111 protein-coding genes, 5 tRNA genes, 3 rRNA genes and 1 pseudogene (2 of these 120 only partly in view) are annotated in these 114,529 nt (G+C 55.9%); 59 read left to right on the top strand and 61 right to left on the bottom strand.

Features of this window, described 5'->3' with window-relative positions; all coding sequences use genetic code 11:
- Together JK621_RS21745 and JK621_RS21740 are read left to right on the top strand one after the other, a co-directional pair.
- Positions 1–88, top strand: the 3' portion of a protein-coding gene (locus JK621_RS21745) for a hypothetical protein (protein WP_212557605.1). It extends 170 nt beyond the left edge of the window; 88 of the gene's 258 nt are visible here — the last part of the coding sequence; the start codon falls outside the window, past its left edge; its stop codon occupies positions 86–88.
- A 115-nt stretch (positions 89–203) separates the two neighbouring features.
- Complete coding sequence (locus tag JK621_RS21740; RefSeq protein ID WP_249337106.1) at positions 204–899, top strand: hypothetical protein; 696 nt, start codon at positions 204–206, stop codon at positions 897–899.
- A 109-nt stretch (positions 900–1,008) separates the two neighbouring features.
- On the opposite strand, the gene JK621_RS21735 is transcribed toward JK621_RS21740, so the two are convergent.
- Positions 1,009–1,911 (bottom strand): LysR family transcriptional regulator, encoded by a 903-nt coding sequence (locus JK621_RS21735; protein ID WP_212557604.1) that lies wholly within the window; start codon positions 1,909–1,911, stop codon positions 1,009–1,011.
- 114 nt (positions 1,912–2,025) lie between these two features.
- Here JK621_RS21735 and JK621_RS21730 point away from each other — a divergent pair, with 114 nt between their 5' ends.
- Positions 2,026–2,889, top strand: a complete 864-nt coding sequence (locus JK621_RS21730; RefSeq protein ID WP_212557603.1) for an aldo/keto reductase family oxidoreductase — start codon at positions 2,026–2,028, stop codon at positions 2,887–2,889.
- 97 nt (positions 2,890–2,986) lie between these two features.
- On the opposite strand, the pseudogene JK621_RS21725 reads toward JK621_RS21730, so the two are convergent.
- Positions 2,987–3,085 (bottom strand): annotated as a pseudogene (locus tag JK621_RS21725) (GNAT family N-acetyltransferase); the annotation flags it as partial.
- Positions 3,086–3,192: 107 nt separating this feature from the next.
- On the opposite strand from JK621_RS21725, the gene JK621_RS21720 reads away from it, so the two are divergent.
- Both JK621_RS21720 and JK621_RS21715 read left to right on the top strand, forming a co-directional pair.
- Positions 3,193–3,927 carry a class I SAM-dependent methyltransferase gene (locus tag JK621_RS21720; protein ID WP_212557602.1) on the top strand — a complete coding sequence of 245 codons (735 nt, stop codon included), beginning with the start codon at positions 3,193–3,195 and terminating at the stop codon, positions 3,925–3,927.
- Between the two features lie 159 nt (positions 3,928–4,086).
- A complete protein-coding gene (locus tag JK621_RS21715) occupies positions 4,087–4,269 on the top strand; it encodes a DUF2158 domain-containing protein (RefSeq protein WP_212557601.1) in 183 nt (60 codons plus the stop codon).
- A gap of 33 nt (positions 4,270–4,302) precedes the next feature.
- On the opposite strand, the gene JK621_RS21710 is transcribed toward JK621_RS21715, so the two are convergent.
- Complete coding sequence (locus JK621_RS21710) at positions 4,303–4,581, bottom strand: GNAT family N-acetyltransferase (RefSeq protein ID WP_006318524.1); 279 nt, start codon at positions 4,579–4,581, stop codon at positions 4,303–4,305.
- 117 nt (positions 4,582–4,698) lie between these two features.
- Here JK621_RS21710 and JK621_RS21705 point away from each other — a divergent pair, with 117 nt between their 5' ends.
- The gene (locus tag JK621_RS21705; protein ID WP_212557600.1) at positions 4,699–5,112 is read left to right on the top strand and encodes a DoxX family protein; all 414 of its coding nucleotides are present in this window, start codon (positions 4,699–4,701) and stop codon (positions 5,110–5,112) included.
- Between the two features lie 51 nt (positions 5,113–5,163).
- On the opposite strand, the gene smrA is transcribed toward JK621_RS21705, so the two are convergent.
- Entirely contained in the window at positions 5,164–5,736 is a 573-nt protein-coding gene (gene smrA, locus JK621_RS21700; protein WP_212557599.1) for a DNA endonuclease SmrA, read from the bottom strand.
- A 182-nt stretch (positions 5,737–5,918) separates the two neighbouring features.
- Between smrA and JK621_RS21695 the strand changes: the two genes are divergently transcribed.
- Positions 5,919–6,257: an MbeD/MobD family mobilization/exclusion protein gene (locus tag JK621_RS21695; RefSeq protein WP_212557598.1), complete on the top strand. Its 339-nt coding sequence runs from the start codon at positions 5,919–5,921 to the stop codon at positions 6,255–6,257.
- A 66-nt stretch (positions 6,258–6,323) separates the two neighbouring features.
- Positions 6,324–6,770: a DUF1198 family protein gene (locus tag JK621_RS21690; protein ID WP_212557597.1), complete on the top strand. Its 447-nt coding sequence runs from the start codon at positions 6,324–6,326 to the stop codon at positions 6,768–6,770.
- Between the two features lie 30 nt (positions 6,771–6,800).
- On the opposite strand, the gene JK621_RS21685 is transcribed toward JK621_RS21690, so the two are convergent.
- The 3 genes from JK621_RS21685 to JK621_RS21675 form a co-directional block, all read right to left on the bottom strand.
- Entirely contained in the window at positions 6,801–7,139 is a 339-nt protein-coding gene (locus tag JK621_RS21685; RefSeq protein ID WP_212557596.1) for a DUF2002 family protein, read from the bottom strand.
- Positions 7,140–7,241: 102 nt separating this feature from the next.
- A complete protein-coding gene (locus JK621_RS21680) occupies positions 7,242–8,432 on the bottom strand; it encodes an MFS transporter (RefSeq protein WP_212557595.1) in 1,191 nt (396 codons plus the stop codon).
- A 94-nt stretch (positions 8,433–8,526) separates the two neighbouring features.
- Positions 8,527–9,540, bottom strand: a complete 1,014-nt coding sequence (locus JK621_RS21675) for a helix-turn-helix domain-containing protein (RefSeq protein WP_212557594.1) — start codon at positions 9,538–9,540, stop codon at positions 8,527–8,529.
- A gap of 144 nt (positions 9,541–9,684) precedes the next feature.
- Between JK621_RS21675 and JK621_RS21670 the strand changes: the two genes are divergently transcribed.
- Positions 9,685–10,722 (top strand): alpha/beta hydrolase family protein, encoded by a 1,038-nt coding sequence (locus tag JK621_RS21670; protein WP_212557593.1) that lies wholly within the window; start codon positions 9,685–9,687, stop codon positions 10,720–10,722.
- On the opposite strand, the gene JK621_RS21665 is transcribed toward JK621_RS21670, so the two are convergent.
- Positions 10,682–11,578 (bottom strand): LysR family transcriptional regulator, encoded by an 897-nt coding sequence (locus tag JK621_RS21665; protein WP_212557592.1) that lies wholly within the window; start codon positions 11,576–11,578, stop codon positions 10,682–10,684. The two genes, JK621_RS21670 and JK621_RS21665, sit on opposite strands and share 41 nt — an antisense overlap.
- Positions 11,579–11,684: 106 nt before the next feature.
- On the opposite strand from JK621_RS21665, the gene JK621_RS21660 reads away from it, so the two are divergent.
- Both JK621_RS21660 and JK621_RS21655 read left to right on the top strand, forming a co-directional pair.
- A complete protein-coding gene (locus JK621_RS21660; protein WP_212557591.1) occupies positions 11,685–13,067 on the top strand; it encodes an MFS transporter in 1,383 nt (460 codons plus the stop codon).
- Positions 13,064–13,444, top strand: a complete 381-nt coding sequence (locus JK621_RS21655; protein ID WP_212557590.1) for a DUF4440 domain-containing protein — start codon at positions 13,064–13,066, stop codon at positions 13,442–13,444. The genes JK621_RS21660 and JK621_RS21655 overlap by 4 nt, the downstream gene beginning before the upstream one ends.
- 194 nt (positions 13,445–13,638) lie before the next feature.
- On the opposite strand, the gene asr is transcribed toward JK621_RS21655, so the two are convergent.
- Positions 13,639–14,055 (bottom strand): acid resistance repetitive basic protein Asr, encoded by a 417-nt coding sequence (gene asr / locus JK621_RS21650; RefSeq protein ID WP_212557589.1) that lies wholly within the window; start codon positions 14,053–14,055, stop codon positions 13,639–13,641.
- A gap of 190 nt (positions 14,056–14,245) precedes the next feature.
- Between asr and JK621_RS21645 the strand changes: the two genes are divergently transcribed.
- Entirely contained in the window at positions 14,246–15,226 is a 981-nt protein-coding gene (locus tag JK621_RS21645; RefSeq protein ID WP_212557588.1) for a nickel/cobalt transporter, read from the top strand.
- Positions 15,227–15,349: 123 nt separating this feature from the next.
- Positions 15,350–15,658, top strand: a complete 309-nt coding sequence (locus tag JK621_RS21640; protein ID WP_212557587.1) for a DUF883 family protein — start codon at positions 15,350–15,352, stop codon at positions 15,656–15,658.
- Between the two features lie 63 nt (positions 15,659–15,721).
- On the opposite strand, the gene JK621_RS21635 is transcribed toward JK621_RS21640, so the two are convergent.
- Positions 15,722–17,158, bottom strand: a complete 1,437-nt coding sequence (locus JK621_RS21635) for a PLP-dependent aminotransferase family protein (protein WP_212557586.1) — start codon at positions 17,156–17,158, stop codon at positions 15,722–15,724.
- A gap of 96 nt (positions 17,159–17,254) precedes the next feature.
- Between JK621_RS21635 and JK621_RS21630 the strand changes: the two genes are divergently transcribed.
- From JK621_RS21630 to nrdF, 5 genes are all read left to right on the top strand, one after another.
- Positions 17,255–17,686: a carboxymuconolactone decarboxylase family protein gene (locus JK621_RS21630; protein ID WP_212557585.1), complete on the top strand. Its 432-nt coding sequence runs from the start codon at positions 17,255–17,257 to the stop codon at positions 17,684–17,686.
- A 282-nt stretch (positions 17,687–17,968) separates the two neighbouring features.
- A complete protein-coding gene (gene nrdH, locus JK621_RS21625) occupies positions 17,969–18,205 on the top strand; it encodes a glutaredoxin-like protein NrdH (RefSeq protein WP_212557584.1) in 237 nt (78 codons plus the stop codon).
- A gap of 8 nt (positions 18,206–18,213) precedes the next feature.
- Positions 18,214–18,618 carry a class Ib ribonucleoside-diphosphate reductase assembly flavoprotein NrdI gene (gene nrdI / locus JK621_RS21620; RefSeq protein WP_212557583.1) on the top strand — a complete coding sequence of 135 codons (405 nt, stop codon included), beginning with the start codon at positions 18,214–18,216 and terminating at the stop codon, positions 18,616–18,618.
- A complete protein-coding gene (gene nrdE / locus JK621_RS21615) occupies positions 18,600–20,744 on the top strand; it encodes a class 1b ribonucleoside-diphosphate reductase subunit alpha (RefSeq protein ID WP_212557582.1) in 2,145 nt (714 codons plus the stop codon). The genes nrdI and nrdE overlap by 19 nt, the downstream gene beginning before the upstream one ends.
- A gap of 8 nt (positions 20,745–20,752) precedes the next feature.
- A complete protein-coding gene (gene nrdF, locus JK621_RS21610; protein ID WP_212557581.1) occupies positions 20,753–21,724 on the top strand; it encodes a class 1b ribonucleoside-diphosphate reductase subunit beta in 972 nt (323 codons plus the stop codon).
- Positions 21,725–21,767: 43 nt separating this feature from the next.
- On the opposite strand, the gene JK621_RS21605 is transcribed toward nrdF, so the two are convergent.
- The 4 genes from JK621_RS21605 to JK621_RS21590 all read right to left on the bottom strand — a co-directional run bounded on the left by JK621_RS21605 (position 21,768) and on the right by JK621_RS21590 (position 23,419).
- Entirely contained in the window at positions 21,768–22,055 is a 288-nt protein-coding gene (locus tag JK621_RS21605; protein ID WP_212557580.1) for a type II toxin-antitoxin system RelE/ParE family toxin, read from the bottom strand.
- A complete protein-coding gene (locus JK621_RS21600) occupies positions 22,055–22,342 on the bottom strand; it encodes a CopG family ribbon-helix-helix protein (protein WP_033639547.1) in 288 nt (95 codons plus the stop codon). The genes JK621_RS21605 and JK621_RS21600 overlap by 1 nt, the downstream gene beginning before the upstream one ends.
- Positions 22,343–22,419: 77 nt before the next feature.
- Positions 22,420–22,581 (bottom strand): DUF1289 domain-containing protein, encoded by a 162-nt coding sequence (locus JK621_RS21595; protein ID WP_249337105.1) that lies wholly within the window; start codon positions 22,579–22,581, stop codon positions 22,420–22,422.
- 97 nt (positions 22,582–22,678) lie between these two features.
- Complete coding sequence (locus JK621_RS21590) at positions 22,679–23,419, bottom strand: SDR family oxidoreductase (RefSeq protein WP_212557578.1); 741 nt, start codon at positions 23,417–23,419, stop codon at positions 22,679–22,681.
- A 124-nt stretch (positions 23,420–23,543) separates the two neighbouring features.
- Here JK621_RS21590 and JK621_RS21585 point away from each other — a divergent pair, with 124 nt between their 5' ends.
- Positions 23,544–24,437 (top strand): LysR family transcriptional regulator, encoded by an 894-nt coding sequence (locus JK621_RS21585; RefSeq protein WP_212557577.1) that lies wholly within the window; start codon positions 23,544–23,546, stop codon positions 24,435–24,437.
- A gap of 27 nt (positions 24,438–24,464) precedes the next feature.
- Here the strand turns inward: JK621_RS21585 and JK621_RS21580 are convergent, their stop codons facing one another.
- Entirely contained in the window at positions 24,465–25,409 is a 945-nt protein-coding gene (locus JK621_RS21580) for an MBL fold metallo-hydrolase (protein WP_212557576.1), read from the bottom strand.
- A gap of 211 nt (positions 25,410–25,620) precedes the next feature.
- On the opposite strand from JK621_RS21580, the gene JK621_RS21575 reads away from it, so the two are divergent.
- Positions 25,621–26,592: a patatin-like phospholipase family protein gene (locus JK621_RS21575; RefSeq protein WP_212557575.1), complete on the top strand. Its 972-nt coding sequence runs from the start codon at positions 25,621–25,623 to the stop codon at positions 26,590–26,592.
- Between the two features lie 90 nt (positions 26,593–26,682).
- Here JK621_RS21575 and JK621_RS21570 read toward each other — a convergent pair whose 3' ends face one another.
- The gene (locus tag JK621_RS21570) at positions 26,683–28,038 is read right to left on the bottom strand and encodes a 2-hydroxycarboxylate transporter family protein (RefSeq protein ID WP_212557574.1); all 1,356 of its coding nucleotides are present in this window, start codon (positions 28,036–28,038) and stop codon (positions 26,683–26,685) included.
- 325 nt (positions 28,039–28,363) lie between these two features.
- On the opposite strand from JK621_RS21570, the gene JK621_RS21565 reads away from it, so the two are divergent.
- The 6 genes from JK621_RS21565 to proX (JK621_RS21540) all read left to right on the top strand — a co-directional run bounded on the left by JK621_RS21565 (position 28,364) and on the right by proX (JK621_RS21540) (position 35,560).
- Positions 28,364–29,989 (top strand): ATP-binding protein, encoded by a 1,626-nt coding sequence (locus tag JK621_RS21565; protein ID WP_212557573.1) that lies wholly within the window; start codon positions 28,364–28,366, stop codon positions 29,987–29,989.
- A gap of 52 nt (positions 29,990–30,041) precedes the next feature.
- Positions 30,042–30,728 carry a response regulator gene (locus JK621_RS21560; RefSeq protein ID WP_212557572.1) on the top strand — a complete coding sequence of 229 codons (687 nt, stop codon included), beginning with the start codon at positions 30,042–30,044 and terminating at the stop codon, positions 30,726–30,728.
- 417 nt (positions 30,729–31,145) lie between these two features.
- Positions 31,146–32,348 (top strand): glycine betaine/L-proline ABC transporter ATP-binding protein ProV, encoded by a 1,203-nt coding sequence (gene proV / locus JK621_RS21555; protein ID WP_212557571.1) that lies wholly within the window; start codon positions 31,146–31,148, stop codon positions 32,346–32,348.
- Entirely contained in the window at positions 32,341–33,468 is a 1,128-nt protein-coding gene (gene proW, locus JK621_RS21550) for a glycine betaine/L-proline ABC transporter permease ProW (RefSeq protein ID WP_212557570.1), read from the top strand. The genes proV and proW overlap by 8 nt, the downstream gene beginning before the upstream one ends.
- Before the next feature lie 61 nt (positions 33,469–33,529).
- On the top strand, positions 33,530–34,525 hold the full coding sequence (gene proX, locus JK621_RS21545; protein ID WP_212557569.1) for a glycine betaine/L-proline ABC transporter substrate-binding protein ProX: 996 nt from the start codon (positions 33,530–33,532) through the stop codon (positions 34,523–34,525).
- 33 nt (positions 34,526–34,558) lie between these two features.
- Positions 34,559–35,560: a glycine betaine/L-proline ABC transporter substrate-binding protein ProX gene (proX, locus tag JK621_RS21540; RefSeq protein WP_212557568.1), complete on the top strand. Its 1,002-nt coding sequence runs from the start codon at positions 34,559–34,561 to the stop codon at positions 35,558–35,560.
- Positions 35,561–35,591: 31 nt separating this feature from the next.
- Here the strand turns inward: proX (JK621_RS21540) and JK621_RS21535 are convergent, their stop codons facing one another.
- Complete coding sequence (locus JK621_RS21535) at positions 35,592–36,470, bottom strand: LysR family transcriptional regulator (RefSeq protein WP_212557567.1); 879 nt, start codon at positions 36,468–36,470, stop codon at positions 35,592–35,594.
- 104 nt (positions 36,471–36,574) lie between these two features.
- On the opposite strand from JK621_RS21535, the gene JK621_RS21530 reads away from it, so the two are divergent.
- The 6 genes from JK621_RS21530 (at position 36,575) to emrB (ending at position 43,273) form a co-directional block, all read left to right on the top strand.
- A complete protein-coding gene (locus JK621_RS21530) occupies positions 36,575–37,774 on the top strand; it encodes an MFS transporter (protein WP_212557566.1) in 1,200 nt (399 codons plus the stop codon).
- A 123-nt stretch (positions 37,775–37,897) separates the two neighbouring features.
- Positions 37,898–38,239, top strand: a complete 342-nt coding sequence (locus tag JK621_RS21525; protein ID WP_212557565.1) for a hypothetical protein — start codon at positions 37,898–37,900, stop codon at positions 38,237–38,239.
- Positions 38,240–38,398: 159 nt separating this feature from the next.
- Complete coding sequence (gene mprA / locus JK621_RS21520) at positions 38,399–38,917, top strand: transcriptional repressor MprA (protein WP_004953780.1); 519 nt, start codon at positions 38,399–38,401, stop codon at positions 38,915–38,917.
- 28 nt (positions 38,918–38,945) lie between these two features.
- Entirely contained in the window at positions 38,946–40,397 is a 1,452-nt protein-coding gene (locus JK621_RS21515) for an efflux transporter outer membrane subunit (RefSeq protein WP_212557564.1), read from the top strand.
- Between the two features lie 150 nt (positions 40,398–40,547).
- Positions 40,548–41,720, top strand: a complete 1,173-nt coding sequence (gene emrA, locus JK621_RS21510; RefSeq protein WP_212557563.1) for a multidrug efflux MFS transporter periplasmic adaptor subunit EmrA — start codon at positions 40,548–40,550, stop codon at positions 41,718–41,720.
- A gap of 17 nt (positions 41,721–41,737) precedes the next feature.
- Positions 41,738–43,273, top strand: coding sequence for a multidrug efflux MFS transporter permease subunit EmrB (emrB, locus tag JK621_RS21505; RefSeq protein WP_212557562.1), 1,536 nt, complete (start codon positions 41,738–41,740; stop codon positions 43,271–43,273).
- 183 nt (positions 43,274–43,456) lie between these two features.
- Here emrB and JK621_RS21500 read toward each other — a convergent pair whose 3' ends face one another.
- Positions 43,457–44,545, bottom strand: a complete 1,089-nt coding sequence (locus tag JK621_RS21500; RefSeq protein WP_006318608.1) for a tRNA/rRNA methyltransferase — start codon at positions 44,543–44,545, stop codon at positions 43,457–43,459.
- Between the two features lie 210 nt (positions 44,546–44,755).
- Between JK621_RS21500 and trxC the strand changes: the two genes are divergently transcribed.
- The 5 genes from trxC to JK621_RS21475 all read left to right on the top strand — a co-directional run bounded on the left by trxC (position 44,756) and on the right by JK621_RS21475 (position 50,718).
- On the top strand, positions 44,756–45,175 hold the full coding sequence (gene trxC, locus JK621_RS21495) for a thioredoxin TrxC (protein ID WP_212557561.1): 420 nt from the start codon (positions 44,756–44,758) through the stop codon (positions 45,173–45,175).
- Positions 45,176–45,293: 118 nt separating this feature from the next.
- Positions 45,294–45,998 (top strand): tRNA-uridine aminocarboxypropyltransferase, encoded by a 705-nt coding sequence (locus JK621_RS21490; RefSeq protein WP_212557560.1) that lies wholly within the window; start codon positions 45,294–45,296, stop codon positions 45,996–45,998.
- Positions 45,999–46,148: 150 nt separating this feature from the next.
- On the top strand, positions 46,149–48,797 hold the full coding sequence (locus tag JK621_RS21485) for a bifunctional acetate--CoA ligase family protein/GNAT family N-acetyltransferase (protein ID WP_212557559.1): 2,649 nt from the start codon (positions 46,149–46,151) through the stop codon (positions 48,795–48,797).
- A 153-nt stretch (positions 48,798–48,950) separates the two neighbouring features.
- Positions 48,951–50,306 carry a CDP-diacylglycerol--serine O-phosphatidyltransferase gene (pssA, locus tag JK621_RS21480; RefSeq protein ID WP_212557558.1) on the top strand — a complete coding sequence of 452 codons (1,356 nt, stop codon included), beginning with the start codon at positions 48,951–48,953 and terminating at the stop codon, positions 50,304–50,306.
- 79 nt (positions 50,307–50,385) lie between these two features.
- The gene (locus JK621_RS21475) at positions 50,386–50,718 is read left to right on the top strand and encodes a YfiM family lipoprotein (protein WP_212557557.1); all 333 of its coding nucleotides are present in this window, start codon (positions 50,386–50,388) and stop codon (positions 50,716–50,718) included.
- Between the two features lies 1 nt (position 50,719).
- On the opposite strand, the gene JK621_RS21470 is transcribed toward JK621_RS21475, so the two are convergent.
- The 7 genes from JK621_RS21470 to gmhB form a co-directional block, all read right to left on the bottom strand.
- Positions 50,720–52,030 (bottom strand): MFS family transporter, encoded by a 1,311-nt coding sequence (locus tag JK621_RS21470; protein WP_249337104.1) that lies wholly within the window; start codon positions 52,028–52,030, stop codon positions 50,720–50,722.
- Between the two features lie 247 nt (positions 52,031–52,277).
- Positions 52,278–52,393: ribosomal RNA gene (gene rrf, locus JK621_RS21465) — 5S ribosomal RNA — on the bottom strand.
- Between the two features lie 102 nt (positions 52,394–52,495).
- Positions 52,496–55,403: ribosomal RNA gene (locus JK621_RS21460) — 23S ribosomal RNA — on the bottom strand.
- Positions 55,404–55,609: 206 nt separating this feature from the next.
- Positions 55,610–55,685 (bottom strand) — tRNA-Ala (locus JK621_RS21455).
- Positions 55,686–55,799: 114 nt separating this feature from the next.
- Positions 55,800–55,876 (bottom strand) — tRNA-Ile (locus JK621_RS21450).
- A 75-nt stretch (positions 55,877–55,951) separates the two neighbouring features.
- Positions 55,952–57,493: ribosomal RNA gene (locus JK621_RS21445) — 16S ribosomal RNA — on the bottom strand.
- Together the 16S, 23S and 5S rRNA genes with 2 tRNA genes alongside form the textbook arrangement of a ribosomal RNA operon.
- A 392-nt stretch (positions 57,494–57,885) precedes the next feature.
- Positions 57,886–58,449 carry a D-glycero-beta-D-manno-heptose 1,7-bisphosphate 7-phosphatase gene (gene gmhB / locus JK621_RS21440; RefSeq protein ID WP_126484798.1) on the bottom strand — a complete coding sequence of 188 codons (564 nt, stop codon included), beginning with the start codon at positions 58,447–58,449 and terminating at the stop codon, positions 57,886–57,888.
- Between the two features lie 187 nt (positions 58,450–58,636).
- On the opposite strand from gmhB, the gene metN reads away from it, so the two are divergent.
- From metN to proS, 6 genes are all read left to right on the top strand, one after another.
- Complete coding sequence (metN, locus tag JK621_RS21435; RefSeq protein ID WP_212557556.1) at positions 58,637–59,668, top strand: methionine ABC transporter ATP-binding protein MetN; 1,032 nt, start codon at positions 58,637–58,639, stop codon at positions 59,666–59,668.
- Positions 59,661–60,314 carry a methionine ABC transporter permease MetI gene (locus JK621_RS21430; protein WP_006318637.1) on the top strand — a complete coding sequence of 218 codons (654 nt, stop codon included), beginning with the start codon at positions 59,661–59,663 and terminating at the stop codon, positions 60,312–60,314. The genes metN and JK621_RS21430 overlap by 8 nt, the downstream gene beginning before the upstream one ends.
- 60 nt (positions 60,315–60,374) lie before the next feature.
- Entirely contained in the window at positions 60,375–61,190 is an 816-nt protein-coding gene (locus tag JK621_RS21425) for a MetQ/NlpA family lipoprotein (protein ID WP_004952177.1), read from the top strand.
- A gap of 115 nt (positions 61,191–61,305) precedes the next feature.
- Entirely contained in the window at positions 61,306–61,710 is a 405-nt protein-coding gene (rcsF, locus tag JK621_RS21420) for an Rcs stress response system protein RcsF (RefSeq protein ID WP_013814252.1), read from the top strand.
- Positions 61,707–62,414, top strand: a complete 708-nt coding sequence (tsaA, locus tag JK621_RS21415; protein ID WP_212557555.1) for a tRNA (N6-threonylcarbamoyladenosine(37)-N6)-methyltransferase TrmO — start codon at positions 61,707–61,709, stop codon at positions 62,412–62,414. The genes rcsF and tsaA overlap by 4 nt, the downstream gene beginning before the upstream one ends.
- Before the next feature lie 111 nt (positions 62,415–62,525).
- Positions 62,526–64,244 carry a proline--tRNA ligase gene (gene proS / locus JK621_RS21410; protein ID WP_212557554.1) on the top strand — a complete coding sequence of 573 codons (1,719 nt, stop codon included), beginning with the start codon at positions 62,526–62,528 and terminating at the stop codon, positions 64,242–64,244.
- 51 nt (positions 64,245–64,295) lie between these two features.
- Here the strand turns inward: proS and nlpE are convergent, their stop codons facing one another.
- The 3 genes from nlpE to JK621_RS21395 are packed head-to-tail and all read right to left on the bottom strand — an operon-like array spanning position 64,296 to position 65,974.
- Positions 64,296–64,979, bottom strand: a complete 684-nt coding sequence (nlpE, locus tag JK621_RS21405; RefSeq protein ID WP_212557553.1) for an envelope stress response activation lipoprotein NlpE — start codon at positions 64,977–64,979, stop codon at positions 64,296–64,298.
- 29 nt (positions 64,980–65,008) lie between these two features.
- Positions 65,009–65,422 (bottom strand): alternative ribosome rescue aminoacyl-tRNA hydrolase ArfB, encoded by a 414-nt coding sequence (arfB, locus tag JK621_RS21400; RefSeq protein WP_212557552.1) that lies wholly within the window; start codon positions 65,420–65,422, stop codon positions 65,009–65,011.
- A 3-nt stretch (positions 65,423–65,425) separates the two neighbouring features.
- Complete coding sequence (locus JK621_RS21395; protein ID WP_004952190.1) at positions 65,426–65,974, bottom strand: YaeQ family protein; 549 nt, start codon at positions 65,972–65,974, stop codon at positions 65,426–65,428.
- Between the two features lie 215 nt (positions 65,975–66,189).
- Between JK621_RS21395 and JK621_RS21390 the strand changes: the two genes are divergently transcribed.
- Both JK621_RS21390 and rof read left to right on the top strand, forming a co-directional pair.
- A complete protein-coding gene (locus JK621_RS21390; RefSeq protein ID WP_037426441.1) occupies positions 66,190–66,390 on the top strand; it encodes a YaeP family protein in 201 nt (66 codons plus the stop codon).
- Complete coding sequence (rof, locus tag JK621_RS21385; RefSeq protein WP_230090436.1) at positions 66,383–66,640, top strand: Rho-binding antiterminator; 258 nt, start codon at positions 66,383–66,385, stop codon at positions 66,638–66,640. The genes JK621_RS21390 and rof overlap by 8 nt, the downstream gene beginning before the upstream one ends.
- A gap of 63 nt (positions 66,641–66,703) precedes the next feature.
- On the opposite strand, the gene JK621_RS21380 is transcribed toward rof, so the two are convergent.
- The 21 genes from JK621_RS21380 to rpsB form a co-directional block, all read right to left on the bottom strand.
- Complete coding sequence (locus tag JK621_RS21380; protein WP_212557551.1) at positions 66,704–67,021, bottom strand: c-type cytochrome; 318 nt, start codon at positions 67,019–67,021, stop codon at positions 66,704–66,706.
- Between the two features lie 14 nt (positions 67,022–67,035).
- Positions 67,036–68,346 (bottom strand): tRNA lysidine(34) synthetase TilS, encoded by a 1,311-nt coding sequence (tilS, locus tag JK621_RS21375; protein ID WP_212557550.1) that lies wholly within the window; start codon positions 68,344–68,346, stop codon positions 67,036–67,038.
- 93 nt (positions 68,347–68,439) lie between these two features.
- Positions 68,440–68,829, bottom strand: a complete 390-nt coding sequence (locus JK621_RS21370; RefSeq protein ID WP_212557549.1) for a VOC family protein — start codon at positions 68,827–68,829, stop codon at positions 68,440–68,442.
- Positions 68,830–68,937: 108 nt separating this feature from the next.
- Positions 68,938–71,094, bottom strand: coding sequence for a lysine decarboxylase LdcC (locus JK621_RS21365; RefSeq protein WP_212557548.1), 2,157 nt, complete (start codon positions 71,092–71,094; stop codon positions 68,938–68,940).
- 177 nt (positions 71,095–71,271) lie between these two features.
- The gene (accA, locus tag JK621_RS21360; protein WP_212557547.1) at positions 71,272–72,231 is read right to left on the bottom strand and encodes an acetyl-CoA carboxylase carboxyl transferase subunit alpha; all 960 of its coding nucleotides are present in this window, start codon (positions 72,229–72,231) and stop codon (positions 71,272–71,274) included.
- A gap of 12 nt (positions 72,232–72,243) precedes the next feature.
- Positions 72,244–75,732 (bottom strand): DNA polymerase III subunit alpha, encoded by a 3,489-nt coding sequence (gene dnaE / locus JK621_RS21355; RefSeq protein ID WP_212557546.1) that lies wholly within the window; start codon positions 75,730–75,732, stop codon positions 72,244–72,246.
- 87 nt (positions 75,733–75,819) lie between these two features.
- Complete coding sequence (rnhB, locus tag JK621_RS21350) at positions 75,820–76,413, bottom strand: ribonuclease HII (protein ID WP_006327524.1); 594 nt, start codon at positions 76,411–76,413, stop codon at positions 75,820–75,822.
- Positions 76,410–77,558, bottom strand: coding sequence for a lipid-A-disaccharide synthase (gene lpxB, locus JK621_RS21345; protein ID WP_212557545.1), 1,149 nt, complete (start codon positions 77,556–77,558; stop codon positions 76,410–76,412). The genes rnhB and lpxB overlap by 4 nt, the downstream gene beginning before the upstream one ends.
- 3 nt (positions 77,559–77,561) lie before the next feature.
- Positions 77,562–78,350 (bottom strand): acyl-ACP--UDP-N-acetylglucosamine O-acyltransferase, encoded by a 789-nt coding sequence (gene lpxA / locus JK621_RS21340; RefSeq protein WP_006318673.1) that lies wholly within the window; start codon positions 78,348–78,350, stop codon positions 77,562–77,564.
- Positions 78,351–78,353: 3 nt separating this feature from the next.
- Positions 78,354–78,809 carry a 3-hydroxyacyl-ACP dehydratase FabZ gene (fabZ, locus tag JK621_RS21335; protein WP_006327526.1) on the bottom strand — a complete coding sequence of 152 codons (456 nt, stop codon included), beginning with the start codon at positions 78,807–78,809 and terminating at the stop codon, positions 78,354–78,356.
- 161 nt (positions 78,810–78,970) lie between these two features.
- Positions 78,971–79,993: a UDP-3-O-(3-hydroxymyristoyl)glucosamine N-acyltransferase gene (lpxD, locus tag JK621_RS21330; RefSeq protein WP_212557544.1), complete on the bottom strand. Its 1,023-nt coding sequence runs from the start codon at positions 79,991–79,993 to the stop codon at positions 78,971–78,973.
- Positions 79,994–79,996: 3 nt separating this feature from the next.
- Positions 79,997–80,494 carry a molecular chaperone Skp gene (skp, locus tag JK621_RS21325; protein WP_212557543.1) on the bottom strand — a complete coding sequence of 166 codons (498 nt, stop codon included), beginning with the start codon at positions 80,492–80,494 and terminating at the stop codon, positions 79,997–79,999.
- Between the two features lie 159 nt (positions 80,495–80,653).
- Complete coding sequence (bamA, locus tag JK621_RS21320) at positions 80,654–83,077, bottom strand: outer membrane protein assembly factor BamA (protein WP_212557542.1); 2,424 nt, start codon at positions 83,075–83,077, stop codon at positions 80,654–80,656.
- Positions 83,078–83,112: 35 nt separating this feature from the next.
- Positions 83,113–84,468 (bottom strand): sigma E protease regulator RseP, encoded by a 1,356-nt coding sequence (gene rseP, locus JK621_RS21315; RefSeq protein WP_212557541.1) that lies wholly within the window; start codon positions 84,466–84,468, stop codon positions 83,113–83,115.
- A gap of 28 nt (positions 84,469–84,496) precedes the next feature.
- A complete protein-coding gene (gene cdsA, locus JK621_RS21310; RefSeq protein ID WP_212557540.1) occupies positions 84,497–85,345 on the bottom strand; it encodes a phosphatidate cytidylyltransferase in 849 nt (282 codons plus the stop codon).
- Between the two features lie 9 nt (positions 85,346–85,354).
- Positions 85,355–86,113: a (2E,6E)-farnesyl-diphosphate-specific ditrans,polycis-undecaprenyl-diphosphate synthase gene (ispU, locus tag JK621_RS21305; RefSeq protein WP_126528653.1), complete on the bottom strand. Its 759-nt coding sequence runs from the start codon at positions 86,111–86,113 to the stop codon at positions 85,355–85,357.
- 278 nt (positions 86,114–86,391) lie between these two features.
- Positions 86,392–87,588, bottom strand: a complete 1,197-nt coding sequence (gene ispC, locus JK621_RS21300; protein ID WP_212557539.1) for a 1-deoxy-D-xylulose-5-phosphate reductoisomerase — start codon at positions 87,586–87,588, stop codon at positions 86,392–86,394.
- Between the two features lie 157 nt (positions 87,589–87,745).
- A complete protein-coding gene (frr, locus tag JK621_RS21295) occupies positions 87,746–88,303 on the bottom strand; it encodes a ribosome recycling factor (protein ID WP_041416326.1) in 558 nt (185 codons plus the stop codon).
- 123 nt (positions 88,304–88,426) lie between these two features.
- Positions 88,427–89,152, bottom strand: coding sequence for a UMP kinase (gene pyrH / locus JK621_RS21290; RefSeq protein ID WP_004952223.1), 726 nt, complete (start codon positions 89,150–89,152; stop codon positions 88,427–88,429).
- Between the two features lie 272 nt (positions 89,153–89,424).
- A complete protein-coding gene (gene tsf / locus JK621_RS21285; protein ID WP_126484830.1) occupies positions 89,425–90,276 on the bottom strand; it encodes a translation elongation factor Ts in 852 nt (283 codons plus the stop codon).
- Positions 90,277–90,404: 128 nt separating this feature from the next.
- Positions 90,405–91,130: a 30S ribosomal protein S2 gene (gene rpsB, locus JK621_RS21280; protein ID WP_004952226.1), complete on the bottom strand. Its 726-nt coding sequence runs from the start codon at positions 91,128–91,130 to the stop codon at positions 90,405–90,407.
- A 355-nt stretch (positions 91,131–91,485) separates the two neighbouring features.
- On the opposite strand from rpsB, the gene map reads away from it, so the two are divergent.
- From map to JK621_RS21260, 4 genes are all read left to right on the top strand, one after another.
- Positions 91,486–92,280, top strand: a complete 795-nt coding sequence (gene map, locus JK621_RS21275) for a type I methionyl aminopeptidase (protein ID WP_212557538.1) — start codon at positions 91,486–91,488, stop codon at positions 92,278–92,280.
- Positions 92,281–92,354: 74 nt separating this feature from the next.
- Positions 92,355–95,033 (top strand): bifunctional uridylyltransferase/uridylyl-removing protein GlnD, encoded by a 2,679-nt coding sequence (glnD, locus tag JK621_RS21270; RefSeq protein WP_212557537.1) that lies wholly within the window; start codon positions 92,355–92,357, stop codon positions 95,031–95,033.
- A gap of 46 nt (positions 95,034–95,079) precedes the next feature.
- Positions 95,080–95,904, top strand: a complete 825-nt coding sequence (gene dapD, locus JK621_RS21265) for a 2,3,4,5-tetrahydropyridine-2,6-dicarboxylate N-succinyltransferase (protein WP_212557536.1) — start codon at positions 95,080–95,082, stop codon at positions 95,902–95,904.
- A 128-nt stretch (positions 95,905–96,032) separates the two neighbouring features.
- Positions 96,033–96,422, top strand: coding sequence for a DUF3461 family protein (locus tag JK621_RS21260; RefSeq protein ID WP_006318690.1), 390 nt, complete (start codon positions 96,033–96,035; stop codon positions 96,420–96,422).
- 79 nt (positions 96,423–96,501) lie between these two features.
- On the opposite strand, the gene JK621_RS21255 is transcribed toward JK621_RS21260, so the two are convergent.
- Genes JK621_RS21255 through JK621_RS21245 form a run of 3 tightly spaced genes read right to left on the bottom strand, consistent with a single transcriptional unit; the run spans position 96,502 to position 98,084 of the window.
- Entirely contained in the window at positions 96,502–96,951 is a 450-nt protein-coding gene (locus JK621_RS21255; RefSeq protein ID WP_212557535.1) for a flavodoxin, read from the bottom strand.
- Between the two features lie 30 nt (positions 96,952–96,981).
- Positions 96,982–97,755 (bottom strand): tRNA pseudouridine(65) synthase TruC, encoded by a 774-nt coding sequence (truC, locus tag JK621_RS21250; protein ID WP_212557534.1) that lies wholly within the window; start codon positions 97,753–97,755, stop codon positions 96,982–96,984.
- Positions 97,755–98,084, bottom strand: coding sequence for a YqcC family protein (locus JK621_RS21245; protein WP_164713346.1), 330 nt, complete (start codon positions 98,082–98,084; stop codon positions 97,755–97,757). Before JK621_RS21245 ends, truC begins: the two co-directional genes overlap by 1 nt.
- Positions 98,085–98,267: 183 nt before the next feature.
- Here JK621_RS21245 and JK621_RS21240 point away from each other — a divergent pair, with 183 nt between their 5' ends.
- On the top strand, positions 98,268–99,506 hold the full coding sequence (locus JK621_RS21240; protein ID WP_212557533.1) for an MFS transporter: 1,239 nt from the start codon (positions 98,268–98,270) through the stop codon (positions 99,504–99,506).
- Between the two features lie 618 nt (positions 99,507–100,124).
- Here the strand turns inward: JK621_RS21240 and syd are convergent.
- Positions 100,125–100,676, bottom strand: a complete 552-nt coding sequence (gene syd, locus JK621_RS21235; RefSeq protein ID WP_212557532.1) for a SecY-interacting protein — start codon at positions 100,674–100,676, stop codon at positions 100,125–100,127.
- Positions 100,677–100,739: 63 nt separating this feature from the next.
- Here syd and queF point away from each other — a divergent pair, with 63 nt between their 5' ends.
- The 3 genes from queF to xni all read left to right on the top strand — a co-directional run bounded on the left by queF (position 100,740) and on the right by xni (position 103,943).
- Positions 100,740–101,585 carry an NADPH-dependent 7-cyano-7-deazaguanine reductase QueF gene (queF, locus tag JK621_RS21230; RefSeq protein WP_212557531.1) on the top strand — a complete coding sequence of 282 codons (846 nt, stop codon included), beginning with the start codon at positions 100,740–100,742 and terminating at the stop codon, positions 101,583–101,585.
- Between the two features lie 180 nt (positions 101,586–101,765).
- Positions 101,766–103,130: a nucleotide 5'-monophosphate nucleosidase PpnN gene (ppnN, locus tag JK621_RS21225; protein WP_212557530.1), complete on the top strand. Its 1,365-nt coding sequence runs from the start codon at positions 101,766–101,768 to the stop codon at positions 103,128–103,130.
- A gap of 54 nt (positions 103,131–103,184) precedes the next feature.
- Positions 103,185–103,943 carry a flap endonuclease Xni gene (gene xni / locus JK621_RS21220; protein WP_212557529.1) on the top strand — a complete coding sequence of 253 codons (759 nt, stop codon included), beginning with the start codon at positions 103,185–103,187 and terminating at the stop codon, positions 103,941–103,943.
- Between the two features lie 31 nt (positions 103,944–103,974).
- Here the strand turns inward: xni and rlmM are convergent, their stop codons facing one another.
- From rlmM to JK621_RS21200, 4 genes are all read right to left on the bottom strand, one after another.
- A complete protein-coding gene (gene rlmM / locus JK621_RS21215) occupies positions 103,975–105,078 on the bottom strand; it encodes a 23S rRNA (cytidine(2498)-2'-O)-methyltransferase RlmM (protein WP_013814279.1) in 1,104 nt (367 codons plus the stop codon).
- Complete coding sequence (locus JK621_RS21210) at positions 105,071–105,466, bottom strand: DUF423 domain-containing protein (RefSeq protein ID WP_212557528.1); 396 nt, start codon at positions 105,464–105,466, stop codon at positions 105,071–105,073. The genes rlmM and JK621_RS21210 overlap by 8 nt, the downstream gene beginning before the upstream one ends.
- A 51-nt stretch (positions 105,467–105,517) precedes the next feature.
- The gene (locus JK621_RS21205; protein WP_212557527.1) at positions 105,518–106,435 is read right to left on the bottom strand and encodes a transcriptional regulator GcvA; all 918 of its coding nucleotides are present in this window, start codon (positions 106,433–106,435) and stop codon (positions 105,518–105,520) included.
- 392 nt (positions 106,436–106,827) lie between these two features.
- On the bottom strand, positions 106,828–107,052 hold the full coding sequence (locus JK621_RS21200; RefSeq protein ID WP_126528657.1) for a YgdI/YgdR family lipoprotein: 225 nt from the start codon (positions 107,050–107,052) through the stop codon (positions 106,828–106,830).
- 195 nt (positions 107,053–107,247) lie between these two features.
- Between JK621_RS21200 and csdA the strand changes: the two genes are divergently transcribed.
- Positions 107,248–108,453, top strand: coding sequence for a cysteine desulfurase CsdA (csdA, locus tag JK621_RS21195; protein WP_212560263.1), 1,206 nt, complete (start codon positions 107,248–107,250; stop codon positions 108,451–108,453).
- 18 nt (positions 108,454–108,471) lie between these two features.
- Positions 108,472–108,906: a cysteine desulfurase sulfur acceptor subunit CsdE gene (gene csdE / locus JK621_RS21190; protein WP_212557526.1), complete on the top strand. Its 435-nt coding sequence runs from the start codon at positions 108,472–108,474 to the stop codon at positions 108,904–108,906.
- On the opposite strand, the gene tcdA is transcribed toward csdE, so the two are convergent.
- Together tcdA and mltA are read right to left on the bottom strand one after the other, a co-directional pair.
- Positions 108,897–109,703 carry a tRNA cyclic N6-threonylcarbamoyladenosine(37) synthase TcdA gene (gene tcdA / locus JK621_RS21185; protein WP_212557525.1) on the bottom strand — a complete coding sequence of 269 codons (807 nt, stop codon included), beginning with the start codon at positions 109,701–109,703 and terminating at the stop codon, positions 108,897–108,899. The genes csdE and tcdA overlap by 10 nt on opposite strands.
- A 139-nt stretch (positions 109,704–109,842) precedes the next feature.
- Positions 109,843–110,985, bottom strand: a complete 1,143-nt coding sequence (gene mltA, locus JK621_RS21180; protein WP_212557524.1) for a murein transglycosylase A — start codon at positions 110,983–110,985, stop codon at positions 109,843–109,845.
- A 212-nt stretch (positions 110,986–111,197) separates the two neighbouring features.
- On the opposite strand from mltA, the gene JK621_RS21175 reads away from it, so the two are divergent.
- From JK621_RS21175 to JK621_RS21165, 3 genes are all read left to right on the top strand, one after another.
- A tRNA-Met gene (locus JK621_RS21175) sits at positions 111,198–111,274 on the top strand.
- A gap of 63 nt (positions 111,275–111,337) precedes the next feature.
- Positions 111,338–111,414 (top strand) — tRNA-Met (locus tag JK621_RS21170).
- Between the two features lie 64 nt (positions 111,415–111,478).
- Positions 111,479–111,555, top strand: a tRNA-Met gene (locus JK621_RS21165).
- Between the two features lie 100 nt (positions 111,556–111,655).
- Here JK621_RS21165 and amiC read toward each other — a convergent pair.
- Complete coding sequence (amiC, locus tag JK621_RS21160) at positions 111,656–112,906, bottom strand: N-acetylmuramoyl-L-alanine amidase AmiC (RefSeq protein WP_013814285.1); 1,251 nt, start codon at positions 112,904–112,906, stop codon at positions 111,656–111,658.
- A gap of 240 nt (positions 112,907–113,146) precedes the next feature.
- On the opposite strand from amiC, the gene argA reads away from it, so the two are divergent.
- On the top strand, positions 113,147–114,472 hold the full coding sequence (gene argA, locus JK621_RS21155; RefSeq protein ID WP_212557523.1) for an amino-acid N-acetyltransferase: 1,326 nt from the start codon (positions 113,147–113,149) through the stop codon (positions 114,470–114,472).
- A gap of 34 nt (positions 114,473–114,506) precedes the next feature.
- Here argA and recD read toward each other — a convergent pair whose 3' ends face one another.
- Positions 114,507–114,529: the 3' portion of an exodeoxyribonuclease V subunit alpha gene (gene recD / locus JK621_RS21150; protein ID WP_212557522.1), read on the bottom strand. The gene runs 1,828 nt beyond the window's last position; 23 of the gene's 1,851 nt are visible here — the last part of the coding sequence; its start codon lies beyond the right edge, outside the window — the gene reads right to left on this strand; it ends in the stop codon at positions 114,507–114,509.

Genomic DNA, 114,529 nt, shown 5'->3' with positions numbered 1-114,529 from the left:
CAAAGATGAGGAGCACAAAACAGAACATGCTTTTTCCTCAAGCGCCGTATTTACCTCGCTGATAGATGTTTTGTTGAAGAAGGGCTGACTGTTCACAGTGAGTGAAAAGGTTTTCTATAAAGCTTTTTCTGAGCAAGATGCTGAATTCGATCTAGCATGGAGCAGATCCGAAAACAGACTCATTTAAGGGATAAACTGCCAAGATGGAAATGACCAGAAAAATAATCATGGAAGGATTAGAGCGGCATGATTTAAGCAAGCTCCCCGGCCGCCCTTATGATTGTTCCTTCGAATTGTTAGCAGCCAAACCAGCAAGAAAGCGTTTAATCATGGTTGGGTTCAATGGTTCATCTGCAGATGGCGGTTTTACAAATGCTGAAGCAGTGATAAACGGCTTTAATTCACCTTATTTCTCTAATGTTAAGGCCGGTACTGAAGGTGAATGGGGTATCAAACATTTGGCAAATCGCCTGCAATCAGTCCCTGAGCAGCTTGGCTTTAGCTGGCAAGATACTGTCTACACAAACGCATTGCTCATGTGCTCTAAAGATGCCCTGTCGCTCAAAAAAAGTGCTCAAGAGAGCGCAATTGGCAGTTTGGATCGCCTGATTGAAAAATCGATGGGTTTCTTTGAAGAAATTACCGTCCCCCTCTGTAAGCCTGAGCTAATTATTGCTTACAGTAACGGAATGAACTCTCACTCAGCAGCTCGCTTGCTATTAAAAGCCTTCGGCAATGGCGATGAACCCGAGTACATAAGCCAAAGCCGCTATTACTCCACCTTCTGCTTTACTGCGAGGTTTAAGCAATTCGATGTGCCTGTGGTAGGTATCCGCCACATGTCACGCTTCAAACCTAACATTCAGTACATCAGAGAAGCATGGGAACAAAAGCGTTAACTACTGATGCCGGATGCTAGAATCACCTTCTAAATCAGCGCCACTTTCCTGCATTGGTATACGTTCAGATATGGTCTGAAGATAATACTGGCAAATCCGCCCCCCGCTCTCAACCCGCCCCCTGCTTAATAAAATCGATAAAAGCGCGCAGCGGCGAGGGGATAAACCGCCGGTCGGAATAATAGAGAAACGGGCCGGAAAACTGTGGCCACCAGGGTTCTAGCACCGGTTCAAGGTCACCCTTGACCAAATAAGGTTTCAACCAATCTTCAAACAGATAGACAATCCCCACGCCGGCTACCGCCGCCGCAATGGCCAGATCCGTGGCGCCACCGGCCTGCACCGTCAGCGGCCCCTCAGGCTGAAGTGAGATATTCTCCCCGTCCTTTGCAAACTCCCAGGGGTAGATTTTCCCACTGGGGAAACGCCCCTTGATACAGGCGTGCGTAAACAGATCATGCGGATGCACAGGCCGCCCACGCCGTTCAAGGTAATCCGCAGATGCGCCTGCGGCAAAGCGCTGTACCCGCGGGCCAATAGGTACGGCAATCATGTCTTTTTCCAGCCGCTCTTCATAACGGATGCCGGCATCGCAGCCGGCGGCCAGCACATCGACAAAGCTTTCTTCCGTCTGCACTTCAACCTTGATATCCGGATAGGCAGCGAGAAAGGCGGGAATCAACGCAGGCAGCACCAGACGCGCCGCACTGGCAGGAACATTCAGCTTAAGCGTTCCGGCGGGTTTATCGCGAAAACCATTAACCACATCGAGCGCGCCCTGCACCTCGGCCAACGCCGGCCCCAGCCTTTCCAGCAAGCCATAACCGGCGGCGGTTGGCGTTACGCTGCGCGTCGTGCGGTTAAACAACCGGACGCCAAGCTGCTTTTCCAGGCGCCGAACGGCGTCGCTGACTCCGGACGCGCTCCGGCCCAACGTTCGCGCACCTTCACGAAATCCCCCTGAGCGCGCGACGGCGAGAAAAGCATGCAGGTCTTCTAAATCGTTTTTCATTGTGCGTTTCCCCGTACACCCCGTCCACTGCCCTACTACTTATCACGGGTATGAGCAGCGCCTATTATAAATAAATGCGGCTATTCCGCTGGCTATCTCAACTGGAGACAAGTTATGTCCAATAACGACAAGCATCATACATTTCCCCTTGGCGATCGAAACGTCAAGCGGCTCGGCTACGGTGCCATGCAGTTGGCCGGCCCCGGCGTATTCGGGCCACCGAAAGATCCTGATGCCGCCCTGGCGGTACTGCGGGAAGCCGTTGCGCTGGGGGTCAACCATATCGACACCAGCGACTTTTACGGCCCGCATATCACTAACCAATTGATTCGCGAAGCGCTGGCCCCCTATCCGGACGATCTGACCCTGGTCACCAAGATCGGCGCGCGCCGGGGGGCGGACGCCTCATGGCTGCCGGCCTTTTCCGCCGCAGAACTGACCAGTGCGGTGCATGACAATCTGCGTAACCTGGGCCTTGAAAGGCTGGACGTGGTTAATCTCAGGATCATGCTTGATACCCATGGCCCGGCGGAAGGTTCGATAGAAGAACCCCTGACGATCCTCGCGGATCTTCAACGCCAGGGGCTGGTGAAACACATAGGCCTGAGTAATGTGACACCGACCCAGGTGGCGCAGGCGCGCAAGATTTGCAACATTGTTTGCGTGCAAAACCACTACAACCTGATAAACCGCGGCGACGATGCGCTGATTGACCATCTGGCCCGGGAAGGCATCGCTTATGTGCCGTTTTTCCCGCTTGGTGGTTTTACGCCGCTCCAATCCACGGCGTTGTCAGATATCGCTGCGCGTCTTGGGGCCACGCCTCTGCAAACCGCGCTGGCATGGCTGTATCATCGTTCGCCCAATATTCTGCTGATACCGGGCACCTCCTCCGTCGGTCATTTGCGCGAAAACCTCGCGGTGCCTGATTTGCCGTGGACGGCGGATATCGCTAAAGCGCTGGATGCTCTCGCCTGACAATGCCCCGCCGCGTGCCGGGTTCGCCTTATTGATATGGCGGGCCTGGCTGCGGCGGCCTTTACAACGCCCGCGTATACACCCGTGAAGCTTCGCCCCAGGGGTACAACTCGCCGCGGCTGATAAAGTCATTGGTGATCAATCCTGCACACCCCAGGATGCCGTGGTCGTCCATCAGCAAATACCACTGCGGCAAGCGAAAGGATATAGCATGGCCTTTATTATAGAAATCAGCCGGATGTGCGGATAACATGGTGACGCTGCCCAAAAATTCGGCAGTGCTTTTCCCAAACAGGATCCGTTATGACGCAAAATATTTATGACAATCAGGCCTTCTTCGACGGTTATGCCCAGCTCAGCCGATCGGTGAACGGGCTGGACGGCGCTCCGGAATGGCCGACTATCCGCAGCATATTGCCGGATTTGCATGGCAAGGAGGTGGTCGATCTCGGCTGCGGCTACGGTTGGTTCTGCCGCAGCGCACGCGAACAAGGTGCCGCGAACGTGCTTGGCATCGACCTCTCCGAGAAAATGCTGAACAAAGCGCGGGAGATGACGCAGGACGCCGGCATTGAATACCGCCGGCAGGATCTGGAGCAGCTTCAACTGCCGCCGGCATCCTGCGATCTGGCCTACAGTTCGCTGACGCTGCACTATATCGAAGATCTGGCCCGGCTGTTCGCCACGGTTTATCAGGCGCTGACGGCGGGTGGGCAGTTTATCTTCACCGCCGAGCATCCGATTTATACCGCACCGCAGCATCATGGCTGGCTGGTCGATCAACACGGACAAAAATCCTGGCCGGTCAATGGCTATCAGCAGGAAGGGCGACGGACCTCCAACTGGCTGGCGGAAGGCGTCATCAAGCAACACCGCATGATCGGCAGCTATATCAACTTGCTGGTGCAACAGGGATTCGTTATCACCTACCTGAATGAATGGGGCCCCTCGGCGCAGCAAATCACGGAGAACCCGGCGCTCGATGAAGAAAAAGAACGCCCGATGATCTTTATCCTGGCCGCTCATAAACCCGCCTGATTATTCTCTCTCGCAGTAAACCCTTCACACATCCACTCTTGGGGAGTCCGCCTCCCCCCAACGTTTTATTCCGCCCCAGGCGGCTGCGCCTTCTTGCGTAAAGCCTGCCAACAGCCGACTATACTTAAGCTTTTACCCCTTTGAACCGGAGAAAAAACAATGGCATTTACTATCGGCGATTTTGTACAACGCACCACCGGCGGCCCAAAAATGGTCGTGGTGGCCATTGATGGTGACACACTGGTTTGCAGTTGGAACGAAATGGGCAGCGAGCAGCGTGCGGAAGTGCAGGCCAGCGACGTGGCGCTCTATCATGAAGACGGCGATTTCGGCGTATGCTGAACGGTCGGGGCGCAGCAGCGCCCCGCTGAGCCTTCAGGCGCGAATGTCCTGATATTCCGGCGTGGTGTCGAATTCATGTTTGGCGAACGGGCACAGCGGAATGATTTTACGGTTTTCCGCCCGCATTTTCGCCACCACCCGCGCCACCAGCTTTTTACCCACGCCCTGGCCTTTCAACACCTCATCTACCCATGTGTGATCGATAATGGTTAATTTATCCCCGCTCGGCACAAAAGATATCTCGGCGATCGTTTTACCCTGCCGATCGTTTATATAGAAACGTTTCTCATCTTCCAGAATGTTAAGCTCCACAGCCTTTCTCCTGATATTTAAATGCGTAATGGCCTGCCGTCACTAGAAATAACCTAGGGTTAGTCTAGTCTTTAATCAGTAACACAACATAATTCTGTAGCGGCTAAGGAGTTCAAAATGGGTGACGGCTCAAAAGACGGCGTTATTCTGCTATCCCGAATATTGTTGATGATCCTGTTTATCATTTTTGGCTGGATGAAACTGACCAGCTTTGGCGCAACGGTGAGCGCAATGGAGGGTTACGGCACGCCAATGCCGTATTTGGCGGCGATTATCGCCGTGGTGGTTGAGTTTGTTTTCGGCATTGCGCTTATTCTCGGCATATTTACCCGCCCTATTGCGGTTATTTTCGCCGTCTATGTGCTCGGCACCGCCTTTATCGGCCATCCGTTCTGGAAAATGACCGGGATGGAAATGATGGGCAATGAAATAAACTTCTTCAAAAACATCAGTATTATCGGCGGGCTGCTGCTGTTGGCGGTCACCGGTGCCGGGCGTTATTCGCTGGACTATAAATTCTTTAATAAATAGCCTCATTCAGCCGGCAGTCATGCTGCCGGCTGCGCTTACCTTGTTTACCCCCTAGCGGCTACGCTTGGCATGACGCTCAAAGTTGTCGGCCTTGGCCTGTGCCGATTTACGCAGCGTGACGTAGCAAGCGCCGTCTCCCCCGTCGCGCGGCAGCGCCCGACAAAATGCCTGCACCTGTTCAAACTGCGCCAGCCATTTGGCAAGGTAGCTGCGCACAATATTTGGGTGACTCTCGTCCTCACGCCCTCGGCCATGGACTATCAACAACGAACGCAGATTGTGCTTTTCCGCCAGCAGAATAAAACGGAACAGCTCTTGCCGACAGGTCTCGACCGGCTGTCTCAGCAGGTTGAGGTTGGCCTGCGGCGGATAGCGGCCATTGCGCAACTTATCCAGCACGCCCTGTTGAATGCCCTCGCCTTTGTATTCCAGCGGCAGCCCGCAGGGGATCACTTCAAGAAAACCGGTGCTGAGAAAATTATCCTGCCGCAGCGCCTGCGCTTCGCGGCGCGCGCTTTTATCCACCGTCTCCTGCGGTTTGAGGTACAGCGTCTGGCGCCCGCGGGGTAACGGGATAACATCGGCCATCGCCTGCGCAAAAACATCTTTTTCCTGGTTGCTCATCTCACTGCCACTCCTGGACGGGAAGCCTTTTGGCGCGGATGAACCTGATTGTAAGACGCAGCGCCCCGGTTGCAAGCCTGAATTGTCGGTGAAGTTTTTCCGCAATCGTCGTCAACGGGTGAGGTTCTGTGCAGTTTTCGTTATACTGCAAACCATTATTGAGTGCCGCAAAGGAAGAGACCATGAGAATGCGCGAGCTGGAAATCCAGTTTCAAAATGCAATGAGTGAGTTGCAGGCCAGCTTCGAAAAGCAGCACCGTGAATGGCAACAAAGCTATCAGGCTCTGCAACAGTTATTGGAAGAGTCCAAACAACGCGAAGCAGCGCTGCATCGGCAAAATGATCAGTTGGTGCGCAAACTGAGCACCGCCAACTCGGTGCCGGAACAGCACGCGCTGGTGAGGCAAATCAAAATGCTGGGCGCGCACCTTGATGCATTGGCCAAAGACGCCGCCACTTTCAACCATCACCTGCGCAATCAACAGCGGGCGGCCGACAACTTCAGCGGCGAACAGCGTTGACCCCGGGCGCTGTAGCGCAGCGCCTCCTGCCAAATACTGGCGCTCTGAGAGTGTAATAAATCATAAATGACCTGGATCATCATCGCTGCCCTGATCGTTGTATTTATTATTGGTTACCGCATTCTGACTTCAGACACCCGCAAAGCTATCGACTCGCTGGCCCACCTGCTGAAAGTTAAACCGATGCTGATTGAATCGATGATTCAGGAAATGGGCAGCCGCAACAGCCAGACCTTTATCCGCATGCTGAATAACGGTTACACCGAAGAGATGCACCAGGCGGCTTATCTGCTGTTTATCTATCTGACCTTCATCAAGCAGGCGAGCGACGAGCAAATCGCCCTGTGGCGTGAAACGTTGCTGCGCGCCGGGTTATCGCCGGATCTGCATGCCGAGCACACCGAGGCCGCGCTGTTTTACTTTGCCGATCTGGACATTGACGCGTTCGAACTGGCGCAGTTTCGCCGCGCCTACAATGAGCGTTTTAACCGCGAGGCGATCGCCAACGGGTGAGGTGGTACTCCCCCGCAGGCGGGGGATGGATTACAGGAACATGCTGTAGAGATAGCGCGAAAGCGCATCACGCGAGCTGAAGCCGTGTGGAATGCCATAACGCGCACTCGGGGCATCGCTGCTTAAATCCAGGGGAAACTCAAGGTACTGCTCGCTGGCGCGAACCGGCGAGGTCGGCGTGGCGAAATGCACGCTTTTCTCTTTCAGCGCAGGGTGGATCACCAGCGCAGTTCTGCCCATGCGCGCTTCGCGATTCACATACACGTAGTGCTCACCCTTGCGGTAACCATAGGCTTGATCGGTGACATAATCACGTTCAAAGCCGGTACTCTCCAACACTCTAGCCACTTCATCCGGCCGTAAATACATCGATTTCTCCTCTCGTTCTGGACCGCTGAGCGACCTTACCGTAATCATGAGATGAAACAATAAATTTCTCGGTATGGATGTGGGTTTAGGAATAATCCTTAACTAAGTATTTGCCCGGCTCTGCAACAGCAACCGCAGCGTCAGCAATGCCCCCAGAAATACCAGCAACGCGGCCGCCAGGTAGATCGATGGCACGCCCATCCGGCTCATCAGCAAACCGGCCAACGGCCCGGTGATCCCCAGCGCCAGATCGAGAAACGCCGAGTAGGTGCCAAGCGCGGTGCCCTGATTCTGCTGCGGCACCTGCTTCACCGCCTCCACGCCCAGCGCCGGAAACACCAGCGAAAAACCGGCGCCGGCCAGCAAGGCTCCGGCCTGCACCATCAGCGGATCCTTGGCCAGCCAAATCAGCAACAGCCCCGCAATTTCAATCAGGAATGACGCCAACGTGACCTTCAAGCCACCGTGACGGTTAATGGTGTGGCTGAAGATCAGGCGGATACCGACAAAAGCGCAGCTGAACAGCGTCAGCGAGAACGCCGCCCCGCTCCAGCCCTTATCAGCATAGTAAAGGGTAATAAAAGTGGCGATCACGCCAAACCCCACGGTGCCCAGCGCCAACCCCAGGCCATAGGTCCAGATGCGGCCAAACACCGCGCTGAAGGCAAGACGCTGGCCGGCGGAGATCGACACGTTCGGTTTACCGCTCGCCAGCCACAGTGAAACCGCCACCGCCGACACAATCAGCGCCGCCACCCCGGCCAGCCCCCAAAGCTGATTGAGATAAACGCCGAGCGGCGCGCCGGCCGCCATCGCGCCGTAGGTGGCCACCCCATTCCACGAAATCACCCGGGCGGTGTGCATCGGCCCCACCCGGCCAATGCCCCACAGCGTGGAGCCGGTGCTGGCGAAGCTTTCGCCGACGCCGAGAAACACCCGGCCGATGCACAGCAGCAGCAGGCTCAGCAACGGCAGGCCGTCGCACCAGAAAGCGACGGCATAAAACACCCCGCTCACGCCGCAACAGGCCAGCCCGAACAACACCACCTTTTTCGGCCCGAGCTGATCGGCATAGCGCCCGGCATGCGGCCGGCTGAACAGCGTTGCGAAGTACTGCGCGCTGATGATTAACCCGGCCAGCACCGAGTTATACCCGAGATGGTTATGCACAAACCCCGGCAGCACCGCCAGCGGCAAACCGATGGTCAGATAACAGACGAAGGTAAACATCACCACGGACAAGATACGCCGGTTAAGCTGGAAGGTGTTTTCTTTGGTACTGACTGCGGTCATCGAAGGCGGCTCGCATCAAACGGGGTAAGCAACAGCGCTCAGCATACCCCGGCGCGATCCGATCATAAATATGAGAGTTATAACGAATTATTATTTAACTAACCTTCTGCTGCCTGCGCCATTCGCTCGGGCTGACGCCCTGGATACGCAGAAACTCACGGTTAAAATTCGATTTGGTGGTAAACCCGGCCCTTTGCATGATATCCGTCACCGGATCGTCGCCGGCCAGCAACCACTGCGCCGCCTGGTGAATACGCAGTTGGTTCACATACTGCGACACATTCATCCCCGTATGCCGGTTTATGGCCTGTGAAACGCGCCGTGCCGGTAAGCCTGCCTTGCGCGCCAGCCGGGCAAGATTCAGCTCAGGCTCCAGATAAAGATCGTCCTGCCGCAGCCGCCGTTGCACCAGACCGAACCACTCCGCCAGCCGCTCTTCGTCTTCCGCGACGCTATCAGGTGGCTCCGGCACTCGCTCTGCCGGGGTTTCCGAAGGCCGGCTGCGGGACAGCACCAGACAAATGCTCAACGCCACCAGCAGGTTGTCGAAGGTCGCCAGCATGGCGGCGTGTCGCCCCTCGAAATAGGCGAAATCGAGCACAATCACCCCTTCGGCAATAGCTATCGCCACCAGCAACATCCCCAACCCGCGCCACAGGCGGTAGCTGAGCCAGCTTTCCGCCAGCGGCACCAGCTGCAACGCATTTTCGCCGCGTCGCAGCGCGTACAACAGGGCAGCGCCGTAGCCAAGATCGGTGACAACGATCAGTATATCCAGCCAGAACGGAGCCAAGAGGCTTGCCAGTAGTGTCAGGCACAACGGCGTCAGATGCCACAGCTCACGCCACCTCAACCTTCCCTGAGTGCTGGCAAGAAATGCCAGATAGATCAGCGGCGGTATCGCCACCGCACCGAAGGGTTGCAGCCCGTTGAACTGCGTCAGTCCATAGCCGTAACGCAGGCCCACCAGCAGGCTCTGCCAGGCGCATAACAGCAACAATAGCTGAAACACCCAGCGCCACGCCTGCGGCCGGCCGAGACGGTACAGCAACCCCAAACACAGCAGGCCAAACAGAAAAGTGACAGGAATAAGCGGCATCGGCGACATCGTGTGGTCTTTATTCGAGATCCGCAGTGTAGGACCTTAAACCTGTTAAAACAATTATTTAAAGACCCGGATCGCGATCGAGGTCGCCGGATGAAGCGGCAAATGCCAGCCTCTGCGCATTGGCATACACCTTGAGGAGTAAAAATGAAAAGAGCGCTGTTTCTGTGGTTGCTGCTGTGTGGAATGGCTAATGCCGCCACTTACCGGGTCGCCACCCATGATGAGATATTTCAGACCGGCGCACGCCAGTTGGCGAGCCGCATTTATTACCCGACCTTAGCCGCAGGCACGCCTCGGCAGGTCGGGGAAAACCCGGTATTTACCGGTATCGAAAGCCAGCCGGAAGCGCCGGTGGCCAAGGGACGTTTCCCGCTGATCGTGCTCAGCCACGGCAGCGGCGGCAACAACACCAGCCAGGCTTGGCTGGCGGCAGCGCTGGTTCAGCAGGGTGCCGTGGTGGTGGCGGCCAATCATCCAGGCAGCACCACCGGTCACTCGATTCCTGCGCTTTCCGCCCAACTGTGGCTACAGACCGGCGATATTTCCGCATTAATTGACGCCATCACCGACGATCCCCGCTGGAGCCAGGCAATCAATCGTCAGGCGATCGGCGTTATCGGCCACTCCAAGGGCGGCTACAGCGCCATTGCCGCCCTCGGCGGCAGGATCAGGCTGACCGACTTTATCGCCGGTTGTCGCCAACGCCCTCAGTCACCTGACTGCCAGTTTTATACTCAGGCAAAGGTTGACCTGGCCCAACTCCCCACCGGGCGGTTTGACGCCGACTACAGGGACCCGCGCATCCGCTTTGCCGTCGCGCTCGATCCCGCTATGGCACCCTATCTGTTACCGGACAGCCTGCATCGGCTCGGCGCGCCGCTGCTGATCGTCGAGCCGCAACGCTACTTGCCTGGCAACCGGCAACAAAGCCTTGGCGGCGCGGCACTGGCCGCGTACGCCGGGCGGCAGCCGATCCGCGCGCTCAAGCTGACCGGCGGCAATCATTTTGATTTTCTGCCGCTTTGCCGGCCCAACGGGCGACAAATACTGCAGGAAGAAGGCGACGGTGAAATGCTGTGCGCCGCTTCCGGTGAACAGCGCGAAGCGGTGCACCGACAAACGTTGGCGGCTATCCTGGCGTTTATCCGCCCGTGGCTACCCGCTCGCGCAGGAAATCAATAAACGCCCGCACCTTTTCCGGCACGTGGCGAGTATTTGGGTACAACGCATAAATGCTTTGCGCGGGAAACTGATGGTCCGCCAGTAACGCGCACAGCTTGCCTTCGGCGATGGCTGGGCTTACCAACCATTCGGGCAGCAGCGCTACCCCAGCGCCATGCAGGGCAAACGCCAGCAGCGCGGCGGCGCTGTCGCCCATCAGCGTGGCGGCGTCTTCAACCTTGAACAGCACCGCCTGCCGCTGCGGGGTAATCACCTGCCAGCTCAGCGGCGAACTGAGGCGGCTGTGGGCGATCCACTGCGCCTGCGCCAGTTGCGCCAACGATCCGACCGGGTGACGGGCCAGATAATCCGGCGCTGCGACAGGCAGAATGGCAAAGCTGTCGATCAGCGCGGCACGGTGGCTGGAGTCCGCCAGTTGCCCTAGCCGGATAGCCACGTCGAACCGTTCCGAAATCAGGTCGGCATGGTAAGAGGAAGAAACGTGCTGAATGCGCAAACGCGGATGCAACTGTGAAAATGCCGCCAGCGCCGGCACCACCACCTGAGCGCCATATTCCGGCGTGGTGGTGATACGCAACACGCCGCTCAATCCGTGGTGATCGCGGCGCACATCGTCCAGCACGTTTTCCGCATCCTGCAACAGCCGCAAACAACGCTGATAAAATCGCTCGCCGGCATCGGTCAGCGCCAGCCGCCGGGTGCTGCGCACCAGCAGCGACACGCCCAGTTCGCTCTCCAGCTGTTTGATGTTGAAACTTACCACCGCCTTGGTTTGCCCGAGCGTCACCGCCGCAGCGGTAAAACTCCCGGCGTCCACCACCGCCACGAAAATAGCCAGACGCTGCAGGTTAAGCATGCTGTCGCCCTTTATTGTCAAAATAATTTTGACAGTGTAATCGTCCGTGGCCGATTTATCCTCACTTTCGCCACAGCTACACTGCCGGCCTTCAACCGGAGGCACCATGCCCTATCGCATCAAAGTCGCAATCGTCTATCTGCTCGGATTTTTCGTCGATCTGATCAACATGTTTATCGCCAACGTCGCCTATCCGTCCATCGGCCATACGCTGCATGCCTCGGTCGGCGAACTGGCCTGGGTCAGCAATGGCTATATCCTCGGCCTGACGCTGGTCATCCCGCTCAGCGCCTGGCTGGCGCAACGCATTGGCGGGCGGCGGGTCTTTTTGCTGTCGCTGACGCTGTTTATGCTGGCGACCGCGGCGGCGGGCTATGCCGGCTCAATCGGCGAGCTGATTGGCTGGCGGGTCGTACAGGGCATGGGCGGTGGGCTGCTGATCCCTGTCGGCCAGACGCTGACCTATCAGCTCTATCGCAGCCATGAACGCGCCGGGCTATCCGCCGCCATTATGCTGGTCGGGCTGCTGGCTCCCGCGCTGTCACCGGCGCTGGGTGGGCTGATTGTCGACAGGCTTGACTGGCGCTGGGTATTTTTCGCCAACCTGCCGCTGGCGGCCCTGGCGCTGCTGCTGGCCGCACTTTGGCTACGCGTCCAGGCACCGGACCCACAGCGCAAACCGCTCGACGTTCAGGGGTTGTTCAGCGCCTGCGCCGCCCTGACGCTGATCCTGCTTGGCCTGACGCGATTGGGTGAGGTCGATAACCTGCTGCAGGGCACATTGTTGCTGGCCGGTGGCACGCTGGTGCTGGCCCATTACCTGCGGCACAGCCTGCGCGTCGCCCAGCCGCTGTTGAACCTGCGGCTGGTGCGGGATCCCCTGCTGCGCACGTCGATGATGATTTATCAGTGCATTCCCGGCCTGTTTATCGGCGTTAGCCTGGTCGCCATGCTGTATTTGCAAAATCAGCTGGGTATGCGCGCCGCGCAGGTTGGCAGCCTGATGCTGCCCTGGTCGCTGGCCTCATTCCTGGCCATCACCCTGACCGGCAAGAAATTCAACCGCCTTGGGCCGCGGCCGCTATTTATTACCGGCTGTCTGTTGCAGGGGCTGGGTATTTTGGCGCTGTCGCAGATTGCGCACGCCGGAGATCATGAATTGCAAATTGGCGCCTTCGCCCTGATGGGCTTTGGCGGCAGTCTGTGCAGCAGCACCGCGCAAAGCAGCGCGTTCCTGCATATCGCCGATGAGCAGTTGGCGGACGCCAGCGCGCTGTGGAATATCAATCGCCAGCTCAGCTTTTGCCTGGGCGTCGCGCTGCTCAGCCTGTTGCTCAATCTGTTGCTTGAACATTTACCGCCGATGGTCGCTTATCAACGCTGTTTTTATCTTGCCGCCGCCAGCACGCTGATCCCGCTGCTGCTGTGTCTGCGCATCGCTAATCGCACCATAGTGCGCCATCTCAACGCTCAACAGGAAACCCCATGAACCGATATTTTACCGAAGTGCTCGACGCTCACGTCGCTATTGAAAACTGGCTGGAAAAAGGAGCAGGTGATGAGCAGGCGCTGCTGGCGCGCTTTGATCCCGCCTTCAGCATGATTGCACTGAATGGCGGCAGGTTGGATTTCGCCGCACTGTGCGCGTTTTTCCGCGCGCATCGCGCTGCCAAACCGGGTCTGGAAATCGTAATAGAAGAGATGACGTTAGTGGCCGAATGGCCGACGGGTGCGGTGGTTAGCTATCGCGAAAAGCAAAGGCTGCCTGGGCAGGCGGCCACATTGCGTAACTCAACGGTGGTCTTTGAACAGACCCAAACCGGTCTGGGCTGGCGGCATCTGCATGAGACTCCCCTCGCACAATAATCACAGGAAGCCGTCGGCCAGGAAAAGTTCCCAGGCGACGATCAGCCCGCACAGGGTGACGGCGCTGAAAATCACTTCAAACAGATAGCGATTGATCATCATGAGATAGCCCTCAAAGAAAACACCCGGCGAACCGGGTGTCTGAATACTGGCTGGATCATGCGGCGCCTTCAGGCCCCGCATTTTTCACTCAATTAAGCGGCTGGAGTAGCGGCTTTTTTGGCAGCTTTGTGGTGCTTTTTAGCGGCCTGAGCTTTCTGCACTGGAGCTTTTTTGTGCATTTTTTTAGCAGCCTGGGCTTTCTGAACTGCTGCTTTTTTGTGGTGCTTTTTAGCGGCCTGGGCTTTCTGAACTGCTGCTTTTTTGTGGTGCTTTTTAGCAGCCTGGGCTTTCTGTACAGCTGCTTTCTTGTGGTGTTTCGCTTTCTTGTGATGCGTTGCTTTAGCTGGTGCTTTCTCAGCAGTAGCAGCCGGCGCAGCAGCAGCAGTGGTGGTGGTGGTAGTTGCAGCCGGAGTAGTAGTTGCTGGAGCAGCAGCTGCAGTATCAGCAGCGAAAGCAACAGAAGACAGACCCATGGTAGCAGCAACGATCAGGGCTAATACTTTTTTCATCTTTAAATCCTCAGAGTGTTTTTTCGGTAAGCCCTGTTGGGCCGTTGAAACAGATACTAGAGGAATCGATGAGCCGCTTCCGTGAGTGATTGGTTTCGCCGAGTAACCAAATGTACAAGGCTTGTGAACAACGTACACAGGTATATGCTGAGCGTAGATACGCCCCTCTTCTCTATAGGCAGAACCTGCCATGAAAACGATATCGATGAACATTACGCCGGCAAAATTTGCCGCTCTGAGTACCGGCGTCCTGGCGCTGCTGACCGCAATCTTTTTGTTTGCTCGCCACTGGGCGGAGTTCGTCCAATACTGTATCAATGCTCAAATCTACATGCATCGTTATCTGGTGCTGTATCTGTTGCAGCAACGCAATCACCAGTACAGCGGCGGCGTGATGTTGGCGTTGGGCAGCTTTATTTACGGTTTTCTGCATTCCGTCGGCCCCGGCCACGGTAAATTCGTGATTACCACCTATTTGGCAACCCACCGTCGGCAACTGAACGCCAGCCGCCTTATCACACTGTTCGGCAGCCTGCTGCAGGGCGTTGTGGCGATCCTGTTCGTCTTGATGTTGGCGGTAACGCTGAACCTGTCAATGGGGGATCTCAGCCTGAGCCGCTACTGGCTGGAGAAAGGCAGCGCCCTGTTTATCGCCGCTTTTGGACTGGTGGTGATCCTGCGCGCTATCGGCCTGCAGCGGCGTAAGCCGCTGATCATCAGCACCCTGAAACCGGCAACGACGGCAGAGCATCAGGGCCATACGGACGATTGCGCCTGCGGTCACCGGCACCTGCCCGGAGCCGCGGAAATGACCGGCGACTGGCGTAATACGCTATGGCTTGTCCTCTCGATAGGCATCCGCCCATGCAGCGGCGCGATCCTGATCCTGGTATTCGCCAATGCGGTGGGCATGTTTACCTGGGGAGTGATTTCCGCCATGAGCATGGCGCTCGGGACCGCATTGTCGATCATGATCCTCGCAACCCTCGTTCACTATGCACGGGAAAAATTTATCGCCGCCAACGGCAGCCTTACGGGCAAACGACTGGCGCAGACGTCGCAGTTGGCAATGATTATCGGCGGCGTGCTGCTGGTGTTATTTGCTCTGCTGCTCTTCGGCTCCGTCATCCCGATCAGCGCCAATGGCGACTTTATTGCCGCCGGCTGTTGATAGTGGTTATCACGCGGCCAACGGTCACGAAAACAAAACATAACCGCAGTTTTTTCCGTGATCGCCAACACAGTTTGAAAAATGGTCTAAACTTAATAGACATGTGTCGAAACGGAGAGTCGAATGTTTAGGAAATCAGAAAAAACAGAACGCGACATCGATCAGGACGTTACCCTGCTGGCCGATACGCTGGATGAAGTGTTACGCGAATCCGGTGACAAGACCAAAGAGGAGCTGAAAGAACTGCACAGCAAGGCAAAAGGCGTATTACGCGATGCCCGTGCGCGCTTCAACGGTTCCAGCAGCCTGACACAACACGCACGCGACGCCGTCGATCAAGCCGACAGCTATGTACGTGACAAACCTTGGCAGGGCGTGGGGATCGGGGCCGCTGTTGGCATCGTCCTCGGCGTGCTGCTGGCCCGGCGTTAACACCCCTTGCAGTCATAAAGATAAAACAGATGTGCGTCTGGCCCACGGGAAACCGTGGGCCGTTTAATTTCCGCCGTTGAATAACCTGGCCAGTCTGGCCACCGCCCGTTCCGCATCCGTCCGCTGTGTGAAGTTGGCGAAGCCCATTAACAGCCCCTCTCCCGAAGGGTGAGTTATCTGCCAATCCGACAACGCCTGCAGCGACAGCCCCTCCTCCCAGCCGCGCCGCGCCAGATGCTTATCCTGCCCCGACGACGTTGTCAGGCGAGCCAACAACTGAATGCCGCCCGCCTGCGATGCCACCGCAAGATGCTCGCTCAACTGTTGCTCGATCGCCTGCGCCAACCATTCGCGCCGCTGGCGGTAGATAGGCCGCATTCGCTTCAAATGGCGGTAAAAATGCCCCTGATTGATAAAATCTGCCACGCCGGCTTGCATCAACGGCGGGCAACCGCATCCCCGCAGCCGGCTGCTGTGGCTAAAGGCCTCCACCAGTTCGGCAGGCACCACCAAATAAGCCATCCGCAACGCAGGAAACAAGGTTTTGCTGAAGGTGCCGGCGTACAGCACCCGCCCCTGGCGATCGAGGCTTTTCAGCGGCGGCAGCGGCCGGCCGTGATAACGGACCTCGCTGTCATAGTCATCTTCAAGGATCCACGCCGCGCGCTGCTGCGCCCATTCCAACAGCGCCACACGCCTTGTCAGGCTGAGCGACACGCCCAGCGGGCTTTGATGCGTCGGCGTCAACACCGCCATGCGTGCGCCTGGCGCTGCGGCAATACCGGCGGCGATGTCCATCCCCCGCTCGTCAACCGGCACCGCCACTGGCCGCATGCCGGCTGCGCGAAACAGCGGCAACGTCACCGGATACCCCGGATCCTCCAGCCACACGTCATCACCCGGTGTCAACAAGGTGCCGATAACCCGATCCAACAACGCCTGATAACCGGCGCAAACGAAGACCTGCTCCGGCCGGCAGTTGATGCCGCGAGAAAGATGCAAATAATTGACGATGGCCGCACGCAGTTCCGGCAGGCCATTGGCAGGGGGATGCGCCAGCGATGCCGTAGTACCGGTGCGCAACTCGCGGGCGACGATCCGTTGCCACAACGCACGCGGAAAGGCGTCCAGCGCCGGTAGCCCCAGTTGAAACGGCGGCATCATTCCGTTCGGATGCAGCGAGTTCGGCGCCACCGCCGGCACGGGTTCCGCCACCGGCGCGGCGCCTACCGACAGGTTAGGTAACTGCGGTGAAACATAGGTGCCCGCCTGCCCCCGGCTCTGCAAAAAACCTTCGGCAATCAGCTGAGCATAAGCGCTTTCCACCGTGGCGCGCGCGACGCCCAGATCGCTCGCCAGCCCCCGCACCGAAGGCAGCCGGCTGCCCGCCGTCAGCGCTCCCTGCGCAATGGCGTCTTTAATCCGCAGATAAATCTGCCGGTAGAGCGGTTCGGCAAGCTGGTTATCCAGCCGCAGGGAAGAAAGAAATTGGCGCATCATGGCCCGGTCAAATAATCATTTTATGGCCCTATAGCATAGTCCATATCATCGCTAAAGTAGCCCCATGATTTTGCTATCCGCTCACTGAGGTTGACCATGATTAAGCAACGATTGAAATACGCAGAACTCTCTGCCGCCCCCTACAAAGGCCTGGTAAGCGCGCTGATGGCGCTGGAGAAAGGCGCACTGGACAAGGCGACCATTGAGCTGATGTTTATGCGCGTCTCCCAAATCAACGGCTGCGCCTTCTGCCTGGAGATGCACGGCAAGGCGCTGCGCGAAAGCGGCATCAGTCACGACAAACTGGACCAACTGGCGGGCTGGCGCGTCAGCAATGCCTTCGGCGAGCGCGAACGCGCGGCGCTGGAGTGGGCGGAATCCGTGACCCTGATCGCCGCCACCGGCGCACCGGATAGCGCATTTGAAGCGTTGCGGGCGCACTTCAGCGACGCAGAAATCGCCGATCTGACCTTTGCCATCAGCATCATGAACGCCTTTAACCGCCTGGCCGTCAGCATGCGTCAGTAATCGGCTTGCACTTCCCCCTCTCCTTGCGAGAGGGTTCTCTCCTGCCGGAAGCCCCCTCGAAATAAATTTCCGCCCCCAGATCCAGCCCCACTGCGGCCTTAGCGTAAAAATCATCAAAACACCATATATAGCGTGGTTGATAAATAAAATATCAACATATAGTATTTAACTCATCCGGCGTCGGTATGATTTGTCGCTGGGTAACGCCGTCAGAAACGCCGTTCAATGCTCCGTTATCTGACCTGTCCGCCTTTCCTTCACCTTAAAAGGTAAATGCGAATCATGAGCATTATTATTTACAGCAAACCAGACTGTGTCCAGTGCAACGCCACCTATCGCGCCTTTGATCGACAAGGCATCGGCTATCAGGTGATCGACCTCACTCAGGATCAACAGGCGCTCAATCATGTTAAATCTCTGGGTTATCAGCAGGTTCCGGTGATTGTCGCCGGTGACGATCACTGGTCGGGTTTCCGTCCCGACAAGATTGGCGCCCTGGCCCACGCCCTCGCGTCCTGAGGCCCGCCATGCACCCGTTGGTTTATTTCTCCAGCAGTTCGGAGAACACCCACAGGTTCGTTGAAAAACTGGGCTTGCCGGCGATGCGCATTCCGATCGCCGGCGCCCGCAGCAAATTGCTGATGGAAGAACCTTATATCCTGATTGTGCCCAGCTATGGCGGCGGCAGCGCCATGGGGGCCGTGCCGATCCAGGTGATCCGCTTTCTCAACGATCCGCAGAATCGCTCATACCTGCGCGGCGTTATCGCCGCCGGGAATACCAACTTCGGCGCAGCGTACGGCATTGCCGGCGACATCATCGCCAAAAAATGTCAGGTGCCTTTTCTTTATCGCTTTGAGCTGCTCGGCACCACGCAAGACGTTGCAAACGTTCGACAGGGAGTAACCGCATTTTGGCAACGACAGAACTGACCAGGCCCGCCGGCGGCGCGCTGGATTACCATTCGCTCAACGCTATGCTCAATCTTTATGATGCCGAAGGCCGCATCCAGTTCGATAAGGATCGGCTGGCGGCGCGGCACTATTTCCTGCAGCACGTGAATCAGAACACCGTGTTCTTTCACAATCTGGAAGAGAAGCTGCGCTATCTGGTGGAGGAAGGTTATTACGAGCCGGCGGTGCTGGCGCAGTACGACTTCAGCTTTACCAAACGGCTGTTCCAGCAGGCCTACGCCAAAAAATTCCGCTTCGAGACCTTCCTCGGCGCCTTCAAGTACTACACCAGCTATACGCTGAAAACCTTCGACGGCAAACGCTATCTGGAACGTTACGAAGACCGCGTATGCATGGTGGCCTTGACGTTGGCGGCGGGCGATACCCGGCTTGCGCAGGATCTGGTGGAAGAGATGATTTCCGGCCGTTTCCAGCCGGCGACGCCAACCTTCCTCAACTGCGGCAAACAGCAGCGTGGCGAGCTGGTTTCCTGCTTCCTGTTGCGTATCGAAGACAATATGGAGTCGATCGGCCGGGCGGTGAATTCGGCGCTGCAATTGTCGAAACGCGGCGGCGGCGTGGCGTTTCTGCTGACCAACATTCGTGAAGTGGGCGCCCCCATCAAGCGCATTGAAAACCAGTCTTCCGGCGTCATCCCGATCATGAAAATGCTCGAAGACGCCTTTTCCTACGCCAACCAGTTGGGTGCGCGTCAGGGAGCCGGCGCGGTGTATCTTAATGCGCACCATCCCGACATCCTGCGTTTTCTCGATACCAAGCGCGAAAACGCCGACGAGAAAATCCGCATCAAGACGCTGTCGCTGGGGGTGGTGATCCCGGATATCACCTTCGAGCTGGCCAAAAATAACGAAGAGATGTACCTGTTCTCGCCTTACGACGTTGAGCAGGTGTATGGCATGCCCTTCTCGGAAATCAGCATCAGCGAGAAATACCGCGAGATGGTGGATGACAAGCGCATCCGCAAATCGCGCATCAATGCGCGCGAGTTCTTCCAGGTGCTGGCGGAGATCCAGTTTGAGTCCGGCTACCCGTACATGATGTTCGAAGATACGGTCAACCGCGAGAACCCGATCGCCGGGCGTATCAATATGAGCAACCTGTGTTCGGAGATTTTACAGGTCAACCGCGCCAGCACGTATCACGATGACCTGAGCTATGATCGGGTGGGCAAAGACATTTCCTGCAACCTCGGTTCGCTGAACATCGCCAAAACCATGGATGCGCCGGACTTCGGCAAAGCGGTCGACACCGCAATTCGCGCGCTGACCGCCGTGGCCGACATGAGCGATATTCGCTCGGTGCCGTCGATCGCCGAAGGCAACCGCAGCTCGCACGCCATTGGCCTGGGCCAGATGAACCTGCACGGCTATCTGGCGCGTGAACGCATCTTCTACGGTTCGGAAGAAGGCATCGACTTCACCAATATCTATTTCTATAGCGTGGCTTATCACGCCATCCGCGCCTCAAACCGGTTGGCTATCGAGCGCGGCAGCGCGTTCGAAGGCTTTGAGCATTCCACCTACGCTTCCGGCGACTACTTCACCAAATATACCGAACGGGAATGGCGGCCGCGGACCGAACGGGTGCGCGCGCTGTTCGCCGATGCCAATATCGTCATTCCAGGCCGTGAAGAGTGGCTGGCGCTGCGTCAGTCGGTGATGATGTACGGATTGTATAACCAAAATCTGCAGGCGGTGCCGCCGACCGGCTCCATTTCCTACATCAACAATTCGACTTCCAGCATTCATCCGATCGTGTCGCGCATCGAGATCCGCAAAGAGGGAAAAATTGGCCGCGTGTACTATCCGGCCCCCTATATGACCAACGACAACCTGGAGTATTACCAGGATGCCTATGACATTGGCCCGGAAAAGATTATCGATACCTACGCCGCCGCCGGCCAGCACGTCGACCAGGGGCTGTCGCTGACGCTGTTCTTCCGCGACACCGCCACCACCCGCGATATCAATCGGGCGCAGATTTACGCCTGGCGTCAGGGTATCAAAACCATTTACTACATCCGCCTGCGCCAAATGGCGCTGGAAGGCACCAAGGTGCAGGGCTGCGTGTCCTGCGCGCTGTGAGGCAACTTATGACCACCGTTAAACCGGCGCCGCTGGTGCGCGCCATCAACTGGAATAGCATCGAAGACGACAAGGATCTGGAAGTCTGGAACCGTCTGACCTCCAACTTCTGGCTGCCGGAGAAGGTGCCGCTGTCGAACGACATCCCTTCCTGGGCCACGCTGACGCCGAAAGAACAGCAGCTGACCATCCGCGTGTTCACCGGGCTGACGCTGCTCGACACCATTCAGAATACCGTCGGCGCGCCGGCACTGATCGCCGATGCGTTGACGCCGCACGAAGAGGCGGTCTATTCGAACATCGGCTTTATGGAGGCGGTACACGCCCGCTCTTACAGCTCGATTTTCTCCACCCTGTGCCAAACGCCGGACGTGGACGATGCTTACCGCTGGAGCGAGGAGAACCGCGCGCTGCAAAAAAAGGCCAACATCATTCTGGCCCACTACCGCAGCGACGATCCGCTGCTGAAGAAGGTCGCCAGCGTGTTTCTGGAATCCTTCCTGTTCTATTCGGGCTTTTATCTGCCGATGTACTGGTCGAGCCGCGCCAAACTGACCAACACCGCCGATTTGATCCGCCTGATCATTCGCGACGAAGCGGTGCACGGTTATTACATCGGCTATAAATTCCAGAAAGGGCTGGAGAAAGTTGACGCCACGCGCCGCCAGCAGGTGAAAAATTTCGCCTTCGATCTGCTGCAGGATCTGTACGACAACGAGGTGCGCTATACCGAGGAGCTGTATGACGGCGTGGGCTGGACGGAAGAGGTGAAAACCTTCCTGCACTACAATGCCAACAAGGCGCTGATGAACCTGGGCTATGAAGCGCTGTTTCCACCGGCGATGGCGGAGGTCAATCCGGCCATTCTCTCGGCGCTGTCGCCGAACGCCGATGAGAACCACGATTTCTTCTCCGGCTCCGGCTCGTCTTACGTGATTGGCAAAGCGGTCAATACCGAGGATGAAGACTGGGATTTCTGAGGACATGACAACGATCCTGGCCTTTCAGGCCGGGATCCTACACTCAATACCCTCGTTCTTTCCGACTACGGATCGCCAAAACAAACGCCGTATCGATATCAGGGATATATTTGTAGAGCGCCAAATAACCGCGAGCTTGCTGCCCGATAATCAATTCACGCAGTCCTGCACCAAGGGACCTTCCGATCAATGGATTATACTCCAATACCGCAATCGCCTGGATGATTTCCTGAATGTGCCGCCCTGAATCGGCGGCGCCATACTGAGCCAAATGAGCGAGAATACGTTCGATATCATCCCTGACCTCTGGCGCCAACTCGACATTTGCCATCAGCGCCCCAATTTTTTAACGGGGGGTTTAACAGCGGCAGTATCACCCGCTGCGTAATTTTCCAAATAACCGCGCATCTCTTTCCAAGAGACAGTCTCTCCCGTCGCAATTATCTTGGCATAACGTTTTTCCGCTTCATTCTCAAAGTCGCGGCGCAACTCTTCTTGCTGCGTTTTCTCCGCTATTGCCTGCAAAATAAAGCTGTGAGACGTTACGCCAACCTGCTCGGCGACGGCTGCGACTCGGGCTTTAAGCTCATCTGGAATACGGATGGTCGTCGTCGACATAATCGCTCCCAACATAGGTCAATCTCATGTAGCTCAATTGTGCTACATGAAGTCTGACTGAGCAATGACGTTGAGGATTATTTCATCCATTGACGCAGCTCAAGCCGCTGCCAAATGGCACGTTTCTCCTCGTCGCTGGCGGTCGGCCAGGCGGCGATCTCCGCCCGCGTGCGCCGACATCCCCGGCACTGCTGGGTTTCGTCGTCGATCCGGCACAGGCTGACGCAAGGCGATCTCACGCCGTGCTGGGATTGCTGATTGTCGCCCGCCATAAACCGCCCTTGATGTGATGTGTTCCGCCACAGGATACCCGATCCTGCGGCGGCGCGTCGTCAATCAGATGATGCCGCCGTTGGCGCGCAGGGTTTGGCCGTTGACCCAGCTGCCGTCGGCACCGGCCAGGAAGGAGACCGCGGCGGCGATATCCTGCGGCTGGCCCAGGCGTTCCAGCGGCGCCATCTGCGCCAGACGCTCAATCAGCTCCGGAGTTTTGCCATCCAGGAACAGGCTGGTGGCGGTCGGCCCAGGCGCAATCGCATTGACGGTAATGTTGCGGCCGCGCAACTCTTTGGCCAATACGCTGGTCAGCGCTTCGACGGCGGCCTTGCTGGCGGCGTACATGCCATAGCCCGGCTGCAGCAACCCCACCACGCTGGATGAAAAGTTAATGATGCGCCCATTGTCACGTAAACGCTTTGCCGCTTCACGCAGCGTGTTGAAGGTGCCTTTCAGGTTGATGTCGATCAGGCGATCGGCGTCGGCGTCGCTCATTTCCGCCACAGGCGCCAGAGCAATCACTCCGGCGTTATTCACCAGAATATCGACACCGCCGAAAGCTTGTTCGGCGCGGTCAAACAGCTGGGCGACGGCGGCCGCATCGCTGACGTCGGCTTTGGCGCTCAGCGCGCGGCCGCCGTTTTGTTCAATTTTACGCACCAGCTCATCGGCCAATGCCTGGTTGCCCGCATAGTTGACGATCACGGTAAAACCGTCCGCTGCCAGCCGCTCGGCAATGGCGGCGCCAATGCCGCGAGAGGCTCCGGTCACAATGGCGATTTGCGGGTTGCTGTTGTTCATCTTCTCAGTCCTCTTCGGATAAGCGTCGGCAGGCTTGCCGGCGTAGAGTGATAATGCACCTTTCGCACCGGCGAATAATCACCTAAAATTCGTCATCACTATCCGAAATAAACGAACAATAACCATGGACAGAATTGATGCCATGCGCCTGTTCACCCGCGTGGTGGAACAGCGCAGTTTTACTCAAGCCGCACAGGATATGAACCTGCCGCGTTCGACGGTAACCGATGCCATCAAACAGCTGGAGGCGCGGTTACAGGTGCGGCTGCTGCAGCGCACCACGCGCCATGTCAGCCCGACGCTGGATGGCGAAGCCTACTATCAGCGCTGCCTGATCATTCTGGCGGATATCGAAGATGCCGAGATGACGTTTGCCGGCGCCAAGCCGCGCGGGCTGTTGCGCATCGACGTGCATGGCACGCTGGCTCGGCACTTTCTGCTGCCGGGCTTGCCCGACTTTTTGGCGCAGTATCCGGATATCGAATTTTACATGAGCGAAGGTGACAGGCTGGTGGATCCGGTGCGGGAAGGCATCGACTGCGTGGTGCGCGTCGGCAAACTGAAAGACAGCGATATGGCGGCGCGCCGATTGGGGGAGTTGGAAGAAGTCACCTGCGCCGCGCCGGAATACCTGCGGCGCTTCGGTACACCGCTCAGCCTCGATCACCTTCAGGGGCACCGCATGGTCGGTTTCCGCTCCTCGGCTACCGGCACGGTGATGCCGCTGGAGTTTAACGTCAACGGCCTGCCGCAACAGGTGACATTGCCCAGTACGGTGTCGGTCAGCGCAGCGGAAAGCCTGGTCGCGGCGGCGCGCATGGGGCTGGGCATTATTCAGGTGCCGCGTTATCACCTGCTTGACGATTTGGCCAACGGCAACCTGCTGCCGCTGCTGCCGCAATGCCCCTCCACACCGATGCCGGTTTCGCTGCTCTACCCGCGTAACCGCCAACTGTCGCCACGGGTGAGGGTCTTTATCGACTGGTTCAGCAAGGTTTTTGCCGCACACAATCAATAACAGGCCGCCTGTTCGGCGGCCTGAGGTCTACAAGGCGCCGTAATCCAGCGGCACCCAGTTGTAGCCTTCCCCCTGCTTGTTCAGGTAACCCAGGCCAGGGAACGACAGGTGCGCGGCTCCGACCAACTCACTTTGTCGGGCGCTGTCGCCAAACACCCTCAGCCGTTGCGCGACCGCCGCTTTGGCGTCGCTGTCGAAACTGATCGCCACCTGCGGATGGGCAAACTGTACTGCGGCCACGTGGATCAAATCGCCCATCAACAACAGCTTTTTACCCTGGCTGGTCACCTGATAAACGCTGTGGCCCGGCGTATGGCCGTGGGCAGCGAATGCGGCAATGCCCGGCGACAGCTCGCCGTCGTTGCTGAAGGGTTTGAAATGCCCGGCGGCCTGATAGGGCTTGATCGCCGCTATCGCGTTTTCAAAACCGGCCTTATCTTCCGCCTTCGCTTGTTGCAGGTGTTTTTCGCTCAGCCAAAAATCGGCATCCTGCTGCGAAGCGCGCACCAGAGCATTAGGGAAGCGCGCCCGACCGTTTTCCGTCAGCCCGCCCAAATGATCCGGGTGCATATGAGTCAGATAAATTTCATCTATCTGTTCCGGCTGGTAGCCGGACGCCCGAAGATGATTCACCAGTTGATCCAGACCGTCACCCAACAGCTTACCGGCACCGGCGTCAATCATGACAAGCTTGCTGCCGGTATTGATCAAATAGGCGTTGACCGAGGTGACCACCGGCAGGCTCTGATGATGTTCCGCCAGGCCCTCGGCAATTTGTTGCGGCGTACTGTTGAGCAGCAGTTTATCCACCGGCAGACGGATCACGCCGTCGGACAAGGCCGTGACTTCATAACTGCCCAGCATGATGCGGTAAAAACCCGGTGAAGGCGTTTTTACCTGCGGTGCAGCGGCCGTAGCCTGCAACGCCATAACCGCCAATGCCGCAGCTAACAGGTAACCTTTCCAGAACATGATGACTCCTTATTGTGATTGGACAGCGGTAAGTATTACCCCAAAACCGCCGATGCGCCTGCGCAACAAATAAATTTAAATTATATCATTTAAAAAAATATATTTAATTTGAATGATTTTGTCTGGAAAGCCACACAACCCCAATCAATATTTAATAAAATTCGAATCCGTTATTTTCTTTACTCACCCAAACAACGAGTAAGGAATTATTATGAAATATCAATTTGAAAATCTGGTGTTTGAAGGCGGCGGCGTAAAAGGTATCGCCTATGGCGGCGTTTTGGAAATGTTGGAAGCCAAAGGCATTATGCCGCAGATCAAAAAAACCTCCGGAGCTTCGGCCGGCGCGATAGCTGCACTGCTGGTGGGCCTGGGCTGCAGCGCCGCCGATGTCACGAAAATTCTGTCCGACATGAATTTCAAGAAGTTCCTCGATTATAACGGCGGTATTTTTGGCTCTCTCTACGATGCGCATCGCCTGTTTAATCAATATGGCGTTGCCCCCGGCGATTATTTTTACTCCTGGTCGCGCAATATTATCAAGCGATATACCGGAAATGCGGATATTACCTTTGAGAAATTTGAAGCATTGAAAGAAACAAAAGGATTTAAATCCCTCTACTTTATTGGCGCCAATTTAAACAGCGGGCTGCGCGAGGTGTACTCCCATCAGACAACGCCGCGTATGAAGGTTGCGGATGGATTGCGGATCTCCATGTCATTCCCCTTCGCCTTTGTGGCTAAAAACAATCAGCTGGGCGATCTGTGTATCGACGGCGGCACAATCGATAACTATCCGGTACGCATGTTCGATTACGACTTCACCGCATCGCCGCCCTATATCGACGTCACCACGCAACAGATCAATACCCGAACCCTGGGTATTCGGCTGGATTCCGCCAACGAAATTGCACAGGCGGCGGGCCAATCGGTCAATAAAATCGCCATCAATAACCTGTGCGATTTCACTCTGGCGGTGGTCAACACCCTGCTGGATATTCAGACCAAGGTGCATCTGGACAGCGACGACTGGAAGCGGACCCTTTACGTAGACACCCTTGACGTCGGCACGCTGGATTTCGCCATCAGCGAAGCCAAAAAGCGCGCACTGATTGAATCCGGCCGTCAGGGTGTGGAGCGCTATTTCGCCTGGTATGACGCGGCCGCCAAACAGGCGGCGTAGCCGGTAATCTCCCGCCCGTTCGCCGAACGGGCAAAAAAAATCCCCGCGGGGGCGGGGAAAGGCAAAGAAATGCTTAGGTCTTATTGGTTATTATGCGAAAAATTTGGCCAGTACCAGCAGAGAGAGCGAGACGTTAATCGCACCGCCGATACGGGTGGCAATCTGGGCAAACGGCATCAGCGACATGCGGTTGCCGGCGGTAAGAATAGCGACGTCACCGGTGCCGCCCTGCCCGCTCTGGCAACAGGAGACTATCGCCACATCAATGGGATGCATGCCAATTTTCTTGCCGACGAAGAAACCGGTCGCCACCAGCGCACAGACGGTGCTGACAATCACCACCAGGTTTTGCAGGGTGAAGGCGTTGACCAGTTCCTGCCATGGGGTGATCGCCACGCCGACGGCAAACAGAATCGGATAGGTCACTGCGGTGCGGAAGAATTTATACACCACCTGCGAACCTTCCTGAATGCGCGGCGACACGCCGTGCGCCAGCTTCACCGCCACGGCGGCAAACAGCATGCCGACCGGTGCAGGCAAACCAATCATGCGGTGCAGCAACATCCCCACCATGTACAGCAAAATAGCCAATAAAGCGCCGCAGGCAATGGTGCTGACATCCACCTTGCCGCTGATTTTATCCACGGCGGCCATATCGCTGTCGCCCTGTTTGCTTGGCATCAGGCTGCCTTCACCGGTCAGGTGCGGATAGCGCTTGCCGAGTTGGTTGAGCAGGCCGGCAAGGATAATGGCGGTCAGGCTACCGAGCATGACGATCGGCAGAATGCGGCCCAGCGCCACGCCCTGCTCCATATGCAGGATCGCCGCGTACCCCATCGACAGCGGTATAGCCCCTTCGCCGACACCACCGGCCATGATTGGCAGGATCAGGAAGAAGAAGATCTGGAACGGCTCCAGCCCAAGCGCCATGCCAACCGCCATCCCCACCAGCATGCCGACAATCTCACCGCACAGCATGGGCACGAAGATCCGCAGGAAACCCTGAATCAGCACCTGACGGTTCATACTCATAATGCTGCCGACGATAATGCAGCAGATATAGAGATAAAGAATATTGGTCGACTTATAGAATTTGGTGGTCGATTCCACCACCACGTCCGGCAGCAGGCCGTAATGCACCAGTGCGGAAGGAATAAAGGTGGCGCAGATCGCCGCCGCCCCCATTTTGCCGATCAGCGGCAGGCGCTTACCAAACTCGCCGCAGGCAAAGCCAAAGAAAGCCAGCGTGGCGACCATCACCACAATATCGCTCGGTAATTTCCCTTCCAGGCAATCCAGTAAAATAAGTACGCCGGCCAGAATAAAGAACGGTAACGGAATAATCCCTACTTTGTAATTGTCCAGTATGTGCCACCATTTTTCTCTCAGCGGTATTTCAGCCGTTTTGTCTTTGGCGACGAGGTAAGAATCATCTGTTGTGCTCATAATCTGGCCTCTTATTAGTTTGTTCGGCCATCATAGATAAATGCACGGCTTAACTGCTGTGATTTTGTTCAAAATAAAAAAGGGTTTTTAATGGTGGTTATGGTTTCTATGGAGTTAATTAGGATTATGTAAAATAATGCGTGGTTTTAATGGTGTTAATGCTATTTTCATTTAAATTTTATCCGTTTTATCGCAGCCGTTGAATAGCTATGCCCGGTAAGCATAATCCCGTGGCTGCGATCACAACTTGATCGGACGCAATATTACATTAACCGCGACTCATGATAGGGTAAGCGTTCAGGAACTCTCAGGGTGAACCCCGGCCATGCGCGTAAAACTCTCATTTCAAATCAAGCTGTTCCTGTGCCTGGTCGCCTTCTCCTGTCTGCTGCTGACGTTGATTGGCGCTTACACCTACTATCAGTTGGATGCCCAGTTGCACCGTGACCTTGGCGCGCGAGCGCAGGTGCAGGCGCGGGAGATAGCCCTGATCCCTTCCCTGGTCAGCGCCGTGGGAAAAAACGACCCTGAGCAAATCGCCGCGCTGATGAAGAAAATACGCGCCAGCAGCGATGCCAGTTATATTGTCATCGGCGATAATCGCGCCCGGCATCTTTACCATTCCGAATACGCCGATCGCGTCGGCACGCCGATGGTCGGCGGCGATAATAAAGAAGTCCTGGAAGGAAAAAGCATTATTTCGTTCCGCAAAGGCGGCATCGGCATTTCATTGCGCAGCAAAGCGCCGATACTGGATGAAAATAATCACGTCATCGGCATTGTTTCGGTTGGCTATCTGAAGTCACATATCGACAATTTGAATGCCAGAACCCTGACGCAGATCGTCGGTTCCATTGTGCTGCTGTTAATCGCCCTGTTTATTTTTTCCTGGCTGCTATCGAAGAATTTAAAACGCCAAATGTTCTGGCTTGAACCCAAAGAAATTGCGTTGCTGGTACGCCAGCAAAAGGCCCTGCTGGAAGCGATCTACGAAGGCGTTATTGCCGTCGATCCCCAGTTGCGGATCATCACCATCAACCACGCGGCGCGCGAACTGCTGGATCTGCGGCAACCCGCCAGCGCCCTTATGGGCCGTAAAATCGGCGAAGTGATCCAGTCGCAACCGGACTTCTTCGGTGCGTCGCAACTGGGCCAGGATACGCACGATGAAGTGTGCCGCTTCAACCACGTGCGGGTGATCGCCAGCCGGGTCCGCATCATGCAAGAAGATGTGCTGCAAGGCTGGGTGATCAGTTTCCGCGACAAAAATGACATCAATACCCTGAGCAGCCAGCTAAGCCAGGTAAAGCGCTATGCCGACAACCTGCGCATCATGCGCCATGAACAACTGAACTGGACCGCCACCCTCGCCGGGCTGCTGCATATGCAGCGTTACGACGAGGCAATCCGTTATGTGGAGGCTCAGTCGGAGGGCGCGCAAGAGATCCTCGACTTTATCTCGCAGCGCTTCAGTTCGGCCGCATTGTGCGGCTTGCTGCTGGGCAAATACTCCAGCGCGAAGGAAAAAGGCGTCGAATTGCGCTTTGATCCCGCCTGCCAGCTGCGGCAGATCCCGGCGGCGCTGAACGAAACCGAACTGATGTCGATCATCGGCAATTTGCTGGATAATGCGGTAGAGGCTACGCTGCATTGCGATGCGCCGCACGAAGCGGTAGAACTCTATATCAGCGACAGCAGCAATGAGTTGGTGATTGAAGTGGCCGACCGCGGCACTGGCATTGCGGCGGAGGTGCGCGATACGCTGTTTGAACAGGGCGTCACCACCAAAGATGACAAAGGCGACCACGGTATCGGCCTGCATCTGGTCGCCAGCCACGTGGCGCAGGCACACGGCAGCATAGAAGTGTCGGACAACGATCCGCACGGCGCCATATTTTCCTTATTTATCCCCTATGAATTTCGAGCCGCAAGCAACAATGCTGAAGTTTGAAAGACGACGGATAGAGACCTAAAAACCTTATAACAGTCTTGAGCACCCGATTATGCAACACGAAGCACTGGACGTTTTGATCGTGGAAGATGAGCCGCAACTGGCGACGCTGCACGCAGAGTTCATCGAGCAGAACTTTACTCTGCGGGTGGTGGCCCATGCCGCCACGCTGGCCGAAGCCAGGGCCAAAGTCAACGCGCACCAGCCACGGCTGATCCTGCTGGATAACTTTCTGCCGGACGGCCAGGGCATTGAACTGATGGAAGAGCCGGCGGTGAAAAATCCCGGGTGTTCGGTGATCTTCATTACCGCCGCCAGCGATATGAATACCTGCAGCCAGGCGATCCGCAACGGCGCCTTCGATTACATCATCAAACCGGTGTCCTACAAGCGGCTGCGTAACTCGCTGGAGCGTTTTATGCAGTTTGTGCAAACCCAGCGCAGCTTCAAAGTGATAGACCAGAGCAGCGTCGACGCATTGTATAACCTGCAATCCAAACAGTTTTCCAGCGAGCCTGGCGCCAAAGGCATTGAAGCCAATACGCTGGAGCTGGTACAGGCGCTGTTTATCAACCGGCCGGAGATCGCGCACGCGGTGGAAGACGTCGTCGAACAGGTCGGGATCAGCAAAACCACCGCCCGACGTTACCTGGAATACTGCGTCGCCAATCAATTCGTGCGCGTGGAGATGATGTACGGCAATATCGGCCATCCACGCCGCCTGTATCGCAAAGCTTAAGCTGCAATATGGCTGTCATATAAGGGGCGTACAGTGCTTGCGACGATATCCCCCTCGATATCGGCACCTGTCGTTGAATACTGATGAAATACTGATGACTTTTACCCGGCCTATGGTCGGGTTTTTTATTGTCTGAACGGCAGCTTTCAGGGTAAATAAGGCGGGATTTTTTTACCCTTATTCCTGTGAAATATCGCCTTTCAACGAGAAATATAATTCAGAAACATCCTAACAATAATTTGACGTGGGCCAAGCTACCATAACTAATCGACAGACCGATGTAAACCGCCAATATTCTCATTCCGGGACATTGAGGGTTGTCTCAGAATTTCACTGTGTTAGGGTATAGGCGACTATTATTTTCTATTAGGACATTTTTTATCGTTTGATAATTCATCAGAGGAAACAGCAAATTGCATGGCAATTAAACTCGAAGTAAAGAACCTGTATAAGATATTCGGCGAGCATCCGGAACGAGCATTCAAACTGATTGAGAAAGGTCTGACAAAAGACCAACTGCTTGAAAAAACCGGATTATCGCTTGGCGTGAAAGACGCCTCTCTGGCCATTGAAGAAGGCGAGATATTTGTCATCATGGGGCTTTCCGGTTCCGGAAAATCTACCCTGGTACGCCTTCTCAATCGTCTGATAGAACCCACCCGCGGACAGGTGCTGATTGACGGCGAAGATATATCGAAAATATCCGACAGTGCGCTGCGCACCGTACGCCGAAATAAGATCAGCATGGTGTTCCAGTCATTCGCCTTAATGCCGCATATGACCGTATTGAATAATACCGCTTTCGGCATGGAATTAGCCGGAATACCGCCACAGGAGCGTCAGGAAAAAGCCCTGGAAGCCCTGCGACAGGTCGGCCTGGAGAATTATGCGCACTCTTATCCCGATGAGCTTTCCGGAGGTATGCGCCAGCGTGTGGGATTAGCCCGCGCCATGGCGAATAATCCGGACATATTATTGATGGATGAAGCCTTCTCGGCGCTCGATCCCTTAATCCGTACCGAAATGCAAGATGAACTGGTCAAATTGCAGGCCCGGCATCAGCGCACGATCGTGTTTATTTCCCACGACTTGGATGAAGCCATGCGTATTGGCGATCGCATTGCGATTATGCAAGGCGGCGAGGTGATTCAGGTCGGTACACCGGAGGAAATATTAAATAATCCGGCCAACGATTATGTCCGCACCTTCTTCCGCGGCGTGGATATCAGCCACGTGTTCAGCGCAAAGGATATCGCCAAACGCCGCCCGGTTGCCCTGATTCGTAAAACCCCCGGTTTTGGTCCGCGCTCGGCGTTGCAACTGCTGCGCGATGAAGACCGCGATTATGGTTATGTTGTTGAACGCGGAAAGAAATTTATCGGCGTGGTGTCGGTAGATTCGCTCAAACAGGCGCTGGCCGCCAACCTGGCGCTGGATGACGCCCTGCTGGACGCCCCAGCGCCGGTACCGGCGGATATGCCGCTGAGCGAACTGATTTCCCTGGTTGCCCAAGCCCCCTGCGCGGTGCCGGTAGTCTGCGAAGAAAATAACTATATCGGAATTATTTCCAAGGGCATGCTGCTGCAGGCCTTGGATAAAGAGGGCCCAGCGAATGAGTGATACAACACAGGATCCATGGGCCACCGCGCCTGCCGACCCCAGCGCCGCGCCGGCGACTGATGCCGCCGCTTCTGCGGCTCCTGCCGAAGGTGGCGGCGATGCCTGGTCCAGCGCACCGCCACCGGCAACACACGACGCGGCCAATCAGGCCGCTCAGGGTTCTGATTGGCTTAACAGCGCACCGGCCCAGCCGGAGCATTTCAACCTGCTCGATCCGTTCCACAAGGCCTGGGTGCCGTTCGATTCCTGGGTGACTCAAGGCATCGACTGGCTGGTCCTGCACTTCCGCCCGCTGTTTCAGGGGATACGCGTGCCGGTCGACTTTATCCTCGGCGGCTTTCAGCAGTTACTGCTCGGCATGCCGGCACCGATCGCCATTCTGGTGTTCTCACTGATCGCCTGGCAGATCTCCAGCCTCGGCATGGGTGCCGCTACCCTGGTGTCCCTGATTGCGATAGGGGCGATTGGCGCCTGGTCGCAGGCCATGGTAACGCTGGCGCTGGTGTTGACCGCCCTGTTCTTTTGCATTGTCATCGGATTGCCTCTTGGCATTTGGCTGGCGCGCAGCAAACATGCCGCCAAGATCATACGGCCGCTGCTCGACGCCATGCAGACCACGCCGGCGTTCGTCTATCTGGTGCCTATCGTCATGCTGTTCGGTATCGGCAACGTGCCGGGAGTGGTGGTCACCATTATCTTCGCGCTGCCGCCGATCGTGCGTCTGACCATTCTCGGCATCAAACAGGTGCCGGAAGATCTGATAGAAGCTGCCGAATCCTTCGGCTCCAGCCCGCGTCAGTTACTGTTCAAAGTGCAATTGCCGCTGGCGATGCCGACCATCATGGCCGGCGTTAACCAAACCCTGATGCTGGCACTGTCGATGGTGGTTATCGCCTCGATGATCGCCGTCGGCGGTCTGGGCCAAATGGTGCTGCGCGGCATCGGCCGTCTGGATATGGGGCTGGCCGCCGTGGGCGGCGTCGGCATCGTGATCCTGGCGATTATTCTCGATCGTCTCACCCAATCGCTGGGGCGCGATCGCCGCAGCAAAGGCATGGGCCGCTGGTACGCTCACGGCCCGATCGGGCTGCTTACCCGCCCCTTCATCAAAAAGCCTTAATGCCCTGCCCCCGGCGAACCGTCGGGGGCGCCGGCCGCTTCATAAAACCGAAGGAAACACTATGCGCTCGACAAGAATTTGGGCTGTTGCCCTGACTTCATGGCTAAGCACACAGGCGTTCGCCGCCGAACTTCCCGGCAAAGGCGTCACGGTTAAACCGCTGCAAAGCACACTCGCGGAAGAAAGTTTTCAGACCGAACTGGTCAACCGCGCGTTGGTAAAACTGGGCTACGACGTCCAGCCCACCGGCGAGGTGGATTACAACGTCGCCTATACCTCCATCGCCTCCGGCGACGCCACCTACATGGCGGTGAACTGGGATCCGCTGCAAACCGATATGTACAACAGCGCCGGCGGCGACAAGAAGTTTTATCGCCAGGGCGCTTATATCACCAATGCGGCGCAGGGGTATTTGATCGATAAAAAAACCGCCGACAAATACCACATCAGCGATATTTCCCAGTTGAAAGATCCCAAGCTGGCAAAGCTGTTTGACGCCGATGGCGACGGCAAGGCCGATCTGGCCGGCTGTGAGCCGGGCTGGGTGTGCGACAGCGTGATTGACACCCATATCAAGGCCTACGGGCTCAGCGGCACAGTGACCCAAAATCAGGGCAACTACTCCGCCATCATCGCCGACACCCTGACCCGCTATAAGCAGGGCAAACCGGTGCTGTACTTCACCTGGACGCCTTATTGGGTCAGCGACGAACTGGTGCCCGGCCGTGACGTTGTCTGGCTGACCGTTCCGTTCTCCGCCAGCCCGGGATCGCTGAAAGACAGCAACACCGCGTTGCCAAACGGCAAGAACTACGGTTTCGCCGTCAATAACGAGCATATCGTCGCCAACAAAAAATGGGCAGAAGCCAACCCGGCCGCCGCCAAGCTGTTCGCCATCATGAAATTGCCGCTGGCGGATGTGAATGCGCAAAACCTGCGTATGCACAACGGCGAGAACGGAGCAGACGATATACAGCGCCACGTAGACGGCTGGATTAAAGCCCATCAGGCCACTTTTGACGGCTGGGTAAACACCGCTGCCGCGGCAGCGAAATAATCCCGACTTCACAACATAAAAAGGTATTTCACTATGCGCACGACAGGAATCTGGGCGGTAGCCCTTACGACACTGATTGGCTCGCAGGCGGTTTTCGCCGCTGACTTACCGGGAAAAGGCATCACGGTACAGCCGGTACAGAGCACCATTTCTGAAGAAACCTTCCAGACGCAACTGGTCAGCAAGGCGCTGGAAAAGCTCGGTTATGACGTCAAAGACACCCGCGAAGTGGATTATAACGTCGCCTACACCTCTATTGCCTCCGGCGACGCCACCTTCCTGGCGGTGAACTGGGATCCGCTGCATGCCGATCAGTACAAGGCCGCAGGCGGCGACGCCAAGTTCTATCGTGAAGGGGTATACGTCAACGGCGCGGCGCAGGGTTACCTGATCGACAAGAAAACCGCCGATAAATACCACATTACCAACGTTGAACAGCTCAAAGATCCGAAGATCGCCAAGTTGTTTGACACCAACGGCGACGGCAAGGCGGATCTGACCGGCTGTACGCCGGGCTGGGGTTGCGAGGCGGTGATTAACCACCATATCGAGGCTTATGGCCTGAGCAAAACCGTCGAGCACAACCAGGGCAACTACGCGGCGATGATCGCCGACACCATTACCCGCTACAAAGAAGGCAAACCGATACTCTACTACACCTGGACACCGTACTGGGTAAGCGACGTGTTGGTGCCGGGGCGTGACGTGGTTTGGCTGCAAGTGCCGTTCTCTTCCCTGCCGGGCGAGCAGAAAAATGTCGATACCAAGCTGCCGAACGGTGCCAACTATGGTTTCCCGGTGAACACCATGCGCATCGCCGCCAACAAAAAATGGGCAGAAGCCAACCCGGCGGCGGCCAAGCTGTTCGCCATTATGAAGCTGCCGATTGCCGACGTGAATGCGCAGAATCTGCGTATGCATGAAGGCCAGGCGTCCGACGCCGATATCCAGAACCATGTTAACGGCTGGATCAAGGCGCACCAGGCGACCTTCGACGGTTGGGTGAAAACCGCCGCGGAAGCCGCGAAGAAATAACCCCTCTGCGGGGCGCAGGCTACTGCGCCCCCTATTGCGTCAGTTCAATCCCGCTGAACTGCAAAAAGCGTTCGGCGGTCCTCGACAGTTGCTGCGGCCATACGCAATACACCTGCCGCCGCGGGCCATCTTCAATCGGGATCGACACCAGCGAGTTCAGGCGCTGCGCCGTCGAGATCGGCACAATGCCCGCCGCCAACCCCCGCTGCACCAGATTTTCCAGCCATTCGATATGATCGATTTCAAAACTGATATGCCGCTTGATGCCCGCAGCCTGAAACGCGCGGTCGGTCTGGCGCCGGGCGCCGGTACCGCTGTAAAAATCCACCAGCGGCACTTCCGACAGGGTTTGCAGATTGACCCGCTGGCGGCTGGCCAAAGGATGTTGCGCCGCCACCAGCGCCACCAGAGGTTCATCGGTCAACTGACGATGGGATACCGGCAGCATATCGATATCCCCCGGCCAGATCCCGACAAACGCCACATCGGTCTTCTGTTGGCGGACATCCTCGAGCAGTTCCTCACTCATGCCCACATACAGCCTGATGTTAACCGCCGGATAGCGGCGATGAAACTTGCTCAGTTTTTCGGTCAGATCAATCGCGTTTATGGTGGAGATGGTGCCGATGGTCAAGGTGCCGGAAATCGTCCCGTTGGCCGCCACCACTTCTTCCACCAGCGATTGTTTGGCCGCCAGCAGCCGCTGCGCAGGCAGAATAAACGCCTGCCCGGCGCTGGTCAGCCTGACCCGCCGCGAGGTGCGTTCAAACAATGCGCAGCCCAGCTCTTCCTCCAGTTTGGCAATTTGATGGCTGAGGGCCGACTGCACCGTGTGGCAACGTTGCGCCGCACGGGTAAAGCTCTGCTCTTCGGCTACCGCCAGTGCAAAGCGGATCTGTTTCAGGTTCATGGTATCTATCGCAAAATGAGATTAATAAAATGAAAATTATACATTGGTTTCATATGCTTTCCTGCCCGATACTTCGCATCACTTCTTCTTGTAACTAAGCCCTCATGAATCAACAAAATCCCCATCCGGGCCTGAGCCCGGCGCTGATTGTCCTGATCGCTATCGCCACCGGCCTGGCCGTCGCCAGCAATTATTATGCGCAGCCGCTGCTGGAAACCATTGCCAAGAACTTTGCGTTGTCGGTCAATCAGGCCGGTTTTATCGTCACCGCCGCGCAGTTGGGTTACGCCGTTGGCCTGCTGCTGTTGGTCCCGCTCGGCGATATGTTTGAACGGCGCGGATTAATCGTCTTCATGACGCTGCTGGCAGCAGGCGGTATGTTGATCACCGCCAGTTCAACCACCTTGCCGATGATGATCCTCGGTACCGCGCTGACCGGGTTGTTCTCGGTGGTGGCGCAAATCCTGGTGCCGCTGGCCGCCACCCTGGCGCATCCGGAAAAACGCGGCAAAACCGTCGGCATCATCATGAGCGGCCTGCTGCTCGGCATCCTGCTGGCACGCACCGTGGCCGGGGCGCTGGCGTCTATCGGCGGCTGGCGCACCATTTACTGGATGGCCAGCGGACTGATGATCCTGATGGCACTGACCCTGTGGCGTGCGCTGCCGCGTTACAAACTGCATTCGGGTCTGAATTACCCCCAGTTGCTGAAATCGATCTTTACCCTGTTTTACGGCACGCCGCTGCTGCGCACCCGCGCCGCGATTGGCGCGCTGTCGTTCGCCAACTTCAGCGTGCTGTGGACCTCGATGGCCTTCCTGCTGGCAGCGCCGCCGTTTGGTTATTCCGAAGGGGTGATCGGCCTGTTTGGCCTGGTGGGTGCCGCCGGTGCGCTGGCCGCCTCCCGTGCCGGGCATCTGGCGGACAAGGGCAAGGCCGGGTTGACCACGACGCTGGGCCTGCTGTTGTTGCTGCTGTCGTGGATCCCCATCGCTTTCGCGACACAATCGCTGTGGGCACTGATTGCCGGTATTCTGATCCTCGATCTGGCGGTGCAAGCCGTGCACGTCACCAACCAGAGCGTGATATACCGCATTATGCCGGAAGCGCGTAATCGCCTGACCGCCGGCTATATGACCAGCTATTTTATCGGCGGCGCGCTCGGCTCGCTGCTGTCCGCTTCGGCCTATCAGCACGCAGGGTGGTCGGGCGTCGCCGCCACGGGAGGCGTTTTGTGCGTTCTGAATCTGCTGGTCTGGTGGCGCGGCAAACATCACGACCCGCAGGGACCGGCAACAATCTGATTAGCACGCAAATAATCATATTGGGAATTTATTAGCGCCGCAGGGTATAAACGTTACTCACTCTCTGGTAATGTTCTGGACATAAACTATTGATGTCCTATATACCCTGCGATCAGAACAAAAATGCCTAGCCAAACTGCAGAAAACGTCAATTCCCCTGCCGCCAGTTCTACCTTCTTCAACGGCATCGTCGACAGTTTAGCCGCCATCATCGGCTCCATGTCGGTGGCCTTTGCCTGCGGCCGGAACGCCGGCATGCGGCTGCGAGTTTCCGCCCTGCAGCTATCCTCCACCGCGCGAGTCATGCCCCTGCCGGGCAAACGGCGGCCGACGCTGGCCGATTTTATCGCGCAGGGTCTATGCTTTTATCGCAGCAAAAACATCATTTTTTCTCCGCCGATCGGCGCGGAGAGCTTTGGTATCCCATTAAAATTACTTATGATTCTCAGGCGGAATAACCGGTGATTTTGTGCGTCCGATCACACTGAAGCTTTTTTTCAGGCGTGAGTCGTTTACATAAAACTGACAAATGACACGAATAGCTAAATTATTCACTCTGTCGAACATTTACATTATTAATCACTATCGTTACTATCTCGAACGAAATTAATGAGGCCCTAAATTATGGAAAGCTCGTTTACTCCCATTGAACAAATGCTTAATTTTCGCGCAAAACGTCAGAAGGATTTCCCTTATCAGGAAATCTTGCTGACCCGGCTGTGCATGCACATGCAAGGTAAGCTGCTGGAAAATCGCAATAAAATGCTCAAGGCACAAGGGATTAACGAAACATTGTTTATGGCGCTGATTACCCTGGATGCGCAGGAAAATCACAGCATTCAGCCTTCTGAGCTAAGCTCTGCTCTGGGTTCTTCGCGCACCAATGCTACGCGCATTGCCGATGAGCTGGAAAAACGCGGCTGGATTGAGCGCCGGGAAAGCGACCATGACCGCCGTTGTCTGCATCTGCATATGACGCCGCAGGGCGAAGAGTTTCTCAGTCAACTGCTGCCACCGCAGCACAAATGTCTGCATTTCCTATGGTCCACGCTGGACAATGATGAACAGCAACAGCTTGAAAAGCTGACGCGCAAACTATTGGCACGTCTGGATCAAATGGAAATCACAGAACAGTTATCCTAATTCACAATTTCTGTTCAGGTACTTACTTATGCGATCCCCATTTAACTGGAGGTTCACCCCACTGTTCGCGGTATTACTGCTGGCCGGGTGTGCATCCACCGATAATATTGCCCCGCAATCCACGCTGATGGACCCGCAGAGCCTGCAGCTGTCGCAGCCGAAAGTCAGCTCGCTGAACGTCAGCCCGCAGTGGTGGCGTGCGCTTAACGATCCACAGCTCGATGCCCTGATGACCCGAACGCTGCAAAGCTCGCCGACGCTGCGCCAGGCCGCGGCCCGCGTGCGTGAAGCGCAAAGCGTCATGGGCCAGGCTAATGCCGCCAACGGCCCGAACCTGGATCTGAACGCCAGCACCAACCGCCAGAAAGTCCCGCAAAACGTCAATATGGGGTTGGGGTATCCGCATAAGCCAATCTATGAAAGCTCCAACTCGCTGGGGCTGAACCTGGCCTATGAATTCGACTGGTGGGGCAAGTACCGCAACCAGGTCAACGCCGCCAAGGCCCAGGTCGATTCGGCCCGTGCCGAGCAAGAACAGGCCGCACTGACGCTGACCAGTTCGGTGGCCTCCTCCTATTACCTGTTGCAGAGCAATTTCGCACAGGAAAAACTGCTGCAACAGGAAGTGGACAACAACCAACGCCTGACCGAACTACGCCAGCGGCAATATAAAGCCGGCATCACCGGTATTGATGTTCCGCAACAAACCCAGGCGCAGGCCGACAGCGCCAAGCAACAGATCCTGCAGTTGCAGTCGCAAATTGAACAGTTGAAACACCAGTTGGCGGCCCTCGCCGGCCAAGGCCCGAGCGCCATGCAAAACCTGCGTCCGGTGGCACTGCCCGCCAATACGCTGATGGCGCCAAAAGGCGAACTGACCGCCGATCTGCTGGGTAAACGCCCGGATATCGCCGCCCAGCGCCAATTGGTGGAATCCTACAGCCAGCGCGTCAGCGCCGCGCGTAAAGAATTTTACCCCAGCCTGACCATTTCGGCCTTTGCCGGTCTGACCACCACCAATACCTCCGGCACCAGCCCGAATCTGTTTGAAGCGGCCAGCCAGGCCTGGAACGTGATGCCGGCGATTTCGCTGCCGATCTTCCACGCCGGTGCGCTGCGCAGCAAGCTGGGTGAGGAATCCGCACTGTATGACGAAGCCGTGGAGTCCTATAACCAAACCATCCTGAATGCCGTGCAGGAAACCGCCGATGCCATCACCGTCCAGCAAAGTACTGCGCAACAGCAGCTGCAGGCGGCATCCGCGTCCCAATCGATGCAGCAGGTGTACCAAGTCGCAAACGCCCGATACCAGGCAGGGATTATCGGGCGCGACGAACTGTTGACCAGCCAGACGCAGCTCTTGCAGCAGCAACAGGCGGAACTGACAGCCAGCAGCAATTTGTTGCAGGCGAAGATAGGACTGATCCGCGCACTGGGCGGTGGCTATCAAGCCCCGGCCGTAGCGGATTCAAAAGCATAATAAAATCTACCCAAAATAGTTGGAGCTGTATCAAAGCGGCAAGGGAACGAATCCCGATGAGCTTACTCATGTAAGTGATTCGGGTGAGCGAATGAAGCCAACACCGATACAGCTGCAAATATGAAGGATAAAGAGAGCTTGGAGAACGCCATGAGTGTAAGCGCGGAGACTCAAAACCCGCAGCAGCCGAACGGCAAAAAGAAGCAGCGCAAGTTTTGGCTGCTGTTGCTGACGGTTATTTTCATTGTTATTGGGGTGGCCTATTTAGTGTATTGGTTCCTGGTGCTGCGTCATCATCAGGAAACCGATGATGCCTATGTATCCGGCAACCAGGTGCAGATCATGGCGCAGGTTAACGGCAGCGTAAACAGCGTCAATTTCGATAACACCGACTATGTCAGACAAGGTGATGTCCTGCTGACGCTCGATCCGACCGATGCCGAACAGGCGTTGGAACGCGCCAAGACCAGCTTGGCCAACAGCGTGCGTCAGACCCACCAGCTGATTATCAACAGCAAGCAGTATCAGGCCAATATTGCCCTGCGCAAATCTGACCTGAGCAAGGCGGAGAACGACCTCAAACGCCGCGTGGTGTTGGGCAGCGTTGACGCTATCGGGCGCGAAGAACTGCAACACGCGCGTGATGCCGTCGACAGCGCCAAAGCGGCGCTGGAAGTGGCGGTACAGCAATATAACGCCAATCAGGCGATGGTGCTGGATACCCCGCTGGAGAAACAACCGGCAATTCAGCAGTCCGCCGCGCAGATGCGCGATGCCTGGCTGGCGTTGCAACGGACTAAAATCATCAGCCCAATCACCGGCTATGTTTCCCGCCGCAGCGTACAGGTTGGCGCGCAAATCGCCGCCGGTTCCCCGCTGATGGCGGTGGTCCCTGCCGAGCATATCTGGGTCGACGCCAACTTCAAAGAAACCCAGATCGCCAATATGCGCATCGGCCAATCGGCAAGCGTAGTCAGCGACGTTTACGGTGATGACGTGGTGTACAGCGGCAAAGTCGTCGGCATCGATATGGGCACCGGCAGCGCCTTCTCGCTGCTGCCTGCGCAGAACGCCACCGGTAACTGGATCAAAGTGGTTCAGCGTCTGCCGGTACGTATCGAGCTGGATGCCAAGCAAATCGCCGATCATCCGCTGCGCATTGGCCTGTCGACGCTGGTGAAAGTGGACACCAGTAATCTGGATGGCCGCATGCTGTCTGACGTGGTGCGAGACAAACCGCTGTACCAGACCGACGCACTGGCGTTGAATCTGGCGCCGGTTGATCAAATGATCGCCGACGTGATCCATGCGAATGCCGGCTAAGCGCGCGGGAGGCTACCTTGGCACAGAAACCGCTTGAAGGCGCACAGTTAGCCTGGATGACGGTCGCGCTCGCCATGGCGACCTTCATGCAGGTACTGGACTCGACCATCGCCAACGTGGCGATCCCGACCATCGCCGGTAACCTCGGGTCCTCCAACTCGCAGGGGACTTGGGTGATCACCTCGTTTGGGGTGGCGAATGCCATCTCCATTCCGATCACCGGCTGGTTGGCCAAGCGCATCGGTGAAGTGCGCCTGTTCCTTTGGTCCACGGCGCTGTTCGCCCTCGCCTCCTGGCTGTGCGGCATTTCCAACAGCCTGGGCATGCTGATCTTCTTCCGCGTGATCCAGGGGTTGGTGGCGGGGCCGTTGATCCCGCTGTCGCAAAGCCTGTTGCTGAACAACTATCCGCCCGCCAAACGATCGATGGCTCTGGCGCTTTGGTCAATGACGGTGATCGTGGCGCCGATCTTCGGGCCGATCCTCGGCGGGTATATCAGCGATAACTATCACTGGGGCTGGATCTTCTTCATCAATATCCCGATTGGCCTGTTCGTGATCCTGGTGGCGATGGCGACGCTGAAAGGCAGAGAAACCCAAACCGAGATCAAACCGATCGACACCGTCGGTCTGGTGCTGCTGATTGTCGGCATTGGTTCGCTGCAGGTGATGCTCGATCAGGGTAAAGAGCTGGACTGGTTCAACTCGACGGAGATTATCGTCCTGACGGTGATCGCCGTAGTGGCGCTGGTGTTCCTGGTGATATGGGAGCTGACGGATGACCACCCGGTGGTGGATTTATCGCTCTTCAAATCGCGCAACTTTACCATCGGCTGTCTGTGCATCAGCCTGGCCTATATGCTGTACTTCGGCTCTATCGTGCTGTTGCCGCAGCTGTTGCAGGAGGTCTATGGCTATACCGCCACCTGGGCCGGCCTGGCTTCGGCACCTATCGGGCTGTTACCTGTGTTGCTGTCACCGATTATCGGTAAATTCGGCAACCGGCTGGATATGCGGCGACTGGTGACCTTCAGCTTCGTGATGTATGCCGTGTGCTTCTATTGGCGCGCCTATACGTTTGAACCGGGAATGGATTTTGGCGCTTCGGCCTGGCCGCAGTTTATCCAGGGCTTCGCCATTGCCTGCTTCTTTATGCCACTGATCACCATTACGCTGTCCGGCCTGCCGCCGGAGCGCATGGCGGCGGCATCGAGCCTGTCGAACTTTACCCGTACGCTGGCAGGTTCAATCGGCACCTCGATTACCACTACGCTGTGGACCCAGCGCGAATCGCAGCACCACTCGCAGCTGGCGGAGTTTGTAAATCCTTATAACCCGCAGTCGCAGGAGATGTACCGGCAGTTGGAACAGGTTGGCATGAGCAAACAGCAGGCCTCGGCCTATATTGCCAACGAGATCACCGCGCAGGGGCTGATTATCTCTGCCAACGAGATCTTCTGGCTGGCGGCGGGGGTGTTCCTGATCCTGCTGGCGTTGGTCTGGGTGGCGAAACCGCCATTCAGCTCCGGCGGCGGGGGTGGCGGCGCTCACTAGGCCGTAGAAAACAAAACGGGCGCCCTAGGGCGCCCGTTTTTTTATAACCTATTATGTATACCCTATGAATTTCAAGTTGCAGCCAGGCGACCAACTCACTCATCCCCAGGCGCTTGCTCTAGTAAGTAACCGGGGTGAGTTAGTGCAGGTAACAACGCTGCGGCTTGAAAGGCGACGGGTATATTAGGCCTGGTTTTGACGCCACCAGTCGGCCAGCAGAATGCCGGTCGCGACCGATACGTTCAGGCTTTCCACCTTGCCGGTACCGCCGATAGACACGCTCATATCCCCCTGCTGCCATGCGCTGTCGCTCAGACCATCACGTTCCTGGCCCAGCACCAGCACCATTTTGGCCGGCAGTTTGGCTTGCGCCAACGGCGTGCCTTTGTGGCTTGAGGTGGTGACGATGGTGTAACCCGCTTTGCGGAAGGTATCCAGCACCGACAGGAAGTCATCGGCGTTAATCGCCTTGATGTGCTCCGCGCCGCCTTCAGCAGTACGCACCGCCGCACCGGATTCCAGCACCGCCGGATCCTGCAACAGCACGCCGTTCACGCCAAAGTGGGCGCAAGAACGGACGATAGCGCCCAGATTGTGCGGGTTGCCCACTTCTTCCAGCGCCAGCACGCAATCTTTCGCCGGGGCTTCTTTCAAATAGGTTTGCGCATCCAGACCCTGACGCTTCTTGATCAGGAAACATACGCCGCCGTGGTGTTCGGTGCCGGACGCTTTCGCCAGCTCTTCTTCATCCACCACGTGGTAGGCTTTGCGGTTAGCCGCCATCCAGCGCAGCGCTTCGCGGAAACGCGGCGTAACGGACTGCACGAACCAGGCGCGGACAATGGCGTCCGGGCGGCTGGCGAACAGCGCCTGACAGGCATTCTCACCGTAGACACGGGTTTCTTCCGCACGTTGACGGCGCAACTGCTCTGGATCGATAAAGCTTTTGCCACTGATGCCGCCGTGATCGAACGCCGGCTCTTCTTCCGGGGCGCGTGACACGGTTTTCCACGGCGAATCATAACCGCCACGGTCTTCAGTATGCGCCGGACGGCGAGGACGATCGCTTTCACTGCGGCGAGAATCGGAGCCACGGCGATCATTATTGCCACGCGGCTTGTCCTGACCGGTACGGCCCGAGCGCGCACCGTCAGCCGGACGGCCTTTGCCTGCCGGACGTTTATTCTTGTTACGGTCGTCGCTGCTGTCGTCGTCACTACGGACGTACATCACTTTAACTTTACCGTTCTTGCCACTAAATGAATCGTTCATTGTCTTCTCCACCAACGCGCAGGGCGCGAAGATTACCTGATGTTGGGGTGCTAAGCCACCTACTTGCGCTAAAAGCTAGCAACTATCGTATCCATCGAACAAACCTCTTTGTTCAATGCCCCGTTTTTACCGATAATAACCAGCATTAAAGAAACAACTCCGCAACCTGACTGCGGCGTAGAGAATGCTTTCTCAGTCTCCGAGGTAAACATGAATACAGTCTGTGCAGTTTGCAATGCCACCAACCGCGTACCTGAAGAACGCGTGTCGGACGGCGCGAAATGCGGCCGCTGCGGCCACCCGTTATTTGACGGCGAGGTGATCAATGCCACTGCAGCCACGCTGGACCAACTGCTGCAGGATGACTTGCCGGTAGTGGTCGATTTCTGGGCGCCGTGGTGCGGCCCCTGCGTCAACTTTGCGCCCGTCTTCGAAGACGTTGCCGAAGAGCGCGCCGGCAAAGTACGCTTCGTGAAGGTGAACACCGAAGCCGAACCGGAACTGAGCGCCCGCTTCCGTATCCGCAGCATTCCGACCATCATGCTGTTCCGTGAGGGCAAAATGGTCGACATGCTCAACGGCGCGATGCCGAAAACGCCGTTCGATAACTGGCTCAATGAACTAGTTTAACGCAGAAAGTATAGGCGGTGTTGCCCATTGTGGATGACATCGCCGTGACGCAATCCAGCCCGAACGCTCCCGTCGGGCTTTTTTCTGCGTTACAATGGCGGTTTTCGCCGGAATACTTATGACCGACAACGCCGTACTTCGCCTGCGCCAGTTTCGCCTGGAACGCTCTACTCGCCCCTTTCTGGCGCGCGGCAACCGCATATCGCGTTGTCAGGGTTGCCTGCTGCCGCAAAAAAACTGCCTGTGCGACACTATCCAGCCACAGCCCGCCACCAGCCGTTTCTGCCTGATCATGTTTGGTGCAGAGCCGTTGAAGCCAAGCAATACTGGCCGCCTGATCGCCGATATACTGCCAGACACGCAGGCGTACCTTTGGTCGCGCACCGAGGTTGACCCAGCGCTATTGACGGCAATTAACGATCCCGAACGCCAGCCTTATGTGGTGTTTCCCGCGTCTTATGCCGCACCTGAACGGCCGGTGTTCAGCGAGCTGCCTGCCGGTGGCAAACCGCCGCTGTTTATTATGCTGGACGGTACCTGGACCGAGGCAAGCAAAATGTTCCGTAAAAGCCCGTATCTCAATCAGTTCCCGGTGTTCTCACTCAACGTGACCGCCGCGTCGAACTACCAACTGCGCGAAGCCAGCCGCACCGAGCAACACTGCACAGCAGAAGTCGCGACAGCGCTGTTGCAACAGGCCGGTGATGCAGCCGCTGCAGAGGGGCTGGCCGAGCATTTTCGCTATTTCCGCCAACAGTATCTGGCAGGGAAACCTACGCGCCCGGAGGCACCGGTCACAGCAAAGCCGTCTCAAAACGTCTAGAATCAGGCAGTAACCTAGCTATAGCCAATAATTCGAAATGCAGGTCGCTGACAACTGAACATGCCCCAGGACGTTTGGTTTACAAAGCAGCCCAGGTAAGCGACGGCAGCCAACGCCTCTGTTATTTTGAAGGACATAAAGGAGCCGTACATGAGCCAGCGAGGGTTAGAAGCGCTTTTACGTCCTAAATCGATTGCCGTTCTCGGCGCTTCACAACAGCCCGGCCGCGCCGGTAACCTGATGATGAGCAACCTGTTGGCCGGTGGCTTCAGCGGGCCGGTAATGCCGGTCACGCCGCGTTATAAGGCCGTGTGCGGCGTGATGGCCTACCCTGACGTCGCCAGCCTGCCGCTTACGCCCGATCTGGCGATACTCTGTACCCACGCGCAGCGCAACCTGGCATTGATTGAGGCCCTGGGCAAACGCGGCTGTAAAACCGCCATTGTGCTCTCCTCCCCACCGGAACAGTTCGCCGAGTTGAAAGCCTGCGCGCAGCGTTACTCGATACGCCTGCTTGGGCCGAATAGCCTGGGCCTGCTGGCCCCCTGGCAAGGTCTCAACGCCAGTTTCTCACCGGTACCGATCCTCAAGGGCAAACTGGCGTTTATTTCGCAGTCTGCCGCCGTCGCCAATACCATTCTCGACTGGGCGCAACAGCGCGAGGTCGGGTTTTCCTATTTTATCGCGCTGGGCGACAGCCTGGATATTGACGTCGACGACCTGCTGGATTTTCTGGCACGCGACAGCAAAACCAGCGCCATCTTGCTGTACCTGGAAAACATCAGCGACGCACGCCGCTTTTTGTCTGCCTCGCGCAGCGCCTCGCGCAATAAGCCGATACTGGTGATCAAAAGCGGCCGCAGCCAACAGGCGCAACTGTTGCTCAACAGCCAGCAAGGCCTGGACGCGGCCTATGATGCCGCCATTCAGCGTGCGGGGTTATTGCGCGTTCAGGACACCCACGAACTGTTCTCCGCGGTGGAAACCCTGAGCCATATGCATCCGCTGCGCGGTGAGCGGCTGATGATCGTCAGCAACGGCGCGGCACCGGCGGCGATGGCGTTGGACGAACTGCTAGGCCGCAACGGCAAGCTGGCGCAGTTGGGGGAAGAGAGCCTGTCGCAGCTCGGCGAGGCTTTGCCGGAGTCCATTCGCGCCGGCAACCCCATAGATCTGCGGGATGACGCCACGCCGCAACGCTATCTGGCGGCGGTCAAGACGCTGCTCGACAGCCACGACTACGATGCTCTGTTGCTGATCCACGCCCCAAGCGCGGCGGCCCCAGGCACCGTCACCGCTGAACGCATTATCGATACCGTACGCCAACACCCGCGCGGTAAACGCATCACGCTGCTCACCAACTGGTGCGGCGAATACTCTTCGCAAGAAGCCCGGCGATTGTTTACCGAGGCCGGTATCCCCACCTACCGTACCCCGGAAGGTGCGGTGACCGCCTTTATGCATATGGTGGAATATCGCCGCAACCAGAAGCAGTTGAAAGAGACCCCGGCGCTCCCGGTCGGCCTTACGGCCAACACCGCCGATGCGCATAGGCTCATCCATCAGGCATTGACTGAAGGCGCTACACAGCTCGATACCCACGAAGTGCAATCCATTCTGCAGGCCTATGATCTGACCACCCTGCCCACCTGGATTGCCGAAGACAGTACCGAAGCGGTGCACATCGCCGAACAAATCGGTTACCCGGTGGCGCTGAAGCTGCGCTCGCCGGATATTCCTCATAAATCAGAGGTTCAGGGCGTTATGCTCTACCTGCGTACCGCCACCGAGGTCCAGCGCGCGGCGGACGCTATTCTCGATCGCGTAAAACGCACCTATCCGCAGGCCCGCATTCACGGCCTGCTGGTGCAAAGCATGGCCAACCGTGCCGGAGCGCAGGAACTGCGTATTGCCGTAGAGCAGGACGCTATCTTTGGCCCGCTGATCATGCTGGGCGAAGGGGGTATCGAATGGCGGCAGGAAAACCAGGTCGCCGTAGCCTTGCCGCCGCTGAATATGGCGCTGGCGCGTTATTTGGTGCTGCAGGCGGTTAAAGGCGGAAAAATCCGTGGGCGCAGCGCACTGCGGCCGCTGGATATTCCCGGGCTGAGCCGCCTGCTGGTGCAGGTATCTAACCTGATCCTCGATTGCCCTGAAATCACCCGGCTGGACATCCACCCGGTGCTGGCCTCCGGCAGCGAATTCACGCTGCTGGACGTCTCCATGCAAATTGCGCCTTTCGAAGGCGACCCGCAGGCGCGGCTGGCGATCCGCCCTTATCCGCATGAACTGGAAGAAACTATCCGCTTGAAAGATGGTTCTCAGTGCCTGTTCCGGCCAATTCTGCCGGAGGACGAGCCGGCGCTGAAGCATTTTATCGATCGCGTGACCAAGGAAGATCTCTACTACCGCTATTTCAGTGAGATCAACGAGTTTACCCACGACGATTTGGCTAACATGACGCAAATCGACTACGATCGTGAAATGGCTTTTGTCGCCGTGCGCGATGAGCAAATCATCGGCGTAACGCGTGCGCTTTCCGATCCGGACAATACCGATGCGGAATTCGCCGTGCTGGTACGCTCTGATCTGAAAGGGCTGGGCCTCGGCCGCCAACTGTTGGAAAAGATGATCGCCTATGCCCGTGCTCACGGACTGACCCGCCTGACCGGCATCACCATGCCGAATAACCGCGGTATGATTGCGCTGGCACAACGGCTGGGCTTTGGCATTGATGTGCAACTTGAGGACGGGATCGTCAATTTGACCCTGCCGCTGCAGGCTGGCGACGCGCAGTGACCTATGTCGCAATGCGCTACGAATCCACCACTTAACGCCAAAACATACGCACAATCGGGGCAACTAGTGGTATTATCGCCCGATTATTCGTTTTATCGTTTTATCGTATTTGGCGTTCCGGCCATCTAATCATGAGAGAAGAAGCGCACTGTGATGTTGTCAAAATTTAAACGTAGCAAACATCAACAACACCTTGCACAACTACCAAAACTCCCCCAGACGGTAGCTGATGTACGTACCTTGTACACACCGTCCGATTACCGTACTGCACTGCTGGAATTGATCGCTAACGCCACCCATCGCATCTATCTGGTCGCTCTGTATCTGGAGCATGACGACGCCGGCCGCGACATTCTCAATGCGCTTTATCAGGCAAAGCAACGGCGTCCGGAACTGGAGATTTGCATCTTGGTCGACTGGCATCGCGCACAGCGTGGGCGCATTGGCGCCGCAGCCGCCAATACCAATGCCGATTGGTACTGCTCGATGGCAGACCAGCATCCGGGGCTGCAAGTTCCGGTCTACGGCGTGCCGGTAAATACCCGAGAAGCCTTGGGAGTACTGCACCTGAAAGGGTTTGTTATCGATAATACCGTTATTTACAGCGGTGCCAGTATCAATGACGTTTACCTGCATCAGCACGAGAAATACCGTTACGATCGTTACCAGTTGATCACTAACGGCGCCCTGGCCGATACCCTGATCGATTACATCAAACAGCACCTGTTGGCCGCAGGGGCCGTACAGCGTTTGGATCGTGACGATCGTCCGAAAAGCCCGGAGATCAAAAACGAAACTCGCCTGTTTCGCTTTGCCCTGCGCCGTGCCGGTTATCAGTTCCGTAACAACGCGGGCAACGATGAGCTGGCGGTAACCCCGCTGGTTGGGTTGGGTAAACAAAGCGTGCTGAATAAAACCATTCATCACCTGATGTCCTGCGCCGATCAGAAGCTGACGCTGTGTACCCCCTATTTCAACCTGCCGGCTCTGCTGGTACGCAATATCATTTATCTGCTGCGCCAGGGTAAGCAGGTGGAAATTATCGTCGGCGACAAGACCGCCAACGACTTCTACATTCCTGAAGATCAGCCGTTCAAAATTATCGGTGCGCTGCCCTATCTGTACGAAATTAACCTGCGCCGCTTTCTCAGCCGGCTGCAACGTTATATCGATACCGGCCAGTTGATCGTGCGCCTGTGGAAAGACGGCGATAACAGCTATCACCTGAAAGGCATGTGGGTAGATGACGAGTGGCAGTTGATCACAGGTAACAACCTCAACCCGCGCGCCTGGCGGTTGGATCTGGAGAACGCCATTCTGATCCACGATCCGAAACAGGAGATGCGCGAACAACGCCACAAAGAGCTGGAGTGTATCCGCACCCATACCACCGTGGTAGGCAACTACCTTGAATTACAAACTATTCAGCAGTATCCGGTCAAAGTGCGCAAGCTGATCCGTCGTCTACGCCGTATCCGTATTGACCGGTTGATTAGCCGTATACTGTAATCCCGCTATAATTGAGCTATCCCCACCCCGGCCCAAGGCTGGGGTTTTTTATACGCCATGACAACAGGATGTTTTCATTATGCGCCCATTCCGTCTCTTGCTTGTCCCGCCCTTCTTGCTGTTCACCAGCGGTTGCACTCATCTGGCAAACGACAGTTGGACAGGTAAAGACAAGGCGCAGCATTTCGTCGCCTCAGCGGCCTTCGCTGCCGCCGGTACCGCTTATGGCGATCGCCAAAACTGGAGTGAAGCCAGAAGCCGCAGCTTCGGCCTGATGTTCTCCATTGGGCTCGGCGCCGCCAAAGAGCTGTATGACAGCCGCGAAGGCGGCACCGGCTGGAGCTGGAAAGATTTTGCCTGGGACGTGGCAGGAGCAGCGACCGGCTATAGTCTGTACCACGCCACTCTCTGATTTACAGCTGAACCTCTTTCCCCTTGCGATGCAACTTGAGCGAAACGATCAGGGCCAGCAGACACATGCCGGAAACATACCAGAAGAAAGCGTTCTCCACGCCGAACGACTTCAGCGACAGGGCAACATACTCCGCAGAACCGCCAAACATCGCGTTAGCCACCGCATAAGATAACCCGACACCCAGCGCACGAACTTCCGGCGGGAACATTTCAGCCTTCAACAACCCACTGATCGACGTGTAAAAACTGATGATAAACAGCGCCAGAACTATCAATCCAAATGCTGCATAAGGGTTGGAGACGTTTTTCAGCGTCATCAGAATAGGCACCGTCATCAGCGTGGCAAACGAAGCGAAGACCAACATTGAACTACGACGGCCAATTTTGTCCGAGAACGCGCCGACCAAGGGTTGCAACAGCATGTAAATGAACAATGCGCCGGTCATGATACCGCTGGCCAGCTTGGCATCCATACCAGAGGTATTCACCAGGTATTTTTGCATATAGGTGGTGAAGGTATAGAAACTCAATGAACCGCCCGCGGTAAAACCCAGCACCATCAAAAACGCCTTGCGGTTTTTCCACAGACCTTTCAGCGAACCGGCATCTCTATGGTTTCGGGTTTTCGCATCGGACGTTTCATTCAGCGAACGTCGCAGGTACAGCGCAACTACCGCCAACACTGCACCCAGCGCAAATGGAATACGCCAACCCCAGGCTTTTAGCTCTTCTGTAGAAAGGATTTGCTGCAACGCGACCAGAACCAATAGCGCTAACAATTGGCCACCAATCAGCGTCACATATTGGAAAGAAGCATAGAACCCGCGCCTTCCCTTGATCGCCACCTCACTCATGTAGGTAGCGCTGGTACCGTATTCACCGCCAACGGACAGGCCCTGGAACAACCGAGCAACCAACAACAGCACCGGTGCCCAACTGCCGATCGAATCGTAGGTCGGCAAACAGGCGATCACCAGCGATCCGGCGCACATCATGCAGACCGAAATCAGCATCGAATTTTTACGACCGTGTTTATCAGCAATATAACCGAACAGCCAACCGCCAATCGGGCGCATAAAAAAGCCCGCGGCAAAGACGCCTGCGGTCTGCAACAGTTGGGTTGTGCTGTTCCCGGCGGGAAAGAACGAGGCGGCGAAATAGATCGAGCAGAATGAGTAAACGTAAAAATCGAACCACTCCACCAGGTTTCCCGATGAAGCGCCAACGATAGCGAAAATACGCTGTTTTTTATCCTGAGCAGCCAAATCGGCGGCATCCCCATCCTCAATAGCCGAGGTTGTTTCTGTCATATTGTCTTCTCCGAGCCAGATAAATAGTGAAGTCGGCGTCCTGCCGTTTAATTATTACTTTGTTGTTATGTTTAAGTTAACAATTAAACCTGATAGCAGGCGAAGGATATCTGGTGAAACGGGAAGCAAAGCGCAGTTTTTGTGATGAATATTAGATAGTGAAATGAAAATAAGAGGAGATTACAGACGGTTTTTTGCATAGCAAAAAGCCCCATGCTTTCGCATGAGGCTTTCGACTTTGTTTGATGCCTGGCAGTGTCCTACTCTCGCATGGGGAGACCCCACACTACCATCGGCGCTACGGCGTTTCACTTCTGAGTTCGGCATGGGGTCAGGTGGGACCACCGCGCTATTGCCGCCAGGCAAATTCTGTTTCATTCCAACCGCTTCACTCTCGTGTCGCCATCGAAACCAATCTCGGAACTTCGCTGAAAATCTCTCAAATCAAAACACCTTCGGTGTTGTAAGGTTAAGCCTCACGGATCATTAGTACTGGTTAGCTCAATGCATCGCTGCACTTACACACCCAGCCTATCAACGTCTTAGTCTTAAACGTTCCTTCAGGGGCCTTAAAGGCCCAGGGAAGACTCATCTCGAGGCAAGTTTCGCGCTTAGATGCTTTCAGCGCTTATCTTTTCCGCACTTAGCTACCGGGCAGTGCCATTGGCATGACAACCCGAACACCAGTGGTGCGTTCACTCCGGTCCTCTCGTACTAGGAGCAACCCCTCTCAATCTTCCAACGCCCACGGCAGATAGGGACCGAACTGTCTCACGACGTTCTAAACCCAGCTCGCGTACCACTTTAAATGGCGAACAGCCATACCCTTGGGACCTACTTCAGCCCCAGGATGTGATGAGCCGACATCGAGGTGCCAAACACCGCCGTCGATATGAACTCTTGGGCGGTATCAGCCTGTTATCCCCGGAGTACCTTTTATCCGTTGAGCGATGGCCCTTCCATTCAGAACCACCGGATCACTAAGACCTACTTTCGTACCTGCTCGAGCCGTCACTCTCGCAGTCAAGCTAGCTTATGCCTTTGCACTAACCTCACGATGTCCGACCGTGATTAGCTAACCTTCGTGCTCCTCCGTTACTCTTTGGGAGGAGACCGCCCCAGTCAAACTACCCACCAGACACTGTCCTCACCCCGGATTACGGGGCCGAGTTAGAACATCAAACATTAAAGGGTGGTATTTCAAGGTTGGCTCCACGCAGACTGGCGTCCACGCTTCAAAGCCTCCCACCTATCCTACACATCAAGGCTCAATGTTCAGTGTCAAGCTATAGTAAAGGTTCACGGGGTCTTTCCGTCTTGCCGCGGGTACACTGCATCTTCACAGCGAGTTCAATTTCACTGAGTCTCGGGTGGAGACAGCCTGGCCATCATTACGCCATTCGTGCAGGTCGGAACTTACCCGACAAGGAATTTCGCTACCTTAGGACCGTTATAGTTACGGCCGCCGTTTACTGGGGCTTCGATCAAGAGCTTCGCCTTGCGGCTGACCCCATCAATTAACCTTCCAGCACCGGGCAGGCGTCACACCGTATACGTCCACTTTCGTGTTTGCACAGTGCTGTGTTTTTATTAAACAGTTGCAGCCAGCTGGTATCTGCGACTGGCTTCAGCTCCGAGAGCAAGTCTCTTCACCTACGCGCCAGCGTGCCTTCTCCCGAAGTTACGGCACCATTTTGCCTAGTTCCTTCACCCGAGTTCTCTCAAGCGCCTGGGTATTCTCTACCTGACCACCTGTGTCGGTTTGGGGTACGATTCTGTGTTACCTGATGCTTAGAGGCTTTTCCTGGAAGCTTGGCATCAACTACTTCTGCACCGTAGTGCATCGTCATCACGCCTCAGGGTTGAATAAGAGAACGGATTTACCAATTCTCTCCCCCTACACGCTTAAACCGGGACAACCGTCGCCCGGCTAGCCTAGCCTTCTCCGTCCCCCCTTCGCAGTAACACCGAGTACAGGAATATTAACCTGTTTCCCATCGACTACGCCTTTCGGCCTCGCCTTAGGGGTCGACTCACCCTGCCCCGATTAACGTTGGACAGGAACCCTTGGTCTTCCGGCGAGCGGGTTTTTCACCCGCTTTATCGTTACTTATGTCAGCATTCGCACTTCTGATACCTCCAGCAACCCTCACAGGCCACCTTCAACGGCTTACAGAACGCTCCCCTACCCAACAACGCTAAGCGTCGCTGCCGCAGCTTCGGTGCATGGTTTAGCCCCGTTACATCTTCCGCGCAGGCCGACTCGACCAGTGAGCTATTACGCTTTCTTTAAATGATGGCTGCTTCTAAGCCAACATCCTGGCTGTCTATGCCTTCCCACATCGTTTCCCACTTAACCATGACTTTGGGACCTTAGCTGGCGGTCTGGGTTGTTTCCCTCTTCACGACGGACGTTAGCACCCGCCGTGTGTCTCCCGTGATAACATTCTTCGGTATTCGGAGTTTGCATCGGTTTGGTAAGCCGGGATGGCCCCCTAGCCGAAACAGTGCTCTACCCCCGAAGATGAGTTCACGAGGCGCTACCTAAATAGCTTTCGGGGAGAACCAGCTATCTCCCGGTTTGATTGGCCTTTCACCCCCAGCCACAAGTCATCCGCTAATTTTTCAACATTAGTCGGTTCGGTCCTCCAGTTAGTGTTACCCAACCTTCAACCTGCCCATGGCTAGATCACCGGGTTTCGGGTCTATACCTTGCAACTATTCGCCCAGTTAAGACTCGGTTTCCCTACGGCTCCCCTATACGGTTAACCTTGCTACAAAATATAAGTCGCTGACCCATTATACAAAAGGTACGCAGTCACACCACGAAGGTGCTCCCACTGCTTGTACGTACACGGTTTCAGGTTCTATTTCACTCCCCTCGCCGGGGTTCTTTTCGCCTTTCCCTCACGGTACTGGTTCACTATCGGTCAGTCAGGAGTATTTAGCCTTGGAGGATGGTCCCCCCATATTCAGACAGGATGTCACGTGTCCCGCCCTACTCATCGAACTCACAGAATGTGCATTTTAGTGTACGGGACTATCACCCTTTACTGTGCGACTTTCCAGACGCTTCCACTAACACACAAACTGATTCAGGTTCTGGGCTGTTCCCCGTTCGCTCGCCGCTACTGGGGGAATCTCGGTTGATTTCTTTTCCTCGGGGTACTTAGATGTTTCAGTTCCCCCGGTTCGCCTCGTATGGCTATGTATTCACCATACGATAGTGTGTCGAAACACACTGGGTTTCCCCATTCGGGTATTGCCGGTTATAACGGTTCATATCACCTTACCGACACTTTTCGCAGATTAGCACGCCCTTCATCGCCTCTGACTGCCTAGGCATCCACCGTGTACGCTTAGTCACTTAACCTCACAACCCGAAGATGTTTCCATCGTTCGCATTGCTACATTTGAGAGACTCTATGACAGGTTAATCCTTATCCCAATACTTCTACGGAGGGATAAGTTTCAGCTGTCATGTTTCAATTTTCAGCTTGTTCCAGATTGTTAAAGAGCAAAATACTTCGCAGCATACTGTTGCCAGTACACTCTGAAGTATTGAAATACAGGACTATATGGTGGAGCTAAGCGGGATCGAACCGCTGACCTCCTGCGTGCAAGGCAGGCGCTCTCCCAGCTGAGCTATAGCCCCATACAGTCACTTACAGAGACCTTTGATAGTACAACTTCTTTTCTAGGCAAGGCATGCGGAAGGGAAGTTTACCTGGGTAAACGACCGCGCGCATAACGCAGCATAGGGAAGAAGTGGTAGGCCTGAGTGGACTTGAACCACCGACCTCACCCTTATCAGGGGTGCGCTCTAACCACCTGAGCTACAAGCCTATAAAGGTATTTCTGCTCGTTACTTTTTCATCAGACAATCTGTGTGAGCACGCCACGCGAATCAATATCATTAGGTAAGGAGGTGATCCAACCGCAGGTTCCCCTACGGTTACCTTGTTACGACTTCACCCCAGTCATGAATCACAAAGTGGTAAGCGCCCTCCCGAAGGTTAAGCTACCTACTTCTTTTGCAACCCACTCCCATGGTGTGACGGGCGGTGTGTACAAGGCCCGGGAACGTATTCACCGTAGCATTCTGATCTACGATTACTAGCGATTCCGACTTCATGGAGTCGAGTTGCAGACTCCAATCCGGACTACGACGTACTTTATGAGGTCCGCTTGCTCTCGCGAGTTCGCTTCTCTTTGTATACGCCATTGTAGCACGTGTGTAGCCCTACTCGTAAGGGCCATGATGACTTGACGTCATCCCCACCTTCCTCCGGTTTATCACCGGCAGTCTCCTTTGAGTTCCCGACCGAATCGCTGGCAACAAAGGATAAGGGTTGCGCTCGTTGCGGGACTTAACCCAACATTTCACAACACGAGCTGACGACAGCCATGCAGCACCTGTCTCAGAGTTCCCGAAGGCACTAAGCTATCTCTAGCGAATTCTCTGGATGTCAAGAGTAGGTAAGGTTCTTCGCGTTGCATCGAATTAAACCACATGCTCCACCGCTTGTGCGGGCCCCCGTCAATTCATTTGAGTTTTAACCTTGCGGCCGTACTCCCCAGGCGGTCGATTTAACGCGTTAGCTCCGGAAGCCACGCCTCAAGGGCACAACCTCCAAATCGACATCGTTTACAGCGTGGACTACCAGGGTATCTAATCCTGTTTGCTCCCCACGCTTTCGCACCTGAGCGTCAGTCTTTGTCCAGGGGGCCGCCTTCGCCACCGGTATTCCTCCAGATCTCTACGCATTTCACCGCTACACCTGGAATTCTACCCCCCTCTACAAGACTCTAGCTTGCCAGTTTCAAATGCAGTTCCCACGTTAAGCGCGGGGATTTCACATCTGACTTAACAAACCGCCTGCGTGCGCTTTACGCCCAGTAATTCCGATTAACGCTTGCACCCTCCGTATTACCGCGGCTGCTGGCACGGAGTTAGCCGGTGCTTCTTCTGCGAGTAACGTCAATGCAATGTGCTATTAACACACTACCCTTCCTCCTCGCTGAAAGTGCTTTACAACCCTAAGGCCTTCTTCACACACGCGGCATGGCTGCATCAGGCTTGCGCCCATTGTGCAATATTCCCCACTGCTGCCTCCCGTAGGAGTCTGGACCGTGTCTCAGTTCCAGTGTGGCTGGTCATCCTCTCAGACCAGCTAGGGATCGTCGCCTAGGTGAGCCATTACCCCACCTACTAGCTAATCCCATCTGGGCACATCTGATGGCGTGAGGCCCGAAGGTCCCCCACTTTGGTCCGTAGACGTTATGCGGTATTAGCTACCGTTTCCAGTAGTTATCCCCCTCCATCAGGCAGTTTCCCAGACATTACTCACCCGTCCGCCGCTCGTCACCCAGAGAGCAAGCTCTCTTGTGCTACCGCTCGACTTGCATGTGTTAGGCCTGCCGCCAGCGTTCAATCTGAGCCATGATCAAACTCTTCAATTTAAAAGTTCGATTTGCTTCAACTCGTGAAGCGATGCTCAAAGGTTACTAAATGAATTTTACTTCAGTAGTCACTCTTCAAGACTTGATATTTTTTCGAACCCGAAGGTTCTGGATATCGTCTTGTGGAGTGCCCACACAGATTGTCTGATAAATTGTTAAAGAGCAGTGAGTTAGCCGCCGTAGCTTGCTATCTCGAGGTGGCGTATATTACGCTTTCCTCTTTCAGAGTCAACCCTAATTTTCAGGATTTTTTCTCTTCGAACCCCGGAGACTCTGTGAAGTTGTTCACATGTTCCGTGTCGATGGAGGCGCATTATAGGGCGCCGGTTCAGAATGACAAGGATTAATATTCACTTTTCTTCCGACAGCTCACTATTCATGCATAACGCCTATTAAACCCGCTTTTTGATCGCTTCAGGCAGGTCTGCCAGGCTGTTTAACACCCAATCCGCCAGTTTTTCTCCCTGTTCGGTGACCGGCTTGCCGGTACGCACCAGCACTTTAGTGCCAACGCCAGCCGCAATGGCCGCCTGCATATCTTCCGGTTTGTCGCCAACCATATAAGAAGAGGCCATATCGATGTTCAATTCCTGCTGCGCCTGCAGCAACATGCCTGGCTGCGGTTTACGGCAATCACAGGTCTGGCGGTACTCTTCTATTACCGCTTCCGGGTGATGCGGACAGAAATAGATGCCATCCAGATCAACATCGCGATCGGCCAGCGACCAGTCCATCCACTCGGTGAGGTACATAAACTGTTTTTCGTCGAACTTGCCGCGCGCGATGCCGGACTGGTTGGTGACCAATACCAGGGCAAAGCCCATCTTTTTAAGTTCGCGACAGGCGTCAATCACGCCATCAATAAAATGGAAGTCATCGATTTCATGGACGTAGCCATGATCGACATTAATCGTGCCGTCACGATCGAGAAAAATTGCTGGAACGCTTTGTGTCACCGGTTTACTCCTGAGGGCCTGAAAACGCGTACAGTATCGCATGTTTTACCCGGTACTGAGAACGGCAGAGAACGGTGTTGGTCGTTGACTTGGACGTCTAGACGCCTTAACATCTACCCCATACCTTGGTCCACGCCAGGGTTTACTTTTATCTAGCCACGGGCAACCACGCTAAAATAAGAAGAATATGATTAAACTTTCTAACATCACTAAAGTGTTCCAGCAGGGTTCGCGCTCTATTAATGCGCTCTCTGACGTGACTCTTCACGTCCCTGCCGGGCAAATTTATGGCGTTATCGGTGCCTCAGGTGCCGGTAAAAGTACGCTGATCCGCTGCGCCAACATGCTTGAGCGCCCAACCTCCGGCCAGGTGCTGGTTGACGGACAGGATCTGACCTCCCTGTCTGAAAGCGAACTGACACGCGCTCGCCGTCAGATCGGCATGATTTTCCAACATTTTAACCTGCTGTCCTCCCGCACGGTATTTGGCAACGTTTCGCTGCCATTAGAGCTGGACAACACCCCGCGCGCTGAAATCAAAAAGCGCGTGACCGAGTTACTGGAACTGGTCGGGCTGTCAGACAAACACGACGCCTACCCTGCCAATTTGTCCGGCGGCCAGAAGCAGCGTGTGGCGATTGCCCGCGCGTTGGCAAGCCAACCCAAAGTGCTGCTGTGTGACGAGGCCACCAGCGCGTTGGATCCGGCAACCACCCGTTCGATTCTGGAACTGCTGAAAGACATCAATCGCCGTCTCGGCCTGACCATTTTGTTGATCACCCATGAAATGGACGTGGTAAAGCGCATCTGCGATCAGGTTGCGGTTATCAGCCAGGGGCAACTGATTGAAAAAGACAGCGTCAGCGAAGTGTTCTCGCACCCGAAAACGCCGCTGGCCCAACAATTTATTCAATCCACGCTGCATCTGGATATCCCGGACGATTATGCCAAGCGCCTGACACCGGAACGCAGTGGCGGCCGTCAACCGCTGCTGCGCCTGGAATTCACCGGCCAGTCCGTTGATGCGCCTTTGCTGTCAGAGGCCGCTCGCCGCTTCAACGTTAATAACAACATCATCAGCGCCCAGATGGATTATGCCGGTGGTGTGAAATTCGGCGTAATGCTGGCGGAGCTGCACGGCAGTGATGAAAACGCGCTGGCAACGATTAAGTTCCTGCAGGAAAATCAGGTAAAAGTAGAGGTTCTGGGTTATGTCTGAGGCAATGATGTGGTTAATGGCACGTGGCGTGTGGGAAACCGTCATGATGACCTTTGTCTCCGGCTTCTTCGGTTTCGTGCTCGGCCTGCCGGTTGGCGTGCTGCTGTATGTGACCCGTCCGGGGCAGATTGTCGCCAACAATACGCTATATAAAACCCTGTCCGGGCTGGTGAATGTGTTCCGTTCCATTCCGTTCATTATCTTGTTGGTGTGGATGATTCCGTTTACGCGTCTTATCGTCGGTACCTCGATTGGCCTTCAGGCGGCCATCGTCCCCTTGACCGTAGGAGCCGCGCCGTTTATCGCCCGCATGGTGGAAAACGCCCTGCTGGAGATCCCATCCGGCCTGGTGGAAGCGGCCCGCGCGATGGGCGCGACCCCGATGCAAATCATCAAAAAGGTGCTGTTGCCGGAAGCCCTGCCCGGCCTGGTGAACGCCGCCACCATCACGTTGATTACCCTGGTTGGCTATTCCGCCATGGGCGGCGCGGTTGGCGCCGGTGGTCTGGGGCAAATCGGTTATCAGTACGGTTATATCGGTTATAACGCCACAGTAATGAATACCGTATTAGTATTACTGGTAGTGCTGGTCTATCTGATTCAGTTCTCTGGCGATCGGATTGTAAAAACCGTCACCCACAAATAGTTTTCACAGCAACTGCGCTCATACAGCGTATTTTTAATGCGAGTCTAATGAGGAAGGGATATGTCGTTAAAATTTAAATCCATCGCGGCAATCGGCGCACTGATCGGTACTCTGGCTCTGGCAGGCTGCGGTCAGGAAGAAAAAGATCCAAACCATATTAAAGTGGGCGTTATCGTCGGCGCGGAGCAGCAGGTTGCTGAAATAGCGCAGAAAGTTGCAAAAGAGAAATACGGTCTGGACGTTGAACTGGTAACGTTCAATGACTACGTGCTGCCAAACGAAGCGCTGAGCAAAGGCGATATCGATCTGAACGCCTTCCAGCACAAGCCGTATCTGGATCAGCAAATCAAGGATCGCGGCTATAAGCTGGTCTCGGTAGGCAACTCCTTCGTTTACCCGATTGCCGGTTACTCCAAGAAAATCAAATCGCTGGATGAGCTGAAAGATGGCTCTCAGGTTGCCCTGCCTAACGACCCGACCAACCTGGGCCGTTCTTTGCTGCTGCTGCAGAAAGTTAACCTGATCAAACTGAAAGACGGCGTTGGCCTGCTGCCGACCGTGCTGGACGTAACGGAAAACCCGAAAAACCTGAAGCTGGTAGAACTGGAAGCGCCACAGTTGCCACGCTCCCTGGACGATCAGCAAATCGCACTGGCGGTGATCAACACGACCTACGCCAGCCAGATCGGCCTGACTCCGGCAAAAGACGGCCTGTTTGTTGAAGATAAAGACTCACCGTACGTTAACCTGCTGGTTGCTCGCGAAGACAACAAAGACGCGGAAAACGTGAAGAAGTTCGTGCAGGCATACCAGTCTGACGAAGTGAACGAAGCGGCCAACAAAATCTTTAACGGTGGTGCTGTAAAAGGCTGGTAATCATTAATTACCGATTTTATTCCTATAATTGCAAGACGGGCTCCGGCCCGTCTTGTTATTTCCGCCGTAGATTGCTTCAATAGCGCCACTTCTATAAAAAGACAGAGGAATCTCAATGCGTGTTTTATCTCTCTGTTTGTTAGCGCTCGCGCTGGCAGGGTGTTCGTCGCAGCGTATCGCGCCCTCCTCAACAAACAACACCAGCAAACCGACTGTAACCACACCGACAAAGACCACGCCCGCGGCACGTCCAGCGCCGGTAAAACTGTATAAAAGTGCAGAAGAATTAGTGGGCAAACCTTTCCGCGATCTGGGTGAGGTCTCTGGCGAGTCATGCCAGGCCACCGTACAGGATTCACCGCCAAATCTGGCGACGGCCCGTAAACGCATGCAGATCCGCGCTTCTTACATGAAAGCAAACGCCGTGCTGCTGCACGACTGTCAGATTGTCGGCGGCGTTGCCGGTTGCTACCAACAGGCTATTTGCCAGGGTTCAGCGCTTAACGTTTCGTCCAAATGACCGAGTTTGTCTTCAATCAGATCGGAACCATCCGTTCACCGTATAAAGAAAAGTTCGCCGTACCTCGCCAGCCGGGGTTAGTCGAAGACGGTGGCGGTGAGTTGCTGCTGCTGCCGCCCTACAATCAGGCGGAAGCAGTGCGCGGCCTCAGCGATTTCAGCCACCTGTGGGTGATGTTTATTTTCCATCAAACCCTGGAAGGCGGCTGGCGCCCCACAGTGCGGCCACCGCGCCTGGGCGGCAATGCCCGTATGGGCGTCTTTGCCACACGCTCTACCTTTCGCCCTAACCCGCTCGGCATGTCGTTAATAGAATTAAAAGGCGTGCGTGTTCAAGGGGGCGAAGTGGTGCTGGAGCTGGGCAGCCTGGATCTGGTTGATGGCACGCCGGTGGTGGATATCAAACCCTACCTGCCGTTTGCCGAAAGCCAACCGCAGGCCCGCGCCGGGTTTGCTCAGACGGCGCCCGCTGGCGATATGCCTGTGAGTTTTTCCCCCGAGGCTGAACAGCAGCTACAACAGCACCAACAACGCTATCCGCAACTGCGGCGTTTTATCACCCAGGTGCTGGCCCAGGATCCACGTCCGGCCTACCGAAAGGGAGAGGAAGCGGAACGGGATTATGCGGTTTGGCTGCTGGATTTCAACGTGCGCTGGCGGGTGGTGGATCAGCAAACCGAGGTGTTGTCACTCGACCTGCGTTAAAATTCCGCCGTCTCTCTTTTGACAACCCGCTCACGCTGGTAAACTAAACCACTTTTGGCCGCCACTGTGGCTGCCTGATGCAATTTGCAGTTCTAACGGAACCAAAACACCATGCGTACTAGCCAATATTTGCTCTCCACCCTGAAGGAGACACCTGCCGACGCCGAAGTGATCAGCCACCAGTTGATGCTGCGCGCCGGGATGATTCGCAAGCTGGCCTCAGGTCTTTACACCTGGCTGCCAACCGGCCTGCGCGTTTTGAAAAAGGTTGAGAACATCGTCCGCGAAGAAATGAACAACGCCAACGCGATCGAAGTTTGCATGCCGGTGGTACAACCTGCCGATTTATGGCAGGAAAGCGGTCGTTGGGAACAGTATGGTCCTGAGCTGCTGCGCTTTGTCGATCGTGGCGAACGTCCGTTTGTGCTGGGCCCAACGCACGAAGAAGTGATTACGGATCTGATCCGTAACGAGATCAGCTCTTACAAACAGCTGCCGCTGAACTTCTTCCAGATTCAGACCAAGTTCCGTGATGAAGTGCGCCCGCGTTTCGGCGTGATGCGTTCTCGCGAATTCCTGATGAAAGACGCCTACTCGTTCCATACCTCGCAGGAATCGCTGCAGGCGACCTACGATGCAATGTACGAAGCCTACAGCAAAATCTTCAGCCGCATGGGCCTGGATTTCCGTCCTGTGCATGCCGACACCGGCTCGATTGGCGGTAGTGCATCACACGAGTTCCAGGTGCTGGCTGACAGCGGTGAAGACGATATCGTGTTCTCTACCGGTTCCGACTTTGCCGCCAATATCGAACTGGCAGAAGCAGTGGCGCCGGCTCAGCCGCGCGCGGCAGCCGGCGAAGAACTGCGCGTTGTGGATACGCCGAACGCCAAAACCATCGCAGAGCTGGTAGAGCAATTCCAACTGCCGGTTGAGAAAACCGTCAAGACGCTGCTGGTGCACGCCGAAAAAGAAAGCGGCCATAAGCTGGTTGCCCTGCTGGTGCGCGGCGATCACGAGCTGAACGAAATCAAGGCCGAGAAGCTGCCGCAGGTAGCCGCTCCGTTGACCTTTGCGACCGAAGAAGAAATCCGCGCCATCGTCGGTGCCGGCCCTGGCTCCCTCGGCCCGGTCAATCTGCAGGTTCCGGTCGTGGCCGATCGCAGCGTGGCGGCGATGAGCGATTTTGGCGCCGGCGCTAATATCGACGGCAAACACTACTTCGGCATTAACTGGGAACGCGATCTGCCGCTGCCGCAGGTTGCCGATATTCGTAACGTGGTAGAAGGCGACGCCAGCCCGGACGGAAAAGGCACGCTGTTGATCAAACGCGGTATCGAAGTGGGCCATATCTTCCAGCTCGGCACCAAATACTCTGAAGCGATGAAAGCCACCGTTCAGGGTGAAGATGGCCGCAACCAGGTGCTGACCATGGGTTGCTACGGCATCGGGGTGACTCGCGTGGTGGCTGCCGCCATCGAACAGAACCACGACGATCGCGGCATCATCTGGCCGGACGCCATCGCCCCGTTCCAGGTGGCTATTCTGCCAATGAACATGCACAAATCCTTCCGCGTACAGGCGCTGGCTGAAGAACTGTACGACACCCTGCGTTCGCACGGTATCGACGTTATTCTCGACGACCGTAAAGAGCGTCCGGGCGTGATGTTCGCGGATATGGAACTGATCGGCGTACCGCATTCAATCGTTATCGGCGATCGTAATCTCGACAGCGAAGAGATTGAATACAAAAACCGCCGCGTCGGCGAGAAACAAATGATTAAAACCGGCGAAATCGTTGATTTCCTGCTGGGGCAAATCAAGCGCTAAGCTGCTGCATCAGAAAGTAAAAACCCGCCGAGGCGGGTTTTTTTATGGCGGTTATTTGCTGTCGCAATTCTTGGTTTTGTCGAAGGCTATCTTGCCGTCCGGCACCAACGCCCTCTCGGTCTGCCCTTCTTCCATTGACGGCTGGACGCTGAAATGGCCATTCAAGGTCAGGAACACCGGCTCACCGGGGGTTTTGTACGCCTTGGCATACCCTTGTTCCAGCGCGACGGTATTGTCTACCGGGAAAGTCTTGCCGGTAGCGCAATCCTTGAACACCGCGGCATCCGCCATATAGGTGTAGCTGCCTTTGAGCGCCATCGGCGTTTTAGGCAATGCTTTTTCCACCGGTTCCAGGCGGTAGTTCAGCGTGGACTCGATCACAGCACCGCTTTGATCCAGCATTTCCAGGCTTTTGCCCACCGGGCGGAAATAGCGTTTTTCGCCATGGCTGTCGGTCAGCACCAGCTTATCTGCGGTTCGCGCCCATTTGCCGTAATCGGCAAAAGTCTGGTCCCCGTCTTTGGTTTCGCGATAAGTTTCCTGCAAAACGAAAGTGCCATCTTCATCCAGGAACAACGCGGTATCCAGGCCACCGCAATCAGCGCAAGGCAATACGCCCTGATAACTCTGCTGCATCGCCTGAAGAGGTTGTTCTTTCGGCTGATACTGATTATTGCATCCCAATAATGAGAGCGCCCCTGCCGCTAAAAACAGGGCTATTGTTATTTTCTTCACAGCTATTCTCCTACTGTGCTCATGTATCCTTAAGTGCGGATCTTGCCGCGCAGCGCTTTAGTCGCGCCTTTACGTACCTTGCCTTCCAGCCGACGTAATTTTGCCCCTTTCGTGGGCTTGGTCGCTCTGCGCGTTTTTTCCACCACCATCGCCTGCTGAATCAACGCTACCAGCCTGGCCAACGCCGCCTCGCGGTTTAATTCCTGACTGCGATATTCCTGCGCTTTAATAATCACCACGCCGTCGGCGGTAATTAAATGATTATTCAGGGCCAGCAGCCTTTCCTTATAATACTCTGGCAGGCTGGACGCCCGAATGTCAAAGCGCAAATGGATAGCCGTTGAGGTTTTGTTCACGTGCTGGCCACCCGCGCCCTGCGCGCGGATCGCCGTCAGTTCCAGCTCGTTATCCGGTATAGCGACGTTTCCAGACAGTTCCAGCACCGATCACACCTGAGCCTGTTGCCACTCGGCAAACTGGATTTCCAGACTATTCTGAGCATCAGAAAGCCAGATAGTTCCTTCCTGCAGCGTGGCTTGCAGCGTCATATTGCGGCTGGCCATCGCTGCCAATTTGCCTAATTGTTCATCATCCAGAAAACGGATGCTTAGGTTTTTGTGGTTTGCCACTTTGCTCTGGATACCCTGCCACCATACGTGTCCGGCCCGTTCACCGTAGGCGTAAAGCACCACTCGCGGCGACTGGTTGCAGGCTTTCCTGATTCGCTTCTCGTCAGGCAAGCCCATTTCGATCCACATTTCCAACCCGTTGTGGTCGTTACGTCGCCAGATCTCCGGCTCGTCTTCGGCGCTCAAGCCCTTGGTAAACACCAGGCGCTCATCGGCGTGGCAGATCCAGGCCAACAGGCGCAGCATCATACGTTGTTCGGTTTCGGAAGGATGCTGGGCCAGGGTGAGCGTGGCGTCGTGGTAGAAGTGACGATCCATATCAGCGATATTGACCGTGGCTTTATAAATAGTTGCTTTCAGCGCCATGGGTGACCTCATTATTATCAGGCGACAGTGTACTAGATTTGGCCCATCCGCAGCCAGCGCGGCTGGGCAAAGTGCAGTGCGAAAGCCGCGCTGAGGTGCTAATAACTCCCCAACAGCTGTGCTATAGTCGACTAGGATTAAGTAAAGCTCCGAGAGCCTGCGCCTCATCGCTATACGTGACTTCGATGACGCAGAGGTTCTTAAGGGAGGAAACTGTGCAACAATACTGTGAGTTAGTACGCCGTTTTTACGCCGAGATCGGCAGTGGGGATCTCGGCTACGTGCCTGATGCGTTAGCATGTGTATTAAAGGCATTGGACGAAGTTGCTGCGAATAACGCGCTACCGTCCTCCGTTAGGGAACAGGCGGCTTTTGCCGCCGCTAACTTATTGGTGAGCGACTATGTTGATGAATGATGAGTACCAATCCATCAATTGCGATGACTATGAAAGCCTGGAACTCGCCTGTCAGCATAACTACATTCTGAAGCTGGAGTTACGCGACGGAGATAAACTCGAAGGCAAAGCCACCGAGCTGAAATTTACCAAGGGTGTTGAATACCTGATTATCGATCAGGCCGGCAATGCTCTCAGCTTGCGTCTGGATCACATCCTCAGTTTCAGTCATCCGGAAATCGGTACTGTGGTCGTCAGCCTGTCTGATTGATTTAACGGTAACGCCATCCCAACAGGGCAGCCCAACGGCTGCCCTCGTCATTTATGGCTTCGGCTATGGTTTAAGGCTGGCATAGTAGGCTGCCAGATCGGCAATATCCTCATCAGACAATGCCGAGACGTAGGCCTTCATCACTTCAGCCTGGCCGCCGTTGCGCTCCCCTTTTTTATACGCCTGCAGCGCATGCTCCAGATACATGGCGTTTTGCCCGGCCAGATTCGGATACATCGGTACCGACACTTTCCCCTCAGCGCCGTGGCACGCGACACAGCTGGCGGACTTGCCCTTCCCTGCGGCCACGTCACCCGCGGCTATGGCCGACAGACTGAAAAGACCGAACACCACGGCCATTGCGCTCACAAATTTCATCATTGCTCCTCACATTATTATTTTTTATGCCAACGCAGCCGCCAGCATTGCGCCCCTTCAGGCGTCTCGCCGGCTTCACTGACAAACACGCCCAGCGCAGCGATAAGCTGGTCATCGTAATAGATCAATGGAGTACGCTCGCGCTGCCACGGCGGCACGCCCAACTCCTGCCACAGTTTTTTGACTGACCGGGAATGCGTTCGGCCAAGGATGCGGATTTTTCCCTGGGCGGCAAAACGAACGCTCACCTTCTGTTGCGGCTGCGGTGCCCGCAGACAAATATCGCCCTCCCCGCAACTCAGCTTACCCAATCCATCCGGCAGCTCGAGCGGCTCCGCCAACGACCAGTTCAGGCAGACTTCGCGCAAATCCGCCATTATCGGCAGCAGATACAAACGCCGGCGGAAACGGCGGATCTGATACTGCCCCGGCTGCAACTGCGGCTCGGCATCATCCCGGCTGAGCACCACCTCGTCCCATAACCGCTGCAACTGCTCGCGTGAAGGCATGGTAACGCCAAACAGCGCGATCCAACGGCGCAGCAAGGCAAAACGCCGCGCTGGCGAACAGCCCAACAGGCCGTCGATCGCCAGCGCATTATCTTCATTGAGCAACGAGTGCAGTTGCTCTGACAGCAACTCATCCAGCAGTTGCTCTTGTTCCGCGCACAGGCTGGCGCTGCGCGCCGTCGCGGCGGCAAAATACGGCCAGCGTTGGTTCAGCAGCGGTAACACCTGAAGGCGCAGAAAGTTGCGGTCGAAACGCGGGTCCTGATTGCTGTCGTCATCAATCCAGGCGAGCTGATGCTGCTGTGCATAATCCTCCAACTGCAGACGCGACGTACCCAGCAACGGACGCAGCAAGGGGTTACTCCCCAATGAGGCCTGAGCGGCCATCGCCGACAGGCCCGCCGGGCCACTGCCGCGTTTCAGCGCCAGCAGGAAGGTCTCACATTGGTCATCAAGATGTTGCGCGGTAAGCAAGGCCTCATCGGCCGCCAGCGTAGCGACGAAAGCCGAGTATCGCGCCGCTCGGGCCGCAGCTTCAATCCCGCCCTGCCTGCCATCCACCTGCACATATTGGACCACCAACGGCAACTGCCAGGCTGCGCATTGTCGCTGGCAGTGGGCGACCCATTCGTCGGCAAAAGCGTTCAGGCCATGGTGTACGTGCACCGCGCGCAACTGCAAATCCGGCAATTGCCTTCGCAGATGCACCAGCAGATGCAACAACACGCTGGAATCCAGCCCACCGCTGAATGCCACCAGCAAACGCCGTTGAGTACCCAACTGGCGGCTGACCTGTACGGAAAGTTGATCGGTATTCATTGGTTTATCGTTTATCGCCTGACAGGCGGCTGGAGGCCGCCATAACACCCATAGGACAGCACGTTAACCAGCCCGCCGCCTTCAGACAAGCTTTCATCGTTCATACAGTTCCAGCGGCAATCCATCAGGATCGCTGAAAAAAGTAAAACGGGACTGGGTATAAGGATCGACGCGTATCGGCTCGCACACTACCCCAGCGGCCTGCAGATGCGCGATAGCCTGTTCGATGTCGTCCACGCTGAACGCCAGGTGGCGCAGGCCACATGCTTCTGGGCGGCTGACGCGGGCCGGTGGTGACGGAAAGGAAAACAGTTCGATGCTGTATTGGCCATTGAGCGCCAGATCCGCCTTCCATGAATCTCGTTCTTCCCGGTAAAACTCGCCCAACAGGGTAAAACCGAGGATGTCGCAGTAGAAATGCTTACTGGCCGCATAGTCTGAACCAATGACTGCGATGTGATGCACCTGACGTAATGCCAACATGGTAATGCCTCATTGTCTGCCTGATGAGGCACGGTATCCGGCGAGGGTTGCAACGTCAACGGTAAAAAGCCCCGCAGCACAAATGGGGCCGTCATTCAGATTAGCGGCTCAAACGTTGACATCGGCCGGCGGCGTTTTCAGTACCTTCACCAGATAACGCCCGTCCTCGGTCAGTTTCGCACCGTGGATATCGGTTTCGAAACCGGGATAACGCTCGCCGATGGAACATAACATCAGCAAGAAATCGAGTACCGCACGGCTCTCCTCGGTGATCATCTCACCCGGCATCACCAACGGCACCCCTGGCGGATAAGGCAGGATCATATTGGCTGCCACCTTGCCCACCAGTTGATCCAGTTCGCAGGTTTCCACATTACCGCGTACCTGCTGCTGGAACATCTGGTGCGGCGTCAGCTTCATTTCCGGCAGCACGTCGAATGCCCGCAGCATCAACCGCGGTAGATCGTGCCGGCAGATCAACCGGTGGATCCCGGCCGCCAGATCCTGAATGCGCATATTGCGGTAGAAATCAGGATCCTCGGCATACAGATCCGGCAGCATGTTTCTCACCCGCAGATTAAGATCGTAAGCGCGTTTGAAATCGGTCAGGCCACGCAGCAGACTCATCGCCTTGGTTTTATCAATGCCGATGCTGAACAGGAACAGCAGATTGTAAGGCCCGGTTTTTTCCACCACGATGCCACGTTCGTCCAGGTATTTCGCCACCAGCGCCGCCGGGATCCCGCTCTCTTCCAACGCACCCAGTTCGTTCATTCCCGGCGTCAGGATCGTCACCTTGATCGGATCGAGATACATGTGATCGCTGTCGGTATTGCCAAACCCGTGCCAGTTATCGTCCGGGTTCAACGGCCAGCATTGCGCCTCGTCGATCTCTTCAGGCTGCCAGATATCGAAGAACCAGCTATCGCTCTCCTCTCGCAGTCGCTGTACCTCGCGACGAAAATGCAGCGCACGCTCTACCGAGCGGTTGATCAGGCGCCGGCCAGGATTGCCGCGCAGCATGGCGGCCGCGGTTTCCATCGATGCCACAATGCCGTAGTTCGGCGAAGTGGTGGTATGCATCATATAGGCTTCGTTAAAGGTACTTTCGTCGTAATCGCCTTTAATGTGAATCATCGAGGCCTGCGAGAATGCCGCCAGCAGCTTGTGCGTGGACTGCGTTTCGTAGATCACCTTGCCGGGCGTGCGCTCACCGCTCATGCCGCTCTTGCCTTCGTAGATCGGATGGAAGTTGGTATAGGGAACCCAGGCGGAGTCAAAATGGATCGAGGGCACATCCAGCGTCTGCTTGATGTAATCGGTATTATACAGCAGGCCGTCATAGGTTGAGTTGGTGATCACCGCATGTACCGGCCAGCTGGCATTCGCGGTAGTGGCAACCCGGCCGGCAATGCTCTCATGGGTAAATTCATGCTGCGGGATGCCGCCAAGAATGCCGTAGGCGTTACGCAACGGGCGCAGGTAAATCGGGACGATATCGCTCATCATCAGCAAATGGCACAGCGATTTATGACAGTTGCGGTCGATCAACACCGTGCTGCCGGCCGGTGCCGAATACATGCCGACAATCTTGTTGGCGGTAGAGGTGCCATTGGTCACCAGATAGCTCTGCTCGGCGTTGAAGGTGCGCGCAATATACTCTTCAGCCTCCAGATGCGGCCCGGTGTGGTCCAGCAGCGAACCCAATTCGGTCACCGATATGGAGACGTCGGCTTTTAAGGTATTGGCACCGAAAAAATCGTAAAACAGGCAGCCAACCGGGCTTTTCTGAAAGGCGGTCCCGGCCATATGCCCTGGGGTGCAAAAGGTATATTTGCCCTCGCGCACATAGTTGAACAGCGCCTTGGTTAAGGGCGGTGTAATGGTGTCGATATATTCTGCGGTATATTGCCGGAATCGTTGCGCAATATCATCCGCCGCATTCAGACCGTACTCGAAGAAATATAGCACCATGCGCATTTCATGCAGGCTGACGTCAAAGGTGGAATACTGGTTGATAAACGCATACAGCGGCAGATACTCATTCAGCTCGTTAATTTCGCTGCACAACTCCAGGCTGTAGTCGTCCCAGTCGAAAATCACTCCGCAAATACGCGCATTGGCTTCGATCAGCTTTAGCAGATCATTGCCGTTTTTCGGATACACCAACTGGAAACCCATTGTAGCCAATGCGGTGTGCAGCTCGCGAATAGGCTCATCTTTGTAATAGACGCCCGTTGGGCTCATGATTGCGATGATATTCATCGGCTGCTCCTGTCAGTTAACCGCCAAACCGCTATAACAACATGAAAATAAGACGGTGTGTACCCCGTCATCGGCATGCTGCGCGCCACAGCGCAAAAAGCTTGCGCATAGCCATGCCTTTTTCATCAGATATAAAAAAACCGCCCGAAGGCGGTTTTTTGCAACGCAGGACAAAACTCAGCAATAGCCGTAGTTCATCAGGCGCTGGTAACGGCGATTGAGCAACTCTTCGTTGTTCAGGCCGTCGAGATCTTTCAGATCGGCCAGCAATTGCGCTTTCAACGAGGCGGCCATTGCCGGTACGTCACGGTGAGCGGAGCCCAAAGGTTCCGGGATCACCGAATCGATCAGTTTCAGCTCTTTCAGGCGCGGTGCGGTAATGCCCATCGCCTCTGCGGCCAACGGCGCTTTGTCGGCGCTCTTCCACAGGATTGAAGCGCAACCTTCCGGCGAGATCACCGAATAGGTGCTGTACTGCAACATATTCACTTTATCGCCAACGCCGATCGCCAACGCGCCGCCAGAACCGCCTTCACCGATCACGGTACAGATCACCGGGATATTCAGGCGAGACATTTCACGCAGGTTGCGGGCAATGGCCTCAGACTGGCCGCGTTCTTCCGCGCCCACGCCCGGGTAAGCCCCTGGCGTGTCGATGAAAGTGATCAGCGGCATCTTGAAGCGAGAAGCCATTTCCATCAGACGCAGTGCCTTGCGATAGCCTTCTGGTGCCGGCATACCGAAGTTACGGCGGATTTTCTCTTTGGTCTCGCGGCCTTTCTGATGACCAATGATCATCACCGGGCGGCCATCCAGGCGCGCAATACCACCAACGATCGCTTTATCATCGGCATAAGCGCGGTCGCCAGCCAACTCTTCGAAGTCGGTAAAGATGTGTTTGATATAATCCAGGGTATAAGGACGGCGCGGGTGGCGTGCCAATTGGGCAATTTGCCAGGCCCCAAGATCGGAAAAAATCTTGCGCGTCAGCTCAACGCTCTTTTCACGAAGGCGCTGAACCTCTTCGTCCAGATTAATATCTAATTTTTCGTCTTGACGACTGACTGCAGTCAGCGAATCAATTTTCGCTTCCAGCTCTGCAATCGGCTGTTCAAAATCAAGAAAATTCAGACTCATAGCATTCCTATATTAGTCAAATTCCAGTTCCACCTGCTCATTACCTACCAAAGTCCGCAAATCTATCAACAAGCGGTCGGTGGGCGTCACGCGCCAGGTTGCGCCAAAACGCAGCTTGGCCCGCGCATCTTCCCGTTGATAGTAAAGATGCACTGGAATCGTCCCCGAGCGATGGGGTTCCAACGACTGACGGAGACGGTTCAAAAGCTGGTCATCAATTTGCCTGTCCGTCAGCGAGATAGCAAGCCCACGAGCGTATTTTTCACGGGCCTCACTGATGTCCATTAGTTCGCGGGCCGTCATTTTAAGCCCACCGCTAAAGTCATCAAAGCTGACCTGTCCACTGGCGATAAGGATACGGTCTTTTTCCAACAAATGCTGGTATTTTTCTAATGCATCGGTGAATAACATCACCTCCAGACGGCCTGAACGGTCATCCAGCGTACAAATACCGATGCGGTTACCGCGTTTGGTGACCATAACCCGCGAGGCGATCACCAGCCCAACGGCGGTCGTCATTTTGCCCCGATCCGTCGGATGCATATCTTTCAAACGTTGGCCACCGGCGTAACGTTCGATCTCCTTCAGATACTGGGTGATCGGGTGGCCGGTCAGGTACAGCCCCAGCGTTTCCCGTTCACCATCCAGCACCACCTGCTCCTGCCAGCGCGGTACGTTGGCGTAGGATTGCTCCACCTGCTCCGGCGCTTCCGCCAGAACGCCAAACATGTCCACCTGGCCGATCGCTTCGGCTTTCGCATGCTGATCGGCCGCTTTCAACGCGTCGCCCAGTGAGCTCATCAACGCGGCGCGGTGCGGCCCAAGACGGTCGAACGCCCCGGACATGATCAGCTTTTCCAGAATGCGGCGGTTCAGCTTTTTGATATCGGAACGTGCGCACAGATCGAACAGATCTTTAAAGTAGCCCTGTTCCCCGCTGTTACGCGCTTCGAGAATGGCTTCAATCGGCCCTTCGCCGACGCCTTTGATGGCGCCGATACCATAAACGATCTCGCCTTCATCGTTAACGTGGAAATGGTACTGGCCGCTGTTGATGTCCGGCGGCAGGATTTTCAGGCCCATGCGCCAGCATTCATCCACCAGCCCCACCACCTTGTCGGTGTTGTCCATATCGGCGGTCATTACCGCCGCCATAAACTCGGCCGGATAGTGAGCTTTAAGCCACAGCGTCTGATACGACACCAACGCATAGGCGGCGGAGTGCGATTTGTTAAAACCGTAGCCGGCGAACTTCTCTACCAGATCGAAGATTTTTACCGACAGTTCACCGTCGATACCGCGCGATTTTGCCCCATCTTCAAAACCGCCGCGCTGCTTGGCCATCTCAACCGGGTTCTTTTTACCCATGGCACGACGCAGCATGTCCGCACCGCCCAGCGTATAGCCGGCCAGCACCTGGGCAATCTGCATTACCTGTTCCTGATACAGGATGATGCCGTAGGTCGGTTCCAGCACCGGCTTGAGCGACTCATGTTGCCACTGGATGTCCGGGTAGGAAATCTCTTCACGGCCGTGTTTGCGGTCGATGAAGTTATCCACCATGCCCGACTGCAACGGCCCCGGGCGGAACAGCGCCACCAGTGCGATCATATCTTCGAAACAGTCGGGCTTCAGGCGCTTGATCAGATCCTTCATGCCGCGTGATTCAAGCTGGAATACCGCTGTGGTTTCCGAACGCTGCAGCATATCGAAGCTTTTTTTGTCTTCGAGTGGAATAGCCGCGATATCAATAGGTTCCAGCCCGGTTTTCGCTCGCCGGGCATTGATCATCCCCAGCGCCCAGTCGATGATGGTCAGGGTACGCAAGCCAAGGAAGTCGAACTTCACCAGCCCGGCGTATTCCACATCGTTCTTGTCAAACTGGGTGACCGGGTGATTCCCTTCTGCGTCGCAGTACAACGGCGCGAAGTCAGTGATCTTGGTGGGTGCGATAACCACCCCACCGGCGTGCTTACCGGCGTTACGCGTCACCCCTTCCAGCTTGCGCGCCATGTCGATCAGCGCTTTGACCTCTTCGTCAGCCTCGTAAATTTCCGGCAGCTGCGGTTCGGCGGCAAAGGCCTTTTCCAGGGTCATGCCCGGATCGGGCGGCACCAGCTTGGAGATGCGATCGACGAAACCATACGGGTGGCCCAGCACGCGGCCCACGTCGCGGATAACCGCTTTCGCCGCCATGGTGCCGAAGGTGATGATCTGCGATACCGCCTCGCGGCCATACATATCCGCCACGTGCTCAATCACCAGATCGCGTTTTTCCATGCAAAAGTCGACGTCGAAGTCGGGCATCGAAACACGTTCCGGGTTGAGGAAACGTTCGAACAGCAAGTCAAATTCCAGCGGATCGAGATCGGTGATTTTCAGCGCATAGGCCACCAGCGAACCGGCGCCGGAACCACGTCCCGGGCCTACCGGTACGTCGTTATCTTTCGACCACTGGATGAACTCCATCACGATCAAGAAGTAGCCGGGGAAGCCCATCTGGTTGATAACTTTCAGCTCAACGTCCAAACGCTCGTCATATTCAGGGCGCCGCTGCGCGCGAACCTCCGGATCCGGGAACAGGAATTCCAGGCGCTCTTCCAGCCCTTCCTTCGATTTGAGCACCAGGAAATCCTCGGTGGTCATATCACCGGTCGGGAACTGCGGCAGGAAGTATTCGCCGAGCCGGATGGTGACATTGCAGCGCTTGGCTATTTCGACGCTGTTGAGCAGCGCTTCGGGGATGTCGGCAAACAGCTCGCACATCTCGTCTTCGTTGCGCATGTATTGCTGCGTGCTGTAGTTGCGCGGGCGTTTGGGATCGTCAAGCGTGAAACCGTCATGGATCGCGACGCGGATCTCATGGGCGTCAAAATCGTCCTCTACCAGAAAACGCACGTCGTTGGTGGCCACCACCGGTAACCCACGTTCGGTGGCCAGCGCTACGGCTGCATGCAGGTAGTTTTCTTCGTCCGGCCGGCCTGTACGGATCAGTTCAAGATAATAGCTGTCCGAGAAATATTGCTGATAGAACTCCAGGCACTGATCTACCTGTTGCTGGTTACCGCGCAGCAAAAACTTGCCGACATCACCCTGACGGGCGCCAGAAAGCAGGATTAACCCCTCACGGTGCTCGATCAGCCAGTCACGGTCAATAATCGGGCCGGCGGCGCCGTAACCACGCTGGTAAGCGCGGGAAATCAGCAGCGTCAGGTTTTGATAGCCTTCATTGTTGGCGGCCAGTACGGTGAGCTGCGCCAGCTCATCGCCCAGCACTTCGCTTTGCACATGAAAATCCGCGCCGATGATCGGTTTGATCCCGGCGCCGTGCGCGCTGCCATAGAACTTGACCAACCCGCACAGGTTGGTGAAATCGGTAATTGCCAAAGCAGGCATGGCTAACGCGGCGGCTCTTTTCACCAACGGCCCGATCTTGGCTAATCCATCAATCATGGAGTAGTCACTATGAACGCGCAGGTGAATAAAACGAGGTTCGGCCATATCCAGATACCTGAAACTAGGGGGTTCAGCACGCTGAACCCAGGTTAACGCTATCGCGCGCCCAGCCCGGATGCCCAGGCTGGCAGATTACAGCTCCAGCGCCCTTCTTACCGGGGCAAAGCTACGGCGATGATGTTCGGTCGCACCCAGCACGGCCAGGCGCTCCAGGTGGAAGGCGGTCGGGTAGCCTTTATGCTGCGCAAAACCGTAATCCGGGAACTCGCGATCCAACTCGGTCATTTCGCGATCGCGCGTCACCTTCGCCAGAATGGAGGCGGCGCTGATTTCAGCCACGCGGCTATCCCCCTTCACCACCGCCTGCGAGCGCATTGGCAATTTCGGGCAACGGTTACCGTCGATTAATACCATGTCCGGCGCGATATGCAATCCGGCGACCGCACGCTGCATCGCCAACATGGTGGCGTGCAAGATGTTCAACCGATCGATCTCGTCCGGCTCTGCACGCCCCAGGCTCCAGGACAAGGCCTTCTCCACGATTTCGTCATACAGCGCCAGACGGCGTTTTTCACTGAGTTTTTTCGAGTCCGCCAAACCAATAATCGGCCGCGCGGGGTCGAGGATCACTGCGGCGGTCACTACTGCACCCACCAAGGGGCCACGGCCTACCTCGTCCACACCGGCAATCAACGTGGCGGCGGGATAGATAAAGGGTTCAATCATGCTAATGCCAGCTCCAACACAGCCTGAGCGGCCTGTTCGTCAGCACCGCAACGGATGCTTTGGTGCAAGGTAAGGAAAGTCTGTTTCAGATCTTCGGTCTGCGGGCTGTCTTCCAGCAACGGCATCAGGGCCGCCGCCAGTTTGTCCGGCACGCAGTCGTGCTGCAACAGTTCGGTGACGATTTCGCGCCCGGCCAGCAGGTTAGGCAGCGAGACATACGGGGTTTTCACCAACCGCTGCGCCAACCAGAAGGTAAACGGCTTCATGCGGTAACCCACCACCATCGGGCATTTGGCCAGCATACACTCCAGCGCTGCAGTACCTGAGGCCAGCAATGCCGCATCGCTGGCGATCATTGCCTCACGTCCCTGGCCATTCAACAGGTGAACGGTCAGCTCCGGCGCCACTTCAGCCTTGATTCGTTCGAACTGTTCACGCCGTTTGGCGTTGACCAGCGGCACCACCACTTCCAGCTCGGGATAACGGGTGCGAAGCAGTTGGGCCGTCTTCAGGAAGTCGGCGCTCAACATCTCGACCTCGGCCCCTCGGCTGCCCGGTAACAAGGCAAGACAGCGTGCGTCGGGGGCTATGCCCAGCGTAGCCCGCGCGGCCAGTTTGTCCGGCTGCAGCGGCATGGCATCGGCCATGGTGTGACCGATAAACCGACAGGGAACGTTGAAACGATCGTAAAACGCTTTTTCGAAAGGGAGAAACGCCAACACCAGATCGGTGGCTTTGCCAATTTTGAAAACGCGCTTCTGACGCCAGGCCCAGACCGACGGGCTGACATAGTGAATAGTGCGGATGCCGCGCTGCTTGAGACGGCCTTCCAGCGTGATATTGAAGTCGGGCGCATCGATGCCGACAAACACGTCCGGCTTCAACTCACTGAACCGGCGGGTAAGATCCTTGCGGATCTTCAACAGGCGTGGCAAGCGCTCAAGCACTTCCACCACGCCCATTACCGCCAGCTCTTCCATTTCGTACCAGGTTTCGCAGCCTTCAGCCTGCATCAGCGGGCCTGCGACGCCAACAAAACGCGCGTCGGGGTTCTGCGCCTTGAGCGCGCGGATTAACCCCGCGCCAAGAATATCACCGGAGGTTTCTCCGGCGACCAATCCGATAGTCAATGGACGATTTTGCATAGGTCAGCGAATAATACCGCGGGTTGAACGGCCAAAGAAATCGAGGAACTGCTGCACTACCGGCTGCTCTTTGGCCAGGGCTTCGATTTCAGGCTTGGCTTCGTCCAGCGTTTTGCCGCTGCGATAAAGCAGTTTGTAGGCATTGCGAATGGCATGCAGCGCCTCTTTATCAAAACCACGACGCTTCAGCCCTTCGATGTTGATACCGAATGGCGTGGCGTGATTGCCCTGCGCGATGACAAAAGGCGGCACATCCTGAGCGACGCCCGAGCAGCCGCCAACCATAACGTGAGCACCAATCACACAGAACTGATGCACCGCCGTCATACCGCCAATGATCGCATAATCATCGACCTCAACGTGGCCGCCCAACGTCGCGTTGTTGGCGAAGATGCAGCGATTACCGACGATACAGTCATGGGCAATGTGCGCATTCACCATGAACAGGTTGTCGTCGCCGATCTTGGTCAGACTGGTGCCCTGCACCGTGCCGCGATGAATGGTGACGCTTTCGCGGATGCGGTTGCGATCGCCAATCTCGACGCGCGTCGGTTCACCCGCGTATTTCAGATCCTGATTCGCTTCGCCGATAGAGGCAAATTGATAGATCTGATTATCGCGGCCGATTTTGGTCACACCATTCACCACAACGTGGGATTTCAGTACCGTGCCAGCGCCGATTTCCACCTGGGAGCCGACGTAACAGAAGGGACCGATGTGCGCGCCAGCGCCGATAATGGCGCCTTCTTCGATAATCGCGCTTGGATGGATAAAGGCGGTTTTGTCAATCACGGATTAAGACTCCCGGCTGCGCGCGCACATCATGGTTGCTTCGCAAACAATTTTGCCGTCAACGGTTGCTACGCCTTTGAAGCGCGTCAGACCGCGACGAGTTTTCTCAAAGGTGACTTCCATGATCATCTGATCGCCTGGCACTACCGGTCGTTTGAAACGGGCTTCGTCGATACCGGCAAAGTAATACAATTCGCCCGGCTCCAGCTTGCCGACGCTTTTAAATGCCAGAATGCCAGTGGCCTGCGCCATTGCTTCCAGAATCAATACGCCTGGAAAAATCGGCTTACCAGGGAAATGCCCCTGGAAAAACGGCTCATTTACAGATACGTTCTTCACCGCACGCAGGAATTTGTGCTCCTCAAACTCAAGGACGCGATCGACCAGCAAGAACGGGTAACGGTGAGGAAGCAATTCCAAAATTTCTGCAATATCCAGAGTATGAGTGTCAGTAGTCAAAATACTCTTCCTGTCTCTAAAAACTGATGGCATCAACAACACGGCCTGCGCTGCCCCCAATAAGGAGGAAGTCATGCAGGCCGCAAATTAACAACTCTTTGCGCTTTTGGTCTTATGACCAACGCGTTTCGTTTTGTACCCAGCGTAGCGGGCGGCAATGACTAGTCTTTTCCGACTTTTCGTTCGACAGCTTTTAAGCGCTTGCTTATCTCATCGATATTCATCACCAACGCAGCGGTTTTACGCCAAACTTTGTTGGGTTGTAACGGAATGCCCGAAGAGTATACCCCAGGTTCGGTGATTGGTCGCATAACCATTCCCATTCCAGTGACAACAACCTTATCGGCGATCTCCATGTGACCGTTGATCACGCTGGCTCCGCCGATCTGGCAATAGCGGCCGATTTTCAGGCTGCCCGCCATAATCACACCGCCGGCGACGGCGGTATTGTCGCCAATCACAACGTTATGTGCAATCTGGCATTGGTTGTCGATGATAACACCATTGCCGATCTGGGTGTTATCCAACGCGCCGCGGTCAATGGTGGTGCATGCGCCGATCTCGACGCGATCGCCGATAATCACCGTGCCCAACTGGGGGATTTTAATCCAGTCGCCGCGCTCGTTGGCATAGCCGAAGCCGTCAGCGCCAATCACAGTGCCTGATTGGATCAGGCAATGCTGGCCGATCTCGACTTCATGATAAATAGTTACATTCGCCCACAGACGCGTACCTGCGCCAATGCGTGCGCGTTTGCCGATAAAGCAACCCGGGCCGATAACCACGTTATCGCCGAGTACTGCACCTGCCTCGATCACCGCATTCGCCCCGATGGCAACATTCTGCCCCAGAGTCGCAGCAGGCGAGATGACCGCGCTTGGCGCGATATCCTGAGCCGGAGCCGGCGTGGTGTCCATCAGCTGCGCCATGCGCGCGTAAGTCAGATAAGGGTTTTTAACCACCAGCGCCGCAGAACGGCAGTGTGGTAGATCCGCCTCGGTAAGCACTACTGCGCTTGCCAGGCAGGAGGCCAGCTGCTCTTGATAGCGGCTGTTTGACAAAAACGTGATTTGTCCAGCCTGTGCCGAATGCATAGAAGCAATGCCGGTGATGACGAGATCGCCATCACCGTGCAATTGTGCATCCAACTGCTGCGCTAAATCAGCCAGTCGAATTGAAAGCATGTGTTATTTAACCTGTTTCAGCACGTCGGCAGTGATGTCTTTAGAAGTCCCTGCGTAAGCAACTGCGTTAGCATCGATAACGACGTCGTAGCCTTCTTTGCTGGCAACAGATTTCACAGCGTCCTGAATACGGCTCAGGATCTTGTTACGCTCTTCCATCTGACGGCGACGGTTGTCCTGCTCAAAAGCCTGCGCTTTCTGAGAGAACTGCTCGCGCTGAGCCATCACGTCTTTTTCCAATTTGCTGCGATCGCTAGCCTTCATGGTAGCGCCATCACGCTGCAAACGTTGCATCTTGGTCTGAAGGCTACGCTCCATGTTCTGAAGTTCGCCCGCACGGCCTTTGAACTCGTTTTCCAGCTGTTTAGCCACGGTTTCACGTGCTGGCAACTGTTGGAAAATGCTGGAGACGTTAACTACAGCGATGTTATCTGCTGCCTGAACGCCAGCTGAAGCAGCCATTGCTAAACCGAGGCCTGCGGCACACAACCACTTTTTCACTATAAACTCCTTACCATCACCCATTTGTGTCATATGACACTTGAAGTACACAATCTGCCAGACTTATCCCGTGAAACAATGAGAATCATCCCTCTCTGTCCTGGCGGGCATCTGGCATTTGCGATTCTTAATAACTGCTATGCCCAGAAGCGGGACCTGTTACCAGGTCTTGCCAATATTAAACTGGAACTGTTCGGACTTGTCGCCTTCGTATTTCTTGAGCGGGTTGGCGTAAGAGAACACCAACGGACCCAGCGGTGACATCCATTGCAAGGCAATACCGGCAGAAACGCGGATATTGCTCGCTTTACTGTAGTCCGGAATGTCGTAGCCTTGCGTCTTGCTGTTATCCCAGTTGGTATCCCACACTGTGCCTGCATCCATAAACAGCGAGGTACGCACTGAGTTGGCGTATTTTTCGCTGATAAATGGCGTTGGCGTGATCAGCTCCATACTGGCAACCGCCATGGCGTTACCACCCACTGCATCATCCGAATTACAAATGCCCGGACGCGTCGTCGTGTTCCCGCCAGTATATGCGCAATTGTAAGAGTTGGAGTTGTAGTACACCGCTTTCGGACCAATGGTATTCGAACCGAAACCACGAACCGTGCTTGAGCCGCCGGCGTAGAAGTTCTCGTAGAACGGCATCTCTTTACCGCCCAGACCATCGGCATAACCCAGACGACCACGACCCAACAGCACCCAGGTGCGGTCATCGTTGATCGGAACGTACTGCACGCTGTCCAACGTCAACTTGTAGTATTCGTTATCCGACCCCGGAATGGTGACTTTACCATTCAGCGTGGTGCGGTTACCCGACGTTGGGAAATAACCACGGTCCAGGTTGTTATAGGTCCAACCCAGGTTCAACGTGAAGTCATCGGCAGAATAGCTGGCGCGATCGGTGGTGTTCGGGTTCAGCCCCATCGAGTCCAGATAACGCCACATGGCGATCTGCGGCTGCATGTTCGACAGGCCGTTATGCACATAACCCAGGCCGGTACGCAACGAGTTGTTTTCGTTGATCGGGAAGCCCAAAGTACCGTCTATACCGTAACTCTTGTTGGTATAGTCGGACAGGTCCGCATCATCCGCTTTAAAATCGTTGTAGAAGATACGGCCACCCAGGCTAACACCGTCAACGGTGAAGTACGGGTTGGTTACCGACAGCTCGGTGTAGGTCTGGTAGTCGTTCTTGGTGCCGCTGATGCCGACGGAGTAGCCGGTACCCAGCCAGTTGTCCTGCTGCACGCCCGCCTGGAAGCTGACGCCGCTCTCGGTGCCGTAGCCGACGCCGAAGTTGAAGGTACCGGTGTTGCGCTCTTTCACCTTGTAGGTGACGTCGACCTGATCGGCCGTCCCCGGAACGCGCTGGGTTTCCACATCTACCGTTTCAAAATAGCCCAAACGGTTCAGACGTTCTTTACCCTGCTCGACCTGGGCGTTACCCAACCATGCACCTTCCATCTGGCGCATTTCACGGCGCAGTACGGAGTCTTTACTGGTGTCGTTGCCTTCAAACTTGATACGGCGTACGTAGAAACGGTTGCCGGCATCGATATTCACGTGCAACTTGACGGTTTTATCCGTGTCGTTGATCTCAGGCTGAGTGGCAACTCGCGGGTAAGCGTAACCATAACGGCCCAACATCGTTTTGACGTTGTCTTCCATTTTGGTCACTTTACTGCCGTTATACAGCTCACCTGGCTCAACCTTGGTCAACTGGGCAACTTCAGCAGAGTGGCCTGCCAGATTGCCGTTCACCACCACGCCAGCGAGCTTGTACTGCTCACCTTCGGTGATGTTGATGGTGATGTAGATGCCTTTTTTGTCCGGCGTCAGGCTGACCTGAGTCGAATCAATGTTAAAGCGCGCGTAGCCGCGATCCAGATAGAAACTGCGCAGGGTTTCAAGGTCACCCGCCAGCTTTTGCTTCTGGTATTTGCGATCGCCAACCAGGTTCCACCACGGTACTTCATCACGCAGTTGGAAGCGTGAAATCAGCTCATCGTTAGTGAAGGCATGGTTGCCGACAATGTTGATTTGTTGAATCTTGGCGGAAACCCCTTCCGTGAACACCAATTTCAGGTCGACACGGTTACGCGGTAATGGCGTGACTACGGCTTTCACCGAGGCACTGTATTTACCGACGCTGTAGTAGAAGTCTTCCAACCCTTTTTCAATGCTGGAAATCGTGGTGCGATCGAGCGCCTCGCCAACCCGAACGCCAGAGGCCTCCAGGTTTTGCTTGAGCATGTCATCCTTCACCGACTTGTTGCCGGAGAAAGTGATGCTGGCAATGGTAGGACGTTCCTTAACCTGAACAATCAGCGTATTACCATCGCGCAGCACGCGAACGTCCTCGAAGTTGCCAGTGGCAAACAAGGCACGGATGGTATTACTGATATCATCGTCAGTGACGGTATCGCCTACGCGAACCGGCATGTTGAGTAACGCCGCACCGACGGCGACTCGCTGCAGGCCTTCGAAATGAATATCTTTCACTACGAACCCGTCTGCACCGTATACGGTGGCGCTGCCAAACAGCAGCGACGCTATGAGCAACTTTTTCATCGCCATCGTTGTTATGCGTTCTTCCTAACCTATTCTCGCCCCTAAAGACGAGAAAAATCATTGAAAAGTGCAAGACCCATTAAAAGCACCAACACGATCGAACCAATGCGGTAACTGTAGTCCTGTACTCGCTCGGAAACCGGCCCACCCTTCAGCTTTTCTATCGCCAGGAAGAGGAGATGCCCACCATCTAACACCGGTAATGGGAACAGGTTGATGATACCCAGGTTGACACTGATCAACGCGAGAAACATCAAATAATACACAAACCCGACCCCAGCTGACGCTCCTGCTCCCTGTGCAATCGAAATCGGGCCACTCAGGTTGTTCAGCTTTACATCACCGGTTATTAATTTACCCAGCATGTTGACCGTAAGCCGCATAAGCTGCCAAGTCTTGTCCCCGGCCTGATACAGTGCCGGGAAAGGTCCATACTGACGAATCGTCCTATACTCGGCCGGCAGCGGCAGCACTTTCGGAATGATGCCCGCAAACCCCACGCTTTTGTCTTTTCCCACCGGCTTTGTATCCGGTATCAGCGTCAAAGACAAGGGGGCGCCGTTTCTTTCAATCTCTAAAACCAGCGGTTGCCCTGGACCATCGTGGATCCGCTTGACCAACGTTTGCCAACGGCCCAACAGCTGACCATCGACTTTAACGATCCTGTCTCCCGCTTGCAAACCCGCCTTCTGCGCCGCCGAATCCGGCTGCACTTCGGCAAGAACTGATTCTATCTGCGGGCCGCGCGGAATAATACCCAGCGCTACCACGGGATCTTGCTTGTCAGGCTCAAAATTCCACTGGCGTAAATCCAGGGTTTTAGTCACTACCTGCGAAGAACCGAATGGAGCGATACCCACTTCGGTTTCCGCGTCACCGATCTTCGCCACCAGAGCCAAACGAACTGACTCCCAATCAGGCGTTTCGATGCCATCAACGGACTTTAGTTCCATTCCGGGCGAAATTTCGGCTTGTGCGGCAATCGACTGTGGTGATATTTCACCAATCACCGGACGGAAACTGGGCACACCGATAATGAACACCAGCCAATAAGCAAGGATAGCAAACAAGAAGTTGGCGATGGGGCCGGCGCTGATAATAGCTGCGCGTTGCCATATGGTTTTATTGTTGAACGCCTGATGACGGAGTTCCGGCGCAACCGAATCAACCCGCTCATCAAGCATCTTCACATAACCGCCCAGCGGGATCAGGGCAATCACATACTCGGTACCCTGGCGGTCTGTGCGGCGCCATAATGCGCGGCCAAAACCAATGGAAAAGCGTTCAACACGGACGCCGCAGCGACGGGCAACCCAAAAGTGCCCGAACTCGTGCACGGTGATTAAAACACCGAGCGCAACAAGAAATGCGACTAAGTTCCAGAGCACGCTAACCATAATCCCTTCACTCCCCGCCATTGACGGATTAAAACACTAACAGCATCAGGCAGGCAAATACAGGCACTGCTGCGGTCAGGCTGTCGATACGATCCAGTATTCCGCCATGACCCGGGATCAGATGACCACTGTCTTTGATACCCGCTTCGCGTTTGAACATGCTCTCGGTAAGGTCGCCCAGCACTGAGGCCAGCGCGGCGATCACCGAACAAATCAGTAAGGTTGCCGGCACCACATTCAACGGCGCATAACGACCGAACAGCCAGGATATCAATGCCGAGGTAACCAGACCGCCGATTAATCCTTCCCAGGTTTTCCCTGGAGAGACCTTCGGCGCCAGCTTGTGCTTGCCGAACAGCTTACCGAACATATAAGCGCCGGAATCCGCGCCCCAGACCAGCAGCATCACATACAGCAGCCACCAGGCACCGGTGAAGTGATTTTGTTCGTAGCCGAATTGACGCAACGCCAGCATGCCCCAAAAGAACGGCACAATGGTCAACAGGCCAAAGAGCAGGCGAATCGGGCGTGAATTACGCCACAGCGCCGCGGAGCCGGGATAAAACAACACCAGCAGCAGCGCCGCCAGCCACCAGGCCAGTGACAGCCAGAGCGGCCCGCCCACCTGAGGCAAATGGACCGAATGGTGATAGGCTGGAATACTGAGCATCATCAGAGCCAGCAGGAAACCACACAGTATCGCCAACCAGATGCGCTCCGAGCGGGAAGTAAAACCGGCCAATTGGCCCCACTCCCAGGCAGCTAACATGCACACAACGAGCGTTACCAGGGCAAAGCCCATCGGCGGCAGCAAAAACAGCGCCGCGATAACAATCGGAATCAAGATCAGAGCAGTTATGAGGCGATACTTCAGCAAAAGTTCCCCCTAGGACGCATCGGCGCCGTTAGGTGTTGTTCCCCCGAAGCGACGCTCACGTTGTGCAAATGCATTCAGCGCACCTTCAAAGACAAGTTCATCAAAATCAGGCCAGAGTACATCAGTAAAGTAAAGCTCGGCATAAGCAATTTGCCACAGCAAGAAGTTACTGATGCGATGTTCACCACCGGTACGGATAACCAGATCCACCGGCGCCAAATCGTTCATGCAGACCCGCTCGCCCAATAACTCTTCGCTGATTTGATCCGGACGCAGCAAACCACCCTGCACCTGCTCAGCCAGATCCCTTACTCCCTGAATGATATCCCAACGACCACCGTAGTTGGCGGCGATGTTGAGTGTCAGGCCATCGTTATTTTCTGTCAGTTGCTCAGAGCGACGGATCCGCTCCTGCAAACGCGTGCTGAAACGGCTGATATCGCCGATCACCCGCAGTCTGACGTTATGTTTATGCAGGCTTTTTACTTCACTATCCAAGGCACGGACAAAGAGCTCCATTAACGCGGAGACTTCCTGTACCGGACGATTCCAGTTCTCGCTGCTGAAGGCATAAAGCGTGAGTGCATCTAAATGGTTGTTGGCGGCAAAACTGACCGCGCGACGTACCGATTTCACCCCTGCTTTATGACCGAAGACACGTAACTTGCCCTGACGTTTAGCCCAGCGCCCGTTGCCGTCCATAATAATGGCGACATGTCGCGGCCCAAAGACGGACGGATTAGCCTCTTGTTGATTTGCGGACGACATAACTCGTACTTATTTCCTCAATAGAAATACAACTGCCCTTCCGGAACATCAGGCCCTTACGCGCAAAAAAAGCCGTGTGCCCGACACGGCTTTTCAGTCTGCCCCCGCACACCCGGCGATATCCGGGGCGCTATCGGCATCCGAGATGCCAATCAGGCCATAATTCAACGGTATAACCGCCGACAGGTGGCGCAGACTATACCACCTCAGCCGGGCATGAACAAACAGCCCCACTGCGGCACGCGTAATTTACGAACAAAATAGGATAATAGCCGGTATCAACCACGCAGTGACTTCACTACCCCAACGGCAGCCTCACGGGCCTGACGATCTATGTCTAAGACCGCGTCAATACAGGACGGTTCCTGCAAAGACAACCGTTCGACTACTTTTTGGTTCACTGCCGCAATATCGGTAAAGCGAATCTGCTCTTGCAGGAAGGACGCAACGGCCACTTCGTTAGCCGCATTCAGCGCGGTAGTTGCCGCCTGGCCGGCATCAAAGGCGTCAATCGCCAGATAAAGGCAGGGGTAACGCTCCCGTTCTGGTTCGGCAAAGGTCAGAGAACCGATACGGCAGAAATCCAGCGCTTCCACGCCAGAGCTGACCCGCTGCGGATAAGCCATCGCGTGGGCGATTGGCGTACGCATATCCGGCGTGCCCAACTGGGCCAACACGCTGCCATCAGCATAGCGCACCATTGAATGAATCACCGACTGCGGATGCAGAATCACTTCCATTTGTTCAGCCGAAGCGTTGAACAGCCAACGGGCCTCAATATATTCCAGTCCTTTGTTCATCATGGTGGCGGAATCCACCGAGATCTTGCGCCCCATTGACCAATTAGGATGGGCGCAAGCCTGGTCCGGCGTCATTGTGGCAAACTGATCCAACGGCGTAGTACGGAACGGGCCGCCGGAACCGGTAAGCACAATGCGCGAAACACCATGTTCGACCAATGAAGAGTATCCCAACTGACGCTGAATGCTTTCAGGCAAACTCTGAAAAATCGCGTTATGCTCGCTGTCCAGCGGCAATAGCTGCGCCTGGCTCTTTTGCACCGCGTCCATAAACAGTCGGCCACAGGTTACCAGCGACTCTTTGTTCGCCAGCAATACCTGCTTGCCGGCGCGGATCGCCGCCAGCGTCGGCAGCAGCCCGGCAGCGCCAACGATAGCAGCGGTGACCTGATCGACATCATCCAGCGCCGCCAACTCGCAGGCGGCCTGTTCACCCGCCAGCACCTCAGTGCCAACGCCGTTTTCCGCCAGTACGGCACGCAGTTCACGCGCAGCGCCTTCGTCCGCCATCGCAGCATAAGCCGGGCGAAACTCCATACACTGTTGCGCCATCATCGCCACATTGCGGCCTGCAACCAGCGCTTTAATCGCAAAACGGTCGGGATTTTCCCTGACCACGGCCAGGGTGCTGGTTCCCACTGAGCCGGTGGAACCAAGAATAGTCAGTTGCTTCATGAGTTCACTCTGAATAACTGTCTGATGAGATCGGAGGTGTTCCAGTGTGTAACCTTGGCCACCGCTTGTCCATGATCAATCAGTACGATGAAACGGGATCTGCGCCACAAAAAACAAAGCGCCGCCCAGGCGACGCTTTTTTTCTGCGCGATGCTGATTAGAAATCCATCAGCTCTTTTTCTTTATCCGCCAGGGCGGCATCCAGAAGTTTGATGTAAGCATCGGTCAGTTTTTGAACGTCGTCCTGTGAACGACGATCTTCGTCTTCGCTGATTTCTTTGTCTTTCAGCAGCGCTTTAACTTTGTCGTTGGCATCGCGGCGAACGTTACGCACGGCCACGCGGCCCTGCTCGGCTTCGTTGCGCACAACTTTGATCAGATCTTTACGACGTTCTTCGGTCAGAGGAGGAAGCGGAACGCGGATCACGCTGCCTGCTGAACTTGGGTTCAGGCCGAGATCTGAAGACATGATGGCTTTTTCTACCGCTGAACCCAGAGAACGATCAAACAAGTTGATGGCCAGGGTGCGGGAGTCTTCTACGGTCACGTTAGCCAACTGACGCAGCGGCGTGGCAGAACCATAGTATTCCACCATGATGCCGTCCAGGATGCTTGGAGAAGCACGGCCGGTACGGATTTTGCTGATTTGGGTTTTGAATGCTTCTACGCTTTTTTCCATGCGTGAGTCAGCATCTTTTCTGATTTCATTAATCACGTTGCGAACCTTTAGAAACGGGTTACTTGGCAGGCTATACATCAGTATAGCCCGTGAATTTTACTTGAGGAAAGCGCTCAACGCACAGCATTGCCCGCTCCCGCTAAATTTGGCAGAACAGCTTTATTTGCTGATCAGCGTACCTTCGTTTTCACCCATCACTACGCGGCGCAATGCGCCCGGTTTGTTCATGTTGAATACGCGAATCGGCAGACCGTGATCGCGGGCCAGCGTAAACGCCGCCAGGTCCATCACTTTCAGCTCGCGCTCAAGCACGTCCTGATAGGTTATATGTTCGTACAGCGTCGCATCCGGGTTTTTAACCGGATCGGCGGAGTATACGCCATCGACTTTGGTCGCTTTCAGTACCACGTCGGCTTCAATCTCAATCCCACGCAGGCAAGCTGCTGAATCGGTGGTGAAGAACGGGTTGCCGGTACCGGCAGAGAAGATAACCACGCGGTTATTACGCAGCAGGCTGATTGCCTCGGCCCAGCTGTAGTTGTCGCACACGCCGTTCAACGGGATGGCCGACATCAGGCGGGCGTTCACATAGGCACGGTGCAGTGCATCACGCATAGCCAGGCCGTTCATCACGGTAGCCAGCATTCCCATGTGGTCGCCCACTACGCGGTTCATTCCGGCCTGCGCCAGACCCGCGCCGCGGAACAGGTTACCGCCGCCAATCACTACACCGACCTGAATTCCCAGTTCGACCAGCTCTTTAACTTCCTGAGCCATGCGATCCAAAACGCTGGCGTCGATACCAAAACCTTCTGCACCTTGCAGGGCTTCGCCACTCAGTTTGAGCAGAATACGCTGATATACGGGTTTTGCATTGGTTGCCATGGTGTTCTGTCCTAAGAAGCAGTATTAGTATTGGGGATTTCAGCCGATGAAGCGCGCCTGTGCTGAGTATAGCGCCACAGGGCTTGCCACCGGTGTAATTCTGGCTGGATAGAATGGAACCGCCTGACGGCGGCTCCATTATACCCTTCATCTTTCACGTTGCCGCTGCGTTGGCTGCCTTCACTTACCCCAGTCACCTGGTGAACCAGGCTCCTGGGAGTTCGCTCAGTTGCCGCCTTGCCGCACCGCGAAATCTATCGGGTATACAGTCATTAAGACTGTTTGCTCATTGCTGCAACTTCAGCAGCAAAGTCATTTTCAACTTTCTCGATGCCTTCGCCCACTTCGAAGCGGATGAAGTTAACAACGTCAGCGTTGTGCTCTTTCAGCACTTGGCCAACGGTCTTGCTTGGCTCGATAACGAAAGGTTGACCGGTCAGAGAAACTTCGCCGGTGAATTTCTTCATGCGGCCTTCAACCATTTTCTCTGCGATTTCTTTCGGCTTGCCAGACTGCATGGCGATGTCCAACTGAACCTGGTACTCTTTTTCTACCACTTCAGCAGACACGTCTTCAGGCTTCACGAATTCAGGTTTGCTAGCCGCAACGTGCATGGCAATTTGCTTAACCAGTTCTTCGTCAGCGCCTTTAGCGGCAATCAGAACGCCGATGCGCGCGCCGTGCAGGTAGCTGCCCAGCACTTCGCCTTCCAGGGAAGCAACGCGACGGATGTTGATGTTCTCACCGATTTTTGCAACCAGCGCTACACGTTCTTCTTCGAACTGTGCTTTCAAGACGTCAACATCAGTGATTTTGCCTGCAACAGCGGCTTCCAGCACTTTGTCTGCGAATGCCTGGAAACCGGCATCTTTAGCAACGAAGTCAGTCTGGCAGTTAACTTCCAGGATCACGCCGTAGTTGCCTTCGATCTTGGTTTTGATCACGCCGTCAGCAGCTACGTTGCCTGCTTTTTTCGCTGCTTTGATCGCACCGGACTTACGCATGTTCTCGATTGCCAGCTCGATGTCGCCGTTAGATTCGACCAGAGCTTTTTTGCAATCCATCATGCCAGCGCCAGTACGCTCGCGCAGTTCTTTTACCAGGGCAGCGGTAATATCAGCCATTTCTTTTTCCTCGGTTATCTCGCACGGAGATAGTTCTCATTCAGATAAGCAAAAGGGGCCTATTTAGGCCCCTCTAACCAACATATTCAATACCTGGTTAATAAGGGCTCTGTGACGAGCTTGCCTTATTATTCAGCTTCTACGAAGCTTTCTTCCGCCTGAACGGCCAGATCTTGAGAACGACCTTCACGGACGGCGGCAGCAACGGCAGTCAGGTACAATTTGATTGCACGGATTGCATCGTCGTTACCAGGGATGATGAAGTCAACGCCGTCTGGATCAGAGTTGGTATCAACGATAGAGAATACCGGGATACCCAGGTTGTTGGCTTCTTTGATCGCGATGTGTTCGTGATCTGCATCGATTACGAACAGAGCGTCAGGCAGACCACCCATGTCCTTGATACCACCCAGGGAGTTTTCCAGCTTGGCCAGTTCGCGAGTACGCATCAGCGCCTCTTTCTTGGTCAGCTTGTCAAAGGTGCCATCTTGAGACTGGATTTCCAGATCTTTCAAACGCTTGATTGACTGACGAACGGTTTTCCAGTTAGTCAGCATGCCGCCCAACCAGCGATGGTTCACGAAGAACTGGTCGCAGTTGTTAGCATATTCTTTTACCGCTTCGCTTGCTGCGCGCTTGGTACCAACGAACAGGATCTTGCCTTTGCGGGAAGAGATCTTGGTCAGTTCAGCCAGTGCTGCGTTGGCCATTGGTACGGTTTTTTCCAGGTTGATGATGTGAACCTTGTTACGTGCGCCGAAGATGAAAGGCTTCATTTTCGGGTTCCAGTAACGGGTCTGGTGACCAAAGTGTACACCGGCCTGGAGCATGTCGCGCATGGAAACAGTTGCCATGATTAAACCTCTATAGATTAGTTGGGGTTATGCCTCCACGTATCCCATAACGCCGACCCCGACGGTGATAAATCACCTCAGAGCACCCCGGTGTATGTGCCGATACGTGTGTGTTATTTACACAATGTGAGTGCAGTTAAAGTATTTTCGGCTTTTTCCGTCATCGTCACAAGGACCAACTTACGGATCGCCGGCGCGCTTTATACCATAAACACGCCACCGACACCAACTTTAGTTGCGTTTCCCGGGCCGCCGAGAAATCAAATTTGGCAGCCTCTGGCCGGGCTGATACCATAAGAGACTGCTTCTTATTTCTTTCTGTTGTCGGCGAGCACGACACCTGCGGACGAATTTCATGGCGATATCAATTAAAACACCTGATGACATCCAAAAAATGCGCGTGGCGGGCCGTCTGGCCGCCGAAGTGCTGGAGATCATCGAGCCGCACGTCAAACCTGGCGTGACCACCGGCGAACTGGACCGTATCTGTCACGAGTACATTACCAACGAACAACAGGCCATTTCCGCCTGCCTCGGCTATCACGGCTTCCCGAAATCCGTGTGCATCTCGGTGAACGAAGTGGTGTGCCACGGCATCCCGAGCGATGACAAGGCGCTGAAAGACGGCGATATCGTCAATATCGACGTGACCGTCATTAAAGACGGCTTCCACGGCGATACTTCCAAGATGTTCATCGTCGGCAAGCCGACTATTCTGGGCGAGCGGCTGTGTCGCGTCACCCAGGAAAGCCTGTATCTGGCGCTGAAAATGGTGAAGCCGGGTATCCGCCTGCGCACCCTGGGCAAAGAGATCCAGAAATTCGTCGAAGCCGAGAATTTTTCCGTGGTGCGTGAATACTGCGGTCATGGCATCGGCGAAGTGTTCCACGAAGAACCGCAGGTGCTGCACTATGACGCCGATGACGGCGGCGTGGTGCTGCAGGCCGGCATGGCGTTCACCATAGAGCCGATGGTCAATGCCGGTGACTACCGCATCCGCACCATGAAGGACGGCTGGACGGTAAAAACTAAAGATCGCAGCTTGTCGGCGCAGTATGAGCATACTATTGTGGTCACAGATAACGGCTGCGAGATAATGACGTTGCGCAAGGATGACACCATCCCCAACATCATTACGCACGAGATGTAAGCGCCGCGGCGTTCTGCCGCGATGCATGATGTCACAGGCCGGCTTTTGCCGGCCTTTTTTATGGGCTGCGTACTATGTCTGAAAATTTTCGCGAACAGAGCAACCCGGTCATTGAGCAACAGGCCGTACCGAAGCAGCCTGAGTATCCCAATGCCTATGGCGATGAAGAGATTAATTGCGTTGCGCTGAAACTGCGTCTTGAACAGTTTCAGCTGTGGTTGGCGGCCGCGTTCAACGCCGGCTCCAGCGCCGAAAGCCTGGTCGCGGCCCGCAGCGACTTTATCGATCGCCTGCTGCGTCGTCTGTGGATTTTTTACGGTTTCGAGGATATCCCGGAAACCGCTCTGGTGGCGGTCGGCGGCTATGGCCGCGGCGAGTTGCACCCGCTGTCGGACATCGACGTGCTGGTGCTCAGCCAGCGCCGCCTGAGTGAACAACAGTCGCAGCGCGTGGGGGAATTTATCACCCTGCTGTGGGATCTGAAACTGGAAGTGGGCCACAGCGTACGCACGCTGGAAGAGTGCCTGCTCGAAGGGCTGGCGGACCTGACCGTGGCCACCAACCTGATTGAGTCGCGCATGATCTGCGGCGATGTCGCGCTGTTCCTGCAAATGCAAAAACACATTTTCAGCGACGGTTTCTGGCCCTCCCCTCAATTTTTCCATGCCAAGGTGGCTGAGCAGCAGGAACGTCACCAGCGCTACCACGGCACCAGCTATAACCTGGAACCGGACATCAAGAGCAGCCCCGGCGGCCTGCGGGACATTCACACCTTGCTGTGGGTGGCGCGCCGTCACTTCGGCGCCACCTCGCTGGACGAAATGGTCGGTTTCGGTTTCCTCACCCAGGCCGAACGCAACGAGCTCAATGAATGCCAGAGCTTCCTGTGGCGTATCCGCTTCGCCCTGCATCTGGTGCTGCCGCGTTACGACAACCGGCTGTTGTTCGATCGCCAACTCAATGTGGCGCAATTGCTGCGCTATGAGGGGGAAGGCAACGAACCGGTTGAGCGCATGATGAAGGATTTCTACCGCATGACGCGCCGCGTCGGCGAACTGAATCACATGCTGCTCCAGCTGTTCGACGAAGCGATACTGGCATTGGACGCCACGGAAAAACCACGCCCGCTGAACGAGGATTTCCAGCTGCGTGGCAATCTGATCGATCTGCGTGACGAAACGCTGTTTATCCGCCAGCCGGAAGCTATCATGCGGATGTTTTACCTGATGGTGCGCAACCGCGAAATCAAAGGCATTTACTCCACCACCGTACGTCAGTTGCGCCACGCGCGCCGCCATCTGAAACAGCCGCTGTGCAACATTCCAGAAGCGCGCGATCTGTTTATGGCCATTCTGCGCCATCCGGGCGCAGTCGCGCGCGCGCTGGTGCCGATGCATCGCCACAGCGTGCTGTGGGCCTATATGCCGCAGTGGGGCAAGATCGTCGGGCAAATGCAGTTCGATCTGTTCCATGCCTATACCGTCGACGAACACACCGTTCGGGTTCTGCAAAAGCTGGAAAGTTTCGCCGATGCAGAAACGCGGCCACGCCATCCGCTGTGCGTGGAGCTCTATCCGCGCTTGCCGAATCCGGAATTGCTGCTGCTGGCGGCGCTGTTCCACGATATCGCTAAAGGCCGCGGCGGTGACCACTCAATCCTCGGCGCACAGGATGCGCTGGAGTTCGCCGAGCTGCACGGCCTGAATTCGCGTGAGGCCCAACTGGTGGCCTGGCTGGTGCGCTGCCATTTGCTGATGTCGGTGACCGCCCAGCGCCGCGACATTCAAGACCCCACGGTTATCCAGCAATTCAGCGCTGAAGTGCAGAGCGAAACCCGCCTGCGCTATCTGGTTTGCCTGACGGTGGCCGATATCTGCGCCACCAACGAAACCCTGTGGAACAGTTGGAAACAGAGCCTGTTGCGCGAGCTGTACTTCGCGACAGAAAAGCAGTTGCGCCGCGGCATGCAAAACAGCCCGGACTTGCGCGAACGCGTACGCCACCACCGCCTGCAGGCGCTGGCGTTGTTGCGCATGGACAATATCGACGAAGAGGCGCTACACCGCATCTGGAGCCGCTGCCGGGCCGACTACTTCCTGCGCCATTCGCCCAATCAACTGGCCTGGCACGCCCGCCATCTGCTGGCCCATGACTCCACCAAACCGTTGGTGCTGGTCAGCCGCCAGGCGACACGCGGCGGTACCGAAATCTTCATCTGGAGCCCGGACCGCCCTTACCTGTTTGCCGCCGTGGCCGGCGAGATGGACCGCCGTAACCTGAGCGTGCATGACGCGCAGATTTTCACTAACCGCGACGGCATGGCGATGGATACCTTCATCGTGCTCGAACCGGACGGCAGCCCGCTGGCTCAGGACCGCCACGCGGCGATTCGCCACGCGCTGGTTCAGACCATCACCCAGCGGGAATATCAGCCGCCGCGCGTGCGCCGGCCGTCCTCCAAGTTACGCCATTTCAGCGTGCCGACCGAAGTCAGCTTCCTGCCGACGCATACCGATCGCCGCAGCTATCTGGAACTGACCGCACTTGACCAGCCCGGCCTGCTGGCGCGGGTGGGCGAGGTATTCGCCGATCTCGGCCTGTCGCTGCACGGCGCACGCATTTCCACCATTGGCGAGCGAGTTGAGGACTTATTTATTCTGGCCGACAGCGATCGACGCGCCCTGAATCAGGAAACGCGCAGAAAGTTGGAACAACGGTTGACAGAGGCCCTCAATCCAAACGATAAAATGTGATACAAGTAACCTTTTCGTAGACAACAACATCAGGACAGAGAACAGCATGCAGCAATTACAAAACGTTATTGAAAACGCCTTCGAACGCCGCGCGGATATCACCCCGGCGAACGTAGACACCGTAACGCGCGAAGCGGTAAACCAGGTGATCGGCCTGCTGGACAGCGGCGCCCTGCGCGTTGCCGAGAAGATTGACGGTCAGTGGGTAACGCATCAGTGGCTGAAAAAGGCCGTGCTGCTTTCTTTCCGCATCAACGACAACAAAGTGATGGACGGTGCCGAAACCCGTTACTACGACAAAGTGCCGATGAAGTTTGCTGATTACGACGAAGCGCGCTTCCAGAAAGAAGGCTTCCGCGTGGTGCCGCCGGCGACCGTTCGCCAGGGCGCATTCATCGCACGCAACACCGTATTGATGCCGTCCTACGTGAATATCGGCGCTTACGTTGACGAAGGCAGCATGGTCGATACCTGGGCTACCGTGGGTTCTTGCGCGCAAATCGGCAAAAACGTTCACCTGTCCGGCGGCGTCGGCATCGGTGGCGTACTGGAACCGCTGCAGGCCAACCCGACCATCATTGAAGACAACTGCTTCATCGGCGCACGTTCAGAAGTGGTTGAAGGCGTGATCGTCGAAGAAGGCTCCGTGATCTCCATGGGCGTTTACCTCGGCCAGAGCACCCGTATTTATGACCGTGAAACCGGCGAAGTGCATTACGGCCGCGTCCCGGCCGGCTCGGTGGTGGTTTCAGGCAACCTGCCGTCCAAAGACGGTTCTTACAGCCTGTACTGTGCGGTCATCGTCAAGAAAGTCGACGCCAAAACGCGCAGTAAAGTCGGCATTAATGAGTTATTGCGCACCATCGACTAAATTAAAACAGCGGGTGATTAACCCGCTATTTTTTTGTCTTCAGTACGCGAGCAGTCACAGTCTCTGGCACGGTTTTTCGCCATAATCCCAGACCGTGGAATAAAGTCTATTTATAAGGTGGCGCTATTATGTATGACAACCTGAAAAGCTTGGGAATCAATCAACCGGAAGATGTCGATCGCTATAGCCTGCGTCAGGAGGCCAATAACGACATTCTTAAGATTTACTTCCGCAAGGATAAGGGCGAGTTCTTTGCCAAGAGCGTGAAGTTCAAATATCCGCGCCAACGCAAAACCGTGGTGGCGGATAACGCCGGCCAGGGTTACAAAGAAATTCACGAGATCAACCCGAACCTGCGTTACGTTATCGATGAACTGGATCAGCTGTGCCAGCGCGATCAGGTTGAAGTGGATCTGAAGCGCAAAATTCTTGATGACCTGCGTCATCTGGAAGGCGTAGTATCCCACAAAATTGCCGAGATCGAATCCGATCTGGAAAAACTGACCCGCGGGAAATAAGCTACAACTGTAGGGGCGCAGCATGCTGCGCCCGCATCAATCGGTGCGAATGTATTCGCACCCTACAGGCGACGGAATGCTATTTCAGCAGCGTGCCCCATTGCTCAACCCACGGGCAGGAAACCACTTCCGGCTCAGGCTGTTCCATCGCATCGATCTCCAGCACCTCACCCACGCGGGTTGCTCCCTGCTCTTGCAACAGTGCGTCAAAAGCACGTCCGGCGCCGCAGAAATTGTCGTAGCTGCTGTCACCGAGTGAAATCAATCCATAACGCAGTTCCGGCTGATAGCCGATTTGATCGCGGAGGGCATGAAACAGCGGCGCAATGCTGTCCGGTAAATCGCCCTGGCCGGTAGTGGAGGTCACCACCAACACATGGTGCTGGCGGTAAAATTGCCAGGCCTCGAGCGTGCCTTCTTCAAACAGTTTGACTTCATGACCCTGTTCGCTAAGGATATTTTCCGCCTCTTCCGCCACCAGCAGTGAGTTGCCGTAGACCGTTCCCACGAAGATTCCAACCTGAGCCATTGCTCCTACTCCCTCAATTACCTTTAAAAATTACCCGTTATCCTGACCGTTAGCCGCACTAAACTCAACCCCGGCGAGCTCAGGGAAAAACCCTGCCCAACCAAACTGCGACATGACTCCCTGCCAGGGTTCGTCCCAGCGTGCGGAAAGAGACAATGGCTCACAGGTCACAGGATGGTTCAACTGCAGGTGGCTGGCGTGCAACATCAAGCGCGGGCAGCCGAAGTGCTGGGCCATGCCGCGGTTCTGACGCAGGTCGCCGTGCTTGCTGTCACCAATGATCGGATGACGAAGATGCACCATATGGCGACGCAACTGATGCTTGCGGCCGTTTTCCGGCTTCAGCTCCAGCAGGCTGTAGCGCGCACTGTCATAACGGCCAATGGCGACCGGCATCTCCACCTGCGCCAGCGGCCGGTAGTGGGTGACCGCCGGCTGCGGGCCTTTATCGGCCGCGGCATGCTTGTCGGCGATTTTGTCCAGTTCTTCCGTTAACGGGTAATCGAGGGTCGCCCCTTCCTGCACGTAGCCGCGTACCACCGCATGATAGGTTTTCTGCACCTGGTGTTGCTCGAACTGCTGCGACAGCAGGCGCGCGACCTCGCTGGACAACGCCATCAGCAGCACGCCGGAGGTCGGGCGGTCGAGCCGATGCACGGTAAACACGTGCTGACCGATCTGGTCACGCACCGTCTGCATCATAAACCGGGTTTCATGACGATCCAGCCAACTGCGATGCACCAGCCAGCCCGATGGCTTGTTCACCGCCACCAAGTGCTCATCCTGGTAAAGGATCTCAATCATTATTGCGGTTCTTTATTCAACATAAGATCCAAACGTTCCAGCAGCACCAGCAGCGGCATGCAGTTCGGATCCTTATCTTTCAGCGCCTCTTCAAAATAAGGCGTAATGGCGAAACGCGTCGGCAGTGGCGCATGCGCATCCAGTAGCGCGTACATCCGCGGCAGAAATACCCATTGCAGCCACTCTTCGGCCAGCATGCTGTCTACGCAGAAGGGTTCGGTGCTGGCGAAGGCTTCAGGCTCGGGCGGCGTGGCTTGCCACAGCGCCAGCTCTCGCATTGACTGTTCAATCGCCTGCAAACTAAGGCGAACCTGATTTTGTATACTCATCTGCATTCCCGATCCGTTTAAACCATGATATTCAGCGGCGTGGCTGAAAGGCGGCAAAGCATAGCATTTTACCCTTTATAGCCCAAATTCGGCTGAGTTGATGATATCGACCGATTTGATCTGGTGGCGCCCGCCGCCACACGGCACAATGAGCTCACCGAATAAACCTCAAAGATTAGACACATGCCTGCAATCACACCAATAAAAAATCATGCTACGCCCGGCAAAGCCATGCTGGCTTCAGTCACCGGCTACGCGATGGACGGCTTTGATCTGCTGATCCTCGGCTTTATGCTGCCGGCCATCAGCATCGAACTGGGGCTGAGCTCTTCCGCAGCCGGTTCGCTGGTTACCTGGACGCTGATCGGCGCCGTATTGGGCGGCGTGATTTTCGGCCACCTCAGCGATCGCTTTGGCCGCATCCGGGTACTGACCATCACCATACTGATGTTCTCCCTGTTTACCGGCCTGTGCGCTCTGGCGCAGGGCTACTGGGATTTGCTTGCCTATCGCACGCTGGCGGGGATCGGACTGGGGGGCGAGTTCGGTATCGGCATGGCGCTGATAGCCGAAGCCTGGCCGGCGGAAAAGCGCAACCGCGCCTCTGCCTATGTTGGCATGGGCTGGCAGCTTGGCGTACTGGCGGCGGCTTTCCTCACTCCGCTGTTGTTGACGCATATCGGCTGGCGCGGCATGTTTCTGGTCGGGTTGCTGCCGGCAATGGTGTCATTCCTGATCCGCCGCACGCTGGGCGAGCCGGAAGAGTTCGTGCGCCAGCAAAAGAGTGGCCAGCAACTCTCCTTCACCCAGCGCGTAAAACTGCTGTTTAAAGACCGGGCCACCGGCAAAGCCAGCATCGGCATTTTCATTCTGTGCTCAGTGCAGAACTTCGGGTATTACGGGCTGATGATTTGGATGCCGACCTATCTGGCAAAAAATTTCGGTTTTTCGCTGACCAAGTCTGGCCTGTGGACCGCGGTAACGGTGCTCGGCATGACGCTGGGTATCTGGCTGTTTGGCGTATTGGCGGATCGCTTCGCCCGCTGGAAGATATTTATTGTCTATCAGATTGGCGCAGTGGTAATGGTCGTGGTCTATGCGCAACTTAGCGACCCTATGTGGATGCTGTTCGCCGGCGCGCTAATGGGGTTATTCGTCAATGGCATGATTGGCGGCTACGGCGCGTTGATCTCCGATACCTACCCGGTCCAGGCGCGCGCTACCGCACAAAATATTCTGTTTAATCTCGGGCGCGGCGTAGGCGGCCTGGGGCCGTTGGTGATTGGGGCATTGGTTACGCAGGTTTCCTTCACTGCGGCAATCAGCCTGTTGGCGGCGATATATCTGTTGGATATTTATGCCACGCTGTTCCTGCTGCCGAAAAAGCAGGGCAATGGCGATACGCTGGGAGCTATTGGTTAACACTGCCGAAGAGTTCGAGACAGGTTAAGTATCTTCGATACTTAAGGTACAAACTGCCATAAAAAGTTGGGGGCACTGTATTAACAGTGCCCCCGGTTCGTTTTATAGCAGTCCCGCTACACAGTGTGCTCCCTGCTCAATCCTTGAAAACTTTTCCTGCGGCCATCCTGACCCAACCATCCTTGCTCTGTCCTGCAGCATCATCCTGACGCGGTTCCTTAGTCTTCATGACCCGCCAACCATCCTGTGCCGGCTCTCTATCTCCATCCTGGAGGTGTCCCTGGTTTCAATCCTGAAACATCCTGGGCATCTCCTGACGCCGTCCTTCGCTCTTCACTGAGCGCGTCCATTTCTTCTTCCTGAAGCCGCATCATCCTGACGCTTTCCTGCTCCACCGTATCCGTGCCGGTAACCATAAGATCGCTTAATTATCCCGGCTTCACAAGGGATTGGAGAAAGGATGACGGGAAATTAACGCTAAGAGTTATCCTAAAGCAAATCTAACCAATTGATCTGGATAACAATAAAACCAACTCAGGCTTTCGGCCGGAAAAAATTAAAAGCGATCTCTCACAGCCCGTGTGAGAGATCTCGCACACGGACAATGCTCTACAACCGTCAAACACTCAGCAGTGGGCGCAATGCATCGAGGAAATTCCCCAGCGAGGCCGCCAGCAAGGTGCGTTTATCGCTGCCGAATTGTTCCAGTACGACATTGCCGCTGACGTTGCACAGCGAGACCAGAGTCATCTCTGATTCAGTGGTTGCCAGGAATAGCGTCGGCGACAACTTCAGGCGTTTTTGCGTCACCAGATGGCCGATCAAATTCTCCTGTAAGCGAATAAAATCGTCTTCGCTCCACACCTGCAGCAGGGTGATATAATGCTCACCAAACTGCGCTCTCATATCACCCGCATACTGCTGGGTATAAAACAGGCCAATGTCTGGCTGCAACCGCAACTCGAGCGCGGCTTCCACCTTTTCCAGCGTCGCCGCAGGGGCGAACGGTTGCGGCAACCACAGCACTTCATCCTCACGGTTTTCTACAATGCAAGGTGAGGGTACGCCGTACAAGTCCAGGCTTGCCGGCGCATGACCGCGCTCCTGCTGCCAAAGATCGACATAGCGCTGAGTGAAATCACGCAGAGCGTGCGGTACATCATGGTCCATATTTCTTCTCGCATACGGTAAACTGAAGGCTATTGTACCTATCTATTACCGAGGTGACAGCAGATGTCCTCCTATCAAGACCATCACGCCCTGTCGGAACTGACTCTGGGCAAACCTACCGCGTACCGCGATCGCTACGACGTTCAGCTGCTGCAGGCGGTGCCGCGCAGCATGAACCGCGAACCGCTGGGTTTGTATCCGGACAGCCTGCCGTTCCACGGTGCCGATATCTGGACGCTGTATGAGCTCTCCTGGCTGAACGACAACGGCTTGCCGCAGGTCGCGGTGGGCGAGATTAGCCTCAACGCCAACAGCGTCAACCTGATCGAATCCAAAAGCTTCAAGCTTTATCTTAACAGCTTTAACCAGACCCAATTTACCGACTGGGAGACGGTGCGCAGCACGCTGCAACGCGATCTGTCCGCCTGCGCGCAGGGCGAAGTCAGCGTCGCCCTGTTCAGCCTCGATCAGGTGGAAGGCAGCCCGATCGCCCGGTTGGAGGGAGAATGCATCGATCATCAAGACATCCGTATTGATAACTACGAGTTCAACGCCGATTACCTGCTGAACGCTACCGGTACCCGTCAGGTTGAAGAGCAATTGGTCAGCCACCTGCTGAAGTCAAACTGCCTGATCACCAACCAACCCGACTGGGGGTCGGTGCAAATCCAGTATCGTGGCGCGCAAATCGATCGTGAAGCGCTACTGCGCTATCTGGTGTCCTTCCGTCACCACAATGAATTCCATGAACAATGCGTTGAGCGCATCTTCAACGATCTGATGCGCTATTGCCGGCCAGAGAGCCTGTCGGTGTATGCCCGCTACACCCGTCGCGGCGGGCTGGACATCAATCCCTGGCGCAGTAACCTTGACTTTGTTCCGTCGCATGGCCGTCTGGCGCGCCAATAGTGCGAAGCATTGCTCAACAACTAAGCTAACGAACGGTTTGTATTGGTAAAAATCAGGGGACGGCGGTAAGGTTAAGAAAGGCTGCGGCCAGTCATTGACCGCAGTGCGCCAACAATAACGAGATGCTGTTCTGCTGCGTATGGATTACTACTGCCCCGTTTCGGGTGCAAAGGAGTTACCTTGATTACACACATCAGCCCGCTTGGCTCTATGGATTTGCTGTCGCAGCTGGAAGTAGACATGCTGAAGCGCACCGCCAGCAGCGATCTGTACCGTTTGTTCCGCAACTGTTCGCTGGCCGTGTTGAACTCCGGCAGCCAAACCGACAACAGCAAACAGCTGCTTTCACGCTATGAAACCTTTGATATCAATGTCCTGCGCCGTGAGCGCGGGGTCAAACTCGAACTGGTGAACCCACCGGAAGACGCCTTTGTCGACGGCAGAATTATCCGTTCTTTGCAGGCCAACCTGTTCGCCGTGCTGCGCGATATCCTGTTCGTTCACGGCCAGATCGACAGCGCCGGCCGTTTCCAGCATCTGAACCTGGAAAACTCGGCCCACATCACCAACCTGGTGTTCTCCATCCTGCGCAACGCCCGGGCGCTGCACCTCGATGAAGATCCGAATTTGGTGGTGTGCTGGGGCGGCCACTCCATCAATGAAAATGAATACCTGTACGCCCGTAAGGTCGGCAGCCAGCTTGGCCTGCGCGAGCTGAATATCTGCACCGGCTGTGGGCCGGGAGCGATGGAAGCGCCGATGAAAGGCGCCGCTGTGGGCCATGCGCAACAGCGCTACCGCAACAGCCGTTTTATCGGCATGACCGAACCTTCGATCATCGCCGCCGAGCCGCCTAACCCGCTGGTCAATGAGCTGGTGATCATGCCGGACATCGAAAAACGTCTGGAAGCCTTTGTGCGTATCGCCCACGGCATCATCATCTTCCCGGGTGGCGTCGGCACGGCGGAAGAGCTGCTGTATCTGCTGGGTATTTTGATGAATCCGGAAAACAGCGAACAGGTATTGCCACTGATCCTCACCGGGCCGAAAGAGAGCGCAGATTATTTCCGCGTTCTGGACGAGTTCATCATGAACACCCTGGGTGACGAAGCGCGCCGTCATTACACCATCATCATCGACGATCCGGCCGAAGTGGCGCGGCAGATGAAAAAAGCCATGCCGCTGGTGAAAGAGAACCGTCGCAACACCGGTGATGCCTACAGTTTTAACTGGTCGATCCGCATCGCGCCGGACCTGCAACTGCCGTTCGAACCGACCCACGAGAACATGGCGAACCTCAATCTGTATCCGGACCAGCCGGCGGAACAACTGGCCGCTGCACTGCGCCGCGCGTTCTCCGGCATCGTTGCCGGCAACGTGAAGGAAAACGGCATTCACGCCATCGAACAGTTCGGCCCTTACAAGCTGCACGGCGAACCGCAGATGATGAAGCAAATGGACAGCCTGTTGCAGGGCTTTGTCGCCCAGCACCGCATGAAGCTACCGGGCAGCGCCTACGTGCCCTGCTATGAGATAGTCGCCTGACCCCAACTCCGGGCGGCGCAACAGCCGCCCTTCTTTTTTCTGACCTTGCAGCCCATGATGATACACCTACTGATTGTCGACGCCCTGAACCTTATCCGCCGCATCCATGCCGTGCAGGGGTCTCCCTGCGTGAATGCCTGCCAGCATGCGCTGCAACAGTTGATCCAGCATAGCCGGCCAACGCACGCGGTGGCGGTATTCGACGAAGACGACCGCAGTGAAAGCTGGCGTCACCAAATTCTGCCCGACTACAAGGCCGGCCGATCGCCGATGCCGGAAAATTTACAGCAGGAAATGCCGCAGCTGCGTCAGGCATTTGAAGCGCTCGGCGTCGCCTGTTGGCATTCGCCGGGCAATGAGGCGGACGATCTGGCGGCAACGCTGACGGCCAAGGTCGCCGGCGGCGGCCATCAGGTGACGATAGTGTCCACCGACAAAGGTTATTGCCAACTGTTGGCGCCCAACGTGCAGATCCGCGATTACTTCCAGAAACGCTGGCTGGACATGCCCTTTGTGCAACAGGAGTTCGGGGTAGCGCCGCAGCAATTGGCGGATTACTGGGGGCTGGCGGGAATAAGCAGCAGCAAAATTCCTGGCGTGGCCGGCATCGGGCCGAAAACGGCGGTATTGTTATTACAACAGGCGGGTACGTTGGATGGGTTGTATCAGGATCTGGAACAGGTGGCGGAAAAATGGCGCGGCAAGTTGCAACAACACCGCGACATGGCTTACGTCAGTAAAAAGGTCGCCACGCTGCGCACCGATTTGACGTTAACCGGCAACCTGCAGCAGTTGCGGTTACCGGTTAGCTAAAGGCGCCGCAAGCCGCGCCCGGTCAATTATTCTATTCGCGCTCGTCGCGACGCCCCGGCACCGCCGACCACATACGGCGCACATGCACCGTGACTTCTTCACGATCGTGATAAAGCTGTTTGGCATGAATTTCTGAACTGATGCCAACCGCGTCCAACGCTTCCTTGATGGTCTGCAGATTCTGCGAAACCTCTTCGTAACGTTTTTTCATCGGCAGCTTCAGGTTGAAGATCGCTTCGCGGCACCAACCTTTGACCAACCATTGAATCATCAAGCTGGTCACCTTGGCCGGCTTCTCCACCATGTCGCACACCAGCCAGTAAATCTTGCTGCTGCTTGGTTCGTATTTGAAACCGTCGGCGCGGTGATGCGTAACCTGCCCGGTATCCATCAGGCTCTGCGCCATCAGTCCGTTATCCACCGCATGCACCATCATGCTGCGTTGCACCAGTTGATAGGTCCAGCCGCCCGGGCAGGCACCCAGATCGACCGCATGCATACCACTGCTCAAACGTTCGTCCCACTCGTCGGCGGGAATGAACACGTGGAACGCCTCTTCCAGTTTCAGCGTAGAACGGCTCGGCGCGTCGGATGGGAACTTGAGGCGCGGGATCCCCATATAGAACGGCGAATTGTTGTTGCTGAAAGAGTAGCCGACATAACAGCAACCCGGTGCGATAAAGAACACGTGAACCACCGGACGGGTCGCGTTCTCGCGCGCCATCAGCACCTTTTGCTCACGCATTGCGGCACGCAGCGGCACGGTCAGTTTACGGCAGAACTTCATCAGCTCTTTGCTTTCGTTGGTATCCGGCACTTCCACTCGCAGCTCACCGCCGCGATCGACCACGCCAATCAGCATGCCAACAATCGGCGACACGCGATCTTCCGGCGGAAGGTCGCGCAGCAGCTCGCCAACCACCAGCATCTGACGGGCAAAAATCAGTTCACGGAACGGGATTTCCCGCGCCAGGCGGTCGGCGTCATCCGGCTGATAGCACTCGAACAATACGTAACCGCTGTTATCTTTTACCCGGGCAAAACCAAAGACTTCCAGCTCGGCAGCCTTGGCGGTAATTTCCGCCGCACACTCTTTTTCAAAACCAGGACGGCAATACAACGCAAGCTTATTCATGGCGCTCGGCCTTTTTCCTCAGACGCAAAGCGCCAATCAACATCAATGCCCAACCGATCAGGAAACACACGCCGCCAACCGGCGTGATATAGACCCAGACCTTCAGGTGTGACAGCGCCAGACAGTACAGACTGCCGCTGAACAGTACGGTGCCGAGCGCCAACAGCGCCCCGCTCCAATAAAACCACAGGCTGACGCGACGTTGCATCGCCACCGCCAGCACCAGGATCGCCAGGGTATGGAACCCTTGATAATCCAGCCCGGTGCGGATCCAGGCCATCTCGTTAGCGCCCAACGTGCCGCTTAATACATGCGCGCCAAACGCGCCCAGGGCAACAAATACAAAGCCGCTGATAGCAGCAAAAATCAGCATTGAGCGACTGCTCATCGTTATTTACCTTATTGAAGAAAACCGGCGGCGGCAGAGCGGCGGCCAGCCTTATTGTTCATAGCGAAAGCGGAATTTCTCCTGCTCGCTGGCTGCCCGAGCCAGGATCCACTGACGAAAGGCGGCTATTTTACCCAGTTCTGCCTGGCTGTCATGGCATACCAGATAAAAAGCGTTTTTACTGACCAGCACATCGTTAAACGGGCAAACCAGCCGCCCGGCTTCGATTTCGGTCTGCGCCATCACATTGTTCACCAGTGCGACACCCTGGCCATGAACCGCAGCCTGAACCACCATTGCACTGTGGCTGAAAATCGGCCCCTGCTGCACATTAATGTGCTGCAACCCCAACTGACGCGTATAGGCCAGCCAATCGCGGCGTGAAGTATCATGCAGTAGCGTGTGATAAGCCAGATCGTCCGTCACTTTTAGCGCATGTTCCCCGGTCAGCAGGCTGGGTGAACACACCGGCAACAGATATTCCGCATATAAACGTTCGGCGCGCACCCCTGGCCAGTTGCCGCGGCCATAGAAAATCGCCACATCGACATCATCCGCCAGCTTATCTTCCTCACGGTCCACCGCCTGGATACGCACGTCGATCCCCGGATAAGCTGAGTTAAAGCCAGAGAGCCGCGGCACCAACCACTGAATGGCGAAACTGGGGGGCAAACTGACGGTTAATGCCCCCTTGGCACTGCGCGCCTGTAACTTGCGGGTAGCCTCGGTGATCGAGGAGAAGATTTCCTTGATATCCAGGTAATAACTTTGCCCTTCTTCCGTCAGCAACAGCGAACGATTGCGCCGCCGAAACAGCTTCAGGCCGAGGAAGTCCTCCAGCGACTTGATCTGATGGCTCACGGCGGCCTGGGTAACGAACAACTCTTCTGCCGCTTTGGTGAAACTCAGGTGGCGAGCAGCCGCATCGAAGACCCGCAGCGCATTGAGAGGTGGTAAGCGTTTAGACATTTATTAGCTACTTTTGTGTAACAATATTCCGAATGATTCGGCATAAAAAATCAGGCGGCGTTGCGTACCAAGTTGCAGGTCCACGACAGCAAACCGCTATCATTAGTTTTTTTAATCCGAGCCATTATAAATTGTCCGTTGAGCATGCGCCAGCAAATACCTATAGTGGCGGCACTTCCCGGGCCGGAACGAAAAGGGAGTGGGTGTCGAGGACGCCGATGAACTTTTGGCTTGTGGTTGTGATGTTGTGTTTGCAAATTGTCTGGCAATCCAGACATGGTAGCTAAGCTACTGTTTTTTCACTTCCTGTACATTTACCCTGTCTGTCCATAGTGATTTTATGCAGCACCGCAATATTTGCGGTGCTTTTTTTTGCCCGTTTTTTGACGAGGTTACTGGTTGCTTTCAACCATCTCTTTCACGTCTGAACGGTTGATCTGCTGTTCAACGCCGTTGGCGTCTTTATAGCTGATCATGCCTGTGTCGTTATCCACCTTTGGTTTTCCGTCAGCGACAATGGTGCGTCCATCATTGGTATGCATTACGTAATTGCTGGAACATGCAGCCAGGGTAAACGTTAGCACCAGAGCAGAAATAACTGCGGCTGTTTTCTTCATTGTGGACTCCTTGTAGATAAAAATGCTGTAAAAAACCTTTTATGTTATTTAACGCCATTACCTGATAGGCACTTAATAGCATAACAAACTTATCAGAGATTTCCAGGCGATAAGTCCTAATGGACGGGAGAACTTGTCTCCGACGAAAAAATAGGACAGGATCACCCATTGACTCAAGCCAGTGACAATCAGGGTATGACACCTTTTAATCCCACCGATTTTCGAAATCAGTTTCCTGCCCTGCAGCAGGCGGGAATTTATCTCGACAGCGCCGCCACCGCGTTGAAACCGCTGGCGGTTATCGCGGCAACGCAACAGTTTTACCGTGACGACGCCGCCACGGTGCATCGCAGCCAACACCGCGCGGCGCAGGATTTGACCGCCCGCTTCGAGCAGGCGCGCCGGCAGGTCGCTACGCTGATCAATGCCCCTACGGCCGATGACATTATTTGGGTACGCGGCACCACCGAAGCAATCAATCTGGTGGCGCAAAGCTATGCCCGCCCCCGGCTGCAACCGGGTGACGAAATCCTGGTGAGCGAAGCCGAACACCACGCCAACCTGATCCCCTGGCTGATGGTCGCGGAACAAACGGGTGCGCGAGTGGTAAAATTGCCGCTTGGCGCCGATCGCTTGCCGGACCTGACGCAGCTCCCCAGGCTGCTCAACGATAAAACCCGGCTGTTGGCGCTGGGGCAAATGTCCAACGTCACCGGCGGTTGCCCGGATCTGGCGCAAGCCGTCACTCTGGCCCACCGCGTCGGCGCGCGCGTGATGATCGACGGAGCGCAGGGCATAGTGCACTGTCCGGCCGACGTTCAGCGGCTTGATATTGATTTTTACGCCTTCTCCGGCCACAAACTGTATGGCCCGACCGGCATCGGCGCGCTGTACGGAAAAAGCGAATTATTGGCGCAGATGGCGCCGTGGCAAGGCGGCGGCAAAATGCTGACCCAGGCGTCATTCGAGGGCTTTACGCCGCAAAAACCGCCGCACTGCTTTGAGGCCGGTACGCCAAATATCGCCGGCGTGCTGGGGCTGGCTGCCGCGCTGGAATGGCTGGGCACTCAGGATATGGCGGGCGCCGAGCACTACAGCCGTGGCCTGGCCGATCTGGCCGAGCACCGGCTGGCGCAGTTGCCGGGCTTTCGCAGCTTCCGCTGTTCAGGTTCCAGCCTGCTGGCGTTTGATATCGCCGGCATTCATCACAGTGATATCGTCACTCTATTGGCAGAGCAAGGCATCGCGCTACGCGCCGGCCAGCACTGTGCCCAGCCGCTGATGGCGGCGTTGGGCGTCAGCGGTACACTGCGCGCGTCATTCGCGCCTTACAACAGTACGGAAGACGTTGAAACGCTGGTGACCGCACTGATCAACGCCATAGATCTGCTGGCCGACTAAATTAACTTCGGAGACGCTATGCTTGCCCCACATCCCTTTGGCAGCGAAATTACCGCCGAGGCGCTGATCGTAAAATTTACCGCGCTGAAACAGTGGGAGGATCGCTATCGCCAATTGATTATGCTGGCGAAACAACTGCCGCCGCTGCCGGAACCGCTACGCACGGCAGAGAGAGAGCTCAGCGGCTGTGAGAACCGCGTCTGGCTGGGGCATCAATTATTGGCTGACGGCACGCTGCATTTTTATGGCGACAGCGAAGGCCGCATCGTGCGCGGTCTGCTGGCGGTAGTGCTGACGGCAGTGGAAGGTAAAACGCCGCAGCAAATAGCGGCAATGGATCCGCTGGCGCTGTTTGAGCAACTGGCGCTGCGCACCCAGCTCAGCGCCACCCGCGCCAGCGGGCTGGAAGCGCTGGCCGTCGGGGTGAAAGCGATCGCCGCCCGTTACGCCTGACGCGCGGCTTTCGCCACCATTTTCTTCAAGGCGTGGGACACGGCGACAAAGCCGAAGGTCGCGGTAACCATGGTCGCCGCGCCAAATCCCGCGCTGCAGTCCATTCTTTTTGGCCCTTCTGCGGTGCTGCGCGATGCGCAAACCGTGCCGTCCGGCTGCGGGTATACCAGCGGCTCGCTGGAAAACACGCAATCAATGCCGAGCTTGCCCTTACTGTTTTTCACCACGTTGAAATCATTCTTCAACCGCTCGCGCAGCTTGGCGGCCAGCGGATCCTGAATGGTCTTCGCCAAATCGGCCACCGCGATCTGCGTCGGATCTATTTGCCCGCCCGCCCCGCCGGTTGTGACCACCGGGATCTTGTAACGACGGCAATAAGCCAGCAGCGCGGCCTTCGGCCGTACGCTGTCAATCGCGTCGATCACATAGCTGAAATTGTGGTTCAACAGCTCAGCCACATTGTCCGCAGTAATAAAGTCGTCGACGCAGGTCACCCGGCATTCGGGGTTGATCGCCAGAATGCGCTCCGCCATCACTTCTGTCTTTGACTGGCCGACATTCTGGCGCAGCGCATGGATCTGGCGGTTGGTATTGGTGACGCACACATCGTCCATATCAATCAGCGTAATGGCGCCGATGCCGGTGCGCGCCAGAGCCTCGGCCGCCCAGGACCCCACACCGCCGATGCCAATCACGCATACATGCGCCTGGGCAAACAGCGCCAGCGCCTGCTGGCCGTACAAACGTGCCGTGCCGCCAAAACGCTGCAGATAGGCTTCAGAATAGGCTGTGCTCATAACGCTTTACTTACCTTAACAATGCAAATGATAAGGGCCGGAAAATCCGGCCCTTGCGGGTCAATATCAGTATACCCGTCGCCTTTCAAGACACAGCCAGGCGGCCGGCTTGAAATTCATGGGGCATAACTTATCGTCGTCAGCGGGTGACCAACAACGAACCGCCGTTAGCGGAAGAGGTCTGGCTGGTGAACAGTGGCGTGCCGGTGTTACCGCCTTTGAGCACCCAGACTCGGCCATAATGGTTGTAATACCCCGCCGAGTGGCCGGCGTCCGGCCCGATGCCCTGGTACATATCGAAGTGCTGGCCTTTGATAGCGCCGCCCACGTCCAGAGCCACCATCAGGCGCATCTCATATTTTCCCGTGAATTTACCCTTGTTGTCCAGCAAAGGCACTTCCGCCAGCAGCGTGGTGCCTGCCGGGATCAGTGAACGGTCGGAAGCTACCGAGGCTTTGGCAATCAAAGGAACCGCACTGGCGCCACGTACCGGCGCAAACGCCTCCGGACGGAAGAACACAAAGGAAGGATTCTGCTCCAGCAGCTCACGCACTTCCGCAGCGCTGTGGGTATCGGCCCACTGGCGGATCGCCTGCATAGACATATCCGCCTTGGCCACTTCGCCGCGATCGATCAACACTTTACCTATGCTGCGGTAAGCATGGCCGTTCTTGCCGCCGTAGCCGAAGAACACCAGCGGCTGGCCATTGCCGTAATCCACATAGCCGCTGCCCTGGACTTCCATCATAAAGTTGTCCATCAGCGAGTTGGTGTAAGCGACGATATAACGGTCATCCAGCGCGCCCGAGTATATGCCCGCGCGATCAGGCAGACGGCCTTTGCCTTTTGGCGGCATGCGGTACAGCGGGTAGCGGAACTCGCCCTGCTGGGTATAGCGCGCCTGCACGACCGGCGTATAGTAGCCGGTGAACTGCACGTTACCGTAGTTGTCCACGCCTTCCATCTGATAGGCGCTGAGGCCGTATTGGTTCAGTTGACGGGTATCGGCACCGGCGGCCATCCAGCTTTGCACTGCCTGAAAGGTGCTGTTGTTGCGATTAAACAGCGCAGGAGAAGCGTTTTTAATCTCCATCAGCTGATTCGAGTAATCCCTGGCGTTAACCGGCACGCCTTTGGCGTTGGGTTGATTCACCAACTCCAGCGACTGATCCAGATGGCCATCCTTATACTGCTGTCCCCGGTCGGTCGGCTTTGACGAACAGCCAGCCAGTACCGCTACCATCAACCCGCCCAGCAGGTATTTGCCCCAACGTCCTTTCATCGCACACTCTCAAACAGATATGATCTACCGGCGAACGATAACAAACACCCATAGATAAGGGAATCGCCGCAAATAAAAAAACCCGCACGGCGGATAGTGATGAAAAAGAACGCAAATTGCGGACTAATTCAGCATAAAGATGGCTTTAACTCAATTAATTGCAAAAAGGGTTGCAACAAAATGCACGGAGAGTATAGTGCGCTTCCATCGGACGCGGGGTGGAGCAGCCTGGTAGCTCGTCGGGCTCATAACCCGAAGGTCGTCGGTTCAAATCCGGCCTCCGCAACCAACCGATACTGCATCAGCGGTATCACGTAAAGGTTGGGATTCGATGAAAAAAGTATTATACGGACGCGGGGTGGAGCAGCCTGGTAGCTCGTCGGGCTCATAACCCGAAGGTCGTCGGTTCAAATCCGGCCCCCGCAACCAACCGATACTGTACCAGCGGTATCACATGAATGTTGGGTTTCGATAATACAAGCATCAAGACGGACGCGGGGTGGAGCAGCCTGGTAGCTCGTCGGGCTCATAACCCGAAGGTCGTCGGTTCAAATCCGGCCTCCGCAACCAATCTTGATGACTACAGATAAGCACCTTAACGGGTGTTTTTTTGTATCTGAAATCTGCCAAAACCCGGCCGGGCACCCACCCAGCCGCATCAGTTTACACCTTATCCGCGCGCCGCCGCGCCGCCGTTGGCGAAATACGCCTTGATACCCGCCAGAATGGATTCCGCCACCTGCTGCTGGAAATGGCTGGTCCGCAACTTACGCTCTTCTTCGATATTGCTGATAAACGCCGTCTCAACCAGGATAGAAGGAATGTCCGGCGCTTTTAACACTGCAAAACCGGCCTGATCGACGCGATTCTTGTGCAAACGGTTAATTTTGCCCATCCGGTTCAACACTTCCTTGCCGAATTTCAGGCTATCGTTGATGGTTGCGGTTTGGATCAGATCAAACATGGTGTGATCCAGATAGCGATCGCCGCTTTTGCTCACGCCGCCGATTTGGTCCGATTCATTCTGAGTTTGCGCCAGGAATTTCGCCGCCGAACTGGTGGCGCCCTTGGTCGACAGCGCAAATACCGAAGATCCGCGTGCGGCCTGGCTGGTAAAGGCATCGGCATGGATGGAAACGAACAGATCGGCACGCTGCTTGCGCGCCTTCGCCACCCTCACCTTCAGCGGAATGAACACATCTTCATTGCGCGTCATAAACACTTTCATATTCGGCTCACGCTTGATCAACGCGCTCAGTTTGCGGGCGATCTGCAACACGATATCCTTCTCGCGCGTTTTGAATTTGCCAATCGCCCCCGGATCCTCGCCGCCGTGGCCGGGATCCAGCATGATGACAATCGGACGATCGCGCCCCGCCTTGCCGGCCTGCGGCGCCTCGGCCGGCAAAGTGCGCTCGAGATCGCCCTTGTTGTAATCTTCCAGCAATGCCAATAGCGGATCATAGTCTTCGCCAGTGCCGCCCTTGCTGGGATACAAATCCATCACCAGACGGTTGCGATACTCCGGCACCGGCGGCAGAGTAAACATATGAGGGCTGACGCTCTGCTTAAGTTCCAGCACCAACCGAACGGTGTTTTGATCAAACTGACCGACGCGCGCCTGTTTCAAATAGGGATCGTCAGCGCGAACCTGGCCGACAATGCCCTTCAATACGCTATTGAGATGCACCCCTTCGATATCCACCACCACGCGATCGGGATTGGTCAGCGCAAACTGTTTATATTTCAGTTCGGTGTTTGATTCGAGCGTCACGCGGGTATAAGTAGAAGAAGGCCAGACACGCACGGCAATCACGTGCGATGATGCGGCGAAGCCTATGCGACTCACACTCAGCAACCAACTTGCGGCAACCCCTTGCAATATACGACGGCGGCCCAGATTGTGATTTGAGTTTGGCATGCGACTCCGGCAGTGATAACAGGTTAAAACAGATGAAAAAAACGCCGATAAAACGGGAATGGCGAAAACTTTAACGAATCCTCCCGGCGCTGTCATCAGAAAATCTTTCCAAGGTTTTTCAATTTATTAACCAGTTAGCCCCTTCCGCAAATAAATACAGACAATTTCCCGCTTGCCATTGGAGCAAGAAAAGAATAAAAATACAAAAATATCGTATAAATATGCAAAAGAGGTTTTGCCGTGAAGGAACGTAGTACCGAGCTTGTTCAAGGATTCCGTCACTCAGTTCCCTATATCAACGCCCACCGCGGCAAGACGTTTGTCGTCATGCTTGGGGGAGAAGCCATAGAGCATGAGAATTTTTCCAACATCGTCAACGATATCGGGCTGCTGCATAGCCTGGGGATTCGTTTGGTGGTGGTCTATGGCGCACGGCCGCAGATCGACAGCAATCTGGCGCAGCATAACTACGAACCTATTTATCACAAGCATACCCGGGTTACCGACGCCCACACGCTTGAGCTGGTTAAGCAAGCGGCGGGCCTGCTGCAACTGGACATCACCGCACGGCTGTCGATGAGCCTCAACAATACGCCGCTGCAGGGTGCGCACATCAACGTGGTCAGCGGCAACTTTATCATTGCCCAGCCGTTAGGGATTGATGACGGCGTGGATTACTGCCACAGCGGCCGTATTCGCCGTATCGATGAAGAAGCGATCCACCGTCAACTCGACAGTAACGCCATCGTGCTGATCGGCCCGGTCGCCGTTTCCGTTACCGGCGAAAGCTTTAACCTGACGTCAGAAGAAGTGGCGACCCAATTGGCCATCAAGCTGAAGGCGGAAAAAATGATCGGATTCTGCTCATCGCAGGGCGTCACCGATCAGGAAGGCAATATCATTTCCGAGCTGTTCCCCAATGACGCGCAGAAACGTATCGAAGAGCGCGAAGCCAGCGGCGATTACCATTCAGGCACCGTACGTTTCCTGCGCGGTGCGGTGAAAGCCTGCCGCAGCGGCGTACGCCGCAGCCACCTGATCAGCTATCAGGAAGACGGAGCGCTGGTGCAAGAGTTGTTCTCGCGCGACGGTATCGGCACCCAGATCGTCATGGAGAGCGCCGAACAGGTGCGCCGGGCGACCATTAACGATATCGGCGGCATTCTGGAACTGATCCGCCCACTGGAACAACAGGGTATTCTGGTGCGCCGCTCCCGTGAACAGCTGGAGATGGAGATCGACAAATTCACTATTATCGAGCGCGATAACCTGACCATTGCCTGTGCGGCGCTGTATCCATTCCCGGAAGAGAAAATCGGCGAGATGGCCTGCGTGGCGGTACACCCGGACTACCGCAGCTCGTCACGCGGTGAAATGCTATTGCAACGGGTGGAAAGCCAGGCGCGCCAGATGGGTTTGCAAAAACTTTTCGTGCTGACCACACGTAGCATCCACTGGTTCCAGGAGCGCGGTTTCACTCCGGCGGAAGTAGACGTGCTGCCGATGCAAAAACAGGCGCTGTACAACTACCAGCGCCGCTCGAAGATTCTGCTGGCGGACTTGTAATCCTCTGCGGGCGCAGCCTGCGCCCGTTTCGCTTTTATGCCGTTATCTGCAAGCGCT

Origin of the sequence: Serratia plymuthica (assembly GCF_018336935.1) — a bacterium.
Classification (GTDB): Bacteria; Pseudomonadota; Gammaproteobacteria; order Enterobacterales; family Enterobacteriaceae; genus Serratia; species Serratia plymuthica_B.
Note: the sequence above shows the minus strand (reverse complement) of the source record. Positions and strands in the feature narration are given on the sequence as shown.

Coding starts and splice junctions, on each gene's coding strand:
- JK621_RS21740 (WP_249337106.1), top strand. CDS start 204: ATGGAAATGACCAGAAAAATAATCATGGAAGGATTAGAGCGGCATGAT.
- JK621_RS21735 (WP_212557604.1), bottom strand. CDS start 1,911: ATGAAAAACGATTTAGAAGACCTGCATGCTTTTCTCGCCGTCGCGCGC.
- JK621_RS21730 (WP_212557603.1), top strand. CDS start 2,026: ATGTCCAATAACGACAAGCATCATACATTTCCCCTTGGCGATCGAAAC.
- JK621_RS21720 (WP_212557602.1), top strand. CDS start 3,193: ATGACGCAAAATATTTATGACAATCAGGCCTTCTTCGACGGTTATGCC.
- JK621_RS21715 (WP_212557601.1), top strand. CDS start 4,087: ATGGCATTTACTATCGGCGATTTTGTACAACGCACCACCGGCGGCCCA.
- JK621_RS21705 (WP_212557600.1), top strand. CDS start 4,699: ATGGGTGACGGCTCAAAAGACGGCGTTATTCTGCTATCCCGAATATTG.
- smrA (WP_212557599.1), bottom strand. CDS start 5,736: ATGAGCAACCAGGAAAAAGATGTTTTTGCGCAGGCGATGGCCGATGTT.
- JK621_RS21695 (WP_212557598.1), top strand. CDS start 5,919: ATGAGAATGCGCGAGCTGGAAATCCAGTTTCAAAATGCAATGAGTGAG.
- JK621_RS21690 (WP_212557597.1), top strand. CDS start 6,324: ATGACCTGGATCATCATCGCTGCCCTGATCGTTGTATTTATTATTGGT.
- JK621_RS21685 (WP_212557596.1), bottom strand. CDS start 7,139: ATGTATTTACGGCCGGATGAAGTGGCTAGAGTGTTGGAGAGTACCGGC.
- JK621_RS21680 (WP_212557595.1), bottom strand. CDS start 8,432: ATGACCGCAGTCAGTACCAAAGAAAACACCTTCCAGCTTAACCGGCGT.
- JK621_RS21675 (WP_212557594.1), bottom strand. CDS start 9,540: ATGTCGCCGATGCCGCTTATTCCTGTCACTTTTCTGTTTGGCCTGCTG.
- JK621_RS21670 (WP_212557593.1), top strand. CDS start 9,685: ATGAAAAGAGCGCTGTTTCTGTGGTTGCTGCTGTGTGGAATGGCTAAT.
- JK621_RS21665 (WP_212557592.1), bottom strand. CDS start 11,578: ATGCTTAACCTGCAGCGTCTGGCTATTTTCGTGGCGGTGGTGGACGCC.
- JK621_RS21660 (WP_212557591.1), top strand. CDS start 11,685: ATGCCCTATCGCATCAAAGTCGCAATCGTCTATCTGCTCGGATTTTTC.
- JK621_RS21655 (WP_212557590.1), top strand. CDS start 13,064: ATGAACCGATATTTTACCGAAGTGCTCGACGCTCACGTCGCTATTGAA.
- asr (WP_212557589.1), bottom strand. CDS start 14,055: ATGAAAAAAGTATTAGCCCTGATCGTTGCTGCTACCATGGGTCTGTCT.
- JK621_RS21645 (WP_212557588.1), top strand. CDS start 14,246: ATGAAAACGATATCGATGAACATTACGCCGGCAAAATTTGCCGCTCTG.
- JK621_RS21640 (WP_212557587.1), top strand. CDS start 15,350: ATGTTTAGGAAATCAGAAAAAACAGAACGCGACATCGATCAGGACGTT.
- JK621_RS21635 (WP_212557586.1), bottom strand. CDS start 17,158: ATGATGCGCCAATTTCTTTCTTCCCTGCGGCTGGATAACCAGCTTGCC.
- JK621_RS21630 (WP_212557585.1), top strand. CDS start 17,255: ATGATTAAGCAACGATTGAAATACGCAGAACTCTCTGCCGCCCCCTAC.
- nrdH (WP_212557584.1), top strand. CDS start 17,969: ATGAGCATTATTATTTACAGCAAACCAGACTGTGTCCAGTGCAACGCC.
- nrdI (WP_212557583.1), top strand. CDS start 18,214: ATGCACCCGTTGGTTTATTTCTCCAGCAGTTCGGAGAACACCCACAGG.
- nrdF (WP_212557581.1), top strand. CDS start 20,753: ATGACCACCGTTAAACCGGCGCCGCTGGTGCGCGCCATCAACTGGAAT.
- JK621_RS21605 (WP_212557580.1), bottom strand. CDS start 22,055: ATGGCAAATGTCGAGTTGGCGCCAGAGGTCAGGGATGATATCGAACGT.
- JK621_RS21600 (WP_033639547.1), bottom strand. CDS start 22,342: ATGTCGACGACGACCATCCGTATTCCAGATGAGCTTAAAGCCCGAGTC.
- JK621_RS21590 (WP_212557578.1), bottom strand. CDS start 23,419: ATGAACAACAGCAACCCGCAAATCGCCATTGTGACCGGAGCCTCTCGC.
- JK621_RS21585 (WP_212557577.1), top strand. CDS start 23,544: ATGGACAGAATTGATGCCATGCGCCTGTTCACCCGCGTGGTGGAACAG.
- JK621_RS21580 (WP_212557576.1), bottom strand. CDS start 25,409: ATGTTCTGGAAAGGTTACCTGTTAGCTGCGGCATTGGCGGTTATGGCG.
- JK621_RS21575 (WP_212557575.1), top strand. CDS start 25,621: ATGAAATATCAATTTGAAAATCTGGTGTTTGAAGGCGGCGGCGTAAAA.
- JK621_RS21570 (WP_212557574.1), bottom strand. CDS start 28,038: ATGAGCACAACAGATGATTCTTACCTCGTCGCCAAAGACAAAACGGCT.
- JK621_RS21565 (WP_212557573.1), top strand. CDS start 28,364: ATGCGCGTAAAACTCTCATTTCAAATCAAGCTGTTCCTGTGCCTGGTC.
- JK621_RS21560 (WP_212557572.1), top strand. CDS start 30,042: ATGCAACACGAAGCACTGGACGTTTTGATCGTGGAAGATGAGCCGCAA.
- proV (WP_212557571.1), top strand. CDS start 31,146: ATGGCAATTAAACTCGAAGTAAAGAACCTGTATAAGATATTCGGCGAG.
- proW (WP_212557570.1), top strand. CDS start 32,341: ATGAGTGATACAACACAGGATCCATGGGCCACCGCGCCTGCCGACCCC.
- proX (WP_212557569.1), top strand. CDS start 33,530: ATGCGCTCGACAAGAATTTGGGCTGTTGCCCTGACTTCATGGCTAAGC.
- proX (WP_212557568.1), top strand. CDS start 34,559: ATGCGCACGACAGGAATCTGGGCGGTAGCCCTTACGACACTGATTGGC.
- JK621_RS21535 (WP_212557567.1), bottom strand. CDS start 36,470: ATGAACCTGAAACAGATCCGCTTTGCACTGGCGGTAGCCGAAGAGCAG.
- JK621_RS21530 (WP_212557566.1), top strand. CDS start 36,575: ATGAATCAACAAAATCCCCATCCGGGCCTGAGCCCGGCGCTGATTGTC.
- JK621_RS21525 (WP_212557565.1), top strand. CDS start 37,898: ATGCCTAGCCAAACTGCAGAAAACGTCAATTCCCCTGCCGCCAGTTCT.
- mprA (WP_004953780.1), top strand. CDS start 38,399: ATGGAAAGCTCGTTTACTCCCATTGAACAAATGCTTAATTTTCGCGCA.
- JK621_RS21515 (WP_212557564.1), top strand. CDS start 38,946: ATGCGATCCCCATTTAACTGGAGGTTCACCCCACTGTTCGCGGTATTA.
- emrA (WP_212557563.1), top strand. CDS start 40,548: ATGAGTGTAAGCGCGGAGACTCAAAACCCGCAGCAGCCGAACGGCAAA.
- JK621_RS21500 (WP_006318608.1), bottom strand. CDS start 44,545: ATGAACGATTCATTTAGTGGCAAGAACGGTAAAGTTAAAGTGATGTAC.
- trxC (WP_212557561.1), top strand. CDS start 44,756: ATGAATACAGTCTGTGCAGTTTGCAATGCCACCAACCGCGTACCTGAA.
- JK621_RS21490 (WP_212557560.1), top strand. CDS start 45,294: ATGACCGACAACGCCGTACTTCGCCTGCGCCAGTTTCGCCTGGAACGC.
- JK621_RS21485 (WP_212557559.1), top strand. CDS start 46,149: ATGAGCCAGCGAGGGTTAGAAGCGCTTTTACGTCCTAAATCGATTGCC.
- pssA (WP_212557558.1), top strand. CDS start 48,951: ATGTTGTCAAAATTTAAACGTAGCAAACATCAACAACACCTTGCACAA.
- JK621_RS21475 (WP_212557557.1), top strand. CDS start 50,386: ATGCGCCCATTCCGTCTCTTGCTTGTCCCGCCCTTCTTGCTGTTCACC.
- JK621_RS21470 (WP_249337104.1), bottom strand. CDS start 52,030: ATGACAGAAACAACCTCGGCTATTGAGGATGGGGATGCCGCCGATTTG.
- metN (WP_212557556.1), top strand. CDS start 58,637: ATGATTAAACTTTCTAACATCACTAAAGTGTTCCAGCAGGGTTCGCGC.
- JK621_RS21430 (WP_006318637.1), top strand. CDS start 59,661: ATGTCTGAGGCAATGATGTGGTTAATGGCACGTGGCGTGTGGGAAACC.
- JK621_RS21425 (WP_004952177.1), top strand. CDS start 60,375: ATGTCGTTAAAATTTAAATCCATCGCGGCAATCGGCGCACTGATCGGT.
- rcsF (WP_013814252.1), top strand. CDS start 61,306: ATGCGTGTTTTATCTCTCTGTTTGTTAGCGCTCGCGCTGGCAGGGTGT.
- tsaA (WP_212557555.1), top strand. CDS start 61,707: ATGACCGAGTTTGTCTTCAATCAGATCGGAACCATCCGTTCACCGTAT.
- proS (WP_212557554.1), top strand. CDS start 62,526: ATGCGTACTAGCCAATATTTGCTCTCCACCCTGAAGGAGACACCTGCC.
- JK621_RS21395 (WP_004952190.1), bottom strand. CDS start 65,974: ATGGCGCTGAAAGCAACTATTTATAAAGCCACGGTCAATATCGCTGAT.
- rof (WP_230090436.1), top strand. CDS start 66,383: ATGAATGATGAGTACCAATCCATCAATTGCGATGACTATGAAAGCCTG.
- JK621_RS21380 (WP_212557551.1), bottom strand. CDS start 67,021: ATGATGAAATTTGTGAGCGCAATGGCCGTGGTGTTCGGTCTTTTCAGT.
- tilS (WP_212557550.1), bottom strand. CDS start 68,346: ATGAATACCGATCAACTTTCCGTACAGGTCAGCCGCCAGTTGGGTACT.
- JK621_RS21370 (WP_212557549.1), bottom strand. CDS start 68,829: ATGTTGGCATTACGTCAGGTGCATCACATCGCAGTCATTGGTTCAGAC.
- JK621_RS21365 (WP_212557548.1), bottom strand. CDS start 71,094: ATGAATATCATCGCAATCATGAGCCCAACGGGCGTCTATTACAAAGAT.
- accA (WP_212557547.1), bottom strand. CDS start 72,231: ATGAGTCTGAATTTTCTTGATTTTGAACAGCCGATTGCAGAGCTGGAA.
- dnaE (WP_212557546.1), bottom strand. CDS start 75,732: ATGGCCGAACCTCGTTTTATTCACCTGCGCGTTCATAGTGACTACTCC.
- rnhB (WP_006327524.1), bottom strand. CDS start 76,413: ATGATTGAACCCTTTATCTATCCCGCCGCCACGTTGATTGCCGGTGTG.
- lpxB (WP_212557545.1), bottom strand. CDS start 77,558: ATGCAAAATCGTCCATTGACTATCGGATTGGTCGCCGGAGAAACCTCC.
- lpxD (WP_212557544.1), bottom strand. CDS start 79,993: ATGCTTTCAATTCGACTGGCTGATTTAGCGCAGCAGTTGGATGCACAA.
- bamA (WP_212557542.1), bottom strand. CDS start 83,077: ATGGCGATGAAAAAGTTGCTCATAGCGTCGCTGCTGTTTGGCAGCGCC.
- rseP (WP_212557541.1), bottom strand. CDS start 84,468: ATGGTTAGCGTGCTCTGGAACTTAGTCGCATTTCTTGTTGCGCTCGGT.
- ispU (WP_126528653.1), bottom strand. CDS start 86,113: ATGTCGTCCGCAAATCAACAAGAGGCTAATCCGTCCGTCTTTGGGCCG.
- ispC (WP_212557539.1), bottom strand. CDS start 87,588: ATGAAGCAACTGACTATTCTTGGTTCCACCGGCTCAGTGGGAACCAGC.
- pyrH (WP_004952223.1), bottom strand. CDS start 89,152: ATGGCAACCAATGCAAAACCCGTATATCAGCGTATTCTGCTCAAACTG.
- tsf (WP_126484830.1), bottom strand. CDS start 90,276: ATGGCTGATATTACCGCTGCCCTGGTAAAAGAACTGCGCGAGCGTACT.
- rpsB (WP_004952226.1), bottom strand. CDS start 91,130: ATGGCAACTGTTTCCATGCGCGACATGCTCCAGGCCGGTGTACACTTT.
- map (WP_212557538.1), top strand. CDS start 91,486: ATGGCGATATCAATTAAAACACCTGATGACATCCAAAAAATGCGCGTG.
- glnD (WP_212557537.1), top strand. CDS start 92,355: ATGTCTGAAAATTTTCGCGAACAGAGCAACCCGGTCATTGAGCAACAG.
- dapD (WP_212557536.1), top strand. CDS start 95,080: ATGCAGCAATTACAAAACGTTATTGAAAACGCCTTCGAACGCCGCGCG.
- JK621_RS21260 (WP_006318690.1), top strand. CDS start 96,033: ATGTATGACAACCTGAAAAGCTTGGGAATCAATCAACCGGAAGATGTC.
- JK621_RS21255 (WP_212557535.1), bottom strand. CDS start 96,951: ATGGCTCAGGTTGGAATCTTCGTGGGAACGGTCTACGGCAACTCACTG.
- truC (WP_212557534.1), bottom strand. CDS start 97,755: ATGATTGAGATCCTTTACCAGGATGAGCACTTGGTGGCGGTGAACAAG.
- JK621_RS21245 (WP_164713346.1), bottom strand. CDS start 98,084: ATGAGTATACAAAATCAGGTTCGCCTTAGTTTGCAGGCGATTGAACAG.
- JK621_RS21240 (WP_212557533.1), top strand. CDS start 98,268: ATGCCTGCAATCACACCAATAAAAAATCATGCTACGCCCGGCAAAGCC.
- syd (WP_212557532.1), bottom strand. CDS start 100,676: ATGGACCATGATGTACCGCACGCTCTGCGTGATTTCACTCAGCGCTAT.
- queF (WP_212557531.1), top strand. CDS start 100,740: ATGTCCTCCTATCAAGACCATCACGCCCTGTCGGAACTGACTCTGGGC.
- xni (WP_212557529.1), top strand. CDS start 103,185: ATGATGATACACCTACTGATTGTCGACGCCCTGAACCTTATCCGCCGC.
- rlmM (WP_013814279.1), bottom strand. CDS start 105,078: ATGAATAAGCTTGCGTTGTATTGCCGTCCTGGTTTTGAAAAAGAGTGT.
- JK621_RS21210 (WP_212557528.1), bottom strand. CDS start 105,466: ATGAGCAGTCGCTCAATGCTGATTTTTGCTGCTATCAGCGGCTTTGTA.
- JK621_RS21205 (WP_212557527.1), bottom strand. CDS start 106,435: ATGTCTAAACGCTTACCACCTCTCAATGCGCTGCGGGTCTTCGATGCG.
- JK621_RS21200 (WP_126528657.1), bottom strand. CDS start 107,052: ATGAAGAAAACAGCCGCAGTTATTTCTGCTCTGGTGCTAACGTTTACC.
- csdA (WP_212560263.1), top strand. CDS start 107,248: ATGACACCTTTTAATCCCACCGATTTTCGAAATCAGTTTCCTGCCCTG.
- csdE (WP_212557526.1), top strand. CDS start 108,472: ATGCTTGCCCCACATCCCTTTGGCAGCGAAATTACCGCCGAGGCGCTG.
- tcdA (WP_212557525.1), bottom strand. CDS start 109,703: ATGAGCACAGCCTATTCTGAAGCCTATCTGCAGCGTTTTGGCGGCACG.
- mltA (WP_212557524.1), bottom strand. CDS start 110,985: ATGAAAGGACGTTGGGGCAAATACCTGCTGGGCGGGTTGATGGTAGCG.
- amiC (WP_013814285.1), bottom strand. CDS start 112,906: ATGCCAAACTCAAATCACAATCTGGGCCGCCGTCGTATATTGCAAGGG.